This window comes from Gluconobacter sp. P5H9_a, assembly GCF_018812085.1.
Classification (GTDB): domain Bacteria; phylum Pseudomonadota; class Alphaproteobacteria; order Acetobacterales; family Acetobacteraceae; genus Gluconobacter.
Genome location: NZ_JACRVW010000004.1, coordinates 1 through 115,343, shown reverse-complemented (window position 1 = coordinate 115,343; position 115,343 = coordinate 1). Strand labels below are relative to the sequence as shown.

Here is a 115,343-nt window from a genome sequence, read left to right as displayed (position 1 = left end):
GAAATCGAAAAGGCCCATCCGGACCTTTACAACGTCCTGCTTCAGGTCATGGATCATGGCCGCCTGACAGACCACAATGGCAAGACAGTCGATTTCCGCAACGTGATCCTGATCATGACCACGAATGCGGGCGCGGCTGACCTGTCCAAGGAAGCGATCGGTTTTGGCCGGACCAGCCGTGCGGGCGAGGATGAAGAGGCGATCAAACGCACCTTCACGCCTGAGTTCCGCAATCGTCTGGATGCGATCATTCCGTTTGCTAACCTGACGCCGGAAACCGTGGGCCGCGTGGTGGAGAAGTTCGTTCTCCAGCTCGAAGCCCAGTTGGCTGACCGTCACGTTACGATCGAAATCTCCTCTGCTGCCAAGGAATGGCTGGCCGAGAAGGGTTATGATCGCCTGTATGGCGCACGTCCTCTGGGGCGCGTTATTCAGGAGCACATCAAGAAGCCACTGGCCGAGGAACTGCTCTTCGGTCGACTGGCCAAAGGCGGGGCCGTCAAGATTGGCCTTAAGAACGACGTGCTGGACTTCGAGATCATCGAAGGGACCGGCGTCAAAGGCGACAGCAGCGCCGAGAAGAAAGACGAAGCGACCAACTAGGCCGCCCGTCACGAAAAAGCCCGTAGGACATTCCTACGGGCTTTTTTTTATTCGTAACGGTGTCCGTTGACGGTCACATAGCCGGGCCACGGCCATTTGCGGCTGGTGCCGTGATGCGTCCAGTCAATCCCCTGCTTGCGCAGGCTGTCGTAGTAGTACCGCCCCTGAACCTCGACGGTGTCGCCCTTCTGCACCCAGGGCCATTGTGGGGCAGTCATTTCATCAAGCCCCGAGACAATCCGGATGGACACGCCCTGCCCTACATCTAGGTAGAAATAGCCATGCCATCCGCTGCGGGTCCGCTTCGCATGGGGTGCAATAGCGATGACGCGCCCGCAAATATGCTCGGGAAGATCCGTCCGGGTGGCGCCACGTTGCTCGAAGGTCTGCTGGTCACTCAGGAATTTGGCGTTGTCACAGCTTGCCGGCATCGGCGCTATCGCCTGTGCCAGAGCAGGAAGTGGCGCACCAAAACACGCCATTGCAGCCAGAAGTCTCAGATGGGACATCATCAAAAGCACTCTCCAGTCAGGAAAGTGCTTTTATGCGCCGAAACACATCCTGAAACAAATGCCGTCGCCCGTTTACAGGGAGCCGAACAGAACAGCCGTATCGATCATGCGGTTCGAAAAGCCCCATTCATTGTCATACCATGAGCAGACGCGAACCATTCGCCCACATTCCATGATGGCCGTCTGCGTGGCGTCAAAATTCGAGGATGCAGGCGAATGGTTGAAGTCGCTACTAACCAACGGGGCGCTGCTATAGGCCAGCACACCTTTCAAGGGGCCCGAAGCAGCCTCCTGCATAACGCGATTGACGTCTTTGGCCGTTTCCGGTGGACGGCGGGACAGGAAGTCGAACGATACCAGCGAAACATTGGGCGTTGGCACGCGAATGGACGTGCCATCCAGCCGGCCCTTCAAATGCGGCAGAACCAGACCAATTGCCTTGGCCGCTCCCGTGGACGTAGGCACCATGTTGAGCGACGCGGCTCTTGCCCGGCGAAGGTCCTTGTGGCGCCGGTCAACGATCTGCTGGTCTCCGGTGAAAGAGTGGATCGTCACCATGTATCCGCACTCGATACCGTAATTGTCGTCGAGCACTTTCACGAGCGGCGCCAGACAATTCGTTGTGCAGGAGGCATTGGAAATGACCGTCATGTCCGGCTTCAGCATGTCATTGTTCACGCCGTAAACGATGGTCGCGTCAACATCCGTGCCAGGCGCTGAAATCAGGACTTTCCGGGCACCAGCCTGAAGAAGCGTGGAAGCTTTTTCCTTGGTGGTGAACAGTCCGGAACATTCAAGAGCCACATCGACACCGTCAAATGGCACCTTCGACGGATCACGCTCGGATGAAATGCGAATGGGACCGTAAGACCGCCCGTTATGGGTCAGGGTCAGCATATCGCCCTCGACGTGGATTTCCCCTGGCAGGCGGCCATGCACGCTGTCATATGTCAGCATGTGAATCTTGTCTTCAACAGACCCAGGGCCATTGATGGCGACGGGCACAACGTCATCCCGGCCGCTTTCAAGAATGCTGCGAAGGGCCAGTCTGCCAATACGGCCAAAACCGTTAATGGCGATCTTTACTGTCATTGTCTTTGGTCTCCGTCAGGGAAAACCGCCGCAAAGGCGGTTTGTCCCGGCAGGTGTGAAAGCGCCGGGACAGTCGTGCCGAGGGGCAGGATCACAGACCGATCCGGTTGAGTGGCTTGCCCGCCATCAGATTCCGCTCAATCTGCTCAAGGGAAACACCGCGGGTTTCAGGCACAAATTTCAGGGTGAGGTAGATGAAGAACGCATTGAACGCCGCGTACATCCAGAAGGTCTGGGCATTCCCGATGGTGTTCAGGAGCGTCAGGAACGTCAGGCCGACGATCATGTTCGTGACCCAGTTCGTGAAGGTGGAGCAACCGATGCCGAAATCGCGCCCTTTGATGGGCTGAACTTCCGAGCACAGGATCCACACCAGCGGACCGGCAGAGAACGCAAATCCGACGATGAAGGCCAGCAGCATGATCACGGCGCCATATCGCGCAAGTTCGCTATTGCCGGTTCCGAAGTAGAGCAGCGTGCCAACTGAAGCCATGCCGATCGTCATGATGATGAAGCCGGCAACCAGCATCGGGCGACGACCCCATTTGTCCACGAAGCCGATGGCAATGAACGTCGAAAGCACATTCACCAGACCGACAATGGCTGTGCCCCACATGGCTGCGTTATCGCCAAAGCCTGCGACTTCGAAGATGCGGGGGGCGTAGTACATCACCACGATGATGCCCGTGAACTGCTGCATGGTCTGGAGCAGGATGCCCAGAAAAACAGAGCGGCGGAAATTGGCGTTGGCCTTGAACAGGCCATAGCCGCCTTCAATCTGCGCAAGCTGCTCTTCAATGTCCGAGATCTCGGCACGTGCGTCGCCTTCATGGCCACGCAACTGATGCAGAACCGTAAAGGCTTCGTCCTTACGGCCCCGCAATACGAGCCAACGGGGACTGTCAGGCAGCAGCAGCACGCCAAGCAGAAACACGACGCCTGGAATAGCGACGATGCCGAGCATCCAGCGCCATGAACCGGAATAGGCCAGCAGCGCATCAGAGATGAACGCTACAAAAATCCCGACCGTAATCATGAGCTGGTAAACCGAGATCAGGGACCCACGGTAGTGCTGATGCGCAATCTCGGAGATGTAAAGGGGAGCGGTAAAGCTTGCGATGCCAACAGACACGCCAAGCACCATACGCCCCACAATCAGCAGCGTGACGGATGTTGCCAGTGCGCACAGCAGCGACCCAAGAACAAACAGGACAGCTGAAGACAGCAGCAGCCGCTTCCGGCCGAAGAGATAGGACAGGCGCCCACCGCAGACGGCACCTACCGCCGCACCAACCATCATCGATGAGACGATGCACTCCTTGCCGAAGTCCGTGACGTTGAATTCCAGACCGATGAATTTCAGAGCCCCTGAAATCACACCCAGATCGAGACCAAACATCAGACCCGCAACAGCAGCCAGAATTGCCGTCAGGACACTTTTACCATTCAGAGACACTGGCGGCGGTGGTGCCGAAAGGTCGATGCCACTCATTGCCTTATTCCTTACTTCAGATTCCCATTATGGGAATAGTCTTTCAACGCAGCATGTTCTCAGGTTGTTTATTCAAGTAAAATCAAATAAAAGAGAAGAATTATATTTATTTTTATTTGAATTTACATGTTTGGATAGTTCGGTCCATCACCTCCCTGCGGCGTTGTCCAAACGATATTCTGGCTCGGATCTTTGATGTCGCAGGTTTTGCAATGCACACAATTCTGGAAATTAATCTGAAACCGTGGCTGTTCATTCTCCGGACGCAGAACCTCATACACGCCCGCAGGGCAGTAACGCTGGGCAGGCTCAGCGTAGAGCGGCAAGTTCACCTGGATCGGAATGGATGGATCGCGGAGGGTCAGATGGCAGGGTTGGCGCTCTTCATGATTGGTGAAGGAGAACGCCACGTTGGTTGTGCGATCAAAGCTGAGTTGCCCGTCCGGCTTGCGATATTCAATCGGCTTGAAACTGGCAGCCAACCCCGTTGCCGCGGCATCGGACTTTCCATGCCCGAGCGTTCTGAAGGGAGAATGCCCGGTCAGAGTTGTCATCCACATATCCAGACCACCGAGCGCCACACCGCCCAGGAGGCCAAACCGCTCCCACAGAGGTTTGACGTTACGGACGGCCTTTAAGTCTGTCCCGACAGGGCCGTTTCGCAGTTCTTCCTCATAATCCGTCAGTTCATCCTGAGCGCGCCCAGCCGCCAGCGCTGCGCGGGCCGCATCGGCAGCAGCAATGCCAGAGAAAATGGCGTTATGACTGCCCTTGATGCGCGGAACATTCACCAGCCCGGCGGAACACCCGAGCAGAACGCCGCCAGGGAAAGTCACTTTCGGAATGGACTGCCAACCACCTTCGGATAGCGCACGCGCACCATAAGCCACGCGTTTTCCGCCCTTCAGCAGTTCGGCCACCATCGGATGATGCTTGAACTCCTGAAACTCACGGTAAGGGTCCAGATACGGGTTTTCATAGCCCAGATGGACGACGAACCCGATGCAGACCTGATTGTTGTCGAGATGGTAGATGAAGGACCCGCCACCTGCTTTGCTGTTCAGCGGCCAGCCCATGGTGTGTGTGACCGTGCCTTCATGATGCTTGGCGGGATCGATCTCCCAGATTTCCTTGAGGCCCAGCCCGAATTTCTGCGGGTCCTTGCCCTCGGAAAGCGCGAAACGATCCATCAACTGACGAGCCAGTGATCCCCGCGCACCTTCGGCGAAGAACACGTATTTCCCGCGCAGTTCCATACCAGGCTCGTAGGCATCACCCGGCGTTCCATCCGGGTTTTTACCGAACTCGCCAGCCACTACACCCGTAACGCGACCCTGATCGTCATAAACGACTTGGCTTGCCGCCATACCGGGGAAAATTTCCACTTCCAGCCCCTCTGCGACCTGTGCCAGCCAGCGGCAGACATTCCCCAGCGAGACAATGTAATTCCCGTGGTTGCCCATGAGCTTTGGCATCAGAACATTCGGCAGGCGGATCTGGCTCTTTTCTGTCAGCAGGAAGAAATTGTCTTCCCTTACCGGCACGGTGATGGGCGCATCCATGGTCCGCCACTCTGGAAGCAGCACGTCCAGCGCACACGGATCAATGACCGCGCCTGACAGGATATGCGCCCCGACTTCAGACCCTTTATCCAGTACGACCACGGAGAGGCCCGGCTCGTTCTGTTTGAGCCGGATCGCCGCGGAGAGACCGGCAGGGCCAGCGCCGACGATGACAACGTCATAGTCCATGCTTTCCCGTTCGATCGTAGTCATGGTCTTTCTCCTCCCTGCAGGCTGCCGGGGGCTGTCAGAGTTTTGCCGTCAGTTCGGGAAGGATGGTGAAGAGATCTCCTACCAGCCCATAATCCGCGACCTGGAAAATCGGGGCGTCTTCGTCCTTGTTGATGGCGACGATCACCCGGGAATCCTTCATGCCGGCCAGATGCTGGATCGCCCCGGAAATACCGACCGCGATATACAGATCAGGCGCCACGATCTTGCCCGTCTGCCCGACCTGCCAGTCATTCGGCGCGTATCCGGCATCCACGGCCGCACGGCTGGCGCCGATGGCAGCATTCAGCTTGTCCGCAAGCTTGGCGATGGTGTCGAAGTTCTCTTTCGATCCGACGCCACGACCACCTGAGACGATATTCTTGGCAGCCGTTAGCTCCGGACGTTCGGACTCAACTGCCTTGTCTTCCACCCAGGACGACAGCGCCGGATCAGCGGGAACGGAGACATTTTCCACACTGGCTGAGCCACCTTCGCCGACAGCCGAGAAGGCCGCCGTGCGAATGGTGAAAACCTTCACCGGATCGGAGGACTGCACCGTCTGGATCGCATTGCCGGCATAGACCGGACGATCGAACGTCTCGGCATCCTTCACAGCCGTTACGTCTGACAGGATCATGACATCCAGAAGAGCCGCAACACGTGGCAGAACGTTCTTGGAGAACGCCGTCGAGCCCGCAGCGATATGGCTATACCCGGATGCCAGAGACACAATGAGGGCGGCGACAGGTTCAGCCAGTTCATGAGCCAGAGACGCATCATCCGCCAGCAGGACCCTGGAGACACCCTCAAGCTTTGCAGCTTCGGCGGCAGCTTCCGCGCCGTTCTGGGTGGCAACGAGAACCGTCACATCGCCCAGCGCTTTGACGGCAGACAGGGCCTTGGCAACGGTATCGGTTACGAGGTGGCCATTGGCCACTTCAGCGAGCAGCAGAACAGACATCAGATCACTCCTGCTTCATTTTTGAGTTTCGAAACCAGCTCATCAACGGAACTGACCTTCACACCAGCCTGACGCTGAGGCGGTTCAACCGTGCGGATGACCTTCAGACGCGGCGCAATGTCCACGCCGAGGTCAGACGCCTTGCGTTCTTCGAGCGGCTTCTTCTTGGCCTTCATGATGTTGGGCAACGCGACATAACGCGGCTCGTTCAGGCGCAGATCCGACGTGATGATGGCGGGTAGCTTCACGCGGATCGTCTGAAGGCCACCATCAACCTCACGGCTGACGGTTGCACTGTCGCCCTCAATCTCGACGGATGATGCGAAGGTGGCCTGGCCCCAGCCCAGCAGGGCGGCAAGCATCTGACCAGTCGCGTTCATGTCATTATCGATGGCCTGTTTGCCTACGATGACAAGGTTTGGTTTCTCATCCTCAATCACCTTCGCCAGCAGTTTGGCGACGGCGAGAGGCTCGATATCCACATTCACATCCGTCGTGGCTTCGACGAAAATGGCGCAGTCCGCGCCCATGGCTAGCACGGTGCGCAGTGTTTCTTTTGCCTGCGGCACACCGATAGAGACAGCGACCACTTCTGTGGCGATGCCTTTCTCCTTGAGACGGACGGCTTCTTCGATGGCGATTTCGTCAAACGGATTGACCGACATCTTGACGTTCGCAAGCTCGACCCCAGATCCGTCACCCTTTACGCGGATGCGGACGTTGTAATCGACGACACGTTTGACAGGGACGAGGATCTTCATGATGCCCTCCGATGGGTCAGCAGACAGTGCGGAAGCGTTCGACCATCGTGTCCAGCACGTCAGCCGGGTGGCGCTTCCACCAGTTATTCGCGGAAAAGATTTCCACCTCGCAGAAACCGGAATACCCGGCGGCTTCCACCTCCCTGCGGATCCCCCGCAGGTCTGCAACGCCGTCCCCCATCATCCCGCGGTCAAGCAGGATGTCCGTTGTGGGAACGAGCCAGTCACAGAGGTGAAAGCCCAGAATGCGGTTTCCCGCACGAGCGAGCTGGCGTGGCAGGTCCGTGTCCCACCACACATGGTAGATATCGATCGCAACGCCCACGCTATCCGACGCCAGAAGGTCGCAGATATCCAGGGCGTCACGGGTAGTCGTGAGGCAGGAGCGGTCTCCGGCGTAGGCCGGATGCAGCGGCTCCAATGCGAGTTTCACGCCACAGGCTTCAGCGTAGGGAATGGCCTTCGCCATCCGGTCCACCACGATGTCCAGGCTGTGAGCCACGCCCTTCGTGCCGGTTTCCACACCACCGACAACGATGGTCAGAACATCGGTCCCGAGTGCGGCTGTCTGATCGATGGACTGACGGAAATCCGACAGGATCGCCTCTTCGCTCTGAAGCCCCAGCGGACCGACCAGAAAGGGCGTCCGGCACAGGCCGACAACCTGCAACCCGGCCTGACGCGCCCGGTCTCCAATTTCCGCAGCCCGGCCCTCGATCTCCCGCCGCCAGAACACGATCCCGCCGATGCCACGTTCAGCACAGGCGTCGATCGTCTGTTCCGGTGACCACCCTGCCCCAACACCCGGCACGTTATGGCCAAGCGTTGCGGTATTGAGGGCGAGAGCCGAATGATCGTGGCGAAAGTCCCGCATGATCAGGCCCCGTAAACCGACAGAAGCGACTTCATGCGGTGCACAGCCAGATCCGGGTTCCGCAACAGGCCGCAACCATCAGCGAGACGGAAGATCTCCGTGAAATGCTGGAGGGACCGCATGGACTGCGCACCATTCAGCATGACGAAGTGATCCTGAAAGCCATTCAGCCAGGCCAGAAACACCACACCCGTCTTGTAGTACTGCGTCGGGGCCTGAAAGATCACACGAGCGAGTGGAACAGTCGGGTCGAGAGCGTCGTGAAAGCCTTTCACGTCCCCCTCGCCGAGCAGTTTCACACCACGAGCCGCAAGCGGCGCGATCGGATCGAAAATGCCGAGAAGTGCGTGGCTGTAGCCCTGCTCGTCACCAGCGATCAGTTCCGGGTAATTGAAGTCATCACCCGTATACATCCGCACGCCCTTTGGCAGGCGACGGCGCATGATGATTTCCTTCTCCTTGTCGAGAAGGGAAATCTTGATGCCGTCCACCTTCGCAACGTTTTCTTCAATGATGCTCAGGACTGTTTCCAGCGCCTCATTGAAATCATCCGTGCCCCAATAGCCTGCCAGAGCCGGGTCGAAATCCTTGCCCAGCCAATGCAGAACGACAGACTCATCACAGGCAGAGAGCACCTCGCGGTAGACCCGCTTATAGTCCTCAGCACTGGACGCCACGCGAACGAGAGCACGACTGGCCATCAGAATGACGCGTGCGCCAACCTTCTGGATCGCCTCGACCTGTTCCAGATATGCTGCGCGCACATGATCGACGGACCGTGCGTCCTTGGGGTCCAGATGGTCTGTTCCCGCACCGTTCACGACCATCGCATCCGGAAGTTCGGCCTTGGTGCGACGGATCAGATCCAGCGCACCAGGCCAGTCCAGACCCATGCCGCGCTGGGCCGTATCCATGGCTTCCGCAATTCCGAGGCCCATGCCGACGAGATAGCGACGGAACTCAAGCGTCTTCTTCCAGTCGATCGTAGCGCGGCCAGACGGTGCATTATCCGTGAACGGATCTGCGACGACATGGGCCGCCGAATAGACGATCCGGGCCGGATTGGCAGGAAGGACACTGCGAGGAACAGGAGTACCGATCAGATGGTAATCCATCTTCCGGCCGGTTTCGTCGGGCAGGATGATCTTCATAACCGTTTCTCAGAAGCGCGGCACAAGCATTCCGGCATCTGCCGAAATGACCTGGCCTGTGGTGTAAGGCAGTTTCCCGGTGGCAAGGGCCGCAATGATGCGCCCCATGTCCGAGGGCTCTCCAACACGGGGAAGCAGGGTCAGCCCCTCTTCCGCGCGCTGGCGGTAGTGCTGAATGACGGCAGCCGTCATTTCTGTAGCGATCAGGCCAGGCTGAACATCATAGACCGCGATATTCTCAATCCCGAGACGCACAGCCAGAGCCTTGGACACCATGGCCGCCGCAGCCTTTGACGCGCAGTACTCTGATCGTTGCACCGCCACAGCCGTCGCATTTGACGATGTGACATTGACGATCGAATGGAACGCATCGGCTGACCGTTCCCGGCTCAGAAGGCGCTTTGCAAAAGCCTGCGAGAGGAAGAACACTGCCTTCGCATTGATCGTCAGGCACCGGTCCCAGCTTGCTTCGGACACTTCCAGCAGGTCACCCCGCTGGAGGACGCCGACGCCCGCATTGTTCACCAGCGTTGTTAGCGGGCCGAGTTCGTCTTCGATCCGCGCCAGAACACCCTCATGGGCGCTGATGTCGGACACATCGAACGGGGCGGCCACAACCTTGGCGCCCAGCCCTTCCAGACGGGCCACGGCTGCACGCAGTTCTGCATCATCAACCGGTCCATTGACCGCTAAAGAAAAGCCTTCTTTAGCGAGCGCTTCTGCGGCGGCGAGGCCGATCCCGCGTGAAGAGCCGGTGACGAGAGCGACCTGTCTCATGTACGGGCGCCCTTCTTGAGCAGTTCACGCGCGATGATCATGCGCTGGATCTGGTTCGTGCCTTCATAGATCTGCGTGATCTTGGCATCGCGATACAGACGCTCAACTTCAAAGCCACGGATGTAGCCGGAGCCACCGAAGACCTGCACAGCATCCGCTGTCCGGGCCACAGCCACGTCACCAGCAAAGCATTTTGCCATGGAGCAGGAGCGCGTGGCGTCCTGACCGTTATCGATCTTCACCGCAGCGGAATGAACCAGCAGACGGGCAGCTTCAATGTCCTTGGCCATATCGGCCAGAAGCCACTGAACACCTTGGAATTCGGAGATGTGCTTACCGAACTGCTTGCGCGTTCCGGCATAATCGACAGCGGCTTCAAGACCAGCCTGTGCGATCCCAACAGCGAGCGCCGCGATGCCAACACGTCCCTTGTCCAGCACGCTCATCATCATGTGGAAGCCACGGTTCATCTCGCCCAGAAGAGCATCCGGGCCGAGGCGCACATCGGAGAAATCAAGCGCACCAACCTGGCTGGCCCGCTGACCCATCTTGTGCTCTTTCGGGCCTCGCTCAACGCCTTTGGCATGCAGGTCCACAATGAAGATGGACATTCCGCGGTTTCCGGCTTCCTTGTCCGTCCGCGCCAGAACGAACCCAAGATCCGCCACCGGGGCGTTATGGATCCAGATTTTTCCACCGTTCAAAATCCAACCATCGCCATCACGTTCAACTGTGGTGCGAATGCCAGACACGTCCGTGCCGGCTTCCGGCTCGGTGATGCAGTAGGCAACCTTGCGCTTCATGGAGAGAATGTCTGGCAGCAGCTTCTTCTGCTCATCCGTGCCGTGACGCACCAGGAGCGTGGAAATCAGTTCCACCAGGCCACACTGATCGGCGATACTGGCATAGCCGCGGGACAGTTCTTCCATCACGACGGCATAGGTCAGGGTATCGAAGCCAGGCCCTCCGAGCTCTTCCGGAACTGCAATGCCGAACAGGCCAAGACGGCCCATTTCTTCGTAAATTTCGGCCGGAAAGCGTTCTTCACGGTCGAGGGCCTCAGCAGCAGGGCGGATGACTTCATCCACGAAGGACCGTGTGGTCTCGCGAACCTGCTCCTGCATTTCATTGAGAAACATAACCCGATTCCCTTATTTAATAACTAACCAGTTAGTTATTATGGTGACTGATCTATTTTCAAGGCCATTCTGCGTTTTGAAATCAAAAGAACTTGATGTTCATAATACCCAGAATGAATTCGTTCTCGTTAAGGAACATTTTTTACTTCGCCATCTTTTTCTACCTCAGCAGAATAGCGCGAAAATCATTGACGTTTGTCCCGGTAGGACCTGGCACAAACAGGTCATCTAATGCCTCAAAGGCAGTATAGGCATCGTTTTCCGCCAGCAGGACCGACGGGTTAATTCCACGTTCCCGCAGTCGTCCCATACTCTTCCCATCTGCAAAGGCACCGGCATTGTCCTCAGACCCGTCAATTCCATCTGTATCCGCAGCGAGTGCGGAAACCGGGAGACCTTCAGCCGCGAGCGCAAACGACAGGAGAAACTCCGTGTTGCGACCACCCCGTCCACGTCCACGCAATGTCACCGTTGTTTCTCCCCCCGAGAGGATGACAACCGGCTTCTGGAATGGCTGATTACGAATAATCACTTCACGCGCGATCGCTGCATGGACCTTCCCGACATCCCGGGCTTCCCCTTCAATCGCGTCGGACAGGATAACAGCTGGAATTCCAAGATTCCGGGACGCTGCTGCTGCTGCCTCAAGAGACAGATGAGCCGACGCCACAATACGAACTTCGTTCCCGGCGAATGCCGGATCTTCCGGACGCGGCGCCTGCCCCAGCTCTCCGTCAAGCCATGCCTGCACTTTAGGCGGCAGTGCGAGCTTCCAGGCCTTGGCCATATGCCGCGCGTCTTCGCGTGTTTTCGTATCAGGCACGGTTGGTCCAGAGGCCACCTGTGCCGGATCATCGAACGGCACATCCGAGACTATGAGTGAAACGACTCTCGCCGGGGAAGCCGCAGCGGCCAGACGACCGCCCTTAATCCCCGAAAACTGCTTGCGGATGCTGTTCATGACAGAGATCGGCGCGCCAGAAGACAGGAGAACCCGGCTGAGCTCCGCCTCATCTTCCAGCGTGAACCCTTCTGGCGGGCACGGCAGCAAGGCCGAGCCGCCCCCGCAGATCAGTGCAACGACCAGATCATCCGGACCTAATCCACGCACCGCCTCGAATAAAGCCGCCGTTGCAGCCAGACCGGCTTGATCCGGAACCGGATGGGAAGCCTCCAGAACGCGAATCTGTTCTGTAGGGTAGCCATAGCCATAACGGGTGACGACAACGCCTTCCAGCGGACCATCCCACACGCGCTCAAAGGCTGCGGCAAGCTGGGCTGCCCCCTTCCCGGCCCCAACCACGACCGTCTTGCCTTTCGGGCGTTCCGGCAGGTTGGCAGCCAGCACGAGGTCTGCATCAGCCGCGGTAATGGCGGCATTGAACAGACCTGTCAGGAAACTGTGATCGTCGACTGTCATGGCTTCTTTCAGACTCCACTCACGGAAAAGACGGCCTGGGGCGTTCAGAGCTTGAGCCCCATCACGGCATCCCTGAACAGAACGGCATCCATTTCCTTCAGTTCAGGAGAAACCTTCAGAGGCGTGGATGCCTGATCGAGCACATCTTTCTGCAAGTCGATGCCCGACGCGATTTCCGTGACCGTCAGCTCACCGTTCAGGAGCTTGAGAACACAGCGTTCCGTCACATACGTCACGTCCTGCCCTGTTTCGGTGGCTCTGCGCCCTGAGAAGCTGACCTGATCCACCTCTGGCACGATCTTGGAAATCTTGCCTTCCCGATCGATCACGAGCCGGCCGTCCTCAATGTGCATCTTGGCTCCGGCATTGAAATTGCCTGAGAAGATGATGCGCTTCGCCCGTGCCGTAATGTCTACGAAACCGCCCGCCCCTGCCGTCCGATGCGGCGTGGCAGCAAGGCGGCTGACATTGACCGACCCATCAGCCCCGATCTCAAGAAAGGACAGCAGGGAGCAGTCAAAGCCGCCCGCTTGGAAATAGCTGAACTGGTGAGGAGAGGCGACGAAGGCCTCGGCATTACTGGCGCAACCGAACTTGAAATCCAGCAGCGGAACGCCGCCAACCGGTCCCTGTTCGATAACCCATGTCACGCTACCATGCAGCCCTTCTTCCAGCAGGATGCGCGGCACATTGGCGGAAATCCCGAAGCCGATATTGACCGCCCAGCCATTCTTCAGCTCCTGCGCCACACGTCGCGCAATCACCTTGCCCGGATTGAAATCCGGAATAGCGAAGGACGACAGAGGCCGGAAAATCTCGCCGGAAATTGCAGGATCATAAGGCGTGGCAGTGGTCTGAAGCTGATCCGGAGCTTCCACAACCACGTCCACCAGAATACCCGGCACTTTGACGTCATGCGGCTTCAACGTGCCCTGTTCTGCCACGCGGCGGACCTGCGCGATGACCAGTCCACCGTTGTTATGAGCCGCCAGAGCCATTTCCATGGCACCAAGGGTGGCGCCTTCCTGCTCGAATGTCAGATTGCCATTCTCGTCCGCAGTCGAAGCGCGAATGATGGCAACGTCCGGCTTGAGCGCAGGAAAATACAGCCAGTCTTCGCCCTCGAAGTCCATATGACGCACGATGGGATTCGAGCGGGCGGTCTCATTCATCGCCCCGCCTTCCCGCTTCGGGTCCACGAAGGTATCGAGACCAACTTTCGTCAACACGCCGGGGCGCAGGGCCGCACCTTCGCGCAGCATGTCGAAGATAACGCCAGATGGAAGGTTATAAGCGGCGACGTCCTCGGCCAGAATGCGCTGCCAGATAAGCGGCGGCTCCGCATTGCTCGGACCGGACGGGTAAGACCCGCCGATGATCTTTTTGATCATGCCAGGCTGGGCGATATGATCCACGCCCTTGGTCCCGAACATGTCACCCGTCGCGATCGGATGAATCGTCGTCAGGTTCTTCGGGGCCGCTTCCTTTTCAAAACGTTCCCCGAGCGCCTTCAGAACGTCGTCGGGGCACAGAAGCCCGGACGATGCGTTGATCGCAATGGTGGAACCATCCTTGATAAGACTGACGGCTTCCGCTGCGGTTCTGGTCTTGGTCATTGCCTTTGATCCACTATAACTATCTTGTTAGTTACTTATGATCTTGTAAAAATCGCGATGCATGAGGCGCCGCTTGAGAAGGTTATCGTTCTCAAGCATTCCCCAGAATAAAGTCCGCCGCTCGTTCACCAATCATGACCGTTGCCGCATTGGTGTTAGACCCAAGCAGTGATGGCATGACCGAGCTATCACAAATCCGGATGCCCTCCAGTCCATGCACATGCAGGCGTGGATCAACAACCGCCATTTCGTCCCGGCCCATTTTGCACGTACAGGTTGGATGATAGGATGTGCGTCCCTGCTGGCGGGCATAATCCTCATATGCCTTGAGCGTACGGCCGCCGCCTTCTGGTAGGCAAACCTTGCTGATGTATTTTTGCAGCGAGTGGCTACCGAACATCTCATAGCTCAGGCGAACGCCCTCGGCCGTTGTCCGCAGATCGTCCGGGTGACCCAGAAAATTCGGATCCACAATCGGTGCTTCCCGAGGGTCAGACGAACGCAACGTGACAGACCCACGCGCTTTTGGACGGAGCGTATAGCTGTTGAGCGTGATGCCGGACGTCCCTTTCGGAACAGACGCCACACCCGCTTCCGCACCCGCCCCCGCCAGGAAGTGGAACTGAAGATCCGGGCAGCTTGCAGCCGGATCGCCGTACCAGAAGGCTCCGCCCTCCACGACGTTCGACGCCACTGGACCACTTCTGAACAGCGAATATTGCAGGCCAGCCCACATCATCCACTTGTACTGGTTGTACTTGTCGAAACTGTCATGGCCTTTCAGCTCAGCGACGATATCGACACCAAAGTGATCCTGCAGATTCTGACCCACACCCGGCAGATCATGAACAACGGGAATACCGTGTTCTTTCAGATGTGCAGCCGGACCAACACCAGACAGCATCATCAGCTTTGGCGTTCCGATTGCACCGGACGTGACCAGCACTTCCTGCTCAGCACGCGCAGTGTGCATCTGCTTGTCCGCAATGTACTGCACGCCGACTGCACGCTTCCCCTCGAAGACGACCTTCAGAACCATCGCGCCAGTAATCACCGTCAGGTTCTTACGCTTCAGAGCGGGACGCAGATATCCAACGGCCGTAGAGCAGCGCCGGTTATTGCGCACCGTCAGCTGGTAAATACCAGCACCCTGCTGAACTGGACCGTTAAAGTCAGGGTTATACGGAATTCCGATTTCCTGGCAGCTCTGTACGAAGGCGCGGCTGACGGGGTTCGGGCAATCCAGGTTCGACACGCCGAGTGGACCATCCGTTCCGTGCCATGATCCCGCAAGAATAGAATTTCCCTCAGAGCGGATGAAATACTTCTGAATGTTCTTGAAGCCCCAGCCGTCAGCTCCCTCCTGCTCCCACCGGTCAAAATCAGATGGATGGCCACGTGTGAAAACTTCGGCATTGATGGATGAACCACCACCGAGAACACGCGCCTGCACATACGGGATCTGGCGGTTATTGGCGTGCTTCTGCGGTGTGGTGACAAGCCCCCATGTCAGGGGGCCTGTCGTCATTTTCGCAAAGCCAACCGGCATGTGAATGAGCGGATTGGTGTCACGCTTGCCTGCTTCGATCAGGCAGACGCGCACCGCCGGGTTTCGGGAGAGACGGGCGGCAAGAACACATCCTGCCGAGCCGCCGCCAACGATAACGTAATCGAAACCAGTCATCATTATGCGATCCAGTGCGTCCGTTTGCCGAGATCTACGTGAACGGATTTGATCTGGGTGTATTCTTCCACACCATACATGCCCGCTTCACGGCCCCAGCCAGACTGCTTGAAACCACCCAGCGGCATTTCAGGGCCGCCAGCCATGATCGTATTGACCCAGAAGCGCCCGGCCTGAACCTTGCGTGTCACCTTCAGGGCCTTGCTGATGTCCTTCGTCCAGACAGACGCGGCCAGACCATAAACCGTGTCATTGGCCAGGGAGATCGCTTCCTCAAGCGTGCTGAACCGGAAGACGGACAGCACAGGGCCAAAGATCTCGTCCGTCGCAATGGACATATCCGGCTTCACATTCGTGAAGAGCGTTGGCGCAATGTACTGCCCACGACCCAGCTCAACCTTGTTACCACCGCACAGAACGCGCGCGCCTTCGGCCTTACCCTTCTCGATGTAGTCGAGAATGGTCTTGTTCTGAGCATCCGTCGTAATGGCGCCAATCTGCGTTTCCGGGTCAAACGGGTCGCCCACGCGGATCTTTTCCATCTTGGCGACAACAAGCTTCTCAAACTTGTCGGCCACAGACTCCTCAACGATCAGGCGGCTGGACGAGACGCAGCACTGCCCGGTGTTGAAACTGATCCCGAACGCCACCGCATCGGCCGCATCTTCCAGATCACTATCCGCAAAAACGACAATCGGGTTCTTGCCACCAAGCTCCAGACCAAGCTTCTTGAGGTTGCTGTCTGCGGACGCATGGATACAGGACCGGCCAACACCCGTGGAACCAGTGAAGGACAGCATATCCACATCCGGATGCTGCGTCAGAGCCTGACCGACACTCTTTCCGGTGCCGGTTACGACGTTATAGACACCCTTTGGCAGGCCGGCTTCCGCCAGAATATCGGCAAGCATCAACGTGGTGGCGCTGGTGACTTCTGCAGGCTTCACGACGACCGTGCAGCCTGATGCCAGAATGAACGGCACGCGCTCACACAGAATCATGAAGGGGAAGTTCCAGGGCGTGATGAGGCCAACGACACCCACCGGCTCCCGCAGAACCATGCCGAACAGGCTTTCGCCCAGATTGTTGAAGCTATCACCATGCAGAAGACGCGCGGCACCCGCAGCCATTTCAAAACAGGAAATACAGTTGTCGATCTCGGCCTTGGCCTGTGAGATCGGCTTGCCGTTTTCCAACACTTCCCAAAAGGCGATGTCATCGCGACGCTGCTTCAGAAGCTCAGCCGCCTTCAACAGAATCGCACTACGTTCCGAACTCGCCAGGCCAGCCCATGTGCCGTTTTCAAATGCACGCCGCGCTGCCGCTACCGCATCATTCAGATCGTCTTCCGTGCAACGTGCAATTCGCGTGACAATAACATCATGACTGGGAGACTTGCGCTCGAACATCTCACGTCCGTGGCGCCACTCACCATCGATGAAAAACCCAAAGTCACGAGCCACTCCGGATGGAGCCAGTTTCTGTGCCATCTTGTTCATTGACGGCTTCTCCCTGTCTTTTTGACGAGCATTCAATGACGCATCGTCGTTTCAGATTGTCCCGTGAGCAGAAGTCGAGCGCACCAGGATTGTTTAACGGTAAAGATAATATCAAACCGCCTAGGACCGGCGGTGCGCTGGAGGGAGCTTTACCTCATTTTCAAAATGTGGGCTGTGGACAGGACCCTCCACAAGAAGGCTGTTTCTCCGAAAATGTTTCCGAAAAAAACTACTGTGCGGAATGTTTTCCTCACTCCTGCTTCCTGATTTCACCCCTCCATCATGGAGAGATTAAATCGCTCTCCGCACCATCTGGTTACTTTGGTAGCGCATAATGGAAAATCCCATAAATCACGTTATAGTGATAGATAAATCTCTTTTATATGTTATTTTTTATGTGATGTTTTGACGTCTGCGCGTTTCCGGCCATAAAGCGGGAGCTTCAGGCCCGGCTCTAGCAAAAAGCGAGATTTCCCGTTGAGTGCACAGTCCCAAGACACACAGTCGTCCCGCCCTCGCATCCGCGACGCCGAGGCTACGAAGAGCCGGATTCTCGAGGCAGCAAAGAAAGAATTTGCGAAAAATGGCCTTGAAGGAGCCCGTGTCGATACAATCGCGCTAGAAGCCAATGCCAATAAGCGCATGATTTATCACTATTTTGAAAGCAAAGAGAAGCTCTTCCAAACTGTTCTGGAAAACGCATATTTTGATATTCGGGAATCTGAGAAGAAGCTGGATTTGGATAGTCTGGACCCAAGAGAAGCTCTGGAACGACTCGTCCGCTTTACCTGGAACTACTACATTCAGAATCCTGAATTCATTTCACTGGTGAATAGCGAGAATCTGGCTCAGGCACGGCATCTAAAGTCCTCCGATGCCGTCAAAATTGTCAGTCGACGCTTCGTCGGCCTTGTCGACACGATTTTGAAGCGTGGGGTGGCACAAGGCCTCTTTCGAGAGGGCGTTGATCCCGTCCAGCTCAATATCACCATTGCAGCAGTCAGCTACTACTACTTCACAAATCAATATACAGGATCGATCATTTTCGAGCGGGAACTGATGTCTGAGGCCGCTCAGGCAGAGCGCATTCGCTTTAACATCGAAACAATATTGAGGATTGTTTCTCTTTGAGCACGGCACGAATTTAAAGAAACCGCAGGACGATCTCATAAGAGCCGGTTCGATCCCGACAGTGAGGATGCACAGCCCCTTCTCCGGGACCGCTGGTCGACCAAGGCTCCTATACTCCACGCACGAGCGTATCAAACGACAGACGCCTGTTTTTGCTTCCTTCCAAATACGTTAGGATTTTGCCCAGATTTGGTCGAAATGCCTTAAAACCTACAGTCCGCGAAATGGCTTTCAAACGGGCTAGGCGCTATCAGAAAAACCTACGAGTAAATTTCTGATACTAATTATTAAATAGCTACCACTCAGACGGGATAGAATTGAGATATGAAGATTTCAGAGTGGATGGTGCAGTCTGGCGTCCCATTCGGAACGAGCGGGGCCCGCGGCCTTGTTACGGCCATGACAGATGCTGTGTGCTTTGCCTACACTGTGGGGTACCTAAAGCACCTTGAAACACTAGGGGAATTTGCTCCCGGAACATCTGTGGCTATTGCTGGTGACCTTCGCCCCAGTACACCGAGCATTCTAAGGGCCTGCACCGCTGCAATTGCCTGGATGAAGGGTGAGCCAGTCTTCTGTGGTTTCGTACCGACACCTGCCCTGAGCCTCTACGCCTTCTCTCGCGGGATCCCGTCTCTCATGGTGACCGGCAGTCACATTCCTGATGACCGCAACGGGATCAAATTCAATCGTGCCCATGGCGAATTCCTGAAAGACGATGAAGCTGCCATGCGGACACAGGATGTTGTTCTGCCTGAGGGTTGGTTTGACGCACAGGGTCATCTGACAACAGACTTCACACTTCCTGCCGTCACCGACGTTATTGCCGATTACATAGAGCGCTATCGTCACTTCTTTGGTGCCGCCTCCTTGTCCGGTCTGACACTGGGGATTTACCAGCACTCCGCGGTTGGTCGTGACGTTCTGGTCACCATTGTCGAAGCTCTGGGCGGAAAAGCGGTTCCACTAGCACGCTCTGATGTATTCGTTTCCGTGGATACGGAAGCCGTGCGTCCGGAGGACGTGGATCTGGCGCGCGACTGGGCTAAAGAAGGGCAGTATGATGCCATCCTTACCACAGATGGTGACTCGGATCGTCCTCTTCTGGCCGATCAAAAAGGCCGCTGGATCCGGGGAGACGTTCTGGGTATTCTGGCTGCCCGGAAGCTGGGAGCTGCAGCAGTCGCAACTCCAATCAGCAGCAACACCGCGCTTGAAGCATCAGGATTTGTCCCCTCTGTCCGACGGACACGAATTGGCTCGCCATTTGTTGTCTCCGCAATGATGGATGCAGCGGCAGAAGGCTTCGTGCCTTCCATGGGCTATGAGGCCAATGGCGGCTTCCTGTTAGCCAGTAATATTGTTCAGGATGGAAAAATACTTCGGTCCCTCCCAACGCGGGATGCGGTTCTTCCCATGCTTTGTGCGCTCATTGCAGCACAGGGCCGTCAGGACGGTCTTGCAGGGCTTCTCCCCACCCTTCCACCCCGCTTTACAGTCAGTGACCGGTTGAAAGAGATCGCTACGGAACGCAGCAGAGCACAGCTTCAGATACTCCGTGACGATATTCCTGGTGTGGCCAACATGCTGGGATTCGTGACCATGTGTGGTCCTGTGACGCAGGTAAATGAGACGGACGGCATACGTATGACGTTCAAGCAGGGCGACATTATTCATTTACGTCCGTCAGGCAATGCTCCGGAATTACGCCTCTATGTGGAAGCTGAGACTCAGGAACGGGCTGAAGAATTACTCACTCAAAGCCTGCAGAATGTTGCTAAATGGCTAGCCTAACAATCTACAGCTCGCCGGTATCTCTAAGTAATTATCCAGAGAATGACTGGAAGACGGACTGCCTGATTCTGGGGTCCAAACTTTGCTGACGTATTTCTAAGGCTTTATAGGCCGTAAGTACGTATCTGTGTTTTGGATAAAAGCTCCAAGGATGGCTGCAGAGGCGCAGCGGCCTGTTCTCATATCGCCAGCCCACCATATAGTCGGCGTAGACAACGAACACCGCTGAACAAGCGGTGTTCCGTTCGAAATGATGGCGCAATTCTTAGGAAAGAGCGTGCGGCGAGATTGAAATGCTTTATGGGCATCATACTCAAGCACGCAGTGACGGCCTTATCTGGCTCGCTCAGTTAATGCCTCTTAAACCTTGATGTGGCACGTGGCCTACCGTAGCAGCCAAGGCCAAGCAAAGCTTCAACGAATTTCTGGGAAAAGACTGGTGCTGCTGGACAGGATTGAACTGTCGACCTCTCCCTTACCAAGGGAGTGCTCTACCACTGAGCTACAGCAGCAGTACCGGTGCCTTGGCGCGCTTCGTATCTCTTCAGCGCGCCAAGTGCAACCCCCTTAATCGTCGCGATGTACCTTTTCCATGCGCTCGTGACGTTCCTGAGCGTCGATGGAAAGTGTAGCAATCGGGCGTGCTTCCAGGCGCTTCAGACCGATAGGCTCGCCGGTTTCCTCACAGAAACCGTAGCTTCCGTCTTCGATCCGCAGCAGAGCCATATTGATCTTGGCAATAAGCTTACGCGCACGGTCACGGGTTCTTAGCTCGAAAGCACGATCCGTTTCGACGCTTGCACGGTCTGTAATGTCAGATTCATGAATCCCGCCTTCTGAGAGGCTGGCGAGTGTGCCGTCAGCCTCTTTCAGCAGGTCCGCACGCCAGCGCAGAAGCTTCTGCCTGAAGTACTCCACCTGGAGGGGGTTCATGAATTCTTCTTCGTCGGAAGGGGTATAATCCGGCGGTAGCGTAATCATGCGCATCCAATCCCAGCTAATCCGCCAACGTCCGATCGATAGCCGCGGGCGATAACGCGCGGCTTATAGCCATCACAGATCATTTCGCCAACCCCGTAGATCTTTATTCCATATCTCCTTCAACCGCAGAATTCCGCGCCCGTGTTAGGTGTTTCTTTACGATACCGCGTCATCCTGAGTGTCAAAGGGTCTTTGTTACAGTTTAACCCGTCAGGATTTCACTGAACTTTCATGTCTGTCCTCTTCAGCTCTCATCCCATTTTTCGGCGCCTAACCGCTATTTTCTGCGCTTTTATCCTGTGCATCCCGTCTCTGACGCTGGCTGCTACTGTCCGCATCAAGGACATCACGGACATGGAAGGCGTCAGAACCAACCAGTTGATTGGCTATGGCCTCGTGGTGGGACTCAACGGCACAGGGGACCGGCTGACAAATTCCATTTTTACCCGAGAGACTCTGATTTCCATGCTCAACCGGCTCGGTGTTAATATTCGGGACCAGGAGACACAGTTACAGACTCATGACGTCGCAGCAGTCATGGTCACGGCAGACCTGCCAGCATTTGCCCATGGCGGAAATAGAATCGACGTCACGGTTTCAGCAGCCGGAGATTCCTCCTCCCTGACAGGGGGCACACTCCTCGTTACCCCTCTCATGGCAGCAGATGGCGAAGTTTACGCCGTCGCGCAGGGGAGCCTGGCGACAAATGCCTTTAGTGCCCGCGGTGCTGCTGCTTCCGTGACCCGCAACGTTCCGACCAGTGGCCATATCGCAAATGGTGCAGTTGTAGAGCGTGAGGTTCCGTTCGATCTCAGTCACCGCAAAAACCTGCATCTCAGCCTACGGAACCCTGATCTGACGACAGCAAGCCGAATGGCAGCCGTTATCAACCGCACAATAGGTCCCATCGCTGTTGTCGAAGACCCTCGAACAGTCCTGCTGGACCTCAGTACCCGTGACCCGGTGCCTACGTTGTCTCGCATCGGAGACCTGCTGGTGACGCCCGATAACCCGGCTAAGGTCATCGTGGACGAAGCCAGCGGAACAATCATCATGGGTGCCGACGTCCGTATCAGCACAGTGGCGGTTGCGCAGGGTAATTTGACAGTTCAGATCACGGAAACCCCACAGGTTTCTCAGCCTGGGCCGTTTTCAAACGGCCAGACTGCTGTTGTCCCTCGTACCAACGTCAAAGTTGACACGGGCAAGAATAGTCATTTGGCCGTTCTTCCAGGTGGAACGACCTTAAGAGAACTGGTGTCGGGCCTGAACGCACTCGGGGTTGGCCCACGTGACATGATCAGCATTCTGCAAGCCATCAAAGCGGATGGAGCCCTGCAGGCAGAACTGGAGATGCGCTGATGACTGTCTCAAACCTAAAGCCGCTATCACAGGGCTATGCCCTTCATGACAATGCCCCGGATGCTGCAAAGACCCTTAAAGCAGCGAGGGATTTTGAATCCATGACCCTCAACCAGATGCTTCAACCCATGTTCCAATCCAGCGATGACAGTCAGAATATGTTCAGTGGAGGAGCGGGAGAGCAGCAATTCCGTCCCATGTTGGTGGAGCAAATTGCGAAGCAGATGGAGAATAACGGCGGTCTGGGCATGACAGACGCCATTGATCGACAGATGCTGGCCATGCAGGAACAAAAATGATGACCACGTCCATCATCTCAGCAATGAAAAAGCTTATTGCGATTCTGGCACTTGAAAATAATGCCCTGTCAGAAGCACGACTTTCTGACGCCCTGAAGCTTATCCCACAGAAACAGGACACAGCAGCAGAACTAGAAGCAGCAATCGCAACGGCCTCTGAAAAGGATGCGTGCACTTTTGCTGGCACACCGTTGTCTCCAGAGCATCGTAGTCTTCTGGAAGAGATGATCGCGCTGGGAAAGCGAAACGGCGAGTTACTCCAGCACGCAATTTCTTCGCAGAAACGCGTCATAGAACTCCTGACAACTTTTCCACCGTCAGAAATGGTTCAGGGCTATGGGCATACAGGGACGTATGCCCAGGAGGAAGGACAACGGCAGGCACTGTTCATTAGCCGTGCCTAACCAGAAGCAGAATTAGTCTTCCGCTAGAACCTGCCTGCTAACCTTAACCTTCGAGACGCGGCGGCGATCCATTTCCAGCACTTCGAACAGCCAGCCTTCAAAGGCGACCTTATCGCCTCTAGCTGGAACACGCCGCAACAAAGCCAGAATTACCCCACCCAGAGTATGATAACTGCCTCCCCCTGGCAGCTCCGGCAGGTCCAGGCGAGAGCGGAGCTCATCGGCAGGCATGAATCCATCAAACAGGTATTCATCTCCGCCTTCGGCAGCCTGGAGTTCGAAGGAATTGGCTTCGGTCTTTTCTTCACCGACAATGGCTTCGAAAACGTCAGACGGTGTCACGATGCCTTCGAAAGAGCCGTATTCGTCCAGAACAAAAGTTATGCCGATATTTACACCACGCAGGCGTTCAATCATGTCCTGCGCGCTCAGACTATCAGGAATGACAGGGGGCTCGCGCAATGCTGCCTCAATGGACACCGGCATTCCCAGCAACAGACGGTCCATGATGTCTTTGGCAAGAATGACACCGACCGGATGATCGACGTCCCCCTCACACACTACGATACGCGCATAGGATGACTGCCTGAGCTTACGCACGAGCGTTTCCTGGTCAGCGTGACGGTCTACCCAGAACAGCTCGTTGCGAGGTGTCATGATGGCTCGGACAGGACGGTCAGCCAGCCGGAGCAGGCGTTCGATCATGGCCTGTTCGTCCGTTTCCAGAACACCAGCGCGCGCGCCTTCAGCCAAAACAGCTCGGAGTTCTTCCTCCGTCACAGCGGCACGGGTCAGAGGCCCAACACGAAGCAGGCGCAGTACAAGCGATGACGTGCCGCTCAGAAGCCACACGACAGGCTGAGCGACGCGAGCAACGACCACCAGAAGCCAGGACAGGCGAGACGCGATGATCTCAGGCTGTTGCAATGCAATCTGCTTGGGAACCAGTTCACCAAACACCAGCATCGCAAAAGTTATGATCGCCACGACCAGAACAATCGAGAGCTCACCCGCGAAGGGGTGCAGAGCGGGAACGGTTGCTATCCACTCCCGGATGTTGGCTTCAATCTGGCTTCCGCCAAACGTACCTTCCAGAATCGAAACCAGCGTCATGCCAATCTGAACGGTAGGAAGAAACGCATGCGGGTCTTCCGCAAGGCGCAGAGCTGCGGGCGCACCGCGGAAACCCTGTTTTGCAAGGACTTCCAGCCGCGGGCGCTTGGCTGAAATAAGTGCCAGCTCTCCCATGGCAAAAACAGCGTTCAGAAGAATAAGCAGGCAGATAACAAAGATCGGGGTCAACATGGTCCGGCCGGAGTAATGAGACCCTGATGATAGTCAGGACTGCCGTTCGACACCATGACATTCATGCCACACTCGTAGTTCTGTATGACAGAATACAAAAAAACCGGCCTCGAAGGTCGGTCTTTCTGCATCATCCAGTCAGAAAAAGACTGTGTCAGTCAGCAGCGTCAGCTGCTGCCGTCACAGTATTGGCTGCCGGACGGCCATTTACACGGACACGCGGACCACGAGCTGGCTTGCCACCTGTCGTGATCTTTTCCATCTGCTGCTCAACCTGCGCTTCATAGCCGTATTCGGCAGGACGCTGATTGGCGAGCGAGATTTCCGGAACCATCGGCTTTTCAGTTTCCGGTCCGAACAGTGCGACCTTAGCGATATGCCAGGGACGACGAACGGCATCCATCACAGCTGTGGATTCGTAGCCTGAGTGAACCATGCAGTCAGCGCATTTCTCATATGCGCCTGTACCATACTTCTCCCACTCGGTATCGTCCATCAGCTCTTTGAAGGTTTTGGCATAGCCTTCACCCAGCAGATAGCAGGGCCGCTGCCAGCCAAACACGGTGCGAAGCGGCTTGCCCCAAGGTGTGCAGTGGTAGTTCTCGTTACCAGCAAGGAAGTTCAGGAACAGCGGCGACTGTGTGAAGCGCCACTTCTTGCCCTTACCCAGACGGAAGACATCGCGGAAAAGCTGCTTGGTCTTCTGGCGGTTCAGGAAGTGTGCCTGATCCGGAGCGCGCTCGTAAGCATAGCCCGGAGCGGTCATGATGCCATCAACGCCTAGAGCCATGACTTCATCGAAGAACGCAGCCAGACGCTCAGGAACCGCACCATCAAAGACTGTGCAGTTAATGGACACACGGAAACCACGTGCCTTGGCGGCCCGGATTGCTGCCGTCGCCTTCTCGAACACGCCGTCCTGACAGACCGACGAGTCATGCATCAGCTTGTCGCCGTCCAGATGCACGTCCCAGGAGAAGAAGTGGGATGGCTCGTAATCATCGAGCTTCTTCTCGAGAAGAAGGCCGTTTGTGCAGAGGTAAACGTACTTCTTCCGCGCAATCAGACCCTTGATGATCTGAGGCATTTCCTTGTGCAGGAGGGGTTCACCACCTGCAACGGCAATGACGGGGGCGCCTGCTTCCGTGTCGGCATCCAGACATTCCTGCAAGCTCATACGCTGGTTCAGGATCTGCGCCGGGTAGTCGATCTTACCACAACCGGCACACGCCAGATTGCAGCGGAACAGCGGTTCGAGCATCAGGACCAGCGGATATCGCTTGCGGCCCGTGAGGTGCTGCTTGACAACGTACCGTCCGACTCGGACAGCCTGCATCAAAGGAACGGCCATTATAATCCTCTGGTTCTAGCCACCGACAGTGTGCGCCGTGACAGCGCGCCGGGGCCCTAAACATCTGAATGAGGCCCGTATGGCCTAGGCAATGTCGGTTTGTGTTAACCGGCACCGAGAAGGCGCATCGGACTCTTGATTGACTGGCTATAGCCTCATTGCCATGTGGGCCTCAATGTCGTTGGTTGCAATTCTATGTAGTGATGTGGCCATTCGACCACAGAACGATTTACGCATCCGGCGGTTGATACCGTGCAGTAAGAGCATGACCTCTTGCATAAAACGTCTCAGAGGACGAAAGCATGACCATGAATTCCCGATTTGCCCAGAACGCGACTCTGTCCCTTCTTGTGACCAGCCTCTTCGCAGGCGTCCCGGTGGCAGCAGCGCAAGCCCAGACCGCCCCAGCAGCCAGCGAAAGCTCTGTATCCGCGCCAGCCGCGCCAATTCAGGGTTTGTATGATGCTCTGAAAACTGCGCAGACGACGGGCAAGACCGCACAGCAACGCGCCACAGTGATTGCGCCGGCCGTTGACCATGCGTTTGATCTTGAGGCCATTCTGCGTCGCTCTGTGGGGGTGCGCTATAATAATCTGAGCGCAGCTGATCGCACCCGTCTGCTTGGATCGTTCCGTCAGTTCACAATCGCGCGATATGCATCTTCTTTCAAACCGGGAAGTAACGCTGTCTTCACAATCCTGCCCCAGACACGCCCTAATCCAACGGGCGGCCAGATTGTAGACACGACTATCGGCGGTGGCACTGACGGCGGCACACCAATCGATTACATTATGACCAATGGTTCATCTGGCTGGCGCATCACGGACATTCTTCTGGACGCCCATATCAGCCAGGTTGCTGCTCAACGCGCCGATTTCGGTGGCGCCCTGTCCCAGGGCGGTGCAAGCGGTCTTGCAGATCTGCTGGACCGGAAAACGACCAAATTCCTGCATGATTGAGTCCCGCGCGGCTACGAAGCTCTTCCTTCCTGATGTGAAGGGGAGATAAAAGACCGCCGTGCCTTTACCTCTCTCCATCGCAGCTGGCTTCTGTACACTCGTATCTGTAGCCGGAAATATTCAGGCCCTTACGGGGGCTACCCTTCTTGCACGTTTCCGCACGCGGGAACGTCGAGAGGACGAGGCCGTCCGCATGTCGGGCAGGCGTTGGCCAGCTGTTACAGTACTCAAGCCTCTTCACGGCAATGAGCCTCTGCTCCGGGAAGCGCTTGAGAGTGTCTTCACGCAGGACTATCCGGACTTCCAGATTGTTTTTGGCGTTCACGACGAAGCTGACACGGCTCTGTCCGTCGTTCAGGATCTTCGGCAGAAACATCCGCATGTCCCTGTCAGCATTGTCATCAATGCTGCGGAACATGGTCCGAACCGGAAAGTCAGCAACCTCATCAACATGTTTGATGAGGGGCAGCACGATGTTCTGGTCATTTCAGACTCTGACATTCACTGCGCTCCGACTTACCTGAAGCATGTTGTTTCCAGCCTCGAAGCTCCCGGTGTCGGACTTGTGACGACTCTTTATGCCGGGCGCACAGCTGGTGGAACGCTGGTCCAGCAACTTGGCGCCTGTCAGATCAACCACAATTTCCTGCCAGGCGTGATGATGTCACGCCTGCTGGGTCGTCAGGACTGTCTGGGCGCCACCATGGCTCTCACACGACAGACACTGACTGAAATTGGCGGACTGGAAGCTCTTGTCGATCACGTGGCGGACGATGCTGAACTTGGTCAGCTTGTCCGTCAGCGTGGTCAGGGCATCGCCATTGCGCCGTCCCTCACCCATACCACTGTTGGCGAACACACCCTCAGCGAGTTGCTCTCTCACGAGTTACGCTGGGGCAGAACCGTCAAGAATGTTGAACCCGTCGGCTATGGCCTGTCTTCCATTCAGCTTCCGCTGTTCTGGGCCGTCACAGCCGTTCTTTTTCGTCCCAATACATGGTGGACCTGGCTTCTGCTGGGGCTGACCTGGGCCATTCGTGGCCTTGGAAGCCGCATTATAGACCGTGCAACGGAGTGTCCTTTACCCGCTGCGATCCCTCTTCTGGTCATCCGTGACTGGCTCTCCGCAGCCATCATGGTGGGCAGTGCAAGAGGGTCACGCGTTGCATGGCGCGGCAGAACGGTCCATATCGCCCGAAGAAAACGTAAATCTTCGGCGCGCGCCACAGCGTTCCAGTCTGGCGCCACCACCCACAGGAGTGTCCGATCATGATGAGAACCCTTTTTCTCCAGCCTCCTTCCTTCGACGGCTTCGATGGTGGTGCTGGTTCCCGTTATCAGGCCAAGCGTGAAATCAAGTCTTTCTGGTTTCCAACATGGCTGGCTCAACCGGCAGCTCTGGTGCCCGGCTCCCGCCTGATTGACGCCCCCCCAGCGAAGATGGGCATGGATCCGATCCTTGAGGACGTGAAGAATCGCGACCTCGTCGTCATGCACACCTCCACGCCGTCCTTCGCATCAGACGTCCGCGTGGCGCAGATGATCAAAGACGCCAACCCGAAGATCATGATCGGCATGGTCGGCGCCAAGGTTGCCGTGCAGCCTGACGAGAGCATGAGACAGGGTGGCCCGATCGACTTCGTGGCGCGCAACGAGTTCGATTTCACGATCAAGGAAATCGCCGAGGGCAAGCCACTGGCAGAAGTGGACGGCATCACCTGGCGCAATGCTGACGGCGAGATCATCGCCAACAAAGAGCGCGCGATGATTGAGGACATGGACAGCCTTCCGTTCGTAACGGAAGTCTACAAGCGTGATCTCAACATCAACGACTACTTCATCGGCTATCTGAAGCACCCGTACATTTCCATCTACACGGGCCGTGGCTGCAAATCCCGCTGCACGTTCTGCCTGTGGCCGCAGACGGTTGGTGGCCATCGCTACCGCACGCGTAGCCCGGAGCATGTTGCTGCCGAGATCCGTCTCGCCAAGCAGTACTTCCCGGAAGTACAGGAATTCATGTTCGATGATGACACCTTCACGGACGACCTACCGCGCGCAGAAGCCATTGCCCGCGAGATGGGCAAGCTGGGTGTGACGTGGTCCTGCAATGCCAAGGCGAACGTCCCTTACGACACGCTGAAGATCATGAAGGAGAACGGCCTGCGTCTTCTCCTCGTGGGTTATGAGAGTGGCAACCAGCAGATCCTTCACAACATCAAGAAGGGCATGCGCGTCGAAGTCGCCAAGGAATTCACGAAGAACTGCCATAAGCTGGGCATCAAGATCCACGGCACATTCATTGTTGGTCTGCCGGGCGAGACGAAGGAAACCATTCAGGAGACCATCGCTTTCGCCAAGGAAATCAACCCGCACACACTGCAGGTTTCCCTGGCCGCTCCTTATCCGGGCACGGCACTCCACAAGCAGGCAACCGAGAATGGCTGGCTAAACGTCGATGCGGCCGAGCTGATTGACGAGAACGGTGTGCAGATTGCTCCCCTGCACTACCCGCACCTGTCACACACGGAAATCTTCGAAAGCGTCGAGGAATTCTATCGGAAGTTCTATTTCCGCGGCTCCAAGATCGCTTCCATCCTGAACGAAATGATCCGCAGCCCGCAGATGATGAAGCGTCGTCTGCGCGAAGGTGTGGAATTCTTTCAGTTCCTCAAGGACCGTCACGCGGCCTGAGACCGTCCCTGACGGCCTCGTTTTCTCGAAAAGGGGCATGGCTTGGCAGCCATGCCCCTTTTTTCATGACCTTCGCCCCCTGTTCCGGAGCTTCATCATGACCCGTCGCGCCATTGTTTCCGCCGATGATTTCGGCATGAGCCTGGAAGTCAACGAAGCTATTGAGGCTGCCCATCGCAAGGGCGTCCTTTCAACGGCAAGCCTGATGGTCGCTGGAGATGCCGCAGCGGACGCTGTCCGTCGGGCGAAAACCATGCCTGACCTGAAAGTCGGCTTGCACGTCGTCGCGATCGAAGGGAAATCCGTATTGGATCTTCCCGCCATCACGGATGAACAGGGCTGGTTTGGTCGCAACCAGGTTCGGCTAGGCGTCGAATATTTCTTCAGCCCTCATGCCCGAAGCGCCATTCGTCGTGAAATTGAAGCGCAGTACCGCGTCTTTGCCCGTACAGGCCTTCCGCTGGATCACGCGAATGCTCACAAGCATATGCATCTCCACCCCACTGTCGGGCGCTTCCTGATTGAATCGGGGCTGGAGCATGGTCTGAAAGCTGTGCGCTCTCCGTTTGAGCCACCTGAGCCTGTGGACGCAAAAGATAGCATCGGTGATCGCGCCTTGCGTCGCTGGATTGGAGTCCTTCGCCATCAGATCCACAAAGCAGGCCTAAAGACCAATGACTGGTGCTTCGGGCTGCGCTGGTCTGGCCATATGACCCCTGACCGCATTCAAGCCCTCATTCCGAAACTTCCCCACGGCGTCAGTGAAATTTATTTCCACCCTGCCACAGCTCAAAACGCCATGATGCATCGCTTCATGCCCACGTACGATCAGGAGGGTGAACTCGCGGCGCTTCTCGATTCCGGTGTTCGCGACGCTTTCACACAGGAAAAGATAGATCGGATTGGCTGGTCGGATCTTTAAGGCGTCGGACCGCTCGCTTTTTTGCTGTTTACTCACTCCGTTCCGAGACCATTATGATACCGAGGGTCTCCAAGCTTCTGAACTGACAGGGATTTTAACGAGTGAAAGCAAGAATGAACGGACGGGACCTTTTCAAGCGACTGTTTTTTCTCGCAGGGCTGGTGGCCTCGCCAGCTTGGGCTAATCCGTCCGCAGTTCTGAGCGTCAAGGACGGGGATACCGTTCACAAGTTCAGTGTTGAAGAGCTTCTGCATCGCCCCGAGACCCAAAGGCTCGATCTGTCCCATATCAAGCAGCCTCTTGGGCCAGACGTTCCCGCGATCCCGCTTTCAGCGCTGATCCATCAGGATGATGCGCTGGCTTTTCAGGCCACAGATCTTTTTACGGCGGAAATTCCCAGAAGTGTTTTCGAACAGGCCCGCAAACATCACGTCACTGCGTGGATCGCCATCGAAGACAAGGAATGGCCTAAACGCCGTCCTCATGGTCATGACCTTGGACCGTTTGCCCTTGTGTGGACCGGTGAAGAAGTTGGCATCATCAAGCAGGAACAATGGGTCGACCAACTTGCTGCCATAACCCCATCCTCAAGTAATGAGCTTCCGTCTGGCACGAGCGAACCCGCCGCAAAAGGCCAGGTCATTTTTGCAGAAAACTGCCTGCCCTGCCATCAGCTCATGGGCGTTGGCGAGGGAAGCATGGGACCGGATCTCGGGCGCCCCATCCCGGTAACAGAGTACATAACCCCAAAAGGCTTCCGGGCCATCATCCGCAACCCGAAGCAGGTCAGGAAGTGGCCAAGCGAACACATGGAGTCTTTTCCGGAAAGCGCCATTTCGGAAAGCGATCTGGATGCACTCTGGACCTATCTTCAGGAAGTCGGCCAGTCAGGATTGGCCCAGAAACATCTTTGAAGCGTAGGGCTATGGGATGATCCGGGAAATAACTTCCCCGGATCACGTATTGCCCTCAGGCGCGCAGAGCAAAATCTTCCTGCGGCCGCGCACCAAAGCGCGTGATGATGGCACCAGCAGCCTGATTGCCTAGCTTCGCGCACGTCACGAGGTCATGCTGCTTGCTCAGGCCAGCAAGGAATCCGGCCGCAAATGCATCACCCGCGCCGGTCGTATCCACAACCTTGACTGGCGTAGTCGGAACATCGTGACGCTCACCCTTGCTGATGACGACAGCGCCCTTTTCGCTCCGCGTGACGATAGCCAGCTGGGTTTCTGCAGCAACCTGACGCAGAGCGTCTTCGAAATCAGTCGTTTCGTACAGCGCCAGAAGCTCGGCTTCGTTGGCAAAAAGAATATCGACGTGACCGGCAACAAGCCCACGGAATGCCGCGTGATGACGGCCAACGCAGAACGTATCTGACAGCGTCAGAGCAACCTGACGGCCAGCCTTGCGGGCCAGCGTAGCAGCATGTTCGAAAGCAGCCTGAGCATGGGGCTTATCGTAAAGATAGCCTTCCATGTACGTGATGGCAGCATCCGTGACTGTCTCTTCATGAACGTCTGCCGGTGTGAATTCCGTACAGGCTCCGAGATAGGTAAACATGGTGCGTTGTCCATCGGGCGTCACGAGCACGATGCAGCGCGCGGTCGGAATTTTTTCAGACGCAGCGAGTGGCTGGGACGGGAAAGTCAGGCCCTGATCGCGGATATCCTGCGTAAAGTGCGTCCCGGCCTGATCTTCAGCAACCTTGCCAAGATAAGAGACTTTTGCGCCCATACGAGCCGCAACCACCGCCGTATTGGCACCAGAACCGCCACCGGCAACACGTTCAACAGCAATACGGTTTTCAATGTCCTGCGCAGTTGCCGCATCAATGAGCGTCATGCTGCCTGGAGTTGCACCAAGATCGGCAATAACAGCCGGGTCAACAGAGGCAAGAACATCGACAATCGCGTTGCCGATGCAGAGGAGATCATGCTTGGGGGCTGACATTAAGGCTCCAGAGTTCACAAAAAAGCAAAAAATCGTTCAAGACGCCATCTGCGCCATTAAATCAACATGATCATAGGTGCCCTCTGGGAACACGCCAACACCCGGGACGAATGCACTCACCTGTTGTGCGCATGTCAGATTATGACATTTGCACGCAAGCGCGGGTTGTCCGTTCGGGGCGTGACCGTGTAAGCCTTGTCAGAGGCCGTTCCTGACGAACCCTGCACCAGCAGGTCCGGTGTCGAGCGGCCGAGACATAGTCCTTGTTCTTTCCAGATCCGTAGCGGGGTTTCCTTGTTCAGAAGACGCAAACCGGAAGAAGACGCAAAGCCTGCCGAGACAAGCAAGCTCGCCGGGCAGCCCATCTTTCCCAACCGGCCGGATGCTTCCAGCCAGACCACTCCTGCGTCCGGATCCGGAACAGCCAGCCCGCAGCCCAACCAGCAGAAGGACCCCGCATCTATGGGTCGTACCCCTTTCCCGGCGCCGCCATCCCCGAACAACCTGCCGGGCGCAACGCCGGCAACTGCGCCCCGTCCGGGTGCAGCAGGCGTACCGGGAGCACCGCGCCAGACGGGTCCGGATCGTCGGACGCTGGTCGTTGGCCGTGGTATCAGCGTTCAGGGTTCGGTTCAGGATGCCGAGCGCCTGGTCGTTGAAGGGACTGTCGAGTCCAGCATGATTCAGGCGGCGGAAGTCGTTGTTGCACAGGGCGGTGTCTTCCGCGGTGCTATCGAAGTTGAAGATGCAGAAGTTGCCGGCACGATTGACGGCACCCTGACCGTCAACGGCAGCCTCACCATCCGCGGCAGCGGTCGTCTGATCGGCAAGGCAAAGTGCCGTCGTCTGCAGGTTGAAGATGGTGGCCAGATCACTGGTCAGCTCGAAATGATCACGGATGGCGTCGCCCCACGTTCCCCGATCGTGGAACCTGCGAAGGCTGCTCCGGAAGCTGCTGAGGAAAAAGCTGAAGGCTGATTCAGCCTCCATCTTTTTCTGAAGGTATCGAAAAGCCCGCTTCCCATGACTGGGGAGCGGGCTTTTTCGTATACACAATGACCAGAAAAGAAAACTTCCGATACAAATTCGTTTTTTCTATAATAAATTTGCTTTTAATAAATATATATTCATTACACGCCGTATAGAATTTACGGCATCAAACAACAGATTAAATCTGCATTTAATTAAATCTCTGTATTAAATGGGAGTTTAAATCCAGCTTTACAACATAATGTGTATATCGGCGCATCTACCTAAACCGCATCAGGACGCGCCAACCAATGAATGCCATTGTTGTCACCGCGCTAAGACGACCCTTAACGTTCGTCGTCCTGTCGATTCTGATTGTGATGCTTGGCATCCTTTCGATCCTCAGGACGCCAACAGACGTATTCCCCAATATCAAGATTCCGGTCGTCGCAGCGGTCTGGACCTATCCAGGTCTTCTGCCACAGGAATTTGCTGGCCGTATTACCTACAACTTCGAACTGGCTGTTACGACAACAGTTCAGAACATCGAGCATATGGAGTCCAACTCCTATTATGGCCGGTCGATTGTAGATATTTACTTCCAGCCCGGCACGCCCATCGGGGAAGCCGAAGCAGAAGTGACGGCAATTTCGCAGACAGTGCTCCTGGGCCTTCCGCCCATGGTGCCTGCACCAATGATCATGGCCCTGAACCCGTCTCAGGTTCCGGTCATTGCCCTACAGATCACATCTGACAAACAAACACCGTCCGATCTGTTCAAACTGGGCGTGATTACGGTTCGCCCGCTGCTCGCAACCGTTCCGGGTGCCGTCGTGGCTCACCCGAATGGCGGTATGGACAGCTTTGTCATGGTTTCCATGAACCAGGCAGAGCTTCGTGCCCATCACCTTGCTGCTGCGGACGTACAGGCTGCCCTGCGCAAGCAGAACATTGTTCTGCCGGCCGGTGATCAGAAGATCGATGCGACCGACTGGATGGTGCAGACCAATGCAGCCCCGCAGAGCATGGAAGACATCGCCAATATCCCCGTCAAACGGGTTGGCAATGCGGTCATCTATGTGAGGGACGTTGCGGACGTCTATCGCGGTGGGCATCCTCAGACAAACCTGGTGCTGGTGAAGGGCCGTCAGGCTGTAGAAGTCATTACCCAGAAGGGTGGTACCGCCTCCACTCTGGATGTTGTGGCTGCGACCAAGGCGCTCCTTCCGCGTCTGCGTCGAATTCTGCCGCCTGATGTGCATGTCTCGATCCTTGAAGACGCCTCCGTGATGGTGAAAGACCAGATCAAGGACGTCGTTCAGGAAATGATCACGGCCGCGTTCCTGACAGGTATTGTGGTCCTGCTGTTCCTTGGCTCCTGGCGCTCCACAGTCATCATCGCCACATCCATTCCGCTGGCCATTCTGTGTGCGCTCATCGGGCTGGGCTGGGCGGGTCAGTCGATCAACGTGATGACACTGGGCGGCCTTGCACTGGCTGTCGGTATTCTCGTCGATGACGCCACCGTCATGATCGAGAACATCGATACCCACCTTGAAATGGGCAAGGATCTGGAACTCGCCATCATTGATGCGGCGAACCAGATCGTCATCCCGACTTTCGTTTCCACAACCTGCATCTGCATTGTCTGGCTGCCACTCTTCGAACTGGATGGCGTGTCAGGCTACCTCTTCATGCCAATGGCAGAAGCCATCATCTTCGCGATGATCGCGTCCTTTATCCTGTCCCGTACGCTCGTGCCCACCATGGCCAAGTATCTTCTCGCAGGACAGGTTCATCATGGGGCGCATGGCGAAACCGATCATGGCCACCCTGAACCCAAAGGCTTCTTTGGCCGGTTCCAGGCCGGATTCGAAACCCGCTTCAATCGGTTTCGCGATGGCTATGGCAGCCTGCTGGAGCGCTGCATCAGCCGCCGTGGCGCTTTCGTCGGCATCTTCATGCTGATTTCCATTGCCTCAACCGGACTCTATGCCTTTGCAGGGCGAGACTTCTTCCCTGAAGTGAAATCCGGCACTCTCCAGATGCATATGCGTGCACCTTTGGGAACGCGTATCGAGGTTGCTGGCCGTATTGCTGCTCTCGTGGATGATCGCATTCATCAGGATCTGGCAGGCAAGGTTGAAAGCATCATTTCTGATTGCGGCCTGCCAGAAGGCCCTCACAATCAGGCGTTCATGCCGACACCAAGCGTCGGAACGCAGGACTGCGACCTGACGATTGCCCTGAAAAATGACGCCTCCCCTGTCTGGGACTACCGCAAGCTGCTCCGCAAGGATCTGTCACAGCGTTTCCCCGGCACGGTCTTTACATTCCAGCCTGCTGATCTGACCCAGAAAATCCTGAACTTTGGATCTTCTGCGCCGATTGACGTTCAGATCTCCGGGCCAGATGCCCTGCTGAACTACGATTATGCCCGTCACATCATTGGCAAGATCCGTCAGGTTCCAGGTGCTGCAGACGTCACCATCCAGCAGACCATGTCCACGCCGACGCTGATGGTTAACGGTGATCGGACCTTCGGTCAGGCAACAGGCGTGACGGAAGCCGATATTGCCCAGAACGAACTGTACACGCTCTCGGGCTCAGCCGTTGTGGACCCGCAGTTCTGGCTTGACCCGGAAGACAACGTCACCTTCCCGCTGAACCTTTACACCTCACAGGATCAGATGACGCATCTGAGCGATCTGCTGACTATTCCGGTGGACAAGGGTGAAGGCAACACGGAGAACATCGACCCGCAGCTTCTGGGTGCCGTTGCCAACGTGATTGCAGCCGGAACACCGGGCGAAGTGTCTCACTACAACTCGATGTCCGAAATGGACATTTACGTAAACGTCGAGGGCACGGACATGGGTTCCGTTCTGGACGGCGTGAAAAAGGTATTGGCGGCCGACGCACATAACGTCCCGCGCTCGGCTGAAATCGACGTCCACGGACAAGCCACCACCATGCATGGGGCCTATTCCCAGCTTGTCTTCGGGCTCTGCGTTTCCGTGGTGCTGATCTATCTGCTGATCGTTGTGAACTTCCAGTCCTGGCTGGACCCGTTCATCATCATCACGGCTCTGCCGGGTGCTCTGGGCGGTATTGCCTGGGCTCTGTTCCTGACAAATACGCGTCTGTCCGTTCCGGCTCTCACGGGCGCCATCATGTGCATGGGAACGGCCACGGCCAACTCCATCCTCGTGGTCTCGTTCGCCCGTGAACGCCTCGAAATCCATGGTGACGCCCTCAAGGCAGCACTGGAAGCCGGCTTTGGCCGTATCCGCCCCGTGCTCATGACCGCACTCGCCATGATTGTCGGCATGATCCCGATGGCCATTTCGAATTCCACGAACGCGCCACTGGGTAAGGCTGTCATCGGCGGTCTACTGGTCGCAACGATCTCTACGCTGCTCTTTGTCCCCTGCGTTTACGCCATCCTCCACAATCGTTCTTCGCGTCAGAAGGAAACTGTCTAATGGCCAGCTCTCCGAAAATCTTCGCCATTGCGGGAAGCTGCGTTCTCGCGCTTTACGTGGGCTTCATCGTTGTCGAAAAAACCCATGCGGCAACGGAACTGAAGGCTGACACTGAAGCTGGCGCAATCCAGAACGTCGCGGTCGTCACGCCCAAACAGTCACCTGAAAAGGTCGCCCTGACGCTCCCCGGCACGATTGATGCCTGGTATCAGGCGCCAATTTACCCGCAGGTCTCTGGCTATGTGAAGATGTGGTACAAGGACTACGGTGCACACGTGAAGGCTGGCGACGCTCTGGCCGAAATCAATGCCCCTGCCCTTGATGCACAGTATGCGCAGGCCAAGGCAGATCTGGACTCTGTAATGGCGAAGTACCACCTCGCCACCGTGACGGCCGAGCGCTGGCGCGCCATGGGGCGGTCTCAGTCCGTTTCAGGGCAGTCCGTCTCGGTGTCCAACGCAAACGAACAGTCTGCCCATGCAGAAGTGGATGCAGCACAACGTAACGTTGATCACTTCGAAGCTCTTGAGAAGTTCAAGACCATCGTTGCACCGTTTGATGGCGTCGTGACGGCGCGTAACATCAACGTCGGTGATTACGTCAACAATGGCGGCGGCGGCCTGAACTCAACCGGTGGCGCATCCGAACTCTTCACGGTTGCAGATGTACAGAAGCTGCGTCTGTTCGTGTCGGTGCCAGAAACATTCTCCTATGTTCTGCAGCCGGATCTGACGGCGACCATCAGTGTGCCCCAGTATCGTGGCCGCACGTTTGAAGCGCATTACCTGACGACATCACGCGGCTTCGATCCGACGACCCGTACGGCCGTGGCCGAGTTCACCCTGGAGAACAAGGATGAAGTGCTCTGGCCCGGGACCTTTGCGTCAGCCGCTCTGAAATCCCACAATGAAGACGCACATCTCTACGAAATCCCGACCAGTGCTCTCGTCTTCGAAGAAAAGGGCATGCAGGTCGCCGTCGTCGATGAAAACAGCCGCGTCCATTACCGGAACGTCACCGTTGGTCGCATGGCCGACACGTCGACCGAAATCCAGAATGGCATTTCCCCGACAGACCGCATCATCTCCAACCCGCCAGCCGATGTGCTGGAAGGCGACAAGGTCAATGTCGTGGAAGGTCAGCGCGGCTATAACCAGTCAGGCTATGGGAAAGACCAATGATCAGCCCCATCCTTCGCCGTTTTTCACTCGCCTGCGGTTCAGCCCTCTCTCTTCTGGGGCTGTCAGCCTGCGATCTCGCCCCGACCTACAAGGCCCCCAGCTTCGTTGTCCCGGCGAGCTGGCAGGGTCAGGCACCGTTCGCGGTCGCCACGCCTGCTGATACGCTCCTGCCGGAAAACTGGTGGATCATGCTGCATGATCCACTTCTGAATGAGCTTGAAGAACGCGCAACCGCAGACAACGGGGACATTCAGGCAGCGGCAGAGCGCTTCATTCAGGCACGTTCGCTCGTGGCAGCGGCACGGTCCGAACTGCTTCCCCATGCCAGCCTGGAAGCCGGTGCGTCCGACAATAAACAGTCTGCTGACCGTCTGTTCCGCAATGGCGCCACGCTCACGCAAACGGAAGAGGATTACGGCGGCCTCGTGTCCTGGGAGCCGGATTTCTGGTCGTCCATCCGTAACCGCGTTCGGTCCCAGAAGCAGTTTGCCCAGCAACGCGCCGCAGACTTCGCCATGGCGCGCCTGAGCACCCAGGCTGAACTGGCGCGCGATTATATCGAATTGCGTGGCTATGACGCACAGGATGCGATCTACTCACAGTCCATCGCCTTCTATAAGCGGGCTGTTACAATCACTGAGAATCAGGTTCAAAATCAGGCCGCACCCCGTCTGGATCTGGCCCGTGCTCAGGCACAGCTTTACACAACGCAGGCTGCTCAGCTGGATATTCAGGCGGCCCGCCAGGTCACGGAGCATGCCATTGCCGTTCTGACCAACTCGTCTCCATCGGCGTTCCATATTCCGCAGGTTCAGACGTTCAGCTTCATCCAGCCGAGCATCCCAACCACCGTGCCTTCCGAACTGCTGCAACGCCGCCCGGACATTGCGTCAGCTGAACGCGAAATGGCACAGGCCAACCGGGAGATCGGCATTGCCCGTGCGGCATTCTACCCGCATATCGCTTTGAAGCTCGGCGGCGGCTTCGCATCCAATGGCTTCGATCTGGCCAACCTGGCCAATTCACTCTGGACGTATGGCGCCAGCCTCGACATGCCACTCTTTGACGGTGGACTGCGTCGGGCGGAACTTCAGAGAACGTGGTCTGCATACCGAGAAACGCGCGACGAATACCGCATGAAGGTTCTTGATGCCTTCCGCGAAGTCGAAGATGGCTTGTCCCGGACCGAGCGCCTCTCCAAAGAAAACACTGCCCTGGAGCAAGCCGTCAAAGCCAATCTCGACACCCAGAATATGACCATGACTCTTTATCAAGGTGGCGTGGGCACATACCTGGAAGCGATTTTCAGTCAGGAAAACACATTGGAAAGCCGCATCCATCAGGTGGAGGTCGCCACGCGCCTTTATACGGCAGATGTGGATCTGATCCGCAGCCTGGGTGGCGGGTGGTCCGTCAAGGCCCTGCCAACCATGGACCAGACGCTGTCTATCGCGCCGCTTCAGTATGACAATCTGCACCACCCGAGAGCTGTTGGAGATGTGACGGCATCACAGCATCCGGAGCAGTTCGAGAACCTCACGGGAACCGCACCCTCGACGCCCGGCCTCGGCCATGACAGGCAACTTCCCTCCCTGCCAATGGGAGATCTGGCGAACCATCCCTGAACAGACGGATGGCCAGAAATAGCCAATAAAAAAAGCCGTCCATTTGGACGGCTTTTTTTTAATCGCGACGATCGCGGATTTTGACGTAGGCGATGGCCGCATGTTCCGCACAGTAGGGCTTACCCGGCAGAGGGGTCGCGCCACAGAAATGGAACCCCGGGGTGCCCGGATCACCGATCGGCCAACAGCAGGACGGCCCACGACGCGTCGGACGATCAATGCTGGCCGTAAAACGCGGCGGCGGAGCCGGACGGACCGGCGGAGCCACACGGGGTTCCGGAGCAGGAGGTTTGGCGGGCGCTTCAGCCTTCAGGGGTGGAACCGCAGCTGCGCGTGCAACTGGAGCAACCACAGGACGGGCCGCCACAGTTTCTGCTGCCTTTGCAGGAGCGGCCTTGGGCGCATCTACCTTGGCTGGGGTGGCCTTGGCGTCTACTTTGTCACCCAAAAGGTCAGCAGTTGCTTCGGCAGGTGCTGCAGCCTTCCGGGTGGGAGGCTTGCGCCGTGGCACTTCCGTTGACGGCGTTTCGCCATCCTTGACCTTGCGGTTCCGGATGGGTGACGGGCGAGGCGGCAGGCCAAGGCGATGCGCCTTGCCAACAACAGCATTCTTCGTGATGGAAAGCTGGCGGCCGATTTCGGCGGTCGAAAGTCCCTGACTCCACAACTCGCGAAGTCTGGCGATCGTCTCGTCCGTCCAGTCCATATATCGTTCCTCTGTCGCGCATCCGGGCCTGTCTTGGCCCACTATCCTGTTACCCGCCGACCCTTTTTACAGGACCGGAATCTTTTGGGTGACGTTCCTTACCAGAAAGTCATGCCCGCGTCGAAGGTGCTTGTCACGCGTCCGCAGGTTCACCGTCTGGTGCAACCCGCTGAAGCTCTACACATCCCTTTACGACAGCCAGTGCAATCTCGCCACGTACGAGCGCCAACGCATCCAGCCCAAAAACTTCACGACGCCAGCCCTTGAGAGCACCGACATCTGTCTCACCAAGCGCAATCCGGTCCAGATCTTCGGAAGACGCCACCAGACGCGGCGCAACTTTGTGCATTTCACACTTGGCTGTCTGAAGCACCCGAAGAAGCGCAACCAGTGCCGCTGATGGCCGTCCACGATCAGACTTGGACGGTGGCTTGGGTAGCTCGGATTCTGGAAGATTTTCACCGACACGAACGACTTCCAGAAGCCCCTGCCCCATACGTCCTTCAGCAAAGCCACGCGTTACACCACGGACACGCGCTAGCGTCTCAACGTTTTCCGGCTTGATCGCAGCAATTTCGAGCAGACTTTCGTCCCGAATGACCCGCTGCCGGGGAATATCGGCGTTCTGCGCCTCTTTTTCACGCCATGCTGCTATCTCACGCAGGATACCAAGCATTCTGCGATTATTCGTGCGGGCTTTCAGCTTTTCCCAAAGACGGCGCGGATCAGGGCGGAATGTCTCTTCGGACGTCAGAACAGCCTGTTCAGCATCAGCCCAGCGCAGGCGACCTTCCTCTTCAAGCTGCTTGCGAAGTGCAAGATAGACTGTGCGAAGATGCGTCACATCCGCTGCTGCGTAAGCAATCTGCGCCTTCGTCAGGGGGCGGGCTGACCAGTCACTGAACCGATGAGCCTTGTCGATCGCATTGCCAGTGATAGCCCCTACGAGGCTGTCATAGCCGACCTGATCGCCAAATCCGGCCACCATTGCTGCGACCTGTGTATCGAACAAAGACTGCGGGAGCCGGTCGAAAATATGAAGGAAGATTTCAAGGTCCTGCCGTGCGGCATGGAAAACCTTGATGCATCCGGGCTCATCCAGGAGTTCGCCCAGCGGAGCAAGATCAATGCCCGGTGCCAGCGTATCGATAACGGCGACGTCTTCGGCACCAGCAAGCTGCACGAGGCAGAGCTCGGGCCAGTAGGTTTTTTCCCGAACGAATTCCGTATCAATGGTAACGAACGGCTCCTGCTTCAGCTTGTTGCAGAGCCGTGCAACCTCTTCACTGGAGGTTACGATGACGGGGGACGGGAAATCAGAGGCTTTCGGACGCATGGCCCGATCCTACACAAAGGAATCGCCTCTGACCACGCCCCCACTGCCCTCTAATGAAGGACAGTGAACAGCGAGTAGCCGTCAGATCAGATGGACTTTTCGATCCAGGCCTTGAGCTGGCTCTTCGGCATCGCACCCATCTGCTGGGCGACCGGCTTGCCATCCTTAAAGACGATCAGCGTCGGAATGCTGCGAACGCCATACTGCGTCGGGGCTTCCGGGTTGGAGTCGATGTTGACCTTCGCGACCTTCAGGCGGCCCTGATACTCAGCGCCGATTTCCTCGAGCGCCGGGGCAATCATCTTGCACGGACCGCACCATTCTGCCCAGAAATCGACCAGAACCGGCCCGTCAGACTTCAGGACGTCTGTTTCAAAGCTGCTATCCGTAACGGCAACCGTGTTTGCGCTCATGGACGTGTTCCTTGTGATGAAACGTGTTTCTGTAAACCGATATCGGCTTCTCTGGTCAGGACTGCAAGAGCCTGCCCATTAAATCAAGACGCCTCCAGTACACGATCCAGAAGCTCATCTGGAAGAACCATCACAGAGGGCCCCTCCGTCCAGACCAGGGAGCAGTGGATAGTGAAATCGGGATGCAGTTGCTGGAGAACTGCCCGATAGGCCGCCATCTGTCGCACATAGGCCACGGGTGTACGCTCAACGCGAATCGGGGGAGTACGGTTCGTTTTGTAATCGCAGATCCAGATTTCTCCGTCCCCGATCCACAGACGATCCACCTGCCCCAGAACCACGCGCCCCTCACTGATGCCCGATATTGGCTGCTCGGCCCGACTGCCTGCCTGAAACAGAGGTGCGAGATCCGGATGATGCAGGACGCCCATGACCTGATCCGTCAGACGCTCAACCTCGTTCTCTGTCAGCCCGAGCGCAGGCCTGGAAAGCCAGCGCGTTGCGAGCGCCAGCCGGTCTTCGGAAGGCGTTTCAGGCAGAAGCTGAAGCAGGCGATGGATCATCGTGCCGCGCCGCATGGCCTGTTCCCGAACAGGCTTTGGCCTGCCCGCAAGCAGTTCCAGCGGGGAGCGGGCTGCGGGCACTTCACCAAATTCCGCGCCATCCGGGCGGCTTGGCGCCAGAGGCCGGGTCATGGCGTCTTCTGTGGGTGCGACTTCCGTGCGCCAGTCAGGCGCACGTCCTAGCCAGACCGGCAAGTCCAGCATGGGCGCGACGATCTGCGGCGCGGCATCGGGCGCGGGAGCCACGCTCCGCTCTTCTTCCAGAACCAGACGGTCTCCGTCCCAACCCAGTCCCAGCGGTTCGGATCGCGCATTGGCGAGCATTTCGAACCCGGCCTGACACTGACGATACCAGCTTGTCTCTTCCGGCTGGCGTTTCGTGGAGGCTCCGCAGATCACCAGCCAGTCACTGGCGCGCGTCAGGGCCACGTAGAGCAGACGGTTATTCTCCGCCCGCGCTTTCTCCGCATCGCGAGCAGACAAGGCAATCGTGACATCCGTTCCGGCATCTTTCTTCGGCACCCAGATCGGAAGGTCCAGCCCGGCCGCTTCCTCCCACAGGAAATCGCCACTGGCTGGCGCACGGGACAGCGTATCCGGCATCACGACCAGACGGGCCTGCAATCCCTTCGATCCATGCACGGTCATGACGCGGACAGCCCCGGTTTCGCTTTCCGCTTCGCGCTTGCTGGTGATCTCGCTAGCTTCCAGCCAATGCAGGAACCCCTGAAGCGAAGGGGGATGCAGTCCTTCGTAGCGCAGGGCGGCCGTCAGCAATTCGTCCACCGGTTCAGCCGCTTCCGGCCCGAGACGACGCAGCAATCTTGTGCGCCCACCATGCGGGCCAAGGGCTTCGGCCAGCAGGCGATACGGCGTGGCATAATCCACCCGTGCATAGAGCGCGGACAGCATGGTCCATGCCGCCTGCCACTCCGCACGCTCCCGATGACGTTCCCGCAGGACAGTCCAGAGAGGCTGACCTTTCGGACCAAGGGCGTGGGCGCGACCGTCTTTTGTCGCCAGCGCCATCAGCGAGTCATCGCTCAGTCCACCGAGGGGTGAGGTCAGAACCGCCGCCAGCGTCAGGTCGTCCTGTGGCAAAAGCAGTGCAGCACAGAGCGTCATAAGGTCGCGCACGGCTACCTGCTGCGTCAAACCGACGCGCACCAGTGTCGCCACCGGCACATTCCGCGATTTCAGCGCCCGGATCAGGGATCGCAGGAAGGATGAACGGCGCGGCACGAGAATCAGAACATCACCCGCTTTCAAAGGCGCCTGTCCCGGTTGCGGCGAACGGCCAATCTGTTGATCGATCCACCCGGCAAGGGCCTCCGCCAGACGCTGTGGTGCACTGCGCTGGCCGGTATTGGCTTTCGGAGCCTGCCAGGGCGTCAGACCTTCATCATCGTCCTCGCCTTCCAACACCGGAACGAGCGGCCAGAGTTCAACGCGCCCACCCTGCCCCGGACGTGCGGATACATGGGGAAGCAGTGTCTCCTGCCCCCGCTCCAGCAGGCCATGTGCGGCATTCGGTTGGGAAAAGACAGCATCAACGAAAGACAGAACGGGCGTGACGGAGCGGAACGAGACGTTCAGATCCGGATCACGCCACGGCAGACCCGCATTCTGAACCCGGCGCGCAAACTCGGCTCTCCAGCTATGGAACTGTTCAGGATCAGCGCCCTGAAATCCGTAAATGGACTGTTTGTAGTCGCCGACCGCAAACACGGTGCGCGGTCTCGGCCCCTGTTCCCACGCGCCCTCACCGGAGAAGAACTCGGATGTCAGAGCCCCGGCGATCTCCCACTGAAGGCCAGAATTGTCCTGCACCTCATCCAGCAGCAGATGGTCGATACCGCCATCCAGTTTATAGAGCACCCAGGCCGCACCCGGATCTTCCAGCAGGTTCCGCGTTTCCTGAATGAGGTCGTTGTAATCCACTAGTCCACGCGCCGCCTTGCCCTCGCGGAAGCTGGACAGCATTGGTGCGGCAAGAGACAGAAGCGCGCGATTCAGGGAAAGAAGCACGGCGCGCTTGATGCTCTCGGTCAGGTCCAGCAAGCGCTGGCCTTCCTCTTCCAGCAGCGGCACGATGTCAGGAACGGCGTCCTGTGCTTTCTTGCTGATGATGCGGTTCATCTGCCGCACGGTGCCTTTGTCCGTCAGCAGACATTTGCTCCAGACAGGTGCCGAACGGTCTTCTATCTGCGTCCCAAGCCATAGGAGCATCTGCTCCACAGTTGGTTTCGCAGCGGCCGTGACCACGCCGAGCGCCGCCTGAAGTCCGGCCCGCAATTCCGCTTCCTTGCGAGGCTTACAGATCAACCCTTCCAGATCAGACGCCGCCTCCTGCCCGGCTTTCAGGGCGCCCCGATAAGCGCTCAGCACAGCGTCCGGCAGGATCTGCCAGCGGTCCAGCAGGGGACGAACGCGGCTTTCTTCCATGTTCAGAGCACGTATCCGCTGGAAGAACCGGTCGATCCCGATGGTCCCCGCCACTTCGGCCACGATTTTCGGAGCCTTGGCGAGTTCGTCTTCCATGGCTTCCCGCAAAGCCAGCGTCGTATCCGTATCTTCCATCAGGGTGAAATGCGGATCAACGGAGGCTTCAAGGGGGAAACGACGCAGAAGAGACTGACAGAACGCATGGATCGTCTCGATCCGCAGACCGCCCGGCAGGTCCAGAACCTTCAGGAACAGCGCCCGGGCCGCACGACGCGTCTCGTCCGTGTTGGGAACACGTAATTTCTCAAGTTCCCGGCCCAGACGCTCATCCGGAAGCGACACCCATTCACCAAGCCGGGACTGGAGACGATTGGCCATCTCGGCGGCGGCGGCTTTGGTGTAGGTCAAGCACAGGATGCGGGACGGATTTGCCCCTTCGGCCAACACAATCGACCCATCATCCGCGTCCACTTCAAGGGGCAGCATCAGACGAAGCAGACGATCAATCAGCAGCTTGGTCTTGCCCGATCCAGCAGACGCAGACACGAACACCGATGCCATCGGATCAGACGCGGCAAGCTGTGTGCGATCAGCTTCAGCAATAACGTCAGCGCGGTTGCGGATCTCGCTCATGAATCGTCTCCTTCCGCATAGGCCGCGCGCCATTCATCCACCCGTGCCAACTGCGCGTAATCCGTATAGCGCGGTACATGTCCGGCCCAGGGCTGGGAGCGATAGGGTTGATCGGGATGGTCATACTCATCGATGAGGCCGCGTAGTTTTTCCATGGCCTCACCAATCAGGGCCGCCGCATCAAGGCTGGACTTCCGGCTTGGAACTTCGCTTTCTTTCCCCGGATCATCCCCGCCGGTCAGATGCCAGTACAGAAGCTGTTTCGTTTCGGCAGCCGGAACGCCTTCGAAAGCGCCCTTGGCCAGCAATGCCCCTTCCAGAACAAGCTGAACGGACCAGCCACCTTCCACGGCTTTCCCAGTGGGCGGAGAGCCGGTCTTATAATCGAAGATCGTCGCCTTACCGTCTTCATCAACGTCAATGCGGTCTGCCCGGCCACGGAGTTCGAACGGTGCGCGTGCAGCTTCGATCTTGAAGGACGCAGACACTTCCATATGCCGCGCGATGGCGTATTCCTGTTCTCGACGGGTCCGCTCCTGTATGGCGACCCAGTCTGCAATACGCTCCAGCCTTGGGGCCCACCAACTGACCAGCGCAGGTCGCATATTGGCCTTGGCCAGTTCTTCCGCGAAGGCACGCTTCAAGGAGGCGGCCACATTCTGCGGCCAACGATCCGGATAGTCCTTGAGAACGCGATCCATAGCCTCATGTACGATCATGCCGAAATCCGCATGTTCCGCACCTTCTTCAAGTGGCTTGAGCGCCTTCAGCTTCAAAATATGCTTGGCGTAAATGGCATACGGGTCCTGCATCCACGTCTCGATCTCCGTGATGCTCAGACGCCGCGGGCGCAACGCGACTGGTGGCCTTGGCTCAGGGGGTGCCACGGTTTCCGCACCATCTAGCGGCTGGTCCATGGCCTTTTGCCATTCGAGGGCGGGATGCATAGGCAGTTTCTGCCCACGACCACCCAGAAACGCCTCCATTCGCACCATCCAGCGGGCGGGCACACCCGGGGCGCCGTCCCGTCGGGCGGAGTTGGAGAATACAACCTCCCCAGCAGCCAGAGCCGTTGAGACGAAATCATGAGCGCTGATGCCGATCTGACGCTCGGGAGACGGCAGACCAACACGCGTCCGCATCGGGCGGCTCAACCATGGCCCCGGATCAGTTGCAGGTGGCCAGACCGTTTCGTTCAATCCACCCAGAACCACCACATCGAACGCCAACAGACGCGCTTCGAGCACACCGAGAATGGTGACACGCGGATGGGCCAGTTCCACACCGCCACGATGCGCGCGCAGGCCCGTCAGCATCTGCCCGGCCATGGATGTGTTCAAAAAGGAATCCAGATGCGCCAGCCTTTGGGGTGGAAGGATGCCGGTATGCTGGATCAAAGCGGCCAAGTGGCGGGATAGCGCCTCACCATCATCCCCCATCCAGAGGCGTCCGCCCGGACGTAGCCCTTCTTCAGGCTCTGCGGTTAGTTCTGTTTCGGTCGCAGCCAGAGCTTCGGCGGTATGAATCAAGGCTTCCAGCAATTCAGGGAGTGGAACCGCGCCAGACAGGCCAAGCAAAGGCTCGAAAGCGGCTTCAATCCGGGCGATGAACGCTGCTGGCCCTTCCGGCTCATCAGGAGCATCCGCGCTTGCCCCATTGTCCGGATCACGCTGGTTCTGAATATAAGTCTCAAGCGCCGCTTTAAGGCCTGCAATCCCCGGTGCAGGAGCGGGTCCACGCAGCAACAGACGCTCCAGCCGACGGGCCGAGGCGTGACAGTTGCCCGGTGTTCGCCCAAGCGACGCTAAAGGGTGTTTCAGAACGGAAAGCAGAGCCACCGGGGACAGTTGCGCCTCCGCTGCCGTGGCGATCAGGCGCAGGAACACGGCGGCTGGCGTCTGCGCCAGAGGCTCACCGGCACTGTCATCAGCATAAATCCCGAACCGCAAAAGCTCGGTCCCGACACGCTGAGCCAGACTACGATCTGGCGTCACAAGCGCGCAGGTCTGGCCGGGGACGGACACCACATTCCTAAGGATCAACGCGATGGACTGCGCTTCTTGCTGCTGATCCTGTGCAGGCAGCAGAGACAGGCCAGAAATATTACGCGGGTTCAGATCCCGCCCCCAGGCCGTAATCCCCTGTTCCGGCAGCATGACGCCACGTATCAGGCGCTCTCTGGCCCGGTCCCTGCCGCCGTCCCAGTCCGTCAGATTGTCGCGTGTCAGCCCCAGATCCGTAAGAATTTCCCTGAGACCTGCCTGTGGGTGTGACGCAGGAAGCGCGTCCCACATTGCCTGAGGCAGGTCCAGATCAACCCCCGGCAGAATCACCAGTCCGGCTGGTAACGTCGCCACCGCCGCCAGCACATCTGAAACCGCTGCGGACCCATCTGCGAACCCGACCGCCCAGACAGGCGTGTGGGGCGGAACATGCTGCCACGCCGCTGCCTGCGCTTTCAGACGCGCGACCTGACGGGCAACGGGGTTCGACAGACCTTCTTCTTTCAGCCATTTCGGCCAAATCGTCGTGACGATTTCCAGAAATTTCAGCGTCTGCTGCCAGTGTTCTGAAAAGCGTTCCTCCACAGCATCCGGCAGGCTTTCCGCCAGATCAACACCACTGCGCTCGGCCTCATCCATAAGGTCGGCCAGCGCCTTGGCGAGAGGCCATGCCCGATCAATACCTTTGGTTTTGTCCACTCCGACACTGACGATTGGCGTTTGCAGGATCAGCATGGACAACACGGCAAGCCGTCTCTGTGGCTCAACCGCAGGAGGCAGCGAGACATCAATCCCGATGGACGCCAGCGCCTCTTCGTCCACGTCATTGATCGCAACAATGCGCGGCAGGAGGGATGCCTTGCCATCCAGCACGCGCAGAAATGCTTCCATCAACGCACGTCCGGCACGACGGCTCGGTACGAGCAGCAGGCCCGGACCATCCGTTCCAGCGGCAGGGTCCTGCTTCAGCCATTCATGAGCGACCCGATCCAGAAATGGTTCGGTACCGGCAATTGTCACCACGGTCATAGCGCAATCCCGCTCAGGCGCTCGTCCGGCCAGCCGGTTAGCTCTGCAAACCGTTCGTCTTCTGTCGCGCCCGAGGTGAGCGTCAGATGCAACGCATTGGCAGGCAGGAGATCTTCAGCGCGCTCTGGCCATTCCACCAGCATGATGCCTTCGCAGGCTTCATCCCAGGCCAGTTCATACAGCGCATCCGGCCCATCCAGCCGCCATAGGTCATAGTGAAAAACCGGCCCGGCGGAGGTGTCGTAAGGCTGAACCAGCGCGAAACTTGGGCTGGGAACTTCCATCGTAGCATCGCCTGCTAGAAACCGTAGAAAGGCCCGGGCAAAAGTGCTCTTCCCAGCGCCCAACCCACCCGACAGGGCAATGCAGTCTCCGGCGGCACAAAGCGTCGCGATTCGGGCGGCAAGATGTTCGGTCGAGGTCTGATCAGGGAGGCTTATCTGCATCCCCTCAATGTGACGTTCTACGCGCCATCCAGCAAGCGCCCTCGTGTTCTGGTTTCTGACAACAGATCATTGCTCTCTAAAAGCATAAAATAAGACACAAAACGAAATGAAGTGAATGTTTTGTGATTTTTTAAAAAATACAAACAGCGCATATTGACTCTTTATTACGCAAAGTCAGAAATGTTTTTTAACTTTTCAGTAACGATTCTGAAAAATTATTCCAGCAAGGGTATTTAACAATGACATCCACGCTGCTCATCAATGAATTCATGTTTAACCCAAGTCTTTCTGGCGATCCGAACGAATTTATAGAAATCAAGGGTGATGCAGATACGGATTATAGTGAATGGTCGCTAATCGTCGTAGACGGCGATGGAACGGCTTCCGGTAAAATTGATAATGTTTTTCAGCTCGGCGTCACTAACAGTAACGGTTACTGGGTCACACCATACCAGACGAATTCTTTGCAGAACGGCACGCAAACTGTCCTCCTGGTCAAGAATTTTACCGGCAAAGCGGGAGACGATCTGGACACGGCCAACACAGGCACTTTCACCTCTACGCCCTGGTCTGAAATCGGTGACACCATTGCGGTCTCAGATGGCGGAAAGGGCGATCCAACTTACGCGAACGCGCCCGTTCTCACAGGCAAATTAATTGCCGGCGCCTCCCGCATTCCTGACGGAAGGGACACTGACAGCGCATCAGACTGGACTGTGGATGATCCAGCTCTTTCTGGCATTGCGGGTTACGGCACAACGCCTGCCGCTGGAACAGTTCTCGTAACACCCGGTGCTGCAAACGACGGCTCTGATGCCGGAGGTTCCTCTGGGTCTGACGATGGCTCTTCCGGGTCGGACACGGGATCAGGCGGCAGCGGTGATGACTCCGGCACCACTACCCCGACAACACCAACATCTCTGACGATCCAGCAGATTAACGGGAATGGTTATTACAGTACGGTAGCGGGCAGCAGCGTCACCACCACGGGTGTCGTCACAGCCATTGATACGAATGGCAGTATCGGATTCTGGATCCAGCAGTCCAGCAAGGACGCCAGCAACGTCGGAAGTACCGGCCTGTTTGTCTATGCCGGAAAAAACGCAACGCTCCCGACTGTTGGCACAACAGTCTCCGTAACCGGCACTGTCACGAATTACTCCGGTACATCCTGGAGCAAGTCCCTCACTTTACCGGAACTCAATCTCGTCTCCTACACAGACACGGGTGCTGCCTACACGGCCATTACCCCAGCGGTGGTGGGTCAAGGTGGCCTCACCGTTCCGGCGGCATCCTATCTCGGCGATCTGCAACAGGCGATCGACCTCAACACCAGTACGGCTTCCCTCAATCCAGACACCAACGCTTTGGACTTTTACCGGAGCCTCATCGGTCAGGTCATTACCCTGCATGACGTTGTGGCCACCGGCGCCACAGCCTCTAACGCCACATGGGTCGTGCCGGATAACGGCAATGGACTGCTCACGCCGACTGGCGCTCTTCAGAGCACCGAGAGCAGCATCAACACCCAGCGCGTCGAGATCTACTACGATAGCGGTGTCACTCCTGGCTCTGCCATCAGTGCCGAAGTAGGCGACAAGCTCGGCGATATCACGGGTGTTCTAACGTATTACAACGGCGTTTATGAACTGATCCCGACCACACAGGTCACGGTCATTCACACTGAAACGCCTGCGCCAGTTACGACCTTCCACAAGGACGAGCAGAACCTTCTCGTCAGCGACTACAATATCGAGAATTTCAACGCCCTGGACCCGGCAAATGCGGACCGTCTAAAGCAGGTCGCGCAGATCATCGTCAAAAATCTCGACAGTCCGGATGTTCTGGCTGTTCAGGAAATTCAGGATGACAGTGGCGTCACTAACGATGGAACTGTCAGCGCTGAGCAGAACCTTGCCGCTCTGGTCAAAGCCATCGCTGATGCCGGGGGCCCCACTTATTCCTGGGCTCAGGTCGATCCAGCAAATGGCACGCAGGGTGGCATCTCCGGCGGCAATATCCGCAGCGTCTTCCTCTACAACGCAGACCGCGTCACACTGAAAGAACCCGTGACCACCATCGGCAGTGAGGAACTGAGCGGCACGTTTAAGAACACCCGCCTGCCCCTGGTTGGAACCTTCGAGTTCAATGGCAAGGATGTCACGCTCATTAACGTGCATCTGTCCTCGCAGGCCGGAAGTTCGGAGTTGTATGGTGCGACCCAGCCACCAGTAAACCATGGCGGCACGACAGCGACGGTCAACAACCGTATCGCGCAGGCCCAGTACATCACGAACTACGTCCAGAACCAGCTTTCGAGCGATCCTACCGCCAAGATCGGCATCCTTGGAGACTTCAATGACGTGGCGTGGAGCGACGCCAACCAGATCTATGCCAATGCTGGCCTGACGGACATGGAGACCAAAGAAGATGCAAGCAATCGCTACACCTACATCTATGAAGGCAACGCGCAGTCACTCGACCATACGGTCGGAACGGACGGGTTTGCGAATGCGGGCCAGTTCCAGACCCTGCACGTTAATACGGGACAACTCGACGCAGAGTCAGATCACGATCCGTCCCTGACCCTTCTGGAAATGACGGATTACAGGGCTACGAACGGCACAGCCCTGTCTGACGTTACTCTGACAAGCAGCCAGAGCGCTGCCGTCCATAGCGGTAGTACGGCCACGAATGTCAGCGTTGGAGATGGAAGCCGTCTTGCACTTTATGCAGGCAGCACGACCCGAAACATCCATCTTTCCAGTGGTGCAAAAGTGGACCTGCCAGAACTCGCATGGTCCGAAAGTGCTACGGCAACGCTCACTGATCCATCCACGCTGGAAATTTCCAACGGCACAGACACCTATACGATAGCCCTCGACAGCGATTACGCCGCCGATTTCTTCACAGTTCAGTCTGACAGTACAGGCGGCACACTCCTGCTGGCCGAAGGGACGCCGTGCTATTGCCGCGGCACGCTCATTCTGACGAACCGCGGGGAGATTCCGGTCGAACAGCTCGAAATCGGTGATCTTGTTCAGACCCGTTCGAACGGTCTCCGAGCCATCCACTGGATTGGTCGCCGAAACTATGCGGGCGCGTTCGCTAATGGGAACCGTGACATCCTTCCGGTCATCTTCCGTAGCGGTTCTCTAGGCAATAATCTGCCACAACAGGATCTGTCCGTTTCGCCACTCCACGCCATGTATCTGGACGGGGTTCTGATCCCCGCAGTCGCTCTGGTCAACGGCACAAGCATCCTTCAGGCAGAACGCATGGATGAGGTGGCTTATTTCCACATTGAGCTGGAAAGCCACGACGTCATCTTCGCGAACGGTGCAGAGTCCGAAACCTTTGTGGACGATAGCTCTCGCGGCATGTTCCACAATGCTTCCGAGTATGATGCGCTCTATCCTGCGGCAGAGCAGGTTCAGGCCCGCTATTGTGCGCCACGTGTTGAAGAAGGCGCTCAGCTAGCCGCCATTCGGACACGCCTGAACGCTCTTTCGACGAAAACACGTGTGGCAACGGGCCCTCTGGAAGGCTTCCTGGACGTTGTAACCCACACTCATATTGAAGGGTGGGCACGCGTTCCGGGCAGCACTGACGCCGTTCGCCTTCAGATCCTTGATAATGGGGTTGTTCTCGGCGAAGTCACCACGGGAACGGCAAGGCCGGATGTTGGTGGAGCCTGTGGCTTCCGATTTGATATTCCAGGCGGTCTGTCTCCGCTGGATCGTCACGTTCTGGAAGTGCGTCGCGCCACCGATCACGCTCCCTTGGGCAACACGCCCTGGATGATGGACCAGATGGAGCAGAAAATTCCACAGGCCGTTCTGGCACCGTCGCCAGTGGCCCCTATGGATGGCTTCATCGACATCGCTACACGCAATCGCATCTCCGGCTGGGCGACGAACCCTGCTAACCCGGAAGATGGCGTGACGCTACAGATCGTCGATAACGGTGTGGTTCTCGCTTCCATCGTGGCGAACGGTCGCCGCCCCGATGTTGCCAAGAGCGGACGGCCCCTGCTCTGCGGCTTCGATGTGATCCTGCCCGGCGGCCTGTCCCCTCTCACACGCCATGTTCTGGAAGTGCGTCGGGAAGAGGACGGTGCACTTCTGGGCACGCCACAGGTTCTGGAACCCGTAACGGCCTTCGACGCGGATATGGAGCAGACTGTAGCCCGCGCTGTGTCTGCTGCCGCTGACGAGCAGTCTGGCGATCAGGTTCTGTCCTTCCTCCTCGGACAGGTGGAAAAACTCCGACAGTCCCGTGCGCTGGCCTTGAGTGGTCTGGCAGAACAGTCGCTTCATGCCACGCGCCGTCGCCGGGGAATGCCCACAAAGGCCACAACGCAGCGCAAGCGCGCACTCGTCATTGACAGTTTTCGCCCCGATGCCAATCGGGATGCAGGGTCGCAGGCGATCCTGTCTCACATGATGGCCCTCGAAACTCTGGGTTATGACGTCTGTTTCGTAGCCGCTGACCAAATGGACATGACCGCTCCTCTGGACTCACTGCCGAGTGTAAAGGTGCAGGGACTCCCGTTCTTTGCGTCCGTCGAAGACGTTCTGCGTCGCCAGTTGAACAGCTTCGACGTCGTGTATCTGCACCGTGAAGACATCGCGACGCGCTACATGGCACTCGTCCGCCGTAACCAACAAAAAGCCTACGTCCTCTACAGCGTCGCAGACCTTCACTTCCTGCGTCTGGCACGTCAGGCCGCAGTGCAGGGCCGACCGGAACTGATGGCGAAAGCCAATCAGATTCGGGTGGCGGAATACCGTGCAGCTCTCCAGGCAGATGCTGTCCTGACGCACTCTGAAGCGGAAGCAGCCCAGCTTCGAAAAGATCTGCCGCAAGCCATTGTGCATGTGGTTCCATGGGTAACACCTGCGGCCAGCACATCGTCCAGAAGCCACGACAGAACCGGCGTACTATTCATCGGTAACTACGCACATGCCCCAAACAGCGATGCCGTGCAGTGGCTGGTGCATGACATCATGCCCGCGGTGTGGGCCATGGATCCGACCATTACCTGCACTCTGGTCGGGGCAGAGATGCCAGACAGCATCCATGCTCTGGCCAGCGATCGCATCCGGGTTCTTGGTCATGTCCAGAACCTGAACAGCGTGCTGAATCAGGCGCGCCTCAGTGTCGCTCCTCTCCGGTTCGGGGCGGGCATCAAGGGGAAGGTGTTGGCAAGCCTGTCTGCGGGCGTGCCCTGCATCATGACGCCCGTGGCCGCAGAAGGACTGGCGCTTCCGGAAAGCCTGCGTGGCCTCGTCCAGTCCACCACCCAAGACATGGTCCAACAGATTGTGGCGCTGCACTCCGCCAGAACTCTGTCTGGCATCATTGAAGCCGGACAGACATACACCAGCGTCACATTCTCTGAAGACGCTGTGACAACGGCACTAGGCATGGCACTTGAGCGGAAAGTAACGCTTCAGGCAGCAGGCTGAAGAAAAAGTCAGGACTGACCCAGGAGACCCATCCATCGATCCATGATGAGGCCTTCCTGAAACTCCAGTGCTTTAAGACGGGCCATGTCAGACATGGCCCGCCTTTTTTCATTCTGCTCCATCAGAGCCAGAAGAGCTTCAGCAAGTCCGATATAATCCTCTGGTGGCACGAGGATTCCTGTTTCCTGCGGCACAACCACTTCCGCCGGGCCAGTTTCGCAATCCAACGCCACCACTGGCACTCCCGCTGAGGCAGCCTCAAGCAGAACCATCGGCAGCCCTTCGTAGCGCGATGAACACACGTAGAGCGCGGCCTGCCCGTAATCATCGTCCAGATGAGGGGTCGCGGGGGCAATCGTCACGCGCTTCAGGCACGCCGCCTGTTGCAGAAGCATGAGGCGGTCCGGTCCGTCTCCACGCATAAGCAGAGACCAGGCTGCTCCGCGTTGATCGGCTTCTATAATCGCCCAGGCTTTCAGAAGGAGATCATAGCCTTTCTGATCGGTCAGCCGACCTGCCGTCAAAACAAGACGAGAAGTCTGCGCATAAGCTGTCTGCCAGACCGGAGGGGCCATATTGGGGATGACAGCCAGAGACGCTTTGATTGGCAATCCTGCCTGCCAGAGCGCTTTGTCACGCGCTGTCAGAACCACCACATCATCAGCCCATCGCGCCGCAATCTGCCGTCCCCAGACCCGTTTGCGCCGATTGAACGTAATGTTGAAATTGAAGTGCTCCCACACGATGCACCGACACCCGGCCAGACGGGCCGCAGCCACGCCATACAGGGCATGTGTGGCCTCCACAACAACAAGTGTGTCGATGCGGTGACGCTTTAGATAGCGCACCAATTTCCCAACAATTCGTGGCCAGGAATTGAAAATTTTTACCGGCTTTTCAAACAGGGATTTTACGGGAATTCTGTCGTCCAGCGGAAAGACGGGCGCGCCGTTTCCCACCAGTTCCAGCAGATGAACCGTCACATCCCGCTGAACAAGCCCGTTCATCACCGCGCAGGCAGAGCGTTCGGTTCCGCCTGTTGCATTAATATGTTGGATGACAAAGGCGCACCGCATGCGGGATGGTCTACCCCATTCAACTCAAAACGCCTAAGAAACAGATATGACGATTTCACCTCAAACCCTCTCCACCGACGTCGCGATTGTTGGCGCCGGTCCGACCGCCCTCTTCGCAGCTTTTGAATGCGGAATGCTCAAACTGAGCTGCGTCCTGATTGACGCGCTCGACAGCATTGGCGGTCAGTGCGCGGCGCTGTATCCGGAAAAGCCGATTTATGACATTCCGGCGCACCCTTCCATTGAGGGCGGCGCACTCATCGAAGCGCTGGATCAGCAGATTGCGCCGTTCGACGTTCCCCGTCTGCTCGGCTCCCGCGTGGAAACCCTGACGGGCCACCGTGGAGACTTCACGCTCACCACAGCACGTGGCGACACCGTGAAAGCCAAGGCTGTTATCATCGCGGCTGGCGCTGGCGCATTCGGTCCGAACCGTCCACCACTAGACGGACTGGAAGCGTACGAGCGCACGGGTGCAGTTCAGTATTACGTCAAGAAGCGCGCTGATTTCGCCGGCAAGAAAATTGTCGTTGCCGGTGGTGGCGATTCTGCTCTGGATTGGGCACTGTCGCTTTCAGAGGTCGCCGAGCACATTTATCTGCTGCATCGCCGAGACCGCTTCCGCGGTGCCCCGGAAACACTCTCCCGCATCGACGATCAGATCAAAGCAGGCCGTATTGAGAAGGTTGTCCCTTACCAGCTCCACGCTCTGCACGGTACGGACGGCCAGCTTTCTGCTGTGGAAGTCACCACTCTGGCTGGCGAATCCCGCCATCTGGACGCTGATACGCTCCTGCCATTCTATGGTCTTTCCACGGATCTCGGCCCGATCGCACTTTGGGGTCTGGACACGCATCGCAACACGGTTCCGGTCACCCCGGCGACCTTGGAAAGCAGCACACCGGGCATTTTCGCCATCGGTGATGTGGCAACCTATCCTGGTAAGCTTAAATTAATTCTTCAGGGGTTTTCTGAAGGTGCGATGGCAGTTCATGCCATTCACGCCATAGTTCATCCGGATACAGCCCTGCACTTCGAATATTCCACCAGCAAGGGCGTTCCGGGCTGAAAAGCCGGGGGTAGACAACCGTTTCCGCTGGTGCTGATCTGATCGGTACCAAATCGAAAATACGGTTTTCTACCAATCGGAAAGCAGCAGAACTGTCATGAAAATCATCGTCATGGGCGCCGGCGTCATCGGCGTGACAACCGCCTGGTATCTTGCTCAGGAAGGTCATGAAGTTGAGGTTATTGACCGGCAGCCTGGCGTAGGGCTTGAAACGTCCTTCGCCAACGCCGGTCAGGTCTCCCCTGGTTACTCGACACCATGGGCCATGCCGGGTCTGCCGTTCAAAGTCGCCAAATGGATGACCAGCAAACACAGTCCGCTGATCATCCGCCCGCGCTTCGACACAGCCATGTTCCGCTTCATGGGCGAGCTGCTCGCGAACTGTTCGGAAAAAGCATACGACATTAACAAGAGCCGTATGCTTCGGATTGCGGAGTATGCCCGCGATAAAATCGACGCCCTCCGCGACGAAACCGGCATCAAGTATGACGGTGACCAAAAGGGTCTGATCCAACTTTTCCGGACGGATGCCCAGGTCGAACACGCTGCCGAGGACATGCGTCTTCTGGCAGAAAGTGGCGTGGATCATCAGCTTCTGAACGTCGATGAAATCATTGCTCATGAGCCGGGTCTGGCCCATGCACGCCATCGTCTGCGTGGTGGCTTGCGCCTTCCGGGCGATCAGACAGGTGATGCGCATCTCTTCACACGTCGCCTCGCTGCTATGGCCGAACAGAAGGGTGTGAAGTTCCGTCTTGGTACCACGATTGAAGCCATCGAAGCGGCTGACAAATCCATCGTGAGCATTCGTACCAGCGCTGGACGCCTGACAGCAGATGCGTATGTGCTGGCTCTTGGTAGCTACTCCCCGCGCCTGATGAAGCCACTGGAGCTGCGTCTGCCGATCTATCCGGTCAAAGGATACTCCCTGACCATGCCAATCACAGATGAGAGCCGTGCGCCGGTATCCACGGTGAATGATGAAACCTACAAGGTTGCCATCACGCGCCTCGGGGATCGCATCCGCATTGGCGGAACAGCCGAACTGACTGGCTTCAGCCTACGCCTGAGCCCGGACCGTCGTGAAACGCTGGAACTGTCGTTCAACGAGATGTACGGCGGCGGCGACCTTTCTGCTGCACGTTACTGGACCGGCCTGCGTCCCTGCACGCCAGATGGCACCCCCATCGTCGGGCCAGCTCCGCGCTACGGCAATCTGTGGCTTAACACCGGTCACGGCACGCTTGGCTGGACGATGGCAGCGGGCTCCGGCCAGATCGTTGCAGACCAGATCTCCGGCCGACAGACAGCCATCCCGTCACTGGATCTCTCTCTCGACCGTTATCTGTAAAACAACGCTGCTATCGGCTTTATAAAGGCTGATAGCAGCGTTCATTCTCTGGCGGACCGATCTGACGTGATCTGCCAGAACCAACTTTCAGCCATACTCTTCCGCTCAGGCGGACAGAAAATCCTGAACGTCCTCTGCGGACACTGTGCCTTCGTGCTCAAGCAGCTCCTGCTTGCCACCAACATGATGGGGCATCACCATCAAAGGCGTTCCGTCATCCATGAAGCGAATACGCAACGTCTCCCAATCTGGTGCTACAAACTGCTTGTAAGCCTGCACTAAAGCGCATTGGTCGATACACCAGTTGGTCGGATTATCGGGATTGTAGGCAATTTGAAGATAATTATGCAGGAAACGGGCGATGTCGGGCACTTTCTCCGCATTCCCAAAGTAGGAGATGCCAGCCCCGAAACCCCACGGCTCTCCAAAAAATTGATGCCCGGCCTTATCGTATGCATAAAGGCGGAAGCCATAATCTGCCGTGGCTTTCATCTCTTCCCAGACCGTCAAAAAGTCTGAAGGAAAGTAGCCGTCGCAGTCTGCAGTAATGACCGGACAGCTCCAGCGCTCGGCAATTTCCGGAAAAATCAGGTATCGAATGGCCGTATAGGTTGCACCGTCACGATAGGTCAGCGGGCCATGCGCGAAGGTGAAATCAAGCCCATAATCATGAACTGACAATGCACTGACCGTCTTTTCCAACCACTCCAACTGTTCATTCGTCGGGCTATCGATACCCAGACAGAGCCGGATGCGGCCACCCTTCGATCGGGCCATGCACACTTTCAGCAAAGACAGGACTAGCTTGGGAATGAACTGGAAGTATCCAGTATCACATCCGAAAACCACACAAAGCTCTGGCTGAACGTCCTCCTGCCCCGGAAGAACACTGGACTTCCAAGTCCATCCCGAGGTTCCAAGACGGTCTTCCACGACTTTGTTTTCAAGGCCAGAAACCTCAGCTTCAGTCAACCAGGAAAACACACCGCAATTATAGTGGATTGGCACGATCCCGTTTTCGATGGCTTGGGTCTTGGCCTCGCCATAATGCCTGTCTGCGGCAGCTCGATCCCCGGACAGCCACGCGTCATGCCCCAAACAAATCTCGCTCCAGTAACGGACGCCATTACCAGTCTGATCATGGCGCAAAAGCGCCCGACCACGGTCTCGGCTTTTACTGAAACAGAACTGCTCAAACATCAGGCTATAGGCCTGCACCACATCCTGATTGTTTGTTGCGGCCAGCTTCTGAGAGAGCATCAGGGAATCAAAAAGAGGATCGAAGCCACTTCCTGAAACCTGTTGCATCAGTTCTGGCAGAAGAAGAAGCATGTTCTCTCCTGCTGCCATTCTGGTCTGCAGGTAATCAAACTGCTCGAGCATGGTCGAATCAGAAAATTTTTGCGCCAGCGCATCCGAGAGATGCTTAGTCGCAGCGGCATGATCTCCCATGCGCTCCGCCAAGACGGCTTGGAAATAGCCTAGATCCGGACGGTCATCATAAAGGCGGGCATATTTTAGAAACTCTTGTCCGAAAGTCAGTCTTTCCTGCTCTGCACACATCCGGGCCAAATACAGGAGATGAATGATTTCATGCGGTGCAGCGGACACCCTTAAAATCTGCCTGCGCAGTTCTTCAATCTCAGGGGTAGAAACTGCCCCGACGAAACTTTCGGACACGCCACGCAAAAGCTTGGACAAGAGGGCGGACGGGCAGGCTCCTAAAATCCAGACGGTTTCATCGCCTGCAGTCTGCAGAAGAATAGTATCCCCTTCGATTGTCGCCAGAAGTGTTTCCAATGGCCATTTCTGATCTCCAATGAAGAGAGAAAATTCCTGAATACACGGCAGCTGTAGAGGTCCATTCCCAATGGACCACCTCCGCGAGAGCAGCGCATGCAGGACAGGAAGCAGAGAGGCCTTGATTGGTAAGAAACTCTCCCATTCCAGATGATAACCTGCCCAGTCCAGGTCTATGGCATTGCGACTGGACAGGAACTCCGTACCCATCGTCAAAACACACAACGGTCGTACGGCCCCCGGCAAAGGACAGAGCGACAACCCTGCCCAACTGGGCATCATGTCATATTCGCCTTCTACCAGAACGGGTGTGACCACTTTCAACAATACGTCTGCAAAAGATGCTGTGCATAAACAGGCTTCCCTGCTGGAAACAAGCGTCCCATGCCAAGACAAAAGATAAGAAGCCATGAAATCCACACCCGGAAAATTGAAACGACTGTATGTCTTGCAAGCGAAGGTTTGAGAGGACCGTACAGTAAAAACAAAAAAAGCGGGACCAGCCTGAGCCAATCCCGCTTTCCTCTACTTACCGCCCGGTAAAACCGGGTAAGCCGCCATTAGTTGGACGGTGCTGCTTCATCCGTCGTGGAGGCAGCAGCGGCAGCCTTCTTGTGCTTCTTGTGATGGTGCTTCTTGTGATGATGCTTCTTCGTGGTGCTCGTCTTGTCGGACGTTGCAGCATCCGTGGATGCAGCTTCCGGAGCGGCGGCAGGCGCCGCCGGTTCTGCTGGCGCGGCAGGAGCCGTCGGAGCAGGCGTTGCTTCGACCGGAGCAGACACTGGATCAGCGAAAGCCGGAGCAGCTGTCAGGGCCAGAGCAGAAACGGCGGCGATTAGGGAACGATTGAAAAGGCGCATCTGAGAACAAAGCTCCAGAAAACTAAAAAACGGACCACATTTCAGAAAAATCGAAGTGGCCATGCTTTGAAATTAGCACCAGTGCGCGTCTTCGTCGTGCATTAACTTTATGAAATTTCAGGGGGATAGAGGTTCCTCTTCGCAAATACGCCTCAATTCCGCCAAAGTCCCGTCGAGGACTTCCTGATTTCTTGCCCCTCGACTCTTAGCCATAAAAAAACGCGCACCGGAAGCCCGGTGCGCGTTTTTCAAAATCTATTCCCTAAGGGGAAAGATCAGCTTTCGCGGCTCTTGGAAGCGCGCTTACGCTCGTTCGGATCCAGATAACGCTTACGGATACGAATGGCGGACGGCGTCACTTCAACCAGCTCATCATCTTCAATGTAGGCGATGGCCTGCTCAAGGCTCATACGGCGCGGCGGCGTCAGAAGCAGGGCTTCGTCCTTGCCGGATGCACGCATGTTGGTCAGCTTCTTTTCACGGACCGCATTGATGTCCAGATCGTTCTCGCGGGAGTGCTCACCCAGGATCATGCCTGTGTAAATCTTCTCGCCAGCGTCCACGAACATCGTGCCACGATCCTGAAGGGCGAACAGCGCGTACTGCGTTGTCTGACCGTCTTCAGCGGAGATCAGAGAGCCGTTACGACGTCCTTCGATCGTGCCGACATACGGCAGATAACCATGGAACAGACGGTTCATGAGGCCCGTGCCGCGCGTGTCGGTCAGGAACTCACCGTGATAGCCGATCAGGCCACGGGACGGGATCAGGAACGTCAGACGAACCTTGCCACCACCGGACGGACGCATGTCCTGCATCACACCCTTACGCAGGGACATCTTCTCGACGACAACACCGGAATACGGCTCGTCAACGTCGACCAGAACTTCTTCGAACGGCTCTTCACGATCGCCGGTCTCTTCGTTTTCACGGAAGAGAACGCGCGGACGACCGATCGTCAGCTCAAAGCCTTCACGACGCATCTGCTCAATCAGAACGCCAAGCTGAAGTTCACCACGACCGGCAACTTCAAAAGCTTCGCTTTCCGGGCTTTCCGTAACCTTAATGGCCACGTTGCCTTCGGTTTCCTTGAAGAGACGGTCACGGATCTGACGGGACGTAACCTTCTTGCCTTCACGGCCACCCAGCGGACCATCGTTGATACGGAAGGTCATGGACAGGGTCGGCGGATCAACCGGGCGGGACGGCAGCGGCTCGCTGATGGACGGGTCAGCAATCGTGTCCGGAATCGTTGCTTCGGACAGACCAGCAACGGCCACGATGTCACCAGCTTCGGCTTCATCAACCGGCACGCGGTCCAGACCACGGAAAGACAGCAGCTTGGTCAGACGGCCGGTTTCGACAACCGTTCCGTCCGGACGCAGCACGCGAACCGGCATGTTCACCTTCGCACGGCCCTGATCGATACGACCCGTCAGGATACGGCCAAGGAAGTTGTCGCTCTCAAGGATGGTTGCAACCATGCCGAAAGGCGCATCCTTGTCGACGTTTGGCGTCGGGACGTGGCGCAGAACCAGATCGAACAGCGGGGACAGGTCCTTCTTCGGTCCGTCCAGCTCAAGATCAGCCCAGCCCTGACGGCCGGAAGCGTACAGCATCGGGAAGTCGAGCTGATGCTCGTCTGCACCCAGGGATGCGAACAGATCAAAGATTTCTTCGTGCACTTCGTCCGGACGCGCGTCGCTACGGTCGATCTTGTTCACGACCACGATCGGGCGGATGCCACGGGCCAGAGCCTTGCCCAGAACGAACTTCGTCTGCGGCAGAGCACCTTCAGCGGCGTCAACGAGGATGATCGCGCCATCCACCATGCTCAGGATACGCTCGACTTCGCCACCGAAGTCAGCATGGCCCGGCGTATCAATGATGTTGATACGCGAGTCTTTCCAGACAACGGATGTGCACTTGGCAAGAATGGTAATGCCACGCTCGCGTTCGAGATCATTGCTGTCCATCGCGCGATCAGCAACGTGCTGGTTCTCGCGGAAAGAGCCGGACTGCTTGAGGAGCGCGTCAACCAGCGTGGTTTTGCCATGATCGACGTGCGCGATGATGGCGATGTTACGGATTTCCATGTGGTCTTCCAGACGGTGCATCGAAGATAAGAATTTGCGCCGTCTTCTGCACCGAATCCCGCGAATATGCAAACTCTGTCGCAGTCTTTTCGTAAAGGGGCCGGGTTGAGTGAGGCGCAAAGCTGGTCCACATCTTCGGAAAACACAGTCTTTCCGCGAGAAGAATCCACCATGTCCGACCATCATCCAACGGGGCCTTCCGCCCCGGGAACTGACGCCCTGAGCCAGCTTGGCCGTAACACGCCCGCCGCAAACAGCCCGGAAGAGGCCGTTCTGGAGCGTGTGCCCTCCCCTCATCAGGGTCGCAAATACGTTGTGCGCTTCACGGCACCGGAGTTCACATCTCTTTGCCCCGTGACCGGCCAGCCGGACTTCGCGCACATCGTCATCGATTACATCCCGAGCAAATGGATCGTGGAGAGCAAGTCTCTCAAGCTGTACCTGACCAGCTTCCGCAATCACGGCGCTTTCCACGAGGATTGCTCCGTTGCGATTGCCGAACGCCTTGTCGAACTGCTCGATCCGGAATGGCTGCGCATCGGAGCCTACTGGTACCCCCGCGGCGGCATTCCAATCGATGTCTTCTGGCAGACAGGTGAGCCACCAGCAGGCGTCTGGATTCCCTCACAGGACGTTCCCGGCTATCGGGGCCGTGGCTGAGACATGACTGAAGCGGCTGCCATTGCCCGTGCCCGCGGGCCTGTCACCCAGGCACGGCTGGCGGTTGATTTCAGACGGATTGGCCTTGAACCCGGCATGACGGTTCTGGTTCATACAGCCATGAGCCGTATTGGCTGGATCTGTGGCGGGGCAAGAAGTGTTATCGAGGCTCTTCTTCAGGTTGTGGGGCCGGAAGGCACGATTGTCATGCCTGCGCAGTCTTCGGACCTGAGCGATCCCGCCGGATGGTGTGATCCACCCGTCCCACAGACCTGGTGGGACACCATTCGCGCCAGCATGCCTGCGTTCGATCCCCGTACAACCTCCACGCGGGGCGTTGGCACAGTTACCGAGGCCTTCCGCACGTGGCCCGGGACGCTCCGAAGCCTGCATCCGCAGGTGTCCTTTACAGCCCGGGGTCCACGCGCTGCAGACATCCTCTCCAGCCAGCCTCTTGAGGACCCGTTTGGCGTTGTTTCGCCTCTCGCGGCTCTGAACCAGTGCGGCGCTTACGTGCTGATGATCGGCACCGGCTGGGAAACCTGTACGGCGCTTCATCTGGCGGAACGCCTCTCAGATCCGCATGGCCCCACGTTTGAAGACGGAACTGCTCTGCTGGTGGATGGGGAACGTCGTTGGGTCCGGTTCCGAATGCCGCAAACGAATGTGGAGCGCTTTCCGGCCATCGGGGCAAAGCTGGATGGACAGGCCATGCTGCAACATGGCCATGTCGGGGCGGCCCCCTCGCGGCTGTTTCCAGTTGCGCAGGCCGTTGATACGGCCGTGGAAATGTGGAGCTTACCGTCCCCCTTATGATGTAACCGGAATGCGCATTTCAGTCCCCCTGTGCGGGCTCTTTCTGAGGGCCAGAACAATGAGAACCACTCCATAAACAAGCGCCACACCATCCACACTCACAGCCAAGGACGTGGCCGTTCCCGACGTCAGAGATCGTGTCATGTCTGTCAGGGGGATCAGAAGGGTCAGCACGCCAGCCACACTCAGAAGGGGGCGAAGACTTCTCGTTCCGCCCCAACACGCAGCGACAGTGAGGCAGATGAAAAAGACCGCGTAAAACAGGGCCTCAGCTGCCTGGTAGTGGCCGCCTTCTGGCAAGAAAGGCGCGGCAGCAAGAACTGCGGATACACCGCTGATGCAGCCAATCATGCAGCCTGTTGTCAAAGCCGAAAGGCAGCGCGTTCCAAAGCTGTCTTCCGCCAGACCAGCCGAGCGGTCACGGCGTCTGCGTGATGAGATCCAGAGCTGATTGCCTGAGTAAAACAGGAATGCTCCCCCAAACCCCAAAACGGCATAGCCCCACCGGATCAGCCACCCTCCGTAAGTCCCGAAATGCAGAGCGTAGATCAACGTGAGGGCCTGGAATGCCGGCTTCTGATGGTTAGGCAGAAAATCAGTTGAGATCAGGCGCCCTGTGTAAGGATTGACCTCGCCATACCCCCCATCCGGCCGACGGCTGATCTGTGCCGCATCCTGTACCGTCACGTGCAAAGACAGCTTCCCGCCCCGGCTGGAATAGGCCAGCGTGTCCGGCTCAAGCCCCGGAACCTGCTTTCGAAAGGCATCGACAATCGCCAGTGGCTCAAGAAGTGCCTGAGGCCGGTCACCTTGGTGCGAGTGATTTTTCTGAGGCAGATGCGTAGACACTGCTGGCAGAAACAGGGTTTTCTCCAACGCCATGATGGGCTGATGAAATGCAAACCCAGCAGCCGTTGCAGCCATCACGATGTGAAACGGCAGCGAGCAAACACCCAGCAATGTATGAAAATCGAGCCACATGCGGCGCAGATTTTCGGTCAGTCTGACGGCAAAGAGATTACGGACCAGAGAGGGCAGAAGAACAATCGTGCCCGACACAAGCGCCACAGCATACAAGAGCGCCACACTCCCCATGATGAGGCGCCCATATTCCCGGTTCAGGGGAAGGCCTATTCTTTGATGCAGGATGTTGAGGAAATACCCGACCTGCGAGGGCGTTCTCGTCTGGGTAACGAGTGTGCCATCTGCGGCCAGACCTGCATAAACTGTCCGTGCAGGCCCATGGTCCCTGTCTGATGAGACAACCCACATGAGGCTCGATGGACTGGTCTCATCCGGATGCAAAACCACAGTATGGTTGGCAATCATGGACGGATCTGCCGTCTCGGCCTTCTGCACCAGTTCGGATAGGCGATCTGCCGAAACCGGTGCTGGCAACGCAGCTGTGCGAGAGGCCCAGTTCCCCAGTGGCAATTCAAACATCGTCATGCCGCCTGCGTAAAAGGCGATGAACAGGAACAGTCCCGCCATAATGCCGACCCAGCTATGAACGTTCCGGTAAAGCCGGACGACATCCCCGCGAATCTTCATGCCATGACACCATGCAGAAGGAAAAACAGGACCCACACCCCGGCATTTGCAACAGCCAGTGCCAGCCATGCCTGACGGGGCGAGCGGAACAGAAAAGAAAATGCCACCACGAGCCCCCAGACAGGCCCGGGAAACCAGCGCAGGATTTGAGACGTAGCTGTCTTGAGTTGGGCATCGGCGTGAAACAGTAACCCAAGGACGCCCATCAAACCGATCGCCAACGTCGCGCCAAGGATCAGGCCAGCCAGCACCTTTCCGATCCACCCGGTTCCATCCAGGGGCTTGGCCTGTGTCGAACTACTCACGATGATCGCCCCTGAGGTCTGAAAAGCGCCAGGGCCAGAGGCAGCAGACTACACGACAGCATCAGCACGGTTCCAACCACCAGCAGCGCTGTGAGGAGATGTATCCTCAGGGCCATTACCTCTACCGCAGCCAACAGACTGAGCAGCCCCGGCACTACGCCTGCACGCAATGAGAGAGAGCGACGTATCAAACACTGAGACGGCGCCGACAAGTAAAACAGTTCTGCTGCGAGAACGGTCAGGACTACAGAAAGGAGTTCGAGCACCACGAGCCATTTACCAACGATAAGACAAAGTAACGAATACCGCTCGCCCAGGCGCCCAGGCACAAGCAACCGAACGCGTACACATTGCTACGTAATGGCGGTTTGCAATGTTGGTCCCATTGAACTGCATTCCAAAACGCCGGTAATCCAGATGAGCCTGCAAATCCCAGACAAGCTGGCTTGGAACCGTGAATGTTTCCGGCAATGCTCCTGCCGTATTACCCGTATAGCGTACACCTGCACCTAGTCCCGTAACCCAGTTTTTCGTCAGCCGAAAATCCCGCTTCAGGAACAGGGATGCCATATGCGACGGGACCGCAACCGGGCGCTGGTTTTTCTGGGCCGCAACGGTTGTCTTTGTAATCCGGGGATCCTGATAGGTGAAAGAAGCCAACATATCGATCCTGTATGGAAGACGTCCGACGCCTTCCGCCTCAAACCCACGCGTTCTCTGTTCGCCCGTCTGGATGTCATAGGTCGAATCAGCAGGGTCAGTTGTCAGAACATTGGTTTCGACCAGATTGAAGAAATCAGCCGTCAGCATGAAGTCTTCGCCCCAAGGCGTTCCGTGCGGCGGCTTATATTTCAGGCCAGCTTCGATCTGCTTTCCGCGCGTTGGCAGGAAAGGCGTATTCTCACGCGTCGTTCCGACCTGGGGCTGAAAAGATGTTGCATAGGAAACATAAGGCGCCAGGCCGATAGAGGACTTGTAGAGCAGCCCGACACGCCCCGTGAAAGCGTTGTTCTGTTGAGGGGTCTGTGTCCCCGTACGATTATCGACAGTGAGACTTTCCGTAAAATCCTCTCGTCCCGAGAGCGTCAGATAGAAATGATGCCACTCCGCCTGTTCCTGCGCGTAAATCCCAGTCTGCGTCTCGGTCTCGTTCGTATTGGTCGTAGTGCCATAGGTTGGCCAACTGATCGTGCGATAGACGGGGTGGTACAGATCCAGGGACGGAGCCGTTCTCTGTCCGCGGCGGCTGGCCAGAAAATCACTTCGGAAATCCACACCAGCCAGTAGCTCATGATGCACCGGACCCGTCTTGAGCTTCAGGTTGGAGCGCGTATCCAGCGTCACATTGTTGTAATTGGCGGACTGTAGCAACGCCCGTCGCGTCAGTGTGCGTTGATCGGAAGACAGGGCAACAGCCGTCACGAACCGATAGTCCAGATCCAGATGCGCGTATCGCATATTCTGGCTGATGGTCCAGTTCGGGGTCAGGCGCCGCGTGAAGCTGTAACCAATGGCGACCTGACGCTTCGAATACACATCATAATCAGCATCGCTACTCAGGAAATTACGCGCGATGTACCCGTAAGGACTGGCAAAAAGCGTTCCGACAGACGGGAGAAACTGAGCTGTTGACCCTGCATCTAGCTGTTCATAGCTCGCAAGAATCGTGAAATCTGTCTTGCTATCCGGGCGCCATCGCAGGGACGGCGCCACATAGACTTCGTTATTCTTGATATTCTTCGCGTAGGTGTCGGACTTACGCAAAAGACCATTGAAACGCCATAGAAGCGTCTTGCCGGAATCAATGGCTCCCCCGACATCCGCAGCGCCCTGAACGCGGCTGTAAGATCCAGCCTGAAACGCAACCTCGTTCTGTTGATTTTCACGGGGTCGTTTACTGACCGCATTGATGATGCCACCAAGCTGCCCGGAGCCATACAAGGCCGATGAAGCCCCACGCAGCACGTCCATTTCTTCAAGTCCCCACGGCTCTACGCTGAAGGACTGCGAGGACGCGGCATCGGGCGTACGTGTTCCATCAAGATAGATATCCGGGGAAAAACCCCGGATTGTCCCGAAATATCCGCGTGGGTCATCCTTGGAACCATAGTCAGAAACACCCGCAGCGTAGCGAACTGCCTCGGACACACTGCGTGAGTTCAGCATCGCCATGCGCGCCTGGGTAATGACCGTCAGGTTCTGAGGAACATCTTCAAGCGGCGTAGACGTTTTGGTTGCGGCATTTCCGCCAGCCGCAAGCAACCCGACATGGCTGCCCTTCACTTTCAGGTGCTCTTCCCGGGCGTGCTCAGCCGATTGTCCCTGCCGAACAGGCTCAGGCTGATGATGCTTTGAACGTTCCTTCTCCGGCTCCTGCGCGAACACCAGACCCGAAGGCAGCCCCAGCAACACTGTTGCACAGGGAATAAGACACGACCGTACCCGCATCGCAAAATCTCCGAAAAGCGAGCGGGGAGATAACACTAATGATAATTATTCTCAACAACTGAAAGCTGGAAATTCCGAAAAGCCTTCGAAATTTCCATCACTTTTTCAAATCATTACCTACGGTCGCACGCCTGTAACCAAACAAGCGTGCTCTTACGCCTCAATTCCCAACTGTCCCTGGAAGTAAAGCAACGGGGCTTCATCACGAACGGTGATGGACGTGGGCCTTGCCATGAACAGCGCGTGCGTACCGCCCTGAAACGTCTCCACCAATTCGCAGTGCATCTGCACCAGTGCGCCATCAATAAACGCCGTACCGTCTTCCGCTCGCACCACGACGTCTGATCCGAACTTATCTGCCGTGCGGCTGGCAAACAGCATGGCCACATCCTTGTGGCTGTTGTTCAGGATGCTCAGACCAAAACGCCCGGCTTCAGCAATGGCCTTGTAGGTCGAACTGCCACGATGCAGGCAGATCAGAAGCAGGAGCGGATCAAGGGAAACAGATGTCAGGGCGCTGATGGTCGCGCCCTGCTCACCTTCGGTGCCCTTGGCGGTCACAACTGCGACACCCGTTGCGAAATGGGACATCGCCCGGCGAAAGTCCTGCTCATTCAGTGTCGTCATGACCACTCTCCTGCCATCGTCGGAATTTTTGGTTCCGGCACCATTACAGGAGAACCTCGACTGTCACCAGAAGCGGCCCTTTCGCAAGACGATCTCTTTTTCAGAAGCGGGCAGTCATGGGGTGGGCGCCCATGCGGCCATCTTCACGATCAAGTTTTGCGATCGCCGCCATATCGTTCTCTGTCAGGGTAAAATCGAAGACATCCAGATTCTCCGCCAATCTCTTCAGGTTCGCCGATTTCGGTATCACGATAAGACCGCTCTGCAGATGCCAACGAATGATGACCTGAGCGGGCGTCCGCCCTACACTTCGAGCAATTTCCCCGATCGTGGCATTATCCAGCACCTGCCCTTTCCCAAGCGGACGCCATGATTCCGTGCGGATGTTGTGTTGCTCGTTAAAGGCCCGCAGCGCCTTCTGCTGGAAAAATGGATGAAGTTCGATCTGGTTGACAGCCGGCACAACGCCGGTTGCATCCATGATACGCGACAAATGTTCTGGCTCGAAATTGGACACGCCAATGGACTTGACCCGCCCCTCCTTTTGCAGCGTCACAAGGGCCTTCCATGTTTCCACGTACTGACCCTGTTCCGGCATTGGCCAGTGAATAAGATACATGTCCAGAACCGGACGACGCAGCAGACGGCAACTTTCCTCATAAGCACGCAGCGTATTGTCGTAGCCCTGCTCGTCATTCCAGACTTTCGTTGTCACGAACACATCGGGATAGTCCGCCAGACCTTCACCGACGCCATCTTCGTTCCGATAGAGGCGTGCCGTATCGACGGAGTGATATCCGAGCTTCACAGCCTCCCGTACAACCGTTGCTGTCTCTTCAGGAGGCGTCTTCCACACACCCAGCCCAAGCTGCGGAATAACGCGGCCATCGTTCAGCGTAATTCTTGTCTGGTTATCCAGATATGGCACCTCATCGTTCATCAGAAATTCCTTTTCAAATCTTGTTCTTACAGACCAAACGCCTGATCGGCCGCCTGAGTTCAGGCTGGCGCCACGAGCTGTGAAAGCTTGCGCGCCAGAGCTTCTGTGCTGAAAGGTTTCACCAGCAGAGCACATCCAGGTTCAAGCAGGCCTTCGTCCAAAATATTCTGCTCCGCATAGCCGGTAATGAACAGAATTTTCAGATCGGGAAATCTGTCTCGCATCCGCGCAGCAAGCTGCCGCCCGTTCATTCCCCCTGGCATACCGATATCCGTGATCATCACGCTGGGCTGAACGCCATTCGAAAAACGATCTGACAGTTCCAGAGCTGAAATGCCGTCTTCTGCTGTCAAAACCCGCGCACCCAGATCTCCAACGACATCACTGACAATAAGGCGGACCGCTTCCTCGTCATCCACAACCAGAACCAGCTTCCCAGACAGCCGAACAGACGCCGTTTTTGTCAGCAAATCACCTTTCGAAACATCTGCTACCAACAGGTCGGCTGGGCCGTCATAACGGGGCAGCCACAGACTGACTGATGTTCCTTCTCCGGGCCGGGACCTGATCTGCGCCTGCCCACCAGACTGACGGGCGAAACCATAGATCATGCTCAACCCCAGACCTGTCCCCCTCCCCAGAGGCTTAGTCGTGAAAAACGGATCAAACGCGCGCTGAAGCGTCTCTTCCGCCATGCCGCAGCCGTTATCCTCAACCTTCAAAAGCACGTAGTCACCAACAGACACACCCGCTTCATGACTGGCCACAGGGCCCAGAGAGGTATTGGCGCTCACAATCTGAATGGTTCCGCCGCTCTGCTGCATGGCATCCCGTGCGTTGATACAGAGATTGAGCACTGCGTTCTCAAGCTGGTTGGCATCCACCCGTGTCGTCCAGATACCCTGTTGCAGATCAAACTGGATCGACACCAACGGGCCGACACTCCCGCGCAAGAGCGTCTCCAGACCACACACCAGACCATTCACATCCGTAGGAACCGGATCTAGCGGCTGACGACGCGAGAACGCCAGCAAACGGTGTGTCAGGGATGCTGCACGCCGCACCGCGTCCTGTGACGCCGTGATATAACGGTCAAGACCAACAGTGCGTCCCTGCACCAGCCGGGTTTCAAGGAGTTCGAGACTTCCACCTATTCCGGCGAGAAGGTTGTTGAAGTCATGGGCAAGCCCACCCGTGAGCTGGCCCACGGCTTCCATCTTCTGGGACTGTCGTAACTGCTCTTCCAGATCATTGCGTTCAGTAATGTCGCGGCCAACACCGTAAATGGTGTCACCTTCATTATTGAAATTCCAGTTATACAGCCGCCATGTGCCGTTCCGGTGCTTCATCCGCACATCCAGTGCGACATCGGACCCAGGCGTACTGAGTCGAACCCGGTCAAACGCTTCACAGACCGCAGCCTGATCATCCGGATGACACAGGGCTTCAATCCTCAGCCCGATCAGTCCTTCCTGCGTATAGCCCAGCGCTCGCAACCAGGAGGGACTAACAGCCATGTAGTGACCACTTCGGCTGATGATAACGAACAGGTCCTTGGCGATGGTCCAGAGGCGGTCACGTTCCCGCGTTCGCTGGCGGATCCGCTCCTCCAGCATCACGTTCATCTCACGCAGTTCCTGCTGGGTCTTGGCCTGGCGCATGGCGGCATGGGTGCGGTCCGCCACAGCACGTGTGAAAACGATTTCTTCTTCCGTCCAGACATGCGGAACCGTGGAGTACACACACATCACGCCAACCAGCCTGCCAAACTTGAACAGGGGGACATGAAGAAGAGCGCAAATATTGAGATTTTTGAAGCGTTCGACATGCTTGAGGGTCAAGGCATCCAGACGCACATCCGAAATCGCGACAGTCCGCCCACGCGCCAGAAGCGGTCCGTAATCGCCATAATCGCGGAAGGCATGAAATCCACGAATGGATGTCTGATGCTGAACCTTGCTTCCTGATCCGAGCGTGACCGTGCGCATGGCGCCGATCAGAATACCTGTTCCCGCTTCGTCGACTGTCCCGTAAGCAGCACAGTTTGCGGAGAGCTCGCGACACAGGATCTGGGCGGCCACTCCTTCCATCTCATCAGCATTTTCTAGAGCGCGCAGCCGATCCCCAAGCTCCACCAAGGCTGCCTGACGCAGAGACTGTCTCTTGCTGTGATCAATATCGAGCACAATACCAGGAAAACGCAGCGGGCGTCTGTCTTCGGTCAGATCGCAGCGACCATTCCCTTCAAACCACCGCGTCCCCATCGGTGTGCGGACACGGAATTCGAAATCACATTGTCCGCCCGTATGCAGGGCATTCGTAATAGCGGCTGCAACACGCCCCTGATCTTCAGGCTCAATGGCGGCATAGAACGCAGTAGCTGGAACACCCTGCTCCAGTGCCTTTGCGTCGAGGCCCAGCGTTTCAGCCAGGCGGGCATCCCCGATCACGAGAGAGGAATTGTCATCCCACATCCATGTTCCGGCGATAGCACCTGCGTCCAGTGCAAGCTGAAGCCGAAGACTGGATTGATTGACTTCCGTCAGATCACGTCCGGTCGCCAGAAGACGCTGAACGTCTCCGTCTTCTCCGAAGATCGGCGTAACGGCGACATCCCAGAAGCGACGGTTTCCCCGCATGGTACTGGCATAGCCCTGAAAACGCCCGGCCTCTCCACTCAAGGCCGTCTTAACTGCTTGCATGGCCATGATACGAGCCTGACCTCGCCACAGATCAACCCAGGGAACACCGTGCAGGATAATCGGGCTGTCGAGCTCCATGGCCTCGATACCACCTGCGTTGATGAACCGGATGCACCCGTCCAGATCGAGGATATGAATGCAGTCCGGAGAGCTGGACAGAAGAAGATGGGTAAAGGCTTCACTGGACCTGAGCGCTTCAGCCACCATGGAAGCATTTGAAACATCCATGATCACACCGACGGAATACAGATCCTCGCGGTCGGGCTGATCATCATCCCGCCAACCTCGAATGAGCAGATGCCGCACCATTGTCGGCCCCTGCGCATGCGAAACCATAAGGCGGACACGGTATTCGAAGCTGCCCTCTTCCCTGAGTTCGTCTTCTGCAACGCTCTCATAAGCAGCGCGATCGTCCGGATGAAGGCAAGCATATGCGTCCTCCATCGGAAGCCCTTGCATCAAACGTTCTGGAGGAAGCCCCCAGATCTGCGCAAAACGTTCATCCCCAAACAGAATACGGCGCGTCAGGTTGCAACGGAAAAAACCCATTTCTGCGGCTTCAGCCATACGCTTGATACGGCGGTCCAGCCGATGAAGCTGACTGGCCAATCCAGAACCGTCTGCCATCGAAAATGATTGGGCAATATGGCGCGCACACAGTGCCTGAACATTCTCCAGCCCCGGCGTTTTACATCTGACACACAGCCAGACCTCAGGAGCGTTTTCATAAACCGGGAGGCAGCAAACACCCTCAGGATTTCCGCTTTCAAGCTCGGCGAGAAAACTGCTGTCTCCGCCAGAAGCTATCACCCATTCCCGATGACGATCCCGCAGGACCAGTGCAGCAGCCCCACCACCCAGACTGGCTGCCAGGGCCAGCAGAGGCTCCGAGAAGTCTTCAAGAGCTGTTCTGATCTGATGCACGATCGAAGGAAGAGCATTGCCACTGGCTTGCGCTACTTCTGAACCGGCCGTCATGCTGTCTCTCCCGGTCAAGCCGCTTTTCCGGGATGGACGAGGGCCGACCTCACACTAACAGATCTGCACAGGAACGCAGCCTCCTGCCTGTGTCCTTTTCCATAAAACCTTTGCGACCATCAAGACCGTACTGCGTTTCCTTCGCCATGTGCCATCTGCTGAAGAAGGAAACCCGCCATGCTTGGAATTGATCTGAGTGGTCGTACAGCCCTTGTTACAGGGTCCACTGGCGGGATCGGCCTCGCCATAGCACGCCGTCTTGCAGAAGCTGGCGCAACCGTCATCATCAACGGTCGCAAACAGGAAAGCGTCGACAAAGCGCTAGACGTTCTCCGGGAACGTATTCCTGGTGGTACCTTTCGCAGTGTGGTTGCGGATGTTGGAACGGCCGAAGGATGCGACACGCTTATAAATACTGAAAGCGCCGTTGATATCCTGATCAACAATGCCGGAATTTTTGGCCCCAATGACTTCTTCAAAACCACGGATGAAAGCTGGCAGAAGCTGTTCGAGGTTAATCTCTTTTCCGGTGTCAGGCTGACCCGCGCCTATATGCCCGGCATGAAAGAACGTAACTGGGGCCGTGTCCTTTTCATTGCATCGGAATCCGCCATCAACATCCCGGTTGAAATGATCGACTACGGTGTCAGCAAAACGGCCATGCTGGGCCTTGCCCGCGGTCTGGCCAAGGATATGGCGGGGACGAATGTCACGGTAAACTCCATCCTGCCAGGCCCGACCCTTTCCGAGGGTGTAGAAGACATGCTCAAGGCCCAGAACCCTGACAGCACTCAGCCTGTGGAAGAGCTTGCGGCGGATTTCGTCCGGAAGCACCGCCCAAGCAACATCCTTCAGCGCATGGCAACAGTGGACGAAGTCGCGAATATCGTTGTTTACACAGCATCGCCCCTCGCCTCTGCCACGACGGGCGCAGCTTTGCGGGTTGATGGTGGAACCGTCGATACGATCTAAAGACCCGAGTTGAGAATATAAAAAAAAGCCCCGGCGCCTTTCGACGTCGGGGCTTTTTTATGGGCCGTTAAAGGCTCAGCCGCGACGTGCAGCAGCCAGCTTCTGATCTGTGCGATACTGGCTCAACGCATACACGGACCAGATTGCAGCCGGAATCCAGCCGATGACAGTGACCTGAAGGAACAGGCAGATAATGCCTGCAAACGGGCGACCAATGGTGAAGAACTGAAGCCACGGCAGAAGCAGGGCAAGAATGAGACGCATAAGATAGTCCTTTCCTAAAACAGGGTCCGTCATTCTTCGTCAGGTCTGACATGGATGCAATGTTTCATCCGCCATGTCAGACCTCAGGCACACTCGCCAGCTTCACGACAAATCAGTTCCAGCAGCAGCAGAGACCGGCCAGTGACGGTGTATTCATGCTTCTGGTCAAAGACTTCTTTCTCAATCTCGCTACCAGCGTCTGGCTGGTTTGTGTCCAGCAGAAGCTTCCACCGGCCTTCTCCTGTCTCTGGCAGTATGAATGGAACGGCATCTTTCCATCCATTGAACACAAGCAGCACAGTCGCATCTGACCCGCGTCGCATGATGCCACTCCGTTGGCTGCGACCGTCGATCATCAGACCAAAACACTGATCGTGCCCCCAGTCTTCCGGCATCATCTGATTGCCATTAGCTGTCAGCCAGGTGAGTTCCTGAACATCCAGCTCTTTATTGTAAGCCTCCGTCAGAAAGCGCCCGCGCCGAAGAATGGGATACCGGCGCCTCAATCCCGTTAAGCGGCGAACGAAACTCTGAAGTTGGACGCCTTCTTTGCCGATCTCCCAGTTCAGCCATGAAATCTCACTGTCCTGACAATAGGCATTGTTGTTCCCCTGCTGCGTACGGCCAAATTCGTCACCAGCCAGAAGCATCGGCGTTCCCTGTGACAGAAGCAGTGTGGACAGCATGTTCCTGCATTGGCGCCAGCGGATGGCGTTAATATCCGGGTCTTCTGTCGGTCCTTCCACGCCATAATTGAAGGATCGGTTATCGGGGGAGCCATCCTTGCCCTCTTCCCCGTTCGCATCGTTATGGCGCTCGTTGTAAGAAACGCAGTCCATGAGCGTGAACCCGTCATGAGCCGTGACAAAATTCACACTGGCCCATGTCTGCCGACCACTGTGGTTGAAACGGTCCGGGCTCGCCAGAAGCCTGGGCGCCAGCGCGCCTGACTTGGCTTCGCCACGCCAGAAATCACGAGCGGTATCCCGGAACGTGTCATTCCACTCCGCCCAGCCCGGCGGAAAATTCCCAACCTGATAACCACCCGGACCAACGTCCCAAGGTTCGGCAATCAGTTTCACATGCGACAGCACCGGATCCTGACGGCAGACACGCAGAAACGTTGCATCATTGTGGAAACCATCTTCCTCACGCGCAAGAATTGTTCCGAGATCGAACCGGAAACCATCAACGCCCATTTCCTTGACCCAGTATCTCAAACTGTCCGCAACAAAGCGGATGCAGTTCAGATGCGTCAGGCTGAATGTGTTCCCGGTCCCTGTTTCATTTATGTAATGTCTTTTGCTATCTGGCATGAGCCGGTAATAGGAAACATTATCCAAGCCCCGGAATGACAGCGTCGGGCCAAGTTCATTGCCCTCCGCTGTATGATTATAAACAACGTCGAGAATAACTTCGAGGCCCGCCTCATGACAGGCACGCACCAAAGCCCGGAATTCCTGAGCCGCATTATCAGGCTCTGCAGCGTAATGGCTTTCGGGGGCAAAAAAGCCGATCGTATTATAGCCCCAGTAATTCCTAAGACCTTTATCTGCCAGAAATTTGCTACTGACAAAGCTCTGAACAGGCAGGAATTCCACCGCCGTCACACCCATATCCCGAATACTTTTCAAAAGTTTCGGGTCTGACAGTCCGGCATAGGTTCCACGCAGTTTCTCAGGCACTGCACCATTCAGCCGCGTATATCCTTTCACATGCATTTCGTAGATGACCGTATCCGTCCAGGGTGTGTCAGGATGGTCAAAATGCTGAGGTGTCGGATCTATGATGATCGCTTTTGGTACGAATGATGCACTGTCTGCCGTACTGTAACTCAGGTCCTTGTCAGGATGGTCCAGCTCATATCCAAACAGGGAAGGATCCCATGTCAGATCGCCATGAAATGCCCTGGCGTACGGATCCATCAGCAATTTGTTGGGATTGAACCGATGTCCTTCATCCGGCTCATAAGGCCCATGAACACGGTAACCATATAACTGCCCCGGCTTCAGATCCGGGATCCATCCATGAAAAACATGATCGGTATATTCGGGCAGACGGATCCGGTCTGTTTCACGTGTTCCGTCTTCATCAAAAAGGCAGACTTCAACAGCTTTGGCGTGGGCAGAAAAAACGGCGAAATTGACCCCGGAATCGTCATACGTAGCTCCGAGATTATTGGGGTTTCCTTCCTGTAATCCCTTCTGACGCGAACTGCTCATCTTGATTGTTCCAGCAAAAACGCAAGCCAGCTTTCCTGCCCCGTGGCAGAGCCGTGCAGCTTTCAAGGCGGTAACGCTGGAGCGGGGCCTGACATGGCTGTAAATTATTTGTGAAGGCGGTTCCAACACCATCCATCAGACGTTGTGCCCTCGACAAAGCCAAAAAATATCCAACTCCGCATGATAGCGAGAAGGGTGTGTGTGTGATGACAACGAATACGCCCGTATCAGCCCTCAGAGAACTGCAACTCCTGTCTGTGGCTGCGGAGATCTATCCGCTGATCAAGACCGGAGGGCTGGGAGATGTTGTTGGCTCACTGCCGGCCGCACTTGAACCTCATAGAATCTGCACGCGCACCCTCGTTCCCGGCTACCCAGCCGTTCTGCACGCACTCTGCAATCGCAAAGAAACGATCCGGATTGATAATGTTCTTGGATATACCGTCACGATCTGGGAAGGCCGGACCGATGGAAACACGCTCTATGTCGTAGACGTCCCAGAACTCTATAACCGCCCCGGCAATCCATATCTTGCTCCAGATGGCCAGCCCTGGAGCGATAATGGCATCCGTTACGCAGTCCTCTGCCGAGCGGCTGCCCTGATTGCCTCCGGAACACTCCCGAACTGGAAGCCCGACGCAGTTCTGAGCCACGACTGGCACGCTGGGCTGGTCGCCGCCTATCTGCGCTATATGGACGGCCCGACACCGCCGGTCGCCCATGTCGTGCATAACCTTGCGTTTCAAGGGCTCTTTCCCCGCGAAATGCTGCATACATTCGGTTTGCCAGACTGGTCTTTTACCTTCGACCAACTGGAATATTACGGCCAGATCAGCTTCATGAAGGCTGCGCTCCAGCTTTCAGATCGGCTGATCAGTGTGTCACCAACCTATGCAGAAGAAATTCAGACTCCTGAGGAAGGAATGGGGCTGGATACCGTCCTGCGGGCACGTTCCAACGCCCTGACCGGCATTCTGAATGGCGTGGATCTTCGGGAATGGAACCCCATGACCGATCCCTCCGTCTTCTTTCCTTATGCGGTTGGAGACATCATCGCGCGCCGTGCGAACAAGCGTGTCTTTCAGGCTGAATTTGGCCTTCCCCAGAAATCGGATGCTTTGCTTCTCGGGATGGTCAGTCGTCTGACAACACAGAAAGGGGCTGACCTTCTCGCAAAGCTGGCCCCTCGCCTTTTTCAGGAGAATATCCAACTCGCTGTTGTCGGTGTGGGTGATGAAGGCATCATGCAGGAGTTTGCGGCCCTACGAAGCCGGTATCCGCAAAATTTCGTCTGCCATCTGCGGTACAGCGAAACACTCGGCCACAGACTACACTCTGCGGTCGATGCATCCTTAATCCCCTCGCGCTTTGAACCCTGCGGCCTGACGCAGTTTCATGCGCTGCGATACGGATCAATCCCAATTGCAGCCCGTGTGGGCGGGCTGAGCGACACCATTATTGATGCCAATTCAGCCGCCGTGTCAGAGGGCGTTGCAAACGGAATCCTGTTTTCCCCCACAACGGAAGACATGCTGTATCTGGCAATCCGCCGTGCGCAGGCATTGTTTCGTCAAAAAGCAGTCTGGGCACGGATGCAGCGGAATGGGGCCCTGCACGATGTGTCGTGGAATGGCAAAGCCGCGCAATACGCCCGCCTGCTGCAGGATATGACCGGCCATGAAACAGTTATGACAGAGCCGGGCAGTGATATCGCCCCACGCCGGGCCGATCCGGCATCGGCACGTCCACGGCTGTCACGGCAGGTTGCACGGATGCCGCGCACCGCGGGCGACACAGCCACGTCTTCACTTGTTCCATTCACGTCCCGTACGGGCACCCGATCCTGAAGGTTTTCCGCATAATGGCTCGTCCGGTCGATCCCGTTCTTCAATCCATGACAGACGCACTTATGGCCGGGCAGTGCAGTGACCCGTTTGCTCTGCTCGGCCGCCACCGGGATCATCGCCAGGATATTGTGAGAGTCTTTTACCCCGATGCTGTGGAAGTCCATCTCATGGTGGAACAGGTATCAGGGCACGTCCTGGAAAAGACCATGCGTCGGATCGATGATCGCGGCCTGTATTCCGCCACGCTCCCCCGCTCCGCCCGCTATCACCTGCGCATCCGCTGGGCCGATGCCTGGCAGGACACCCATGACCCATACAGCTTCGGCCTTCTTCTGGGCGACATGGATTTGTATCTTTTTTCAGAAGGGAAGCATCAGCAGATCGACCAGATGATGGGCGCCATCCCCATGACCGTTGACGGTGTGAGCGGCGTCCGCTTCGCAGTGTGGGCGCCAAATGCCAAGCGTGTCTCAGTCGTGGGAGATTTCAATATCTGGGATGGCCGCCGACACTGCATGCGCCTGCGTCATGGCTCTGGCGTGTGGGAGTTGTTCATTCCCAGCGTACACGCTGGAGAGCGTTACAAATACGAAATAGTCTCTCAGGATGGACGCGTCCTTCCCGCCAAGGCTGACCCCTATGCAAAAGCGACGGAACTTCCGCCTGCCAATGCCTCTGTTATTGCAGCACCAGATGACTTCGTCTGGCACGACGCAGACTGGATGAGCACGCGCGCGGCCAGACATGCCAGTCAGGCTCCCATTTCAATTTACGAAATTCATGCCCCCTCATGGCGGCATCCCCAGCATGGCAATGACATCATGACATGGGAGGAACTTGGAGATGCGCTCATTCCGTATCTTCAGGATCTGGGATTCACTCATTTGGAGCTCCTCCCGATCGCGGAATATCCCTATTCCGGCTCATGGGGTTATCAGCCGCTCAGCCTGTATGCGCCTACAGTGCGCCATGGTTCACGTGCTCAATTTGCCAACTTCGTTAATCGTTGCCACCAGGCTGGTCTCGGCGTCATCATCGACTGGGTCCCGGCCCACTTCCCAGCGGATCAGCACGGGCTGAGTCAGTTCGATGGTACCCATCTGTACGAACATGCAGACCCGCAGGAAGGCTATCATCAGGACTGGCACACCCTGATTTATAATTACGGGCGCAACGAAGTCTGTGGTTTTTTGGCTGGCAGCGCCCTGCACTGGCTGGAACAGTTCCACGTCGACGGCCTACGCGTCGATGCTGTCGCGTCCATGCTGTATCGGGATTACAGCCGCAAAGAAGGCGAATGGCGCCCCAATATTCATGGAGGGCGCGAAAATCTGGAAGCGGTCAATTTCTTGCGCCATCTTTCAGAAACTCTGGAAGACCTCCACCCCGACACAATGCTGATCGCGGAAGAATCGACGTCCTGGCCAGGCGTGACAGCTCCCGCCAGAACAGGTGGCCTGGGCTTTACCTACAAATGGAATATGGGCTGGATGCATGACACGCTGCGCTACATGGAGCTTGATCCTCTCTGGCGCAGTTACCATGCGAACGACTTCACCTTCGGTATGGTCTATGCCTATTCGGAACGTTTCATCCTCCCCCTCTCCCATGATGAAGTTGTTCACGGCAAAGGATCTCTCCTGACCAAAATGCCGGGAGATGAGTGGCAGAAACATGCCAATCTGCGCGTTCTCTATGCCTTAATGTGGGCCTATCCGGGCCGAAAACTTCTCTTCATGGGCGGAGAGCTGGCTCAACCACACGAATGGAATCATGAAGGTGAGTTGGCATGGTATCGGCTGTGGGACGGGTATGGCCGCGGCATGCATGACACGGTTCGTTCCATCAACACGCTGTATCGCTCTCACCCTGCCCTTCATGCTTCCGATGATGAGCATGAAGGGTTTCAGTGGCTCGTTGCCGATGATATCGCCAACACCGTTTTTGCCTGGCTCCGACAGTCTCCAGATGCACGCCCTGTTCTTGTTGTGGGCAACATGACGCCTGTTCCGCGCATGAACTACCGCATCGGCGTTCCATGGCGCGGTGAATGGCGAGAGCTCCTCAATACAGACGCAGCCCATCTGGGTGGAAGTAATCTCGGCAATCATGGGCAGGTGTATGCCGAGGATATTCCCGCCCACGGCATGCCACACTCTGTCGAACTGATCCTCCCCCCCCTTGCCGTGCTTTATCTTTCTCCAGCTCCCTGAGACAAAGGACGCAGCGCATGTCTTCCTTCAGGTTTAAAAACCGCCTGGGTGCAGAACTCATCGCTCCCGATCGGACACGGTTCACGCTCTGGGCTCCCTCCTGTGAGAGAGTTTTCGTGGAGGTGGAGGACCTTCCGCCCATCGCCATGAGGCGACACGCAGATGGAACATTCGTCGCCGAAGCACCTTGCGGTGCCGGGGCACGATACCTCTATCGCGTCCGTGACAACGTCACGGTTCCTGACCCGGCCAGCCGCTTTCAGCCTGATGGCGTCCATGGGCGAAGCGAAATTCTTGACCCCGATTTTTATGATTGGAGAACGCCCGACTGGAAGGGGCGCCCGTGGGAAGAAACAATCATTTACGAGACGCATCTGGGTCTCGAAGGCAATTATGAAGGCATGAAAGCCCGCCTTCAGGAACTGGCGGATCTGGGCATCACAACGGTTCAGTTCATGCCGGTCAACAGTTTCAGTGGTCACTGGAACTGGGGATATGATGGCGTTCTGGTTTATGCCCCAACGCCAGCTTATGGACGGCCAGAAGCCCTGAAGGACCTGATCGACCATGCTCATTCACTGGGGCTGATGGTCTTTTTGGATGTTGTCTACAATCACTTCGGGCCAGATGGGAATTACCTGCTGGAATATGCCAAGGGCTTTTTCGACCCGCGCTACGACACGCCCTGGGGTGATGGTATCGACTTCCATAACCCGATCGTAGCGGATTTCTTTATCGACAATGCGCTTTACTGGCTGATGGAATATCGCTTCGACGGCCTCCGCATTGATGCAGCGTGGGCCATTACGGATCGTCAATGGTTTTACAAACTTCAAAGCCGCATTCACAAGACTGTCGAAAAGGACCGCCATGTTCATTTAATTCTTGAAAATGAGAACAATGACGCAGGCCTTCTTCGCGACGGCTATTCCGGACAGTGGAGCGAAGACTGGCACCACACATTGACCGTCATGCTCAGCGGAGAGGACAAGGGGTTTTTCCTGCCGTTTCATCACGAAACAACCGGCTTGCTTAAACGTGTCCTGACAGAGGGGCTTGCGTGGCAGGGCGAATATTTTCCGCCGCGTCGGAAACCGCGTGGCAGTCCGAGCAGCGATTTGCCCCCAACAAAATTCGTGACGTTTTTACAGAACCACGATCAGATCGGTAATCGCCCTCTGGGAGAAAGATTAATCACCCTTTCTGATCCGAACGCCTTTAAAGCCGCCTATGCGCTGCTTCTTCTTTGCCCAATGACGCCAATGCTGTTCTTTGGGGAAGAGTGGGGCTCAAAAACGCCGTTCTATTTCTTTTCAGATTTTCACGGCGCTATTGGCGAGAAGGTCCGTCGTGGGCGCGAAGAACAGTTTGCCGAATACTGCAACCTGACGGACCCGGACATTCTTGCGACACTGCCGAGCCCCACTGACCCAAAAACATTTCGAATTTCTCGCCCGGACCGAGCCGAACGGGACACACCGGAAGGTCAGGCATGGCTTGCCAGAACAAAAGAGCTTTTAGCCCTGCGCCATTCCAAAATTACGCCTCATCTGAAAGGAGCTTACAGCGCGGGAGCTGATATTCTAGGAGAAAAGGCTGTGGTTGCGTACTGGACTCTTGGAGACGGCAGCCTGTTGACCCTCGCCGTTAATCTGGGGCCAGACACGGTGTCAGTCCCCGAGCCAGAACACATCTTTTACGAAACCAGCCCTAAACGAGCATCCCAGACACTTCCGCCCGGAACGCTCGTTGCAGCACTTGGCCGCGCCTTTTAACAAAGGCGACCTACAAAATTACAGCGGACGGTCGCCTTGGCTGGACGCTGTTTTTTCGTTCAGCCAGCCGCCCTGAAATCCCGCGCGCTTCAAGCCGTCACGCAGATAAGGATTCTTTTTCATCGTGTTCCACACAAAGCCACTGCGCCAGTTTTCGAGCATCAGCAGAATAGGTCCCTGATCAATGCCAAGCTGCTGCCCGTCGACCCAGTAATCATTCTTGTCTTTGAATGAGGGGTTGAAGGAGTCCAGGAAGCCATACTGATTGTAAATCCGGCTTCCGTAGCGCTTTCGCATCTCTTCCAGTGCGGGAAGAGCAATTTCAGGCGCGAAGGCAATCGATCCGCCCGCGGCTGTTGGTGCAATGGTGCCATCGTCCAGAATGTAATCCCGGCCAGCACCACGTGCACTGTAAGCAAGGTAATGGCGATGCTTGCCGTCATAATCCTGCTGAATGTCTCCGGGGCCATCACAGGCGGTCAGCCCCCAGATATTTTCACCGTAGTCCTTCCAGTCTCCGGGATTCGCCTGTGCGTAAGCGCGCTGCGCGTACACGGCTTCACGCCCGTTCTGGAAATAGTCGTCATCATGCTTGCGATTGAAATCGTCCTGAATGCCACGGAAATCAATCCAGGATTCGCTGTACTGGTGCCCAAAGAGTGGTGCGAAATTCAGCAGCTTATGGCCCTGAAAATCTCCCCATTGCCCCTCGTAAGTAGCCGTCCAGGTCTTCCATGTTTCTGCCGGAAGGGGATGCGTTGGCGATGCAATGGCGAGAAGATAAATGATCAGGCCTTCATTATAGCCCTTCCAGTCCGTCGTGATGAACGTGTTGGGCGGCGACCACCCCATGCTCAGCCAAGGGCCATGCGCTTTCATCCACGTCCAGTCGATACGGCGGTACAGGCGATCGGCAATGTCGCGGATTTCTTTTTCCTGCGCTGTATCCCGATCATAATAAGATTGGGAAAACAGAACGCCGCCCATGAGAAGCGTTGTGTCTACACTGGAAAGTTCAGACCAGTCCGCGACGCGCAGGCCGGTATTGGGGTCCAGAAAATGGTAGAAAAAGCCTTTGTACCCTGCCGCACCTGAAACTTTGTCGTTCTGCGGCAGACCAATCAGAAATCTCAGGGTGGTCAGCGTGCGGTCGGCAGCCTGCTGGCGGGTGATGTATCCGCGCTCCGCTCCAATTCCATAAGCCGTCAAACCGAAGCCCACACCCGCAATGCTCGCAGCACCATTCGGCAAGGGAGACCGATCAGGGATCAGCCCATTCTTGGGGTTGGCCGTATCCCAGAACCATCGGAACGTCCGATGTTCCAGATCTTCCACAAAAGCCTGATCGGCTGTCGTGAGGGATGGTGGTTTGTCGGCCTGCGGTATCGCCGCGCCTGCTGCAATGGCAGACCCTGAAAAGAGGGCAAGATGCACAACTCCTGCCGCCACTCCAGTCCGGAGGATACGGGAGGATGAAGCACAGAACTTTTGTCCTGCACGTCGTGCTGTCGAGAGAAACCTGCTGCCTGGCGCAGGCTGCATCCGAAAGTCAGTGCTCATAGGTTCACCATAAGCGCAGAAGATGCATCACTTGAACGTGGTGTTACATCACAACGGCGTGATGTCTGCGAGGCTTGGAAAACTGCCAGAAATATCGAAAATTATCCACTCTGAAAATCGAATATCCGGAACGGTTTTGTAAGCTTTCGTTACATAGACGATTCTCACATCCCCGATGTCGTCAGACCTCCAGAAGACGAGCAGCAATTTCTGCCGTTACGAAGGCTGCAATCATCTCAGGACGCTTGTCCCGTACGCCAAAATCTCCAATCGGGCAGACCAGTTTATCAATCTGCTGCTGCGGGATGTCGATTGCCCGGAACGCACTCTCAAAGCGTTTGCGTTTCGTGCGAGAGCCGATCATCCCGACGTATCGCAGATCATTCCGTGCCAACGCTGCCCCCGTAATGAGGGCATCCAGAGTGTGACTTTGTGTCAGCACCAGAACGCCCGAACCAGCAGGCGCTGCATTCAATGTGCTTTCCCAGTCTGATGTGATCTGTGCTTCGACTGTTGGCGGAACAGGCCCGAATTCATCTTGCCGGGCATCAACCCAGACAAGCCTGAGGGGCAGAAGCGCCAGTGATTTCGCCAGCGCTCTCCCAACATGGCCTGCCCCGAACAGAATCAACTGAGGCAGCGTCTCCCGCTCTTTCCAGGCCTGACGCTCAATGTCATCCAGGTTTCGTATGCGCTCGATGCTCACCGTCACAGCGCCGCCACAGCACTGGTTGATGGCAGGCCCCAGCGGGATATGCCGCTCCAGATGGTCTGCACCATCAGTCAGGAGGGCCCGGGCATCCGCCATGCAGTCCCACTCCAGACGCCCGCCACCGATCGTGCCAACCTGCTCGTGTTGTGTGAGGAGCATATAGGCCCCGGCCTCACGCGGCGTGGAGCCCTTGGCGACCAGAACCGTAATTCTGGCCACCGCCTCCCCCGCATCACGCCAGCGGCGGATGGCTTCCAGCATGATCAGTCGATCTCGCCACGCAAGCTCATGGCAGTCCGCAGAACCCGTTCCGGCGTCGCGGGCGCATCAAGCTGCGGGCAGGTCTTGTAGTCATTCAGGCTGGCAAGAGCGTCCGAAATGGCCTGAAGGACGGCCACACCATGCACAAATGGAGGCTCCCCGACGGCCTTGGATCGGAAAATCGTCTCCTCCTGGTTCGGAGCGTTTTCCAGCAGCTCCACATTGAAAATCCGTGGCCGATCGGAACAGGCCGGGATCTTGTAAGTGCTGGGCGCATGGGTCCGCAGACGACCCGCAGGATCCCAGACCAGTTCTTCCATCGTCAGCCAGCCTGCGCCCTGCACGAAGCCACCTTCGATCTGCCCGACATCGATTTCTGGATTCAGGGACTGCCCGGCGTCATGGAGAATATCCACGCGGTCCATGGTGTTCTCACCCGTCAGCAGATCAACGGACACTTCCGCACAGGCCGCGCCATAAGCGAAGTAATAGAACGGACGTCCCCGCCCTGTGGCCGGATCCCAGGAAATCTTGGGCGTCTTGTAAAACCCGTTGGAAGACAGCGAAATACGGGCGAAATAAACCTGCCACGCCAGTTGCTGAAAGGTCACGACATCCGACCCGACATGCACGCCATCTGGCAGGAACTGCACATCTTCTTCCGCGACATTCCACTTTTCGGCAGCAAACGCGATCATGCGGCACTTGATCTTGGTAATGGCGTCCAGAACCGCCATACCGTTCAGATCTGCCCCGGAAGACGCAGCCGTTGCAGACGTGTTGGGAACCTTGCCCGTTGTAGTGGCTGTGATGCGAACGCGATCGGACGTCAGACCAAACTCACGCATGGCAATCTGCACCATTTTCGTGTGCAGACCCTGCCCCATCTCCGTCCCACCATGGTTCACCTGCACGGAACCATCCGTGTAGACATGAACCAGCGCACCCGCCTGATTGTAATGTGTCGCCGTGAAAGAAATGCCAAATTTCACTGGCGTCAGGGCAATCCCGCGCTTGATATAACGACTGGTTTTATTGAAAGCGCGGATCTCTTCCTTGCGCTTTGCATAATCGCAGCGCCGTACCAGTTCCGTGACGATTTCCCGGCTGATCGAGTCTTCCACCGTCATGTGATACGGCGTGATGTTCCGGTCTGTCGTTCCATAGAAATTGCGCAGTCGCACGGTCACAGGATCAAGCCCCGTCGCGAATGCGACTTCCTCAATCACGCGCTCTGCCGCGACAATGCCTTGCGGGCCACCGAAGCCTCGATAAGCCGTGTTGGACTGCGTATTGGTGCGCAGTGGTTCGGAACGAAACCGTACGTCCGGATAAAAATACGCGTTGTCAGCATGAAACAGCGCACGATCTACAACAGGGCCGGACAGATCGGCGGACCAGCCACAGCGAGCGGCCAGAACCATATCGACTGCCAGAATGTCGCCGTCATCCGTGAAACCGACATCGTAATCGACGACGAAATCATGCCGCTTGCCGGTCATCATCATGTCGTCGTCACGATCCAGACGCATCTTGGCAGCCTGGCCGGTCAGGTCAGCCGCAATAGCCGCCAGACAGGCCGCAGCATTGGCCTGCGTTTCCTTGCCACCAAAGCCCCCGCCCATCCGGCGCACTTCCGTCGTGACCAGATGATGCGGCCGGCCCAGAACACATGCCACCAGATGCTGCGTTTCAGACGGATGCTGCGTGGAAGACCAAACGCGCATTTCCCCAGCCTCACCCGGCTGAGCCAGAGCGGCCTGGCCTTCAAGATAGAAATGCTCCTGCCCGCCCATCGTGATATTGCCAGACAGACGACGCGGTGCGGCAGCCAGTCCGGCATCCACATCACCGCGCTTCATGACCAGCGGACGCCAGACCAGATCACCGCCAGCTTCCCGCGCCTGAGCAACGTTCAGGATAGCGGGCTTCTCTTCATACTCGATCTTTGCAAGACGGACGGCCTGACGGGCAGCCTGCCGGGACGTCGCCACCACGGCAAACATCGGCTGGCCCCAGTAATAGACATGATCCGTGGCCAATAGGGGCTCATCATGCGCATGAACCGGGCTGATCTCGTTCTCGCCCGGAACATCCTCTGCCGTCAGAACCCGCACCACACCCGGAGCAGACCGCACGGCGCTCAGATCCATGGAAACGATCCGCGCATGAGCCTTGGTGCTCAGCCCGGGAACAACATGCAACATGCCTTTCGGCTCCGGCATATCGTCGATGTAGTTCGCACGTCCTGTCACATGCAGGATCGCACTTTCATGCTTCATGCTGGTTGAGGCCGCGCCCTGAACCATCGGGATCTTGCGAGCTTCAGACATGAGAAAGCCCTCCCGTACGGGCCAGACGCGCCTGCGGGCCGCCCGTTGTTTCCTCAAAGAAGCGCGTCAGCAGATTCGCGGCGACTGTCCGGCGATACCAGTCTGTGGCGCGCATATCCGTCAGAGGCGTGAAGTCCTGTGCAATCGCATCCCTTGCGGCGTCCAGCGCAGCCTCATCCCACTGGCGGCCGAGCAGAGCCGCTTCAGCATTCGCTGCGCGTTTCGGTGTCGCTGCCATCCCACCATAGGCCAGCCGAACGGACGTAATGACGCCTTTTGCATTCCGGTGCATGAAGAAAGCTCCCAGTACGGCTGAGATGTCCTGATCGAACCGCTTGGAAATCTTGTAAGCGCGGAACTGAACGTCCTTCTCCGGCACAGGAAGCGTCACAGCTTCCACAAATTCACCCGGCCGACGATCCTGCTTTCCATAAGCAATGAAATAGGCTTCCAGAGGCATCGAACGACGTTCGTCGCCCAATCGCAGATGCAGGGTTGCACCCGCGGCAATGAACATCGGTGGCCCGTCGCCAATCGGCGAACCATTGGCGATATTTCCACAGACTGTCGCGCTGTTTCGCACCTGCGTTGAGCCCAGCCGACGGATCATCTCTGCCGCATCGGGGAGAAGTTCTGCGATAAACGGCTTGGCTTCCTGATAGGTCACGGCAGCCCCGATCGTCAGGCCTTCATCCGTGCGCTCAATCTTCCGCAGTTCAGGAACGCGGCCGATCGAGACGACATGCCGCAGTTGCTTCATGCCTTTGGTCACCCACAGACCCACATCCGTTGCTCCGGCGACAATCGTGGCCTCGGGATGCTGCACCAGTGTGTCAGCCAGAACATCTACAGTCGCCGGAATTGTGAGGGTGCCTTCTGAGCCAGACACCTGAACGGTTTCACCATCATTCAGGGCTGTTAGACGCTCCGTGATCGTTTCAATCTGAGCATCGAAACGGTCCGGCCCGGCGGACATGGACTGTTTCATGGCCCGTACGATCGGCGCGTATCCGGTGCAGCGGCAGAGATTTCCAGCCAAAGCATCGTCAATCTGGGCGTCATCGACAGTCGCGTCAGGCGTCTTGCGATACGCGGCCATGGACATGACAAAACCAGGTGTACAGAAACCGCACTGTGAACCGTGTTGTTCAACCATGGCAGCCTGCACAGGATGCGGTGCGTCCGGCGTACCGAGGTCTTCAATCGTATAAACCTGTGCCCCGTCCAGCATGCTGACAAACTGGATACACGCATTCACAGCACGCCAGACGAGCCGGTCCTGATCCAGTCGCACGACCAGTACAGTGCAGGCACCGCAGTCGCCTTCGTTACACCCTTCTTTCGTTCCGGTCCGGCCACGGTCACGCAGCCAGTCCAGAAGTGTCAGGGTCGGGTTCAGACCACTGAGAGTGCAGTGCTCGTCACCGAGATAGAATTGTACAGCCTGTCTCATGATTCTTGCCCTCCATGAGGCAACACGCGCAAAGCAAAACGAAAGAAGGCTGGCTGGACTGTCAAAGTTCGACCCTGGGTAAAGATGGGGAAACCCCGAATATGAAAATGGGAGACTAGCAGAGTCCTGCACTGAAGAGGGCGTTGCCGTCCATATCCAAGATACGCATAACGCGTTGCTTTTTCGAGAGCACAAATTGCGCCCGCTGGAGCATACGACCGAGCACACTTCTGGCTTCGTTATGCAGCAGATTGAACGACGCCTTTTAAGTGCGCCGCCTCAGAGAAGACCTTTCAGAACAGACCAGAGCTCGGGCTGCTCCACAGCACTGACGGTAAACCTCAACATGCTCGACGGTGCCTGCGTTGGAGAAAATAATGTTCCAGGCGCCAGAAGCATCCCTTTTGCAGATGCCGCCCGCGCAACGGCCTCAGAATCCTGCCCACAATCCGCCCAGACGAAAATACCCGCAGGCGGAAGATACGGCAGCGTAAGACCACATCCGATAAGCGCATCAGCACATTTCTGGCGCGCCTGATTCACCCTCTGCCGGAGCCGGGAAAGATGCCGACCGTAGTGTCCATCTTTCAGAAGACGCGCCATGACGTTTTCTCCCAGCTGCGGCGTACATAAACCGGCCAGAAGTTTTAGGTCCATCAGCCGCGCCACAATATCCGGACGCGCCGCCAGCACACCCACTCTCAGACCGGCCGCCATCGTCTTGGCATAGCCTGTAACGAGAATAACCCTTTGCAGGCGGTCCATGGATGCAAGACGAATAGCAGCTCCGTCATGGAAGTCCGCGTAGGTATCGTCTTCCAGAATCATGAAGTCATATTTCTCGGCCAAACGCAGGATATCATGCGCCGCTGCAGCCCCGAGAGTATATCCCGTGGGGTTGTGAACGACGCTGTTAATCAGAAAAAGCTTCGGTTTATGCTCCGCAGCCAGACGCTCCAGAACCTCCAGATCCGGCCCTTCCCGTCCCCGCGGCACACTGATGATTCTTGCCTCATAAGCAGCCAGGCGACCAAAAATCAGAGGCCAGCCCGGCTCCTCAACCAGTACCGTATCTCCACGCTGGACCATCAATCTCAGCACAAGATCAATTCCATGCGTGACACCCGCCGTCATCAGCAGATGATGATCCGGATGCGCAGCGATGCCTTGGCCGCCCAGCATGGTCGCAATATGTCGGCGTAGCTGTGGGCTCCCCTGGGGGTGGCCGTACTGCAGTAACCCCGCAGAATCTTCCCGTGCGGCAGCCCGAATGGCGCTGGCGATCAGATCCGCATCCAGCCAGTGAGGCGGAAGAACACCAGATGCCGCAGTCAGGCGATTAGACTGCCCGGTGCCGAACATTTCGCGCAAAAGCCATGTCACATCGAGCTTTGACTGCTCCGGGGGCGCCTGCGTTATGGCTTCCGCAAAGACTGGCGGCTCGACGGGTGAGCGCACGAAATATCCCGCGCCCGGCCGTGACAAAACTAGCCCGCGCGCCAGAAGACGCTCATACGCTTCCATCACCGTATAGCGACTGAGCCCTGCGCTTTCGGCCATCTTGCGAACTGACGGCAGGCGGCTGCCGGGCCTGAGCCTGTGTGTCTCTATACGCTCGGCGAATTCAGTTTCGAGTTGCTCAACCAGCGTTGTGTCACCACCACGGACGGGCTTCCAGAGGGGAAATGTCCCATGCTGAGCTGGCATTACTGTCATGGTCAAACCTCCGGAACAGTCTGAAAGAATCCTGTTCAACTGTACCGGTACTGTTCCGGTAATTCTTGTCATAGTGATCAGGATAATCCCGTCTGCAACAGGAAATTCCGTCATGCCGACTTACTGGCAGGCTTTTGCGCCTCTCGTTCTTTTCACGTTTGTCGCATCCGTTACGCCCGGCCCCAACAATATGATGCTGGCGTCCTCCGGGCTGACACACGGATTCCGCCGAACGATCCCACACATGCTGGGGGTTGCGCTGGGGTTTGTCCTGATGGTGGTTATTCTCGGCCTTGGCTTGGGAAGCCTGTTCGAGCATGCGCCCTGGTTTTACGTTGGCCTGAAATATGCCAGCGCGGCCTATCTGCTCTGGCTGGCTTGGAAAATTGCCACATCCTCAGCAACGCCCGAAGCCAATGGGAAAGGAAAACCCATCAGCTTCCTGCAGGCTGCTGGTTTTCAGTGGGTCAACCCGAAAGCTTGGGTCATGGCCGTCGGTATTGTTGCAGCCTATGTTCCGAAGGAAGGGTTCTTCTTCAACCTTGCCATCGCCGGCGTCATCTGTGGGTTGGTGAATTGCCCTTCCGTCGCGCTCTGGGCTGGCTTTGGCGCAGGCATGAGACGGTGGCTTCATCGGCCGCTTCTGTTACGGAGCTTCAACTATGCGATGGCTCTCTTACTGGTTGCGTCCCTTTACCCACTGGCTTTCGAAACGGCCTCTCGCTGAATTTCAACTTCACAGAGGGTAATGGCAGGCGACCTGCCGTCCCTCACCGGACGGCTGAAGTACAGGACGCTCTGTTGCACAACGCGGCTGGGCAATAGGGCAGCGGGTATGAAAACGACACCCTGATGGCGGATTGACCGGGCTAGGCACGTCGCCTTGCAAAGGCGGCGGCAAGGCCCGGTCCGGGCGCGGAACCGCATCCAGCAATGCTTTGGTATAGGGGTGTACCGGCCGGTCCAGCACGTCCAGACCGTGTCCCTCTTCCACAATGCTGCCCAGATACATGACAGCAATCCGATCTGCCATTTGCCGGACAACGGACAGATCATGAGAGATAAAGATGCATGCAACGCCGAGAGAAGCCCGCAGATCCCCAAACAGATTGACGATCTGAGCCTGAACAGAAACGTCCAGTGCGGAAACGGGCTCGTCTGCGACAAGAAGCTCCGGCCCTAGCGCCAAAGCGCGGGCAATGTTCAACCTCTGTCTCTGCCCCCCGGAGAACTCATGCGGGAAACGCCCGGCGACTGACTGGGAAAGACCCACCTGATCAAGCAGTTCCGAAACGCGCTCCCTAACCCCATGACGACGATGAATGCGGAGGGGCTCGGCCAGAGACTCCCCCACGGTTCGGCGTGGATTGAAGGCAGCAGAAGAATCCTGAAAGACCATCTGCATTCGCGCGCGCCAGGGGCGCATTGCGCGATCGGACAGTCCGGAAATTTCCTGCCCGTCGAACATAACCTTGCCAGATGTCGGCTGTGTCAGACCAATCAGAGCACGTCCCAAGGTCGACTTTCCGCATCCGGATTCCCCGACGAGCGCCAGAGCTTCTCCTTTCCGTACCTGCAGAGAAACACCCGAGACAGCATGCAGCACACGTCCCCGGCCAAGATGGTAAGATTTCTCCAGATTGCGCGCTTCCAGCAGAACACTCATGCCGCATACAGGACACACGCCACGCGTCGTCCCTCCTCGATTTCAGTCAGGGGCGGACGCACGGCACATTCTGGCCGAACGAAGCTGCATCTGGGAGCAAACACACACCCGGTTGGACGATGATCAGGTGTGGGCGGCTGACCTGGAATGGTTGGAAGCCGTTCGGGTCTGGGACCGTCCAGGGGTGGAATGGCCGCTAGCAACGCCTGAGTGTAGGGATGCAAGGGACGATCCAGCACATCCCGAACCGGGCCATTTTCAACCACCAGTCCGGAATACATGACTGCCACATGTGTGCAGGCCTGCGCGACAACACCCATATCGTGCGTAATCAGCATGACCCCGGCGCCGTCTTCCCGGATTTCGCGCAGCAATGTCAGGATCTGAGCCTGCACGGTAACGTCAAGCGCTGTCGTGGGCTCATCGGCAATCAGCAGGGCCGGTGTGCAGGAGAGTGCCATCGCAATCATAGCGCGCTGGCGCAGACCGCCTGACAATTGATGAGGGTACCGCTTTGCGGCCATAGCCGGATCGGGCACGCCCATCCGCTCCAGCAGCTGCACCGTCCTTGCACGGGCCTCGCGTCTGCTGACGCGATGATGCAAACGGATCTGCTCGTCAATCTGCGCCCCGATAGACCTTACTGGCAAAAAAGCCGTCATCGGGTCCTGAAAGATCATCGCAATCTGCGCGCCCCGGAGCTTACGCATCACCTTGTCCGGGAGGTTAACCAGTTCCTGTCCAGAAAAGAGGATGTGCCCGGATGCTTTCAGGCCGGGAAGAAGCCCCATGACGCTCATGGCCGTAAGGCTCTTGCCCGAGCCAGATTCCCCCACGACCCCCAAAGCCTCGCCAGCATTCAGACGCAATGAAACACCTTCAAGGAGCCGCGTACCACCGGGCAGGTCCAGCTTCAGACCTTGAATATCGAGCAACTGTTCAGCGTCCATGCTGACCATCCCTGATACGCGGGTCGAGGAGCGCATACAGTCCATCCACCAGAGCATTCGCAATGACAACGAACACAGCTGCATACATGACTGTCGCCATGATCAGAGGCAGATCCAGGGTGGCCAAAGCCTGATAGGTCAGACGCCCCACGCCCGGCAAAGCAAATACGACTTCTGTCAGCAACGCTCCGCCGCCGAGCAACTGGGCAAAATCCAGACCGAAGAGCGAGACATAGCTCAACCATGACAGCCGCAATCCATGCCAGAGCCAGACACGAGCCGGCCCTGCGCCTTTTGCTCTTGCCGTGCGAATGGAGTCTTCCCCCATTGCGCTCAGAAGCTCTGATCGCAGGATGCGGGCATATAGTCCCATGAAGGAAACCGAGAGCGTCAGCGATGGAAGAAGCAGCGATTTCGCCCAGCCGATCGGACTTTGAGAGAGCGGCACATATCCCAGCGGAGGCACCCATCGAAACAGCCACGTATCGTGCCAGCGACTCTGGGTGAACAGATTGATCACCTCCCCGAGCCAGAAGACCGGCATGGACAGCCCGATCAGACCCAGCACCATCAGGACCCGGTCCACCCAGCTATCCCTTAGCACCGCGGACGCAACGCCAATTCCCAGAGATCCCACAACCCAGAAGAAGGCAGCCCACACAACGAGGGACAGCGTTACCGGCGCCGCAGACACCACTTCGGGCACGACTTTCTGACCGTGATTGACGAAAGACGTGAGATCTCTGCTGACGAACAGTTTCTCCATCATCCGCACGTACTGAACAGGCAACGGGCGGTCGAACCCATATTCGGCGCGGATTCGCGCCATGACCTGTGGGCTGGCGCCCCTCCCTGCGATACGCGCAGTCGGGTCTGCTCCGGGAGTGGCGAAGAAAATGCAGAATACCAGAACGGAAATGCCGAAAATCACCAGCGCCATTTGTCCGGTGCGCGACAGGAAACTGCGTATCATCGACCGGCTCCCTTCGGATCCAGATGATCCCGAAGGGCATTCCCCAGAACATTCAGGGCCAGCACTGTCACGACAATCGCTATGCCCGGCGCTATGGCGACAATTGGCCTCGTGTAGAGAAGGCCTTCTCCATCCTGAATGAGCGTTCCCCATGACGCTGCGGGGGCCTGCACACCAAGAGACAGAAAGGACAACGCCGATTCCGCCAGAAGGCACAGAGCCATGACGAGAGGCCCGAGAACAACCATCGAAGGCGCAAGACTAGGCAGGATTTCACGTCGGAGAATACGAAAATCCGAGGCCCCCATTCCCCGGGCAGCCATAACAAATTCAGCGCGTGACAAACTCAGGACACGGGCTCGCAATGGGCGGGCGGCATACGGCACATAAACCAGCGCAATGATGCCTATGGGAATCAAAAAGCTATCGGCAGCAAGCGTTATAAACCCCAGATGAAGGCCATGCCCTACCGTTACAACCGACAGTGAAATGGCAAACAGGTAAACCGGGATAGCCCACAGGATATCGAGCAAGCGGGACAGAACAACATCCACCCAGCCCCCGAAATATCCGGCACAAATACCGATACTTCCCGAGAGGCACAGACACAGCAATGCGGCTGATGCCGCGATCAACAGGGAGCTTCGACCGCCATACAGCAGACGAGACGCAACATCCCGTCCCTGGGAATCAGAACCCAGCATATAGGCGCCCGGTGACCAGTCAGGCCCCAGGGGCGTCAAACCCAGATGCAGAGGATTATCGTTCGGCTGCATCAGGTCCAGCAACTGGCCGTGACGTGTGGTGGTTCCAGCGATATTGGAAGAAAACGGGTCCACTCCCACCATTTGGGCGTAGAGCGGAGCGCATAAGCTCGCCAGAACGACGAGCCCCAATGCCGCGACTGCAAGAGCAACGCCTTTCTTGACGGAAAGCGCGCGGATCATTCGCAGAAAACCGTTTCCTCCCACACACACTCCCATCTGCCGATCTGTTCAGCCTACCGTTCTAGCGGACCGACAGGGGAAGAGAAGAGGTGTAAAGGAAGAAACGTAAATCGTTTATTTCAGATCGGCCTCAGAACGGACCGTGCATGCTGCGAGACCAGACGGCGCAGGGCGGACAAATCTGTCAGGGTCTGGTTATGCAGCCCGCGAACGCTGTCATGGGCGGCATAGAACCGGCGCGCACCCGTTGCGCTGACCAGAATGGCAACGCCGAGAAAAATACCATTGATTTCGATAACTGTGGAACCAAGCATGACGTCGAACCTTAAAAGCGCCCGACATCTGTGTGCTGTCGGGAAATTACGAATGAAAAGAGAAAGAATTCCGGCGCGCGGAAAGTCTGCAACACGGTGGTTGCCAGCAGCACATTCGACACATCATCAGGATGCCCTTCCGGTGGATCAGTTCATGCTCTCATAACGGATGAAACGTCGGATCGTCAATATATTACGATAAACAATAAGTGATTCAAAAAATCATATATCATATTACTTTTATTTATCGTTTTTTAAGGCCAAATTCCATCCTGCCCTTTTCCACGTCCTGTGATACAGAAATGATATGAACAAAAAGGCCTTGTCTTCCCCCGCTCCCTTCGAAGGTTATGCCGCTCCGCGCGGTAAGGTTTACAACTCATTCCTGGAGACAGTCGGGGGCACGCCGCTCGTTGCACTGCCCCGCCTGACGGAACAGGAAAAGCTGCAGGGACGCCTCCTGCTGAAGCTCGAGTTCTTCAACCCGTTAGGCTCCGTCAAGGACCGTATTGGCGTTGCCATGCTCCGCGATGCCGAGGCCCGCGGGCTGATCACGCCGGGACGGACAGCCCTCATTGAGCCGACATCCGGCAATACCGGCATTTCCCTAGCTTTCGCGGCTGTTGCGCTAGGGTATCGCCTGATCGTCACCATGCCGGAAAGTGCCTCCATTGAGCGGCGCAAGATGCTGCGTCTCATGGGCGCGACAACCGAGCTGACACCGGCAAATGACGGAATGGCCGGTGCCATCCGCCGGGCAGAAGAGCTGATGGAAACGCTGCCTGACGCATGGATGCCAAGTCAGTTTGAAAACGACGCCAATCCGGCAGTTCATGAGCAGACAACCGCGTTGGAAATCTGGAACGACACTGCCGGGCAAGTGGATATGGTTGTAGCCGGACTGGGCACTGGCGGCACAGCTTCCGGAATTGCGCACGGCCTCAAGAAACACAACAAGGCGATCAAGGTCTTTGGTGTAGAACCACGGGAAAGCGCCGTTCTACATGGTGATGAACCCGGCCCCCACGGTATTCAGGGTATTGGCCCCGGATTCCAGCCGGATACTCTGGATCTGCGGGCACTGGATAGCGTGATTGAGGTTTCAGAGCAGGAATCGCTGACAACAGCGCGTCTTTGCGCCGCCGTCGAAGGCATTCCCATCGGAATTTCCTCTGGCGCCGCACTCTATGCTGGCATGAATTTGGCCAAGAAAACCGCCAATCGCGGCAAGACGATTGTCGTTATCGCCCCGTCTTTTGCGGAGCGTTATCTCTCCACACAGCTTTTCGACGGACTGGCCTAAAAACGTTAAATAAAATAACTTTATAATATAGTTATTTTATTTAACTCTGATTTATGTTCGTTATTAATCCAGATCACAAATCCTGATCGGGAATTGTTCCCCGGTCAGGTTTCTGGAGGCTTTGGGCATGAACCTTTTCTCTGGCCGCGCAACTGCTCTGGACCTAGCAGCGAGTGCTCGAGCGCTTTCCTTTCAGCACTCGTCTGAAGAGACGGTTCTTGCCGCCGAATTTCATCACATCAAAACACAGTTCACGCCTTTGCTCGTGCCAGGACTTTTCGGTTCCGGACAGCACCACTGGCAGACCCGATGGGAAACTGCTTTTGGCCTGCCTCGCCTGAATCAGACAGACTGGGAAAACCCGACCCCGGAAGAGTGGGACGCTGCACTGACGCAGGCCATTCAGCAGGCTGAAAAACCTGTCCTTCTGATCGCCCATAGCCTTGGTGCGGTCCTGACCATGCGGTGGCTCGCACAGCATGAGTCCTCCAATGTCGCTGGTGCGTTCCTCGTTGCGCCAGCGGATATTGAGCATACGACGCACCCGGAAGCATCTCGCATCAACGCGTTTGCTCCACTTTCAGAGGCTCCCTCTCCGGTTCCCGTCGCCATGATGGCCAGCCGGAACGATCAGTGGCTTTCCAACGATCGTGCCCGGCTACTGGCACAACGGTGGCAGGCCGAATTTACGGATGCCGGTCTGACAGGACATGTGGGGAGTAATGATTTTCTGGGGCTCTGGAGCCATGGCGCCAGAACCTTTATCTCCTTTGTTCAGCGCCGCCTCACGACACCAGCTCAGTGAGAATGTGGTTTCCAGCGGTTCAATAATAGGGAATTACTAACGACTGAGACTGAGCTCATGGCCATGGCTGCACCCGCGACAATCGGGTTCAGCATGCCCAGTGCGGCCAGTGGCAGACCCAGAACGTTATAGATAAAGGCAAAGAACAAATTTTGCCGGATCTTCGAAAGCGTAGCCCTGGATAGGGAAATGGCATCCAGAACGGCCGCCAATTCACTCTTCATAAGCACGACATCTGCCGTATCCAACGCAACGGCAGAACCGGCCCCGACGGCAAAGCCCACGTCCGCTGCTGCCAGGGCCGGTGCATCATTGATGCCATCCCCGACCATCCCCACAACAGCACCTTCAGCACGATATTTCGTCACGCTTTCAGCCTTGTGCTGCGGCAAAACGCCAGCAAGGTAATTATCCACGCCAACCTGCCGCGCAACAACAGCTGCGGCACGCTCATTATCGCCCGTCAGCATGACAACCTTGATTCCACGCGCCTTCAGCGCTGCAACCGTTGAAATGGCATCCGGGCGAAGGCCATCCCCCAACGCGACGATGCCAAGCAAGCGTCCTCCCGCGGCGACCGCAATTACGGTCTGCCCTTCATTTTCGAGCGCCGCCACAGGAAGAGCATCCAGGCTGTAGCCGGTCTGCGTGAGATAGCGCGGAGATCCGAGCAAAGCTGCCTCTCCGTCAATCTGTGCCTCAACGCCTAGGCCTGGGATGGCCTTGAACCCATCCACACTCGAAATCGTCGCGTGGTGAGTTGAGGCATAGTCCACGATAGCCCGAGCCAGAGGATGCTCGGAATTCTGCTCCAGCGATGTGGCCACGGCCAGCAGGCGGTCAGCCGAAACGCCCTCAGCAGGATGCAAACGGGTGACAGTCGGACGACCTTGCGTCAGGGTTCCAGTCTTATCGAGAATGATTGTCGTAAGTTTCTCGGCTTGCTCCAGCGCATCTGCATTCCGGAACAGGATACCATTCTGGGCCCCTCGCCCTGTCCCGACCATGATGGCCGTCGGTGTAGCCAGACCAAGCGAGCAGGGACAGGCAATGACGAGAACAGAAACCGCTGAAATCAGGCTCCATGTCATGGAACCTGTGACCAGCCATCCGATCAGGAAAGTCGCGACAGCGAATGCGACAACGACGGGAACAAAGATACCGGAAACACGGTCTGCCAGTCTCTGGACATTTGCTTTCGATCCCTGCGCCTGCTCGACCATGCGAACAATCCGCGCCAGAGCGGTATCCGAGCCAACACCTGTTGCCTTCACCCGAAGCATACCGTTCGCGTTGATCGTCCCGCCGAAAACTTCACTCCCGGCCTGCTTCAGCACCGGTAAGCTTTCGCCCGTCAGCATGGCTTCGTTCACATCGGACGCACCATCCAGCACTTCGCCATCCACCGGGACACTCTCGCCGGGCCGGACGACAAAGATATCTCCGGTGTGCATATCAGCTACCGCACGATCAACCAGAACACCGTCCCGCTCGACATGTGCGGTTTGCGGCTGAAGCTGCAACAGGCTTTCAATCCCCGCACTGGTACGCACTTTGGCACGCGTTTCCATCAGCTTGCCGAGTGAAATCAGAGTGATGATTGCACCGCTGGCTTCAAAATAAACTGGCTGGGGCAAGTGCAGGATCGCCACCAGGGCACTAAACAGATACGCGATGCTCGTTCCCAGAACGACCAGCACATCCATGTTCGCCGATCCGCCCCGAACTGCATTCCAGGCCCGGCGATAAAGATGAGCGCCACAGACGAACTGCACCAGCGTCGCACTTACAAACTGAACCGCAAGCGGGACTGTCTCCATACGCCCCAGCAACATGCCGAACATCTCAATGAAAAGCGGTAGTGCAAGTACGAATGTCAGCAGAAAGCGGTTTCGCTCCCGACGCCACACAGCTTCACGCTTTGCCTTCGGATCTTCGCGCTTGCCTTCATCCAGACGAGATGCCCCAAATCCAGCCTTGGCGATTTTGGTCGCAAGATCGTCAGGCGTCACAATGCCTGGAACATAAGTGACATGCGCACGCTCGGCAGCGTAATTTACGCTTCCCTGCACGGACGGCATGCGGTTCAGGACCTTTTCAATCCGCGCAGCGCAGGCAGCGCAGGTCATGCCCGTAATTGCGAAGTCCACACTCTGCTCATCCACCGAGAAGCCGGCTTTGCGCACTGCGGCAATAACGTCCCCGACTGTGGTGCCTGAGCCTTCCAGCTCGACCTGCGCACGCTCAGACGCAAAATTGACGGCTGCCTGAACACCGTCCTTGCGGTTCAGAACTTTCTCGATCCGCGCAGCGCAGGCCGCACAGGTCATTCCACCAACTGGAAAACTGACCGTTTGTGACATCTGGGACTCTCCTGAGCGGACGGAATTCGCGAAGCCACAGGCTCCAAAACAAAGGGGAATAATATACCCCCATATGGTATTATAAAAGACGCTGAACAGTTACGCTTTTTTCGCGAAGAATCATTTCCTGGCCATGAAATGCTTTAAGGGCTGCGTGATGCGCAACACTGATGAGGGTGATGTGAGGCAGGCGTTCAAGGAGGCGAGCATAAAGATCAGCCTCGTTCTTCTCATCCAGAGCAGACGTTGCTTCATCGAGGAACAACGTGGACGGTCGAGCAAGAAAAACCCGAGCAAATGCCAGTCGTTGCTGCTCTCCCGGAGATAACACGTCTCCCCAGGCCGCTTCATTCTCCAGATCTGTCATAAGGAACGCCAGATTTGCCGCCAGAAGCGCCTCTTCACAGGCTTCACGGGCATAGCGATCCGGGGTTGCCGGATAGCTAAGGGCCTGAAGCAAAGAGCCAGCCGGAACATAACTGCGCTGAGGCAGGAACATGGCATCGCGCATATTGAAAGAAATATGCCCCGTCCCCTGCGTCCATAGTCCAGCGAGAGCCCGTAGCATAGTGCTCTTCCCTGCCCCGGATGGCCCGCTAATGAACCATCGCTCTCCCGCAGGAATATGGAGGCTTCCTATATCCGCGATGCGAGAGCCATCAGAGCGATCCAAAGACAGAGCTTTAATTTCAATCCCATCGGCATCTGTCGGCTCCCGCACGATGCCACCCGCCGGAAGGCTCACAACAACACGCTCAAACTCTCCTAGACGCTGAAGGATGGAGCGAAGCGTTGCCAGATCCGTGTAATTTTCGATGAACCATTGTAGGCTTCGACGAACATTCATGAATGCTGAATTGATTCGCGAATACAGACCAAACGTCAGAGCATGTGCCAGCAGCTTCGGCACAAGCAGCGCCCACAAAACGATATTAACGCCACCCGTATAGAGTTCGACCACAGTATTGGCGCGCCAAGTATAGGTCATGACACTGCGCCAGTTTTTGGCAATACGGTTCAGGCATTCAGACAAACGGAAGTGCTCCGCAGCCTCTCCACCATAGAACGCGATCTGTTCTGCGTTACGGCGAACATCCAGCAAGGTCGCGCGTAAATCAGCATCGTAATGCTGCTGACGATAATTAGCGCTTACGAGGGGGCCGCCTGCTTTTTCAAGCACGAACGAGACCAGAAGAATGGAAATCGTCGTTCCGAAAAACATGTATCCGGGAATGACGATGTGCCAACCATGCCAGACAAATGAGAGCGTTCCACCGATCGTCCAAAGCACGACCGCAAAGGATAAAAAGGTTGTGACAGCCTGAATGGCTTCCAGCCCGAGGCGGAGCGTCCAGACGGTCATCTGAGCCAGATCATCGGCAATACGCTGGTCCGGGTTATCCGCCCGGTTCTGACCATGTTCCAGATGATAATACGCGCCATCAGAAAGATATTGGCGTAGGTAGACCCTTGTATTCCACAGGCGCCAGCGCATGGAGAGCACCTGTGTCATATATTGCTGGATGACTCTCATTCCTGCGCTAAGCGACGTCATCAGAATATAAATGGGCAGCAACGCAATGCAGGCCGCAACACGGTACGCGAACATCGTGTCAAAAAAGGTCTGGTCCCATTTCCCAAACCACACTGCGACCTGAACATCCAGGAAGGATAAGCCGATAATGCTCCCCAGAAGGCCCAGCGCCTTCCAGCGATCTTCCGACCGCCAGTAGGGGAGTAGAACCTTCCAGTCAGAAAGAGAATGTGGGGGTGTCGGGGGTTCAGTATGTGCCACGAAGTGTTGCCATGAAACTGCGGGGAGCGGCCGGGAAGTTAAACTGCCAGACGCCGCTGGCACGCTCATAGTAATAGCGGTCTGTCAGGTTATAGGCGTTCAGCTGAAGTTTGAGATGCTTGTTGAACCGGTACCCAATGACGCTGTCGAGCGTCATGTAACCGCCCTGAACTGTCGTGGCATAACTGCCCCGAAGATTGCTGTATGCGTCCAGCCCAGCGCCAAAGTTCAGTCCCTTCAGACGACCTTGCTGCACATTGTAATGCACCCAGGACTTGAACATGTGATGCGGTGAGAAAACACCCCCGAAGTCTGAAACTTTCGGGTTGGAAACCTTGGTATCCAGATATGTGTATCCGATGGAGACATCCAGTCCCGGCAGGATCTGGCCATCCACCTGCGCTTCCCAGCCTTGCCGACGGATTGGGCCGGTCGTGATGTAAAAGCTGGTGTGATCCGGGTCCTGCACAGGCTGGTTCACACTCTCCATACGAAACAGGGCTGTCGAGATGTTGAGGCGCCCGTGGAAGTACTCGCCTTTAAAACCCGTTTCGACCTGATTGCCCTGCTGTGGCGTCAAACCTTCTCCGTTGAAGGTCAGCCGCCCCACAGAAGGTGTGAAGATGCTGGCATAGCTGGCGTACCAGGAGAGGTTGGGCGTGATCTGATACACCGTGCCGAGATAGGGCGTCAGTTGACCATGAATATTCGCCGTGGTTTTCCATGGGCTTTCCGGAGACGGACTGCCATCCCGCGTCTTTTCGGAAAAGCGTGACACCCGGCCGCCAAGAATCAGCGAAAGATGATGGATCAGTTCAAGACGCAATTGACCATAGAACCCCCACTGATAAGCATTGTCGTCTGTGCCTTCAGCCCCGTCTGCCGGATTATAGGTAATACTGCCTGCGGCCGGTTTCTTTACGACCGCCGTATTGTTGATGCTGACATCAGAGTAGAGCGCATCTGAATTTACAGCTCCGTAGGCAACATGTGTGTTGTAGGCGTTATAATTAAAGCCCAGCAGCAAATGATGCGTCCGGTGCAGAAGGCGGAAGCTGCCTGTTGCGTAGATGTCCGCAGATCTGGAGGTGTTCGTACCTCGGTATGGAAAGTTTCCAGCGTCCTTGTAGGTCAGGCGCCCTGTCTGGGTATCAATGTTGGTCCACGGCTCATTATAAAGCGTGTTGTAGCTTTGGTCGTAGAATGTCCCACGTGCTGTGACGCTCCAGTCGCCCCAGAGCTTCTGCGTCAACGAGGCGATCGTCTGCTGGGTCGTGTAATTGCTGTAACCCCAGGGAGGTGTAGGGTTCGCATCCCGGCCGCCATACCAGAGCGTCCGCGTGGTCGTGACGGGGAGCCCGTAATAGGGTGCATCAATATTCTGCTTCTGGGCCGCATGAGACACAAGGAATGTGGTGGACGGTGTAATGTCCCATTCCAAGGCGCCATAGGCCTGCCACATCCGATTATGGGCATACTTGTAGAAGTAATCGTTGTCCTGAAAGACGTCGGCCGTACGGAACCGTAGCGTTTTGGAGCGATTGAGCGGAACGGTCAGATCAACATCGGCGCGATAATTATTGAAGCTACCAACCGAGGCACTTCCGCTTGCAGCAAAATCCTTGCCGGGCTTTTTTGTCACCTGATTGACAACGCCGCCAGCTCCGCCAGCGCCCTGTAATAACCCGGCCGACCCGCGCATAACCTCGATCCTGTCAAACATGGACAGGTCAAAGCTTGCATTGTTCAGCGTTCCAGCAGCGTTCGGCGTATTATCGATGGACGTCGTGAGCTGATAGCCGCGTGAATAGAAATTACTGTTGGCGGTAGAACCGGGAAGAACGCGGATGCCGTTGATCTGCCGCATGGCGTCCGTCATTGTCAGCATGTTGGAATCTTCCATGCGCTGCTGTGTGATGACAGAAATAGAGTGCGGAATATCCTTCAATGCGACGAGCGTTTTACCCCATGCCTCTACGGCGGGTGCGGTATAGGAGCGTGGCGTTCCATAAACACGCAGGTTCTCTGTTCCGCCGTCTACGGTCGAGGCCAGATCGGGGCTTTGGGCCACGGGTATTGTAGCAATAGCTGCTGTAGTTTCCGGAGAAACCATCGGCTTCCCGCAGACCTGCCGTCCCCCCGCATCTTTGTGCTGAATGCGGCAATGGGACATTTTCTGGCGTGTTTTCTCTCCGCGTTCAGCAGCCTGAGCATCAGGAACGGAGCCCATCAGGACAGTCCCGCAAAGAAGGGCAGACCCGGATACCGAGAACTTCAGGAAACGTCTGGATGCGTCGATGCCGTGATGTGTCATAAAACCTGCCCAGAAAAAATAACTCTGCCGCACAATTTGTTTCGATTTGACAATATAACGCTGCAGCATGACACCCGGACTGGTTTCACAGATTGAACCGGGTGTTGTGTACCGTGCGCCTCTCTGAAAGAGAAGGCGACGCGCTAGGAAACCAGGTCGAACCCTGTCTCTTCAACAGTTTCAGCCAGCCCCGCAGGAGTTGCCACGTCGGGATCGTACGCCACCGTAACCTGCCCCCCGGCCAGTACGACTGTAACCGATGAGACGCCGCTCACGTGTTCCAGCGCCTCGCGCAAACGCTTGGCACATCCTTCGCAGGACATTCCTTCCACTTTGAGATGTGCGGTCTGCGTCATGGTCATTTCCCTTCCGGCTTGTTCAGTATCCTTGGAATACTGCGATTCTTTCATACCCCTGTTGGGTATATGTTTTTCTCCTATGCGGTTTCCGGGCGGTTTTGAAATTAAAATCGTTAATATAACGTATTAAATAATGTGTACGGATGGGGGGTATCCAAGAGAAATCCTGCCTTCCTCCTTTTTGTGTATGCCCTGTGGGTGAAATCTCTCTTCCATTCATTCCCTGCCTGGGTATAGGGTCATTGCAGGAGGCAGGCGAAAGGACATCCAGACGCCTGTGGAAGACAGGGATCTGTGATGCTCAAAACGCATACCCGGACATGGCTTGGCATCATTGCTTGCCTGCTGATGCAGGTGGGACTGATGGCTGGTGCCTTTCCGGCGCATGCAGCATCACGGGCACACGCCATGGCCATGCCGCACTGCGCATCCATGACACACAAGACGTCTGATGCCTGCGACAAGCACAGTATGCCGGGCCTCGGAACTCCCATTCTCCATGATCATCACCACGCGGGGCATGGACAGGGCTGCTGCCACATCCATTCCGTGTCGGCTGAGCCTCTATTGACGCTTGCGAACACACCCTCGTTGTCGGCGCACCCTGCGATTGCCAGACGCTTTGCCCAAACCGGCCACACATCGCTGTCTGGAACAGACTGGATTCCGACGCCCCCTCCCCCCAAACAGCTGATTTCCTGAAACGACCCGATCCGCAGCTTTGCTGCGGCTGGAGTGTGCATCCGTGCGCTCCGGTTTTCCTGCACCGTTTCCCGGTTTTCAGCTGATGTCCAATTCATTCGACCCCATACGCCCCCTGACGCGGCGGCGTTTTGTTACGAGCCTCGGTGCGGGAGCCTGCCTAAGCGCCCTGCCTCACAAAGCACAAGCGAGCACTCGCACGTCTACAGGCCTTCTGCCTTCAACCCCTTCCAATATCTGGGATCTGAAGGTCAGCCGAACGCATATTTCTCTCGATGGAAAATCCATGCACGCCCCCAATATTGGCGGAACAGTGCCTGGCCCCATCCTGCGCTGGAAACAGGGCGAAACCGTTACACTGAACGTCTCAAACGCGTTGGATGAAACAACGTCGATCCATTGGCATGGCATCCGCGTCCCGTCCAATATGGATGGCGTGCCGGGCCTGAGCTTTGCGGGCATCCCACCGGGCGAGACTTTCAGCTATCGCTTTCGCCTGCATCAGAGCGGCACATACTGGTATCACAGCCATTCCAACATGCAGGAAGCGATGGGACTGTATGGCGCCATCGTCATTGACCCCATTCGTCCTGATCCGAATGCCTGCGACCGGGATTATGTCATCTTTCTGGGAGAATGGACGGATGTCATGCCCCATGACATCGTCAGCAATCTCAAAATGCAGGATGACTATTACGTCTTCCGTCAACGCACGGCCGCATCCTTTCCCAAAGAAGCCCGTGACGCAGGGAGCGCCATGGCCGCTCTGAAGAACCGGCTTGCCTGGTCCCGGATGAACATGGCCGCAACCGATATCGCGGATGTTTCAGGCGCTATCTACACCTATACATTGAACGGCAACGCGCCAGACATGAACTGGAACGGCCTGTTCCGCCCAGGCGAGCGTGTGCGTCTGCGCTTCATCAATGGCGCCACCATGACGCTGTTTGACGTGCGGATTCCCGGGCTCGAAATGCTCGTCGTTCAGGCGGACGGCAACGACGTGGAACCAGTTCCGGTTGATGAATTCCGCATCGGCGTGGCGGAGACATATGACGTCATCGTTCAGCCCAAGGAAGACCGGGCCTATACGATCTTTGCTCAAAGCGAAGACCGAACAGGCTTTGCCCGCGGCACACTGGCGCCTCGCTCGGGCATGAGTGCACTGATTCCGCCCATGGATTCACGCCCCGTCCGCACCATGGTCGACATGGGTATGGGCAACATGAAGCCGGGAGAGAGCATGGACCACATGACGATGCCCGGAATGGACCATGGCACGGACATGAAGAACATGCCTGGAATGGATATGTCTCACATGGACATGAGCCATATGGGGCATATGTCCATGCCAAAAATGGAAATCGACGATCCTGGGCCGCCGCCGATTAATGTCGAAAACCAGAACGTCGCAATGATGCCGATTGATCGGACAAACAGCCCAGGGGATGGGCTGGAAAACAATGGCCGACGCGTCCTGAATTATGGGCAGCTTCGCGCGACACGACCGGGTGCAGACCGCAGGCCTCCATCACGTGAGATTATCCTGCATCTGACGGGAAACATGGATCGTTATATCTGGGGCTTCAATGGCCGAAAGTTTTCGGAATCTGGACCAATCCGCCTGAAAAAAGGAGAGCGCGTCCGCTTCACACTGATCAATGACACCATGATGGAACACCCGATCCATCTGCATGGCCTATGGAGTGAACTGGAGAACGGACAAGGCGATTATCGCCCTTACAAACACACCATCATTTCACAACCGGGATCTCGCATGAGCTATCTCGTGACGGCAGATAGTCCCGGCATGTGGGCCTATCACTGTCATCTGCTCTATCACATGGATCTGGGCATGTTTCGCACCGTGGTGGTGTCATGAAAGCCGCATGGGCAGCAACCATGCTTCTGGCTGGAACCGGGATGGCTCATGCCGAAGACACCACGCAGTATCACGCCGCGGATGCTCCGGTTCCGGGCGCGGTCACGCATCTTGGCAACATCATGCCCGTGATGATGGACCAGAGCAGCTGGTTCCATGGCATTCTGGAGCAGGCAGAAGGGCGCTATGCCCCCGCCGGCACTGATTTCCGCTGGGACGGTGAAGTCTGGTACGGCACGGATTATGACCGACTCTGGATCAAGTCTGAAGGCACGCTTGAGAAAGGACACCTGAGCGACGGCCAGCAGGATATTCTCTACAGCCGTGCCATTTCCACATACTGGAACCTTCAAGGCGGCGTGCGTGTTGACTTGGATGATGGCCCGACCCGGACGTGGGGGGCCTTCGGTATTCAAGGGCTGGCCTTATACCAGTTCGAGTTTCAGGCCACAGGGTATGTCAGTGATCGTGGGCGCTTTGGTGCCCGCGTCGAGGGATCATACGACTTCCTGCTGACCAATCGCCTTATTCTCCAGCCTCAGGCGGAGTTCAATCTCTATACGAAGTCTGATCCAGCCCGACAGGCAGGCGCAGGCCTGTCAGACGTCGATGCCGGGCTCAGGCTTCGTTACGAGCTATGGCGAAAGTTCGCGCCTTATGTGGGCGTCACATATTCCGGCCATCTGACACAGGCCCGCAGGATCGTACGGGATCAGGGCGAGAAGCCCGGCTCGGTACGCTTCAGCCTCGGTATCAGAAGCTGGTTCTGATCTTCACTTTTCAGGAGTTCTCATCATGAAAAAAGCTCTTCTCACTGCTTCCGCTCTTCTGTTCGCCACAGCGGCATATGCTGCCCCCAGCCACACAGCCGAACCAAAGGCACCAGTGGCCGTAAAGGCAGATCCTCTGGCAGGCCTGACCATGGATCAGCAGATGGAACTCTGCGAGCGCCTTGAAACCCTCAAGACGCAGAACAAGCCCCTGGCCCCGAAGATGCAGCAGCAGCTCAAGGCCTGTCAGGCGATGAGCATGGACGCTCCTGCTGATTCAGCACCAGACGCGACACAGGACCGCTAAATCCGGCGGTGAAAAGAAGAGGCGTCAGCGCATCATCCGGCGCACGACCTGCAAAAGCTCGTCAATCGCCTCTTCGCCGCCGTCCGTCTGCACGGCTTTCCTGACACAACCATTGGCGTGCGTGGACAGGATCTGGATGGAAACACCATCCAGCGCGGATTTAATAGCAGAGATCTGTGTGAGAATATCAACGCAGTAACGGTCATCCTGAACCATGTTCAGGATACCACCAACCTGACCTTCGATCCGACGAATGCGGTTCAGCAGCGCCTTTTTCTGAGGTTGTTCAACGCGCTTCTCACCGGGTGCCTCACTGGTGGCACAATGCACACAGCCGTCTGCCGGAATCTCGTCTTCTCTCGTCATACTCTTCATAGGTCACGGCTCCTCTGCGGTCATGCGAAGGCGTTCATAGCATCTCCACGCTCATATCAGACGGGCTATTTCTGGCGTTCTTGAGGCGGCCCACATGATATCACGCAAGAAAAATCCTGAGGCCCACAGTCAATAAGTAAACTGTGGATGCAAATAATTCTCATCTCTCTCTTTTCGCTCCCGCCGGATGAGCCTATCTAGGGAAACGGCCAGCACGCCCAAGGGAGAGCTGGGAGGCACTGGGATAAGAAACTGATGTGGTATCTGAATACACTCTCCAAAGGAGATCATGCCATTATTGATCGGGTCGAAGAGCTGACACTGGCAGACCCCATTTCTGCCCGCCTCGGTGAACTTGGCTTTGTTCCGGGCGAGAGAGTGGAAATTGTGGCGACCGGTCCAATCGGCGCAGACCCTATTGCTGTTAGTCTTGGCACGTCCCGTTTTGCGCTCCGCAAAGGAGAAGCAGCGCGTATTGTTCTGCGCCGCCCAGTCTGACCATCATAATGACGTCTCCCGCCTCGCCGTCTCCTACGACTCATGTGTTACAGACTGCCCTTGTTGGAAACCCGAACTGCGGCAAGACTTCGCTTTTCAACCAACTGACCGGAAGCCGTCAGAAAGTAGCGAACTACGCTGGCGTCACTGTCGAGCGAAAAGAAGGCTTTTTCTCCACGCCGCAAGGTCGCCCGATCCGCGTTCTGGATCTTCCTGGGGCTTACAGTCTGGCCTCTACGAGCCCGGATGAGGATGTCACGCGCGATGTCTGTCTGGGTCAGCACCGTACTGAAAAACGTCCTGAACTTCTGATCAGCGTTATTTCTGCAACCAATCTTCGGCTGCATCTGCGCTTTCTGCTGGAACTTCGTCAGCTTGAAGTCCCCGTAATCGTTGCACTCAATATGATGGATGAAGCCAAGCGCAATGGCATGACCATCGATATTGCCGGGCTTGAGCAAGAACTCGGCATGCCAATTGTGCCTGTCATCAGCCTGAACAGGCAGGGTATTCAGCCTCTATTGGAAGCCTTGGACCGTCCTCTTCCACCCCCGCCAAAAGCGCTTGCCCCGGACGCGGACCTTCATGCCGAAGTCCGACGTCTGCTTCAGGCTTATGTTACGGATCGCTCTGCTGGTCATGCCAGGTTAGTCGATCGGCTGGATCGCTGGTTCCTGCATCCAGTCTGGGGCCCGGTCATTCTGCTGGTCGTGCTGTTTGTAATGTTCCAGACAGTCTTTGCCTGGGCCCAACCCCTCATGGATGCTCTGGAAAGTGGCATTACCATGCTTGGGGAGTTCATCCTCAGGCCACTGCCTGACGGTGTCTTGCGGAGCTTACTGGCTGATGGCGTTATCGCGGGCGCAGGAACAGTCATTGTTTTTCTACCGCAAATCCTGATTCTCTTCCTGTGGATTCTGGCCTTGGAAGAATCTGGATATCTGCCCCGTGCAGCATTCCTTCTGGACCGCGTCATGGCTTTGGCGGGACTGAGTGGCCGGTCTTTCATCCCGCTTCTTTCCAGCTTTGCCTGCGCCATTCCCGGCATTATGGCCGCACGCACTATCCAGAACCCGAGGGATCGACTGGTCACGATTCTGATTGCTCCACTCATGACGTGCTCCGCCCGTCTGCCAGTTTACACACTGCTGATTGGCGCATTCATCCCGCACAAAACAGTTCTCGGAATTTTTGGAATTCAGGGGCTGGTTCTGTTTGGGCTCTATGCTCTGGCGATCGTCAGCGGCATCATCGCCGCCCGCATCATGACGCGTGGCGTCAAATCAGAAGAACATCCACTCCTTCTGGAGCTCCCGCCGTATCGGCGCCCTAATCTCAAGAGCCTAGCGCTCGGTCTGTGGCAGCGTGCCGTGATGTTCCTGTCACGGGTTGGTACGATCATTGTATCGCTGAATGTCCTGCTCTGGGGTCTATCCAGTTTCCCGCTTCCCCCCGCCGGTGCGACCGGTGCGGCTATTGACTACAGCCTTGCGGGCCGGATTGGGCACCTGATGCTGCCGATTTTTGCTCCCATCGGTTTCAACTGGCAGATCTGCGTTTCCCTGATCCCTGGCCTCGCTGCTCGTGAAGTCGCCGTCAGCGCGCTTGCAACAGTTTATGCACTCGGGGTGAGTGAAGACGCTGCATCCGCAAAGCTTCTGCCACTTCTTTCAAGCCAATGGAGCATTGCTACCGCTCTCTCGCTTCTGGCGTGGTATGTTTATGCGCCGCAATGCATCTCGACTCTGGCTGTCATGCGACGGGAAACCCGGTCCATGAAAGTCGTTCTGGGAGCAACAGCGTATCTTTTTGGTTTGGCATATGTCGCAGCCTTTATCGTCTATCATGTCACCAAGGCTGTCGCAGGAGACGCATGATGATTGAAACAATCGTTGCCATGCTAATAGTCAGTATTGCAGCACTCTACTGGTATGCACGTCTCTTTCCAGTGAGCTGGGGGCGCCTGAAAAATGCGTGCGGCTTTCAGACACACACACCTGTTCCGGCCCCATCAAAAGGGTGCAGCAGTTGCAAAGCTTGCAGTGGAAAATCAGGAGGTTGTCACTAAGGGCGCCTCCCTTAGATTTCAGCGACACTGCTTCATGTGCAGGTCTGTGTTTTCCAAATCCTTAGACAAACCGGAACTTTGTATTCCCTACAAAATACCCGTACAAAACTCTGACCGTCCCCAGCTCAGAGTAAAAGTTCTTGTTCAAATTCAATTTTCTACCGAGCTCAGTCTTTAGTCGGGCAAAAGCTTATATATTTCCCCTTCTTCTTGGCATTACTCTGGCTTTATGGACGTTTCCTCTTCCCTTAATATCCGGGAAGCTTCCTCCTGTGGCTCAGGCAGCCCGAGGGGATGTCATCCAGCACATGATCGGACAAGCCTACTTCCTGAGGCAGGACTGGCATTTTCCTCTCCTTGTTGCAGACCGTCTGGTGGCTCCTGCTGGCACCAATATCGCCATGACAGACAGCATCCCGCTCGAGGCTCTGTTTCTTAAAGCACTGCATATTTTCTTTCCCGGAATGCAGCAGGGCATAACGTTATTTCTCGCCTTATGCTGGTGCCTTCAGCCCATTTGCGCTGTGTTCGCACTACGGTCGATGGGAGAGAAACGTCTGCTTCCTGCCATAGTCGTCAGTTTACTCAGCGCTTGCTTCCCAACGTTCTTGGCCAGAACTAGCCACACTGCCCTTTGCGCCCACTGGCTTCTTCTTCTCGCCATAGGGCTGTATTTCAGAGCTGTTCAGCCGCAGGGCTCCTCCAAGCCTACGTGGGTTCTGGCAGCGCTAACAAGTTTGACCCTTCTGGTGCATCCTTATCTGATGGTGATGGTAGGAGCGCTTCTGGGTGCAATTCCATTATCCATTTTCTTCAGAGAAAAACGCTGGAAAGCATGTAGGTCCAGCGCAGCAGCAGCCTTGGCAGCTGGAGCAAGCATTCTGCTGGCAGGAAAAGTTTTGGGCTACTGGGGTGGCGCCAGCGGAGGGGGCTATGGAATCTACTCCATGAACCTCGCATCACCGTTCTGGCCGGCCCGGTCCAGCCTGTTCTTGCAGGCTACACAAGCAGAAGCTGATGCCACCGGGGGCCAATACGAGGGATATCAGTATCTCGGAGCCGGCCTTCTCTTTCTCCTGGCCATGCTTTTATGTCGCAAAAAAGGATGGACCCTTTTCCGTCAGAGCATGACCCGAAATATTGGTCTTTTGCTTGCCTGTCTGGCTCTGACAGTCATTGCTCTCTCCAATAGAATATACTTCTTTCATACTTTGCTCTTCCAGACGCACATCATGGTTCCTGGCGCTGAACAAATGCGCTCATCAGGACGTATGTTTTGGCCAGTCGCTTATGTCATTCTCCTTGGAGCAGTCTGGGGCGTCTGCAAGGTATGGCCTCGGGGGGGGCCTGTCCTCCTCAGTCTGGCTGCTATTTTGCAATGGGTCGACACACGCGATTTACGTCAGTCTGACCGCATGGCTGAGGCTCAGTTGCTAAGCCCTCCATTAGCGGCTGATAGTCATTTGTTTGAAATAATGCATGCCTTTGAGCATGTTGAAATTTATCCTCGCCTTGAATGTGATGCCACAAGCCTTGAAGAGGATATGCCGCTTATCTATGCAGCCGCTTATCAGAACGCGTCCGTCAACACGATGTATACGGCTCGTTCACTGCCGGAAGGCGCATGCCATCTGGCCCAAGAAAATCCCCACTATCTCGACGATACAACCCTTATCATTCTTAATGGCCCGCACCGCCTGGCAAATGCATCGTCTTGGATTGACCGTACACAGGCCAGTTGCGGAGCAGTGAACACTCTCATTCTCTGCGCCAAAAAAAATCTAAATTTACCCTCTGTACCGTCCTCAACACCACTGCCTCTCAATCAGACAATTTTCACGTCATCAAATTACCCGCTCCACACAGAGCTTCTGGAAAGCGGTTGGTCCGGGTCGGAGGATTGGGGAACGTGGAATGAAGGACGCCAAGCCTTTCTGTTTCTTCCCGTACCTAAAGACACAAAAACGGTTACAGTGATTCTGAATTTGCAGGCGGCACCAGGAGAAACGAAAAAAGTAAAAGTGTCCTTACATGACCAGGTTTTAGCTGAGTGGTCTGTATCCCCAGAAAAATCAGAATATTCTGTAACAATTCCCACACTTTCTACCGAAAATATTCACCTAAAACTGGATATTGATCACCCAGTGCATTTGCCGACAGATCCACGTTTTTTAGGAATTGGAATTTCAAGCGTAAAAATAGTAACTCCAAACTGAAGAAATAATATCAGTTATAGGTTTTCCTCAAAACATAAATAGGGCGCTGCTTAGTCTCCATATAGATGCGCCCTATATATTCTCCCAACATCCCAATGCTAATAATTTGAACGCTACTAAAAAGAGTAATAGCGGCAAAAAGAGACGCATATCCTGGGACTGGATTACCCCAGAAAATTGTACGAACTACAATAAAGAAACCATACACGAGAGCACATAAAGCTCCCATTGTTCCAAGATAAGTCCAAAGACGTATGGGAATAGTTGAAAAGCTTGTGAAGCCCTCTAAAGCAAAATTCCAAAGTGAAAAACCTGAGAACTTTGTCGTTCCAGCTGAGCGAGGCAACCGCGCATAATCAACAGTAACGGTGCGAAAGCCTACCCACGCAAATAGACCTTTCATGAATCTCTGGCGCTCCGGAAGCCGCTTGAGCGCATCCACGACACATCTGTCCATCAACCGAAAATCTCCAACATTTTCGGGGATCTGGATATGTGAGATTTTACTGTTAAGCTCGTAGAACCAAGCCGCTGTCTTCCGCTTCAGAGTGCTGTCGGTGGAACGATCGACACGTCGCCCCAATACAACCTCAGCCCCTGCGCGCCAAGCCTCTACCATCTGAGAGATCACCTCAGGAGGATCCTGCAGGTCAGCATCAATGATAACAACAGCATCACTATCTGCAGCATCCAACCCGGCTGTTAATGCTGCTTCTTTACCAAAATTTCGAGATAGTTCGAGAATTCGAAACCTAGGATCTTTTTGTGAGAGATCTAATAATTGAGCGAGTGTGGCATCACTGCTTCCGTCATCAATACAGACGATCTTCCACTCTATTGAGGGAATTTTTTCTAAAACAGGAATGATCTTATTTGCAAAAATTGTGATCACACCTTCTTCATTATAAAAAGGAACGATCAAGGAAATAGTCTTCAACACACATTACATCCTTCGAAGTCTCAACAATCTTCAAAAGAGAGGGGATTTTTATTATTCGAATAACAATTCTCTGATAGGTTTTATTACAGATGTCAACAAAATATTATGTTCATTAACGGACGAATGCTAGTCGTTCATGCGTTTTCTGATGATTACAAGAGTCAGCCGATTGGGGGCTCGGGGTCTCGCGTGATTTGTGGTGTGATTCGGTAGGGCGCAACACGAAAACCCCCGCTGTCTCGGTGAGAGAGCGGGGGTTTTAGAACTGTATTGGTGTGGTTGCGGGGGCAGGATTTGAACCTGCGGCCTTCAGGTTATGAGCCTGACGAGCTACCGGGCTGCTCCACCCCGCGGTGGTGTATGTGATGTTGGTGTG

The 115,343-nt window shown here is 56.6% G+C and carries 89 protein-coding genes and 2 tRNA genes (1 of these 91 running past the window's edge); 35 read left to right on the top strand and 56 right to left on the bottom strand.

The genetic code is table 11. The annotated features are described in order from the left end of the window. Positions 1-603 carry the end of an ATP-dependent Clp protease ATP-binding subunit ClpA gene (clpA, locus tag KP708_RS05985; RefSeq protein WP_099210941.1) on the top strand. The gene continues 1,710 nt to the left of window position 1, outside the view, so only the last 603 of its 2,313 coding nucleotides appear in the window; its start codon lies beyond the left edge, outside the window; it ends in the stop codon at positions 601-603. Between the two features lie 47 nt (positions 604-650). Here the strand turns inward: clpA and KP708_RS05980 are convergent, their stop codons facing one another. From KP708_RS05980 to KP708_RS05915, 14 genes are all read right to left on the bottom strand, one after another. Beyond that, positions 651-1,115, bottom strand: a complete 465-nt coding sequence (locus KP708_RS05980; RefSeq protein ID WP_215749281.1) for a DUF3465 domain-containing protein — start codon at positions 1,113-1,115, stop codon at positions 651-653. Between the two features lie 72 nt (positions 1,116-1,187). Beyond that, complete coding sequence (gene gap / locus KP708_RS05975; protein WP_215749283.1) at positions 1,188-2,207, bottom strand: type I glyceraldehyde-3-phosphate dehydrogenase; 1,020 nt, start codon at positions 2,205-2,207, stop codon at positions 1,188-1,190. Between the two features lie 91 nt (positions 2,208-2,298). Beyond that, positions 2,299-3,699, bottom strand: coding sequence for a sugar porter family MFS transporter (locus tag KP708_RS05970; RefSeq protein WP_252347252.1), 1,401 nt, complete (start codon positions 3,697-3,699; stop codon positions 2,299-2,301). 122 nt (positions 3,700-3,821) lie between these two features. Beyond that, positions 3,822-5,474, bottom strand: a complete 1,653-nt coding sequence (locus KP708_RS05965; RefSeq protein ID WP_252347253.1) for an electron transfer flavoprotein-ubiquinone oxidoreductase — start codon at positions 5,472-5,474, stop codon at positions 3,822-3,824. A gap of 34 nt (positions 5,475-5,508) precedes the next feature. Beyond that, positions 5,509-6,435 carry an electron transfer flavoprotein subunit alpha/FixB family protein gene (locus KP708_RS05960; protein ID WP_215749285.1) on the bottom strand — a complete coding sequence of 309 codons (927 nt, stop codon included), beginning with the start codon at positions 6,433-6,435 and terminating at the stop codon, positions 5,509-5,511. Continuing rightward, on the bottom strand, positions 6,435-7,196 hold the full coding sequence (locus KP708_RS05955; protein ID WP_215749287.1) for an electron transfer flavoprotein subunit beta/FixA family protein: 762 nt from the start codon (positions 7,194-7,196) through the stop codon (positions 6,435-6,437). Before KP708_RS05955 ends, KP708_RS05960 begins: the two co-directional genes overlap by 1 nt. A gap of 16 nt (positions 7,197-7,212) precedes the next feature. Then, a complete protein-coding gene (locus KP708_RS05950; RefSeq protein WP_215749289.1) occupies positions 7,213-8,070 on the bottom strand; it encodes a sugar phosphate isomerase/epimerase in 858 nt (285 codons plus the stop codon). A gap of 2 nt (positions 8,071-8,072) precedes the next feature. Next, positions 8,073-9,221 (bottom strand): dihydrodipicolinate synthase family protein, encoded by a 1,149-nt coding sequence (locus KP708_RS05945; RefSeq protein WP_215749291.1) that lies wholly within the window; start codon positions 9,219-9,221, stop codon positions 8,073-8,075. A gap of 9 nt (positions 9,222-9,230) precedes the next feature. Further along, positions 9,231-9,998 carry a 3-ketoacyl-ACP reductase gene (locus KP708_RS05940; protein WP_215749292.1) on the bottom strand — a complete coding sequence of 256 codons (768 nt, stop codon included), beginning with the start codon at positions 9,996-9,998 and terminating at the stop codon, positions 9,231-9,233. Continuing rightward, the gene (locus tag KP708_RS05935) at positions 9,995-11,137 is read right to left on the bottom strand and encodes an acyl-CoA dehydrogenase family protein (protein WP_046900154.1); all 1,143 of its coding nucleotides are present in this window, start codon (positions 11,135-11,137) and stop codon (positions 9,995-9,997) included. Before KP708_RS05935 ends, KP708_RS05940 begins: the two co-directional genes overlap by 4 nt. A gap of 160 nt (positions 11,138-11,297) precedes the next feature. Continuing rightward, a complete protein-coding gene (locus tag KP708_RS05930; RefSeq protein ID WP_215749294.1) occupies positions 11,298-12,557 on the bottom strand; it encodes a glycerate kinase in 1,260 nt (419 codons plus the stop codon). 44 nt (positions 12,558-12,601) lie between these two features. Then, positions 12,602-14,173: an acyl CoA:acetate/3-ketoacid CoA transferase gene (locus KP708_RS05925; protein ID WP_215749296.1), complete on the bottom strand. Its 1,572-nt coding sequence runs from the start codon at positions 14,171-14,173 to the stop codon at positions 12,602-12,604. Between the two features lie 91 nt (positions 14,174-14,264). Then, complete coding sequence (locus tag KP708_RS05920; protein ID WP_083956318.1) at positions 14,265-15,857, bottom strand: GMC family oxidoreductase; 1,593 nt, start codon at positions 15,855-15,857, stop codon at positions 14,265-14,267. A 2-nt stretch (positions 15,858-15,859) separates the two neighbouring features. Next, positions 15,860-17,356, bottom strand: a complete 1,497-nt coding sequence (locus KP708_RS05915; protein WP_215749297.1) for an aldehyde dehydrogenase family protein — start codon at positions 17,354-17,356, stop codon at positions 15,860-15,862. 477 nt (positions 17,357-17,833) lie between these two features. On the opposite strand from KP708_RS05915, the gene KP708_RS05910 reads away from it, so the two are divergent. Both KP708_RS05910 and KP708_RS05905 read left to right on the top strand, forming a co-directional pair. Next, on the top strand, positions 17,834-18,487 hold the full coding sequence (locus tag KP708_RS05910) for a TetR/AcrR family transcriptional regulator (RefSeq protein ID WP_215749299.1): 654 nt from the start codon (positions 17,834-17,836) through the stop codon (positions 18,485-18,487). Positions 18,488-18,829: 342 nt separating this feature from the next. Further along, the gene (locus KP708_RS05905) at positions 18,830-20,281 is read left to right on the top strand and encodes a phosphomannomutase (RefSeq protein WP_215749475.1); all 1,452 of its coding nucleotides are present in this window, start codon (positions 18,830-18,832) and stop codon (positions 20,279-20,281) included. Positions 20,282-20,718: 437 nt separating this feature from the next. Here KP708_RS05905 and KP708_RS05900 read toward each other — a convergent pair. Both KP708_RS05900 and dksA read right to left on the bottom strand, forming a co-directional pair. After that, positions 20,719-20,793 (bottom strand) — tRNA-Thr (locus KP708_RS05900). A 55-nt stretch (positions 20,794-20,848) separates the two neighbouring features. Beyond that, entirely contained in the window at positions 20,849-21,262 is a 414-nt protein-coding gene (gene dksA / locus KP708_RS05895) for an RNA polymerase-binding protein DksA (RefSeq protein WP_046900902.1), read from the bottom strand. A gap of 231 nt (positions 21,263-21,493) precedes the next feature. Between dksA and KP708_RS05890 the strand changes: the two genes are divergently transcribed. Genes KP708_RS05890 through KP708_RS05880 form a run of 3 tightly spaced genes read left to right on the top strand, consistent with a single transcriptional unit; the run spans position 21,494 to position 23,327 of the window. Beyond that, positions 21,494-22,624, top strand: coding sequence for a flagellar basal body P-ring protein FlgI (locus tag KP708_RS05890; protein WP_215749301.1), 1,131 nt, complete (start codon positions 21,494-21,496; stop codon positions 22,622-22,624). Continuing rightward, a complete protein-coding gene (locus KP708_RS05885; RefSeq protein WP_215749303.1) occupies positions 22,624-22,923 on the top strand; it encodes a rod-binding protein in 300 nt (99 codons plus the stop codon). Before KP708_RS05890 ends, KP708_RS05885 begins: the two co-directional genes overlap by 1 nt. Further along, complete coding sequence (locus KP708_RS05880; RefSeq protein WP_252347254.1) at positions 22,920-23,327, top strand: flagellar protein FlgN; 408 nt, start codon at positions 22,920-22,922, stop codon at positions 23,325-23,327. Before KP708_RS05885 ends, KP708_RS05880 begins: the two co-directional genes overlap by 4 nt. Before the next feature lie 12 nt (positions 23,328-23,339). Here KP708_RS05880 and KP708_RS05875 read toward each other — a convergent pair whose 3' ends face one another. Further along, positions 23,340-24,632, bottom strand: a complete 1,293-nt coding sequence (locus KP708_RS05875) for a hemolysin family protein (RefSeq protein WP_215749305.1) — start codon at positions 24,630-24,632, stop codon at positions 23,340-23,342. Positions 24,633-24,786: 154 nt separating this feature from the next. After that, on the bottom strand, positions 24,787-25,983 hold the full coding sequence (gene hpnH, locus KP708_RS05870; protein WP_046900163.1) for an adenosyl-hopene transferase HpnH: 1,197 nt from the start codon (positions 25,981-25,983) through the stop codon (positions 24,787-24,789). Positions 25,984-26,285: 302 nt separating this feature from the next. Between hpnH and KP708_RS05865 the strand changes: the two genes are divergently transcribed. The 5 genes from KP708_RS05865 to KP708_RS05845 all read left to right on the top strand — a co-directional run bounded on the left by KP708_RS05865 (position 26,286) and on the right by KP708_RS05845 (position 31,472). Next, positions 26,286-26,942, top strand: coding sequence for an ABC transporter substrate-binding protein (locus KP708_RS05865; RefSeq protein ID WP_215749307.1), 657 nt, complete (start codon positions 26,286-26,288; stop codon positions 26,940-26,942). A 58-nt stretch (positions 26,943-27,000) separates the two neighbouring features. Then, positions 27,001-28,215 carry a bacteriohopanetetrol glucosamine biosynthesis glycosyltransferase HpnI gene (hpnI, locus tag KP708_RS05860; protein ID WP_215749309.1) on the top strand — a complete coding sequence of 405 codons (1,215 nt, stop codon included), beginning with the start codon at positions 27,001-27,003 and terminating at the stop codon, positions 28,213-28,215. Beyond that, positions 28,212-29,636, top strand: coding sequence for a hopanoid biosynthesis associated radical SAM protein HpnJ (gene hpnJ, locus KP708_RS05855; RefSeq protein ID WP_211499836.1), 1,425 nt, complete (start codon positions 28,212-28,214; stop codon positions 29,634-29,636). The genes hpnI and hpnJ overlap by 4 nt, the downstream gene beginning before the upstream one ends. A gap of 97 nt (positions 29,637-29,733) precedes the next feature. Next, the gene (hpnK, locus tag KP708_RS05850; RefSeq protein WP_215749311.1) at positions 29,734-30,558 is read left to right on the top strand and encodes a hopanoid biosynthesis-associated protein HpnK; all 825 of its coding nucleotides are present in this window, start codon (positions 29,734-29,736) and stop codon (positions 30,556-30,558) included. 113 nt (positions 30,559-30,671) lie between these two features. Beyond that, a complete protein-coding gene (locus KP708_RS05845) occupies positions 30,672-31,472 on the top strand; it encodes a cytochrome c (RefSeq protein WP_252347255.1) in 801 nt (266 codons plus the stop codon). Positions 31,473-31,527: 55 nt separating this feature from the next. Here KP708_RS05845 and KP708_RS05840 read toward each other — a convergent pair whose 3' ends face one another. Further along, the gene (locus tag KP708_RS05840; RefSeq protein ID WP_203548257.1) at positions 31,528-32,508 is read right to left on the bottom strand and encodes an adenosine kinase; all 981 of its coding nucleotides are present in this window, start codon (positions 32,506-32,508) and stop codon (positions 31,528-31,530) included. Between the two features lie 134 nt (positions 32,509-32,642). Next, the gene (locus KP708_RS05835; RefSeq protein WP_167386095.1) at positions 32,643-32,909 is read right to left on the bottom strand and encodes a hypothetical protein; all 267 of its coding nucleotides are present in this window, start codon (positions 32,907-32,909) and stop codon (positions 32,643-32,645) included. On the opposite strand from KP708_RS05835, the gene KP708_RS05830 reads away from it, so the two are divergent. The 4 genes from KP708_RS05830 (at position 32,803) to KP708_RS05815 (ending at position 39,768) form a co-directional block, all read left to right on the top strand. After that, complete coding sequence (locus tag KP708_RS05830) at positions 32,803-33,486, top strand: polymer-forming cytoskeletal protein (protein WP_371822672.1); 684 nt, start codon at positions 32,803-32,805, stop codon at positions 33,484-33,486. The two genes, KP708_RS05835 and KP708_RS05830, sit on opposite strands and share 107 nt — an antisense overlap. 302 nt (positions 33,487-33,788) lie before the next feature. Then, complete coding sequence (locus KP708_RS05825) at positions 33,789-36,962, top strand: efflux RND transporter permease subunit (protein ID WP_064273557.1); 3,174 nt, start codon at positions 33,789-33,791, stop codon at positions 36,960-36,962. Beyond that, the gene (locus tag KP708_RS05820) at positions 36,962-38,143 is read left to right on the top strand and encodes an efflux RND transporter periplasmic adaptor subunit (protein WP_086634233.1); all 1,182 of its coding nucleotides are present in this window, start codon (positions 36,962-36,964) and stop codon (positions 38,141-38,143) included. The genes KP708_RS05825 and KP708_RS05820 overlap by 1 nt, the downstream gene beginning before the upstream one ends. Then, positions 38,140-39,768, top strand: coding sequence for an efflux transporter outer membrane subunit (locus KP708_RS05815; protein WP_215749316.1), 1,629 nt, complete (start codon positions 38,140-38,142; stop codon positions 39,766-39,768). Before KP708_RS05820 ends, KP708_RS05815 begins: the two co-directional genes overlap by 4 nt. Before the next feature lie 58 nt (positions 39,769-39,826). On the opposite strand, the gene KP708_RS05810 is transcribed toward KP708_RS05815, so the two are convergent. From KP708_RS05810 to tsaE, 6 genes are all read right to left on the bottom strand, one after another. Continuing rightward, entirely contained in the window at positions 39,827-40,474 is a 648-nt protein-coding gene (locus KP708_RS05810) for a GcrA family cell cycle regulator (RefSeq protein ID WP_211495828.1), read from the bottom strand. Between the two features lie 133 nt (positions 40,475-40,607). Beyond that, complete coding sequence (rnd, locus tag KP708_RS05805) at positions 40,608-41,810, bottom strand: ribonuclease D (RefSeq protein WP_099210987.1); 1,203 nt, start codon at positions 41,808-41,810, stop codon at positions 40,608-40,610. Positions 41,811-41,896: 86 nt separating this feature from the next. Beyond that, the gene (gene trxA / locus KP708_RS05800; RefSeq protein WP_007283421.1) at positions 41,897-42,223 is read right to left on the bottom strand and encodes a thioredoxin TrxA; all 327 of its coding nucleotides are present in this window, start codon (positions 42,221-42,223) and stop codon (positions 41,897-41,899) included. An 83-nt stretch (positions 42,224-42,306) separates the two neighbouring features. Beyond that, a complete protein-coding gene (gene addA / locus KP708_RS05795; RefSeq protein ID WP_215749318.1) occupies positions 42,307-45,864 on the bottom strand; it encodes a double-strand break repair helicase AddA in 3,558 nt (1,185 codons plus the stop codon). Continuing rightward, positions 45,861-48,896, bottom strand: coding sequence for a double-strand break repair protein AddB (gene addB / locus KP708_RS05790; protein ID WP_215749320.1), 3,036 nt, complete (start codon positions 48,894-48,896; stop codon positions 45,861-45,863). The genes addA and addB overlap by 4 nt, the downstream gene beginning before the upstream one ends. After that, positions 48,893-49,342, bottom strand: a complete 450-nt coding sequence (gene tsaE, locus KP708_RS05785) for a tRNA (adenosine(37)-N6)-threonylcarbamoyltransferase complex ATPase subunit type 1 TsaE (RefSeq protein ID WP_215749322.1) — start codon at positions 49,340-49,342, stop codon at positions 48,893-48,895. Before tsaE ends, addB begins: the two co-directional genes overlap by 4 nt. Positions 49,343-49,581: 239 nt before the next feature. Here tsaE and KP708_RS05780 point away from each other — a divergent pair, with 239 nt between their 5' ends. Then, positions 49,582-54,813: a Hint domain-containing protein gene (locus tag KP708_RS05780; RefSeq protein WP_215749324.1), complete on the top strand. Its 5,232-nt coding sequence runs from the start codon at positions 49,582-49,584 to the stop codon at positions 54,811-54,813. Between the two features lie 8 nt (positions 54,814-54,821). Here KP708_RS05780 and KP708_RS05775 read toward each other — a convergent pair whose 3' ends face one another. Next, on the bottom strand, positions 54,822-55,889 hold the full coding sequence (locus KP708_RS05775) for a glycosyltransferase family 4 protein (protein WP_215749326.1): 1,068 nt from the start codon (positions 55,887-55,889) through the stop codon (positions 54,822-54,824). A gap of 46 nt (positions 55,890-55,935) precedes the next feature. On the opposite strand from KP708_RS05775, the gene KP708_RS05770 reads away from it, so the two are divergent. Beyond that, positions 55,936-56,958: an NAD(P)/FAD-dependent oxidoreductase gene (locus KP708_RS05770; RefSeq protein WP_215749328.1), complete on the top strand. Its 1,023-nt coding sequence runs from the start codon at positions 55,936-55,938 to the stop codon at positions 56,956-56,958. A gap of 97 nt (positions 56,959-57,055) precedes the next feature. Beyond that, positions 57,056-58,309 carry a D-amino acid dehydrogenase gene (locus tag KP708_RS05765; RefSeq protein WP_215749330.1) on the top strand — a complete coding sequence of 418 codons (1,254 nt, stop codon included), beginning with the start codon at positions 57,056-57,058 and terminating at the stop codon, positions 58,307-58,309. Between the two features lie 105 nt (positions 58,310-58,414). Here the strand turns inward: KP708_RS05765 and KP708_RS05760 are convergent, their stop codons facing one another. The 3 genes from KP708_RS05760 to typA form a co-directional block, all read right to left on the bottom strand. Next, complete coding sequence (locus KP708_RS05760; RefSeq protein WP_215757159.1) at positions 58,415-60,520, bottom strand: hypothetical protein; 2,106 nt, start codon at positions 60,518-60,520, stop codon at positions 58,415-58,417. Positions 60,521-60,669: 149 nt separating this feature from the next. Next, positions 60,670-60,969, bottom strand: a complete 300-nt coding sequence (locus KP708_RS05755) for a hypothetical protein (protein WP_046900907.1) — start codon at positions 60,967-60,969, stop codon at positions 60,670-60,672. A gap of 275 nt (positions 60,970-61,244) precedes the next feature. Further along, positions 61,245-63,065 carry a translational GTPase TypA gene (typA, locus tag KP708_RS05750; RefSeq protein WP_086634249.1) on the bottom strand — a complete coding sequence of 607 codons (1,821 nt, stop codon included), beginning with the start codon at positions 63,063-63,065 and terminating at the stop codon, positions 61,245-61,247. A 171-nt stretch (positions 63,066-63,236) separates the two neighbouring features. Between typA and queF the strand changes: the two genes are divergently transcribed. Further along, a complete protein-coding gene (gene queF / locus KP708_RS05745) occupies positions 63,237-63,725 on the top strand; it encodes a preQ(1) synthase (RefSeq protein ID WP_046900909.1) in 489 nt (162 codons plus the stop codon). Between the two features lie 3 nt (positions 63,726-63,728). Then, positions 63,729-64,541, top strand: coding sequence for an aminoglycoside N(3)-acetyltransferase (locus KP708_RS05740; RefSeq protein ID WP_215749336.1), 813 nt, complete (start codon positions 63,729-63,731; stop codon positions 64,539-64,541). Here KP708_RS05740 and KP708_RS05735 read toward each other — a convergent pair. The 7 genes from KP708_RS05735 to KP708_RS05705 all read right to left on the bottom strand — a co-directional run bounded on the left by KP708_RS05735 (position 64,536) and on the right by KP708_RS05705 (position 74,092). Next, on the bottom strand, positions 64,536-66,092 hold the full coding sequence (locus KP708_RS05735) for a PepSY domain-containing protein (protein WP_215749338.1): 1,557 nt from the start codon (positions 66,090-66,092) through the stop codon (positions 64,536-64,538). The two genes, KP708_RS05740 and KP708_RS05735, sit on opposite strands and share 6 nt — an antisense overlap. Further along, positions 66,089-66,397, bottom strand: a complete 309-nt coding sequence (locus KP708_RS05730; RefSeq protein WP_371822673.1) for a hypothetical protein — start codon at positions 66,395-66,397, stop codon at positions 66,089-66,091. The genes KP708_RS05735 and KP708_RS05730 overlap by 4 nt, the downstream gene beginning before the upstream one ends. Beyond that, positions 66,394-66,666, bottom strand: a complete 273-nt coding sequence (locus KP708_RS05725; protein ID WP_371822674.1) for a hypothetical protein — start codon at positions 66,664-66,666, stop codon at positions 66,394-66,396. The genes KP708_RS05730 and KP708_RS05725 overlap by 4 nt, the downstream gene beginning before the upstream one ends. A 7-nt stretch (positions 66,667-66,673) precedes the next feature. Then, positions 66,674-68,845 (bottom strand): TonB-dependent siderophore receptor, encoded by a 2,172-nt coding sequence (locus KP708_RS05720; RefSeq protein WP_215749340.1) that lies wholly within the window; start codon positions 68,843-68,845, stop codon positions 66,674-66,676. A gap of 153 nt (positions 68,846-68,998) precedes the next feature. Next, positions 68,999-69,472, bottom strand: a complete 474-nt coding sequence (locus tag KP708_RS05715; protein ID WP_215749342.1) for a flavin reductase family protein — start codon at positions 69,470-69,472, stop codon at positions 68,999-69,001. A gap of 100 nt (positions 69,473-69,572) precedes the next feature. Then, entirely contained in the window at positions 69,573-70,412 is an 840-nt protein-coding gene (locus KP708_RS05710; protein ID WP_215749344.1) for an aldo/keto reductase, read from the bottom strand. Positions 70,413-70,471: 59 nt separating this feature from the next. Further along, the gene (locus KP708_RS05705; RefSeq protein ID WP_215749346.1) at positions 70,472-74,092 is read right to left on the bottom strand and encodes a PAS domain-containing protein; all 3,621 of its coding nucleotides are present in this window, start codon (positions 74,090-74,092) and stop codon (positions 70,472-70,474) included. A gap of 177 nt (positions 74,093-74,269) precedes the next feature. Here KP708_RS05705 and KP708_RS05700 point away from each other — a divergent pair, with 177 nt between their 5' ends. Continuing rightward, a complete protein-coding gene (locus KP708_RS05700) occupies positions 74,270-75,064 on the top strand; it encodes an SDR family NAD(P)-dependent oxidoreductase (protein WP_215749348.1) in 795 nt (264 codons plus the stop codon). Between the two features lie 75 nt (positions 75,065-75,139). On the opposite strand, the gene KP708_RS05695 is transcribed toward KP708_RS05700, so the two are convergent. Together KP708_RS05695 and glgX are read right to left on the bottom strand one after the other, a co-directional pair. Beyond that, positions 75,140-75,328 carry a YqaE/Pmp3 family membrane protein gene (locus KP708_RS05695; RefSeq protein WP_086634214.1) on the bottom strand — a complete coding sequence of 63 codons (189 nt, stop codon included), beginning with the start codon at positions 75,326-75,328 and terminating at the stop codon, positions 75,140-75,142. An 83-nt stretch (positions 75,329-75,411) separates the two neighbouring features. Further along, positions 75,412-77,550, bottom strand: a complete 2,139-nt coding sequence (gene glgX / locus KP708_RS05690; RefSeq protein ID WP_215749350.1) for a glycogen debranching protein GlgX — start codon at positions 77,548-77,550, stop codon at positions 75,412-75,414. Between the two features lie 206 nt (positions 77,551-77,756). Here glgX and glgA point away from each other — a divergent pair, with 206 nt between their 5' ends. From glgA to treZ, 3 genes are read left to right on the top strand one after another with little or no spacing between them, the layout of a single operon-like run. After that, the gene (gene glgA, locus KP708_RS05685; protein WP_215749352.1) at positions 77,757-79,397 is read left to right on the top strand and encodes a glycogen synthase GlgA; all 1,641 of its coding nucleotides are present in this window, start codon (positions 77,757-77,759) and stop codon (positions 79,395-79,397) included. Positions 79,398-79,411: 14 nt separating this feature from the next. Continuing rightward, positions 79,412-81,610 carry a 1,4-alpha-glucan branching protein GlgB gene (gene glgB / locus KP708_RS05680; RefSeq protein ID WP_215749354.1) on the top strand — a complete coding sequence of 733 codons (2,199 nt, stop codon included), beginning with the start codon at positions 79,412-79,414 and terminating at the stop codon, positions 81,608-81,610. Positions 81,611-81,627: 17 nt separating this feature from the next. Continuing rightward, on the top strand, positions 81,628-83,385 hold the full coding sequence (treZ, locus tag KP708_RS05675; RefSeq protein ID WP_215749356.1) for a malto-oligosyltrehalose trehalohydrolase: 1,758 nt from the start codon (positions 81,628-81,630) through the stop codon (positions 83,383-83,385). Positions 83,386-83,403: 18 nt separating this feature from the next. On the opposite strand, the gene KP708_RS05670 is transcribed toward treZ, so the two are convergent. The 5 genes from KP708_RS05670 to KP708_RS05650 form a co-directional block, all read right to left on the bottom strand. Further along, a complete protein-coding gene (locus KP708_RS05670; RefSeq protein ID WP_371822675.1) occupies positions 83,404-84,945 on the bottom strand; it encodes a glucoamylase family protein in 1,542 nt (513 codons plus the stop codon). Positions 84,946-85,126: 181 nt separating this feature from the next. Next, positions 85,127-85,918, bottom strand: a complete 792-nt coding sequence (xdhC, locus tag KP708_RS05665; RefSeq protein WP_215749357.1) for a xanthine dehydrogenase accessory protein XdhC — start codon at positions 85,916-85,918, stop codon at positions 85,127-85,129. A gap of 2 nt (positions 85,919-85,920) precedes the next feature. Continuing rightward, complete coding sequence (gene xdhB, locus KP708_RS05660) at positions 85,921-88,251, bottom strand: xanthine dehydrogenase molybdopterin binding subunit (RefSeq protein WP_215749359.1); 2,331 nt, start codon at positions 88,249-88,251, stop codon at positions 85,921-85,923. Next, positions 88,244-89,704 carry a xanthine dehydrogenase small subunit gene (gene xdhA, locus KP708_RS05655; protein ID WP_215749361.1) on the bottom strand — a complete coding sequence of 487 codons (1,461 nt, stop codon included), beginning with the start codon at positions 89,702-89,704 and terminating at the stop codon, positions 88,244-88,246. Before xdhA ends, xdhB begins: the two co-directional genes overlap by 8 nt. Positions 89,705-89,983: 279 nt before the next feature. After that, a complete protein-coding gene (locus KP708_RS05650) occupies positions 89,984-91,420 on the bottom strand; it encodes a PLP-dependent aminotransferase family protein (protein WP_252347256.1) in 1,437 nt (478 codons plus the stop codon). Positions 91,421-91,532: 112 nt separating this feature from the next. Here KP708_RS05650 and KP708_RS05645 point away from each other — a divergent pair, with 112 nt between their 5' ends. Beyond that, a complete protein-coding gene (locus KP708_RS05645) occupies positions 91,533-92,147 on the top strand; it encodes a LysE family translocator (protein ID WP_086634204.1) in 615 nt (204 codons plus the stop codon). A gap of 9 nt (positions 92,148-92,156) precedes the next feature. On the opposite strand, the gene KP708_RS05640 is transcribed toward KP708_RS05645, so the two are convergent. The 5 genes from KP708_RS05640 to KP708_RS05620 all read right to left on the bottom strand — a co-directional run bounded on the left by KP708_RS05640 (position 92,157) and on the right by KP708_RS05620 (position 96,270). Beyond that, on the bottom strand, positions 92,157-93,086 hold the full coding sequence (locus KP708_RS05640; protein WP_215749485.1) for an ABC transporter ATP-binding protein: 930 nt from the start codon (positions 93,084-93,086) through the stop codon (positions 92,157-92,159). Beyond that, entirely contained in the window at positions 93,083-94,036 is a 954-nt protein-coding gene (locus tag KP708_RS05635; RefSeq protein ID WP_215749365.1) for an ABC transporter ATP-binding protein, read from the bottom strand. The genes KP708_RS05640 and KP708_RS05635 overlap by 4 nt, the downstream gene beginning before the upstream one ends. Further along, on the bottom strand, positions 94,026-95,009 hold the full coding sequence (locus KP708_RS05630) for an ABC transporter permease (RefSeq protein WP_046900201.1): 984 nt from the start codon (positions 95,007-95,009) through the stop codon (positions 94,026-94,028). The genes KP708_RS05635 and KP708_RS05630 overlap by 11 nt, the downstream gene beginning before the upstream one ends. After that, positions 95,006-95,956 carry an ABC transporter permease gene (locus tag KP708_RS05625; RefSeq protein ID WP_215749367.1) on the bottom strand — a complete coding sequence of 317 codons (951 nt, stop codon included), beginning with the start codon at positions 95,954-95,956 and terminating at the stop codon, positions 95,006-95,008. Before KP708_RS05625 ends, KP708_RS05630 begins: the two co-directional genes overlap by 4 nt. Before the next feature lie 119 nt (positions 95,957-96,075). Further along, positions 96,076-96,270 (bottom strand): hypothetical protein, encoded by a 195-nt coding sequence (locus KP708_RS05620; RefSeq protein WP_046900203.1) that lies wholly within the window; start codon positions 96,268-96,270, stop codon positions 96,076-96,078. Between the two features lie 307 nt (positions 96,271-96,577). On the opposite strand from KP708_RS05620, the gene cysK reads away from it, so the two are divergent. Both cysK and KP708_RS05610 read left to right on the top strand, forming a co-directional pair. Continuing rightward, positions 96,578-97,573, top strand: coding sequence for a cysteine synthase A (cysK, locus tag KP708_RS05615; RefSeq protein WP_215749369.1), 996 nt, complete (start codon positions 96,578-96,580; stop codon positions 97,571-97,573). A gap of 127 nt (positions 97,574-97,700) precedes the next feature. After that, positions 97,701-98,378 (top strand): alpha/beta hydrolase, encoded by a 678-nt coding sequence (locus KP708_RS05610; protein WP_215749371.1) that lies wholly within the window; start codon positions 97,701-97,703, stop codon positions 98,376-98,378. Here KP708_RS05610 and KP708_RS05605 read toward each other — a convergent pair. The 4 genes from KP708_RS05605 to KP708_RS05590 all read right to left on the bottom strand — a co-directional run bounded on the left by KP708_RS05605 (position 98,372) and on the right by KP708_RS05590 (position 105,206). Then, complete coding sequence (locus KP708_RS05605) at positions 98,372-100,741, bottom strand: heavy metal translocating P-type ATPase (protein WP_215749373.1); 2,370 nt, start codon at positions 100,739-100,741, stop codon at positions 98,372-98,374. The genes KP708_RS05610 and KP708_RS05605 overlap by 7 nt on opposite strands. Positions 100,742-100,820: 79 nt before the next feature. Beyond that, positions 100,821-102,536, bottom strand: coding sequence for an SbmA/BacA-like family transporter (locus KP708_RS05600; protein ID WP_215749374.1), 1,716 nt, complete (start codon positions 102,534-102,536; stop codon positions 100,821-100,823). Continuing rightward, positions 102,523-104,919: a TonB-dependent siderophore receptor gene (locus KP708_RS05595; RefSeq protein WP_215749376.1), complete on the bottom strand. Its 2,397-nt coding sequence runs from the start codon at positions 104,917-104,919 to the stop codon at positions 102,523-102,525. The genes KP708_RS05600 and KP708_RS05595 overlap by 14 nt, the downstream gene beginning before the upstream one ends. A 74-nt stretch (positions 104,920-104,993) precedes the next feature. Then, positions 104,994-105,206 carry a heavy-metal-associated domain-containing protein gene (locus tag KP708_RS05590; RefSeq protein WP_215749378.1) on the bottom strand — a complete coding sequence of 71 codons (213 nt, stop codon included), beginning with the start codon at positions 105,204-105,206 and terminating at the stop codon, positions 104,994-104,996. Between the two features lie 300 nt (positions 105,207-105,506). On the opposite strand from KP708_RS05590, the gene KP708_RS05585 reads away from it, so the two are divergent. The 4 genes from KP708_RS05585 to KP708_RS05570 all read left to right on the top strand — a co-directional run bounded on the left by KP708_RS05585 (position 105,507) and on the right by KP708_RS05570 (position 108,870). Beyond that, the gene (locus KP708_RS05585; protein WP_215749380.1) at positions 105,507-105,911 is read left to right on the top strand and encodes a hypothetical protein; all 405 of its coding nucleotides are present in this window, start codon (positions 105,507-105,509) and stop codon (positions 105,909-105,911) included. An 85-nt stretch (positions 105,912-105,996) separates the two neighbouring features. Beyond that, a complete protein-coding gene (locus KP708_RS05580; protein ID WP_215749382.1) occupies positions 105,997-107,793 on the top strand; it encodes a copper resistance system multicopper oxidase in 1,797 nt (598 codons plus the stop codon). A 20-nt stretch (positions 107,794-107,813) separates the two neighbouring features. Further along, positions 107,814-108,563, top strand: coding sequence for a copper resistance protein B (locus KP708_RS05575; RefSeq protein ID WP_252347310.1), 750 nt, complete (start codon positions 107,814-107,816; stop codon positions 108,561-108,563). A 25-nt stretch (positions 108,564-108,588) separates the two neighbouring features. Continuing rightward, positions 108,589-108,870, top strand: coding sequence for a hypothetical protein (locus tag KP708_RS05570; RefSeq protein ID WP_215749384.1), 282 nt, complete (start codon positions 108,589-108,591; stop codon positions 108,868-108,870). Between the two features lie 24 nt (positions 108,871-108,894). Here KP708_RS05570 and KP708_RS05565 read toward each other — a convergent pair whose 3' ends face one another. Beyond that, a complete protein-coding gene (locus tag KP708_RS05565; protein WP_371822678.1) occupies positions 108,895-109,236 on the bottom strand; it encodes a metal-sensitive transcriptional regulator in 342 nt (113 codons plus the stop codon). Between the two features lie 264 nt (positions 109,237-109,500). Here KP708_RS05565 and KP708_RS05560 point away from each other — a divergent pair, with 264 nt between their 5' ends. The 3 genes from KP708_RS05560 (at position 109,501) to KP708_RS05550 (ending at position 114,027) form a co-directional block, all read left to right on the top strand. Then, positions 109,501-109,743, top strand: coding sequence for a FeoA family protein (locus tag KP708_RS05560; RefSeq protein ID WP_046900211.1), 243 nt, complete (start codon positions 109,501-109,503; stop codon positions 109,741-109,743). Positions 109,744-109,751: 8 nt separating this feature from the next. Beyond that, positions 109,752-111,620 carry a ferrous iron transporter B gene (locus KP708_RS05555; RefSeq protein ID WP_215749385.1) on the top strand — a complete coding sequence of 623 codons (1,869 nt, stop codon included), beginning with the start codon at positions 109,752-109,754 and terminating at the stop codon, positions 111,618-111,620. A gap of 499 nt (positions 111,621-112,119) precedes the next feature. Beyond that, positions 112,120-114,027 carry a DUF6311 domain-containing protein gene (locus KP708_RS05550; protein WP_215749386.1) on the top strand — a complete coding sequence of 636 codons (1,908 nt, stop codon included), beginning with the start codon at positions 112,120-112,122 and terminating at the stop codon, positions 114,025-114,027. Positions 114,028-114,037: 10 nt separating this feature from the next. Here KP708_RS05550 and KP708_RS05545 read toward each other — a convergent pair whose 3' ends face one another. Then, positions 114,038-114,967 carry a glycosyltransferase family 2 protein gene (locus tag KP708_RS05545; protein WP_215749388.1) on the bottom strand — a complete coding sequence of 310 codons (930 nt, stop codon included), beginning with the start codon at positions 114,965-114,967 and terminating at the stop codon, positions 114,038-114,040. A gap of 105 nt (positions 114,968-115,072) precedes the next feature. Between KP708_RS05545 and KP708_RS05540 the strand changes: the two genes are divergently transcribed. Further along, the gene (locus KP708_RS05540) at positions 115,073-115,180 is read left to right on the top strand and encodes a superoxide dismutase family protein (protein WP_215749390.1); all 108 of its coding nucleotides are present in this window, start codon (positions 115,073-115,075) and stop codon (positions 115,178-115,180) included. Positions 115,181-115,243: 63 nt separating this feature from the next. Here KP708_RS05540 and KP708_RS05535 read toward each other — a convergent pair. Beyond that, positions 115,244-115,320 (bottom strand) — tRNA-Met (locus tag KP708_RS05535). Positions 115,321-115,343: the final 23 nt, after the last annotated feature.

Bases quoted from the DNA above. Each gene is read 5' to 3' on its own strand.
- KP708_RS05935 (WP_046900154.1), bottom strand. From the start codon at position 11,137: ATGTTTCTCAATGAAATGCAGGAGCAGGTTCGCGAGACCACACGGTCC.
- KP708_RS05925 (WP_215749296.1), bottom strand. From the start codon at position 14,173: ATGACCAAGACCAGAACCGCAGCGGAAGCCGTCAGTCTTATCAAGGAT.
- KP708_RS05890 (WP_215749301.1), top strand. From the start codon at position 21,494: ATGTCTGTCCTCTTCAGCTCTCATCCCATTTTTCGGCGCCTAACCGCT.
- KP708_RS05620 (WP_046900203.1), bottom strand. From the start codon at position 96,270: ATGCTTGGTTCCACAGTTATCGAAATCAATGGTATTTTTCTCGGCGTT.
- KP708_RS05810 (WP_211495828.1), bottom strand. From the start codon at position 40,474: ATGGACTGGACGGACGAGACGATCGCCAGACTTCGCGAGTTGTGGAGT.
- KP708_RS05765 (WP_215749330.1), top strand. From the start codon at position 57,056: ATGAAAATCATCGTCATGGGCGCCGGCGTCATCGGCGTGACAACCGCC.
- KP708_RS05580 (WP_215749382.1), top strand. From the start codon at position 105,997: ATGTCCAATTCATTCGACCCCATACGCCCCCTGACGCGGCGGCGTTTT.
- rnd (WP_099210987.1), bottom strand. From the start codon at position 41,810: ATGCGTCCGAAAGCCTCTGATTTCCCGTCCCCCGTCATCGTAACCTCC.
- KP708_RS05770 (WP_215749328.1), top strand. From the start codon at position 55,936: ATGACGATTTCACCTCAAACCCTCTCCACCGACGTCGCGATTGTTGGC.
- KP708_RS05735 (WP_215749338.1), bottom strand. From the start codon at position 66,092: ATGAAGATTCGCGGGGATGTCGTCCGGCTTTACCGGAACGTTCATAGC.
- hpnJ (WP_211499836.1), top strand. From the start codon at position 28,212: ATGATGAGAACCCTTTTTCTCCAGCCTCCTTCCTTCGACGGCTTCGAT.
- KP708_RS05610 (WP_215749371.1), top strand. From the start codon at position 97,701: ATGAACCTTTTCTCTGGCCGCGCAACTGCTCTGGACCTAGCAGCGAGT.
- addA (WP_215749318.1), bottom strand. From the start codon at position 45,864: ATGAGCGAGATCCGCAACCGCGCTGACGTTATTGCTGAAGCTGATCGC.
- KP708_RS05915 (WP_215749297.1), bottom strand. From the start codon at position 17,356: ATGAACAAGATGGCACAGAAACTGGCTCCATCCGGAGTGGCTCGTGAC.
- dksA (WP_046900902.1), bottom strand. From the start codon at position 21,262: ATGATTACGCTACCGCCGGATTATACCCCTTCCGACGAAGAAGAATTC.
- KP708_RS05820 (WP_086634233.1), top strand. From the start codon at position 36,962: ATGGCCAGCTCTCCGAAAATCTTCGCCATTGCGGGAAGCTGCGTTCTC.
- treZ (WP_215749356.1), top strand. From the start codon at position 81,628: ATGTCTTCCTTCAGGTTTAAAAACCGCCTGGGTGCAGAACTCATCGCT.
- KP708_RS05670 (WP_371822675.1), bottom strand. From the start codon at position 84,945: ATGAGCACTGACTTTCGGATGCAGCCTGCGCCAGGCAGCAGGTTTCTC.
- KP708_RS05625 (WP_215749367.1), bottom strand. From the start codon at position 95,956: ATGATCCGCGCGCTTTCCGTCAAGAAAGGCGTTGCTCTTGCAGTCGCG.
- KP708_RS05970 (WP_252347252.1), bottom strand. From the start codon at position 3,699: ATGAGTGGCATCGACCTTTCGGCACCACCGCCGCCAGTGTCTCTGAAT.
- KP708_RS05825 (WP_064273557.1), top strand. From the start codon at position 33,789: ATGAATGCCATTGTTGTCACCGCGCTAAGACGACCCTTAACGTTCGTC.
- KP708_RS05875 (WP_215749305.1), bottom strand. From the start codon at position 24,632: ATGTTGACCCCGATCTTTGTTATCTGCCTGCTTATTCTTCTGAACGCT.
- KP708_RS05540 (WP_215749390.1), top strand. From the start codon at position 115,073: ATGTTCATTAACGGACGAATGCTAGTCGTTCATGCGTTTTCTGATGAT.
- KP708_RS05960 (WP_215749285.1), bottom strand. From the start codon at position 6,435: ATGTCTGTTCTGCTGCTCGCTGAAGTGGCCAATGGCCACCTCGTAACC.
- tsaE (WP_215749322.1), bottom strand. From the start codon at position 49,342: ATGCAGATAAGCCTCCCTGATCAGACCTCGACCGAACATCTTGCCGCC.
- KP708_RS05740 (WP_215749336.1), top strand. From the start codon at position 63,729: ATGACTGAAGCGGCTGCCATTGCCCGTGCCCGCGGGCCTGTCACCCAG.
- KP708_RS05780 (WP_215749324.1), top strand. From the start codon at position 49,582: ATGACATCCACGCTGCTCATCAATGAATTCATGTTTAACCCAAGTCTT.
- KP708_RS05945 (WP_215749291.1), bottom strand. From the start codon at position 9,221: ATGAAGATCATCCTGCCCGACGAAACCGGCCGGAAGATGGATTACCAT.
- KP708_RS05650 (WP_252347256.1), bottom strand. From the start codon at position 91,420: ATGACAGTAATGCCAGCTCAGCATGGGACATTTCCCCTCTGGAAGCCC.
- cysK (WP_215749369.1), top strand. From the start codon at position 96,578: ATGAACAAAAAGGCCTTGTCTTCCCCCGCTCCCTTCGAAGGTTATGCC.
- KP708_RS05635 (WP_215749365.1), bottom strand. From the start codon at position 94,036: ATGGACGCTGAACAGTTGCTCGATATTCAAGGTCTGAAGCTGGACCTG.
- KP708_RS05720 (WP_215749340.1), bottom strand. From the start codon at position 68,845: ATGCGGGTACGGTCGTGTCTTATTCCCTGTGCAACAGTGTTGCTGGGG.
- KP708_RS05595 (WP_215749376.1), bottom strand. From the start codon at position 104,919: ATGCTGCAGCGTTATATTGTCAAATCGAAACAAATTGTGCGGCAGAGT.
- KP708_RS05840 (WP_203548257.1), bottom strand. From the start codon at position 32,508: ATGTCAGCCCCCAAGCATGATCTCCTCTGCATCGGCAACGCGATTGTC.
- KP708_RS05645 (WP_086634204.1), top strand. From the start codon at position 91,533: ATGCCGACTTACTGGCAGGCTTTTGCGCCTCTCGTTCTTTTCACGTTT.
- queF (WP_046900909.1), top strand. From the start codon at position 63,237: ATGTCCGACCATCATCCAACGGGGCCTTCCGCCCCGGGAACTGACGCC.
- xdhB (WP_215749359.1), bottom strand. From the start codon at position 88,251: ATGTCTGAAGCTCGCAAGATCCCGATGGTTCAGGGCGCGGCCTCAACC.
- addB (WP_215749320.1), bottom strand. From the start codon at position 48,896: ATGACCGTGGTGACAATTGCCGGTACCGAACCATTTCTGGATCGGGTC.
- KP708_RS05940 (WP_215749292.1), bottom strand. From the start codon at position 9,998: ATGAGACAGGTCGCTCTCGTCACCGGCTCTTCACGCGGGATCGGCCTC.
- KP708_RS05905 (WP_215749475.1), top strand. From the start codon at position 18,830: ATGGTGCAGTCTGGCGTCCCATTCGGAACGAGCGGGGCCCGCGGCCTT.
- gap (WP_215749283.1), bottom strand. From the start codon at position 2,207: ATGACAGTAAAGATCGCCATTAACGGTTTTGGCCGTATTGGCAGACTG.
- KP708_RS05555 (WP_215749385.1), top strand. From the start codon at position 109,752: ATGACGTCTCCCGCCTCGCCGTCTCCTACGACTCATGTGTTACAGACT.
- KP708_RS05570 (WP_215749384.1), top strand. From the start codon at position 108,589: ATGAAAAAAGCTCTTCTCACTGCTTCCGCTCTTCTGTTCGCCACAGCG.
- hpnK (WP_215749311.1), top strand. From the start codon at position 29,734: ATGACCCGTCGCGCCATTGTTTCCGCCGATGATTTCGGCATGAGCCTG.
- xdhC (WP_215749357.1), bottom strand. From the start codon at position 85,918: ATGCTGGAAGCCATCCGCCGCTGGCGTGATGCGGGGGAGGCGGTGGCC.
- KP708_RS05560 (WP_046900211.1), top strand. From the start codon at position 109,501: ATGTGGTATCTGAATACACTCTCCAAAGGAGATCATGCCATTATTGAT.
- glgB (WP_215749354.1), top strand. From the start codon at position 79,412: ATGGCTCGTCCGGTCGATCCCGTTCTTCAATCCATGACAGACGCACTT.
- KP708_RS05775 (WP_215749326.1), bottom strand. From the start codon at position 55,889: ATGCGGTGCGCCTTTGTCATCCAACATATTAATGCAACAGGCGGAACC.
- typA (WP_086634249.1), bottom strand. From the start codon at position 63,065: ATGGAAATCCGTAACATCGCCATCATCGCGCACGTCGATCATGGCAAA.
- KP708_RS05980 (WP_215749281.1), bottom strand. From the start codon at position 1,115: ATGATGTCCCATCTGAGACTTCTGGCTGCAATGGCGTGTTTTGGTGCG.
- KP708_RS05815 (WP_215749316.1), top strand. From the start codon at position 38,140: ATGATCAGCCCCATCCTTCGCCGTTTTTCACTCGCCTGCGGTTCAGCC.
- KP708_RS05585 (WP_215749380.1), top strand. From the start codon at position 105,507: ATGCTCAAAACGCATACCCGGACATGGCTTGGCATCATTGCTTGCCTG.
- KP708_RS05880 (WP_252347254.1), top strand. From the start codon at position 22,920: ATGATGACCACGTCCATCATCTCAGCAATGAAAAAGCTTATTGCGATT.
- KP708_RS05715 (WP_215749342.1), bottom strand. From the start codon at position 69,472: ATGACGACACTGAATGAGCAGGACTTTCGCCGGGCGATGTCCCATTTC.
- glgA (WP_215749352.1), top strand. From the start codon at position 77,757: ATGACAACGAATACGCCCGTATCAGCCCTCAGAGAACTGCAACTCCTG.
- KP708_RS05605 (WP_215749373.1), bottom strand. From the start codon at position 100,741: ATGTCACAAACGGTCAGTTTTCCAGTTGGTGGAATGACCTGTGCGGCC.
- KP708_RS05955 (WP_215749287.1), bottom strand. From the start codon at position 7,196: ATGAAGATCCTCGTCCCTGTCAAACGTGTCGTCGATTACAACGTCCGC.
- KP708_RS05950 (WP_215749289.1), bottom strand. From the start codon at position 8,070: ATGCGGGACTTTCGCCACGATCATTCGGCTCTCGCCCTCAATACCGCA.
- KP708_RS05965 (WP_252347253.1), bottom strand. From the start codon at position 5,474: ATGACTACGATCGAACGGGAAAGCATGGACTATGACGTTGTCATCGTC.
- KP708_RS05575 (WP_252347310.1), top strand. From the start codon at position 107,814: ATGCTTCTGGCTGGAACCGGGATGGCTCATGCCGAAGACACCACGCAG.
- KP708_RS05920 (WP_083956318.1), bottom strand. From the start codon at position 15,857: ATGACTGGTTTCGATTACGTTATCGTTGGCGGCGGCTCGGCAGGATGT.
- KP708_RS05700 (WP_215749348.1), top strand. From the start codon at position 74,270: ATGCTTGGAATTGATCTGAGTGGTCGTACAGCCCTTGTTACAGGGTCC.
- KP708_RS05640 (WP_215749485.1), bottom strand. From the start codon at position 93,086: ATGAGTGTTCTGCTGGAAGCGCGCAATCTGGAGAAATCTTACCATCTT.
- KP708_RS05845 (WP_252347255.1), top strand. From the start codon at position 30,672: ATGAACGGACGGGACCTTTTCAAGCGACTGTTTTTTCTCGCAGGGCTG.
- KP708_RS05710 (WP_215749344.1), bottom strand. From the start codon at position 70,412: ATGAACGATGAGGTGCCATATCTGGATAACCAGACAAGAATTACGCTG.
- KP708_RS05630 (WP_046900201.1), bottom strand. From the start codon at position 95,009: ATGATACGCAGTTTCCTGTCGCGCACCGGACAAATGGCGCTGGTGATT.
- KP708_RS05885 (WP_215749303.1), top strand. From the start codon at position 22,624: ATGACTGTCTCAAACCTAAAGCCGCTATCACAGGGCTATGCCCTTCAT.
- trxA (WP_007283421.1), bottom strand. From the start codon at position 42,223: ATGAGCGCAAACACGGTTGCCGTTACGGATAGCAGCTTTGAAACAGAC.
- KP708_RS05755 (WP_046900907.1), bottom strand. From the start codon at position 60,969: ATGCGCCTTTTCAATCGTTCCCTAATCGCCGCCGTTTCTGCTCTGGCC.
- KP708_RS05705 (WP_215749346.1), bottom strand. From the start codon at position 74,092: ATGACGGCCGGTTCAGAAGTAGCGCAAGCCAGTGGCAATGCTCTTCCT.
- KP708_RS05865 (WP_215749307.1), top strand. From the start codon at position 26,286: ATGACCATGAATTCCCGATTTGCCCAGAACGCGACTCTGTCCCTTCTT.
- KP708_RS05550 (WP_215749386.1), top strand. From the start codon at position 112,120: ATGATCGGACAAGCCTACTTCCTGAGGCAGGACTGGCATTTTCCTCTC.
- KP708_RS05590 (WP_215749378.1), bottom strand. From the start codon at position 105,206: ATGACGCAGACCGCACATCTCAAAGTGGAAGGAATGTCCTGCGAAGGA.
- KP708_RS05565 (WP_371822678.1), bottom strand. From the start codon at position 109,236: ATGACGAGAGAAGACGAGATTCCGGCAGACGGCTGTGTGCATTGTGCC.
- KP708_RS05760 (WP_215757159.1), bottom strand. From the start codon at position 60,520: ATGGCTTCTTATCTTTTGTCTTGGCATGGGACGCTTGTTTCCAGCAGG.
- hpnH (WP_046900163.1), bottom strand. From the start codon at position 25,983: ATGGCCGTTCCTTTGATGCAGGCTGTCCGAGTCGGACGGTACGTTGTC.
- glgX (WP_215749350.1), bottom strand. From the start codon at position 77,550: ATGAGCAGTTCGCGTCAGAAGGGATTACAGGAAGGAAACCCCAATAAT.
- KP708_RS05930 (WP_215749294.1), bottom strand. From the start codon at position 12,557: ATGACAGTCGACGATCACAGTTTCCTGACAGGTCTGTTCAATGCCGCC.
- xdhA (WP_215749361.1), bottom strand. From the start codon at position 89,704: ATGAGACAGGCTGTACAATTCTATCTCGGTGACGAGCACTGCACTCTC.
- KP708_RS05695 (WP_086634214.1), bottom strand. From the start codon at position 75,328: ATGCGTCTCATTCTTGCCCTGCTTCTGCCGTGGCTTCAGTTCTTCACC.